The sequence below is a fragment of the Paenibacillus sp. SAFN-117 genome, from assembly GCF_051966115.1.
GTDB lineage: Bacteria > Bacillota > Bacilli > Paenibacillales > NBRC-103111 > Paenibacillus_L > Paenibacillus_L residui.
In genome coordinates this window covers 1-109,596 of the sequence record NZ_JBQCLK010000020.1, presented here as the reverse complement: position 1 = coordinate 109,596, position 109,596 = coordinate 1, and the positions used below count along the sequence as shown (strand labels likewise).

93 protein-coding genes, 1 tRNA gene, 2 riboswitches and 3 other annotated features are annotated in these 109,596 nt (G+C 49.2%); of the genes, 56 read left to right on the top strand and 38 right to left on the bottom strand.

All coding sequences use genetic code 11. The annotated features are described in order from the left end of the window. Positions 1-268: 268 nt before the first annotated feature. From ACTHRH_RS14570 to ACTHRH_RS14540, 7 genes are all read right to left on the bottom strand, one after another. Positions 269-676: a DUF2500 domain-containing protein gene (locus ACTHRH_RS14570; RefSeq protein WP_379289078.1), complete on the bottom strand. Its 408-nt coding sequence runs from the start codon at positions 674-676 to the stop codon at positions 269-271. Between the two features lie 214 nt (positions 677-890). Further along, positions 891-1,508, bottom strand: a complete 618-nt coding sequence (locus tag ACTHRH_RS14565) for a Pr6Pr family membrane protein (protein WP_440416222.1) — start codon at positions 1,506-1,508, stop codon at positions 891-893. A gap of 195 nt (positions 1,509-1,703) precedes the next feature. Continuing rightward, positions 1,704-2,504 carry a M56 family metallopeptidase gene (locus ACTHRH_RS14560; RefSeq protein WP_440416220.1) on the bottom strand — a complete coding sequence of 267 codons (801 nt, stop codon included), beginning with the start codon at positions 2,502-2,504 and terminating at the stop codon, positions 1,704-1,706. Positions 2,505-2,756: 252 nt separating this feature from the next. Next, entirely contained in the window at positions 2,757-3,569 is an 813-nt protein-coding gene (locus ACTHRH_RS14555) for a carbohydrate ABC transporter permease (protein WP_440416218.1), read from the bottom strand. Positions 3,570-3,595: 26 nt separating this feature from the next. Further along, entirely contained in the window at positions 3,596-4,471 is an 876-nt protein-coding gene (locus ACTHRH_RS14550; RefSeq protein ID WP_379289070.1) for a carbohydrate ABC transporter permease, read from the bottom strand. Between the two features lie 81 nt (positions 4,472-4,552). Next, entirely contained in the window at positions 4,553-5,929 is a 1,377-nt protein-coding gene (locus ACTHRH_RS14545; RefSeq protein ID WP_440416215.1) for an ABC transporter substrate-binding protein, read from the bottom strand. 90 nt (positions 5,930-6,019) lie between these two features. Continuing rightward, positions 6,020-7,246 carry an ROK family transcriptional regulator gene (locus tag ACTHRH_RS14540; protein ID WP_144941601.1) on the bottom strand — a complete coding sequence of 409 codons (1,227 nt, stop codon included), beginning with the start codon at positions 7,244-7,246 and terminating at the stop codon, positions 6,020-6,022. Between the two features lie 293 nt (positions 7,247-7,539). On the opposite strand from ACTHRH_RS14540, the gene ACTHRH_RS14535 reads away from it, so the two are divergent. The 3 genes from ACTHRH_RS14535 to tkt are packed head-to-tail and all read left to right on the top strand — an operon-like array spanning position 7,540 to position 12,345. Next, positions 7,540-8,589: an NAD(P)-dependent alcohol dehydrogenase gene (locus ACTHRH_RS14535; protein ID WP_440416213.1), complete on the top strand. Its 1,050-nt coding sequence runs from the start codon at positions 7,540-7,542 to the stop codon at positions 8,587-8,589. A 39-nt stretch (positions 8,590-8,628) separates the two neighbouring features. Next, entirely contained in the window at positions 8,629-10,308 is a 1,680-nt protein-coding gene (locus ACTHRH_RS14530; protein WP_440416211.1) for a ribulokinase, read from the top strand. Between the two features lie 27 nt (positions 10,309-10,335). Beyond that, positions 10,336-12,345, top strand: coding sequence for a transketolase (gene tkt, locus ACTHRH_RS14525; protein WP_440416209.1), 2,010 nt, complete (start codon positions 10,336-10,338; stop codon positions 12,343-12,345). Positions 12,346-12,449: 104 nt separating this feature from the next. On the opposite strand, the gene ACTHRH_RS14520 is transcribed toward tkt, so the two are convergent. Next, positions 12,450-12,986 carry a GNAT family N-acetyltransferase gene (locus ACTHRH_RS14520; protein WP_440416207.1) on the bottom strand — a complete coding sequence of 179 codons (537 nt, stop codon included), beginning with the start codon at positions 12,984-12,986 and terminating at the stop codon, positions 12,450-12,452. A gap of 158 nt (positions 12,987-13,144) precedes the next feature. On the opposite strand from ACTHRH_RS14520, the gene ACTHRH_RS14515 reads away from it, so the two are divergent. Genes ACTHRH_RS14515 through ACTHRH_RS14500 form a run of 4 tightly spaced genes read left to right on the top strand, consistent with a single transcriptional unit; the run spans position 13,145 to position 15,894 of the window. Continuing rightward, complete coding sequence (locus ACTHRH_RS14515) at positions 13,145-13,528, top strand: GntR family transcriptional regulator (RefSeq protein WP_144941609.1); 384 nt, start codon at positions 13,145-13,147, stop codon at positions 13,526-13,528. After that, on the top strand, positions 13,525-14,391 hold the full coding sequence (locus ACTHRH_RS14510; protein ID WP_144941611.1) for an ABC transporter ATP-binding protein: 867 nt from the start codon (positions 13,525-13,527) through the stop codon (positions 14,389-14,391). The genes ACTHRH_RS14515 and ACTHRH_RS14510 overlap by 4 nt, the downstream gene beginning before the upstream one ends. Next, positions 14,384-15,010: an ABC-2 transporter permease gene (locus ACTHRH_RS14505; protein ID WP_144941613.1), complete on the top strand. Its 627-nt coding sequence runs from the start codon at positions 14,384-14,386 to the stop codon at positions 15,008-15,010. The genes ACTHRH_RS14510 and ACTHRH_RS14505 overlap by 8 nt, the downstream gene beginning before the upstream one ends. Positions 15,011-15,021: 11 nt before the next feature. Further along, positions 15,022-15,894, top strand: a complete 873-nt coding sequence (locus ACTHRH_RS14500; RefSeq protein ID WP_144941615.1) for a CPBP family intramembrane glutamic endopeptidase — start codon at positions 15,022-15,024, stop codon at positions 15,892-15,894. Positions 15,895-15,909: 15 nt separating this feature from the next. On the opposite strand, the gene ACTHRH_RS14495 is transcribed toward ACTHRH_RS14500, so the two are convergent. The 8 genes from ACTHRH_RS14495 to rlmD all read right to left on the bottom strand — a co-directional run bounded on the left by ACTHRH_RS14495 (position 15,910) and on the right by rlmD (position 23,363). Next, positions 15,910-16,716 carry a class I SAM-dependent methyltransferase gene (locus ACTHRH_RS14495; protein WP_440416204.1) on the bottom strand — a complete coding sequence of 269 codons (807 nt, stop codon included), beginning with the start codon at positions 16,714-16,716 and terminating at the stop codon, positions 15,910-15,912. Positions 16,717-16,783: 67 nt separating this feature from the next. Then, positions 16,784-17,006: a binding site (T-box leader), on the bottom strand. Positions 17,007-17,154: 148 nt separating this feature from the next. After that, on the bottom strand, positions 17,155-17,748 hold the full coding sequence (locus ACTHRH_RS14490; protein ID WP_440416202.1) for a hypothetical protein: 594 nt from the start codon (positions 17,746-17,748) through the stop codon (positions 17,155-17,157). Beyond that, positions 17,748-18,455, bottom strand: coding sequence for a DNA alkylation repair protein (locus ACTHRH_RS14485; protein WP_440416200.1), 708 nt, complete (start codon positions 18,453-18,455; stop codon positions 17,748-17,750). Before ACTHRH_RS14485 ends, ACTHRH_RS14490 begins: the two co-directional genes overlap by 1 nt. A gap of 874 nt (positions 18,456-19,329) precedes the next feature. Next, positions 19,330-19,845: a hypothetical protein gene (locus ACTHRH_RS14480; RefSeq protein WP_440416198.1), complete on the bottom strand. Its 516-nt coding sequence runs from the start codon at positions 19,843-19,845 to the stop codon at positions 19,330-19,332. 10 nt (positions 19,846-19,855) lie between these two features. Further along, entirely contained in the window at positions 19,856-20,650 is a 795-nt protein-coding gene (locus tag ACTHRH_RS14475) for a M56 family metallopeptidase (RefSeq protein WP_440416196.1), read from the bottom strand. Continuing rightward, positions 20,638-20,988 (bottom strand): hypothetical protein, encoded by a 351-nt coding sequence (locus ACTHRH_RS14470; RefSeq protein ID WP_440416194.1) that lies wholly within the window; start codon positions 20,986-20,988, stop codon positions 20,638-20,640. The genes ACTHRH_RS14475 and ACTHRH_RS14470 overlap by 13 nt, the downstream gene beginning before the upstream one ends. 9 nt (positions 20,989-20,997) lie before the next feature. Next, positions 20,998-21,351, bottom strand: coding sequence for a BlaI/MecI/CopY family transcriptional regulator (locus tag ACTHRH_RS14465; protein ID WP_235949979.1), 354 nt, complete (start codon positions 21,349-21,351; stop codon positions 20,998-21,000). Between the two features lie 551 nt (positions 21,352-21,902). After that, positions 21,903-23,363, bottom strand: a complete 1,461-nt coding sequence (gene rlmD / locus ACTHRH_RS14460) for a 23S rRNA (uracil(1939)-C(5))-methyltransferase RlmD (RefSeq protein WP_440416191.1) — start codon at positions 23,361-23,363, stop codon at positions 21,903-21,905. A gap of 1,608 nt (positions 23,364-24,971) precedes the next feature. On the opposite strand from rlmD, the gene ACTHRH_RS14455 reads away from it, so the two are divergent. The 3 genes from ACTHRH_RS14455 to ACTHRH_RS14445 all read left to right on the top strand — a co-directional run bounded on the left by ACTHRH_RS14455 (position 24,972) and on the right by ACTHRH_RS14445 (position 29,279). Continuing rightward, positions 24,972-26,105: an ABC transporter ATP-binding protein gene (locus tag ACTHRH_RS14455; RefSeq protein ID WP_440416226.1), complete on the top strand. Its 1,134-nt coding sequence runs from the start codon at positions 24,972-24,974 to the stop codon at positions 26,103-26,105. Next, positions 26,102-27,202: an ABC transporter permease gene (locus tag ACTHRH_RS14450; RefSeq protein ID WP_144933651.1), complete on the top strand. Its 1,101-nt coding sequence runs from the start codon at positions 26,102-26,104 to the stop codon at positions 27,200-27,202. The genes ACTHRH_RS14455 and ACTHRH_RS14450 overlap by 4 nt, the downstream gene beginning before the upstream one ends. A 262-nt stretch (positions 27,203-27,464) precedes the next feature. After that, the gene (locus ACTHRH_RS14445; RefSeq protein WP_440416189.1) at positions 27,465-29,279 is read left to right on the top strand and encodes a B12-binding domain-containing radical SAM protein; all 1,815 of its coding nucleotides are present in this window, start codon (positions 27,465-27,467) and stop codon (positions 29,277-29,279) included. Between the two features lie 222 nt (positions 29,280-29,501). On the opposite strand, the gene katA is transcribed toward ACTHRH_RS14445, so the two are convergent. The 4 genes from katA to ACTHRH_RS14425 all read right to left on the bottom strand — a co-directional run bounded on the left by katA (position 29,502) and on the right by ACTHRH_RS14425 (position 34,265). Beyond that, positions 29,502-30,962 carry a catalase KatA gene (gene katA / locus ACTHRH_RS14440; protein ID WP_440416187.1) on the bottom strand — a complete coding sequence of 487 codons (1,461 nt, stop codon included), beginning with the start codon at positions 30,960-30,962 and terminating at the stop codon, positions 29,502-29,504. Between the two features lie 610 nt (positions 30,963-31,572). Continuing rightward, positions 31,573-32,541, bottom strand: a complete 969-nt coding sequence (locus ACTHRH_RS14435) for a type I phosphomannose isomerase catalytic subunit (protein ID WP_440416185.1) — start codon at positions 32,539-32,541, stop codon at positions 31,573-31,575. 98 nt (positions 32,542-32,639) lie between these two features. Next, a complete protein-coding gene (locus ACTHRH_RS14430) occupies positions 32,640-33,233 on the bottom strand; it encodes a class I SAM-dependent methyltransferase (RefSeq protein WP_144933655.1) in 594 nt (197 codons plus the stop codon). 66 nt (positions 33,234-33,299) lie between these two features. Further along, positions 33,300-34,265, bottom strand: a complete 966-nt coding sequence (locus tag ACTHRH_RS14425; RefSeq protein WP_379289360.1) for a TIGR01212 family radical SAM protein — start codon at positions 34,263-34,265, stop codon at positions 33,300-33,302. A gap of 264 nt (positions 34,266-34,529) precedes the next feature. Here ACTHRH_RS14425 and ACTHRH_RS14420 point away from each other — a divergent pair, with 264 nt between their 5' ends. From ACTHRH_RS14420 to ilvC, 10 genes are all read left to right on the top strand, one after another. After that, positions 34,530-35,006, top strand: a complete 477-nt coding sequence (locus ACTHRH_RS14420; RefSeq protein ID WP_144933657.1) for a WGxxGxxG family protein — start codon at positions 34,530-34,532, stop codon at positions 35,004-35,006. Between the two features lie 222 nt (positions 35,007-35,228). Continuing rightward, positions 35,229-35,417 (top strand): hypothetical protein, encoded by a 189-nt coding sequence (locus tag ACTHRH_RS14415; RefSeq protein ID WP_144933658.1) that lies wholly within the window; start codon positions 35,229-35,231, stop codon positions 35,415-35,417. Positions 35,418-35,721: 304 nt separating this feature from the next. After that, the gene (trmB, locus tag ACTHRH_RS14410) at positions 35,722-36,432 is read left to right on the top strand and encodes a tRNA (guanosine(46)-N7)-methyltransferase TrmB (protein ID WP_440416181.1); all 711 of its coding nucleotides are present in this window, start codon (positions 35,722-35,724) and stop codon (positions 36,430-36,432) included. 771 nt (positions 36,433-37,203) lie between these two features. Next, positions 37,204-38,433, top strand: a complete 1,230-nt coding sequence (locus ACTHRH_RS14405) for a glycosyltransferase family 2 protein (protein ID WP_144933660.1) — start codon at positions 37,204-37,206, stop codon at positions 38,431-38,433. A gap of 72 nt (positions 38,434-38,505) precedes the next feature. Further along, positions 38,506-38,632, top strand: a sequence feature (ribosomal protein L20 leader region). A gap of 125 nt (positions 38,633-38,757) precedes the next feature. Next, the gene (gene infC, locus ACTHRH_RS14400; RefSeq protein ID WP_186328227.1) at positions 38,758-39,297 is read left to right on the top strand and encodes a translation initiation factor IF-3; all 540 of its coding nucleotides are present in this window, start codon (positions 38,758-38,760) and stop codon (positions 39,295-39,297) included. Between the two features lie 23 nt (positions 39,298-39,320). Further along, positions 39,321-39,521: a 50S ribosomal protein L35 gene (gene rpmI / locus ACTHRH_RS14395; RefSeq protein ID WP_440416179.1), complete on the top strand. Its 201-nt coding sequence runs from the start codon at positions 39,321-39,323 to the stop codon at positions 39,519-39,521. A gap of 37 nt (positions 39,522-39,558) precedes the next feature. Beyond that, positions 39,559-39,918 (top strand): 50S ribosomal protein L20, encoded by a 360-nt coding sequence (gene rplT / locus ACTHRH_RS14390; RefSeq protein WP_144933662.1) that lies wholly within the window; start codon positions 39,559-39,561, stop codon positions 39,916-39,918. Positions 39,919-40,545: 627 nt separating this feature from the next. Then, a complete protein-coding gene (gene ilvB, locus ACTHRH_RS14385) occupies positions 40,546-42,291 on the top strand; it encodes a biosynthetic-type acetolactate synthase large subunit (RefSeq protein WP_379289355.1) in 1,746 nt (581 codons plus the stop codon). Then, positions 42,288-42,779, top strand: coding sequence for an acetolactate synthase small subunit (gene ilvN, locus ACTHRH_RS14380; RefSeq protein WP_144933664.1), 492 nt, complete (start codon positions 42,288-42,290; stop codon positions 42,777-42,779). The genes ilvB and ilvN overlap by 4 nt, the downstream gene beginning before the upstream one ends. Positions 42,780-42,927: 148 nt before the next feature. Continuing rightward, on the top strand, positions 42,928-43,920 hold the full coding sequence (gene ilvC, locus ACTHRH_RS14375) for a ketol-acid reductoisomerase (RefSeq protein ID WP_144933665.1): 993 nt from the start codon (positions 42,928-42,930) through the stop codon (positions 43,918-43,920). Between the two features lie 403 nt (positions 43,921-44,323). Here the strand turns inward: ilvC and ACTHRH_RS14370 are convergent, their stop codons facing one another. After that, positions 44,324-45,523: an aminotransferase-like domain-containing protein gene (locus ACTHRH_RS14370; protein WP_144933666.1), complete on the bottom strand. Its 1,200-nt coding sequence runs from the start codon at positions 45,521-45,523 to the stop codon at positions 44,324-44,326. Positions 45,524-45,773: 250 nt separating this feature from the next. Here ACTHRH_RS14370 and leuB point away from each other — a divergent pair, with 250 nt between their 5' ends. The 12 genes from leuB (at position 45,774) to ACTHRH_RS14310 (ending at position 61,881) form a co-directional block, all read left to right on the top strand. Further along, complete coding sequence (gene leuB / locus ACTHRH_RS14365) at positions 45,774-46,853, top strand: 3-isopropylmalate dehydrogenase (protein WP_144933667.1); 1,080 nt, start codon at positions 45,774-45,776, stop codon at positions 46,851-46,853. Positions 46,854-47,138: 285 nt separating this feature from the next. Continuing rightward, positions 47,139-47,558 carry a hypothetical protein gene (locus ACTHRH_RS14360; protein ID WP_144933668.1) on the top strand — a complete coding sequence of 140 codons (420 nt, stop codon included), beginning with the start codon at positions 47,139-47,141 and terminating at the stop codon, positions 47,556-47,558. A gap of 302 nt (positions 47,559-47,860) precedes the next feature. After that, on the top strand, positions 47,861-48,661 hold the full coding sequence (sigI, locus tag ACTHRH_RS14355) for an RNA polymerase sigma factor SigI (RefSeq protein ID WP_144933669.1): 801 nt from the start codon (positions 47,861-47,863) through the stop codon (positions 48,659-48,661). Further along, the gene (locus ACTHRH_RS14350; protein ID WP_440416174.1) at positions 48,658-50,430 is read left to right on the top strand and encodes an anti-sigma factor domain-containing protein; all 1,773 of its coding nucleotides are present in this window, start codon (positions 48,658-48,660) and stop codon (positions 50,428-50,430) included. Before sigI ends, ACTHRH_RS14350 begins: the two co-directional genes overlap by 4 nt. Positions 50,431-50,737: 307 nt before the next feature. Continuing rightward, on the top strand, positions 50,738-51,757 hold the full coding sequence (locus ACTHRH_RS14345) for an aldo/keto reductase (RefSeq protein WP_144933671.1): 1,020 nt from the start codon (positions 50,738-50,740) through the stop codon (positions 51,755-51,757). A gap of 9 nt (positions 51,758-51,766) precedes the next feature. Beyond that, positions 51,767-53,281, top strand: coding sequence for a leucyl aminopeptidase (locus tag ACTHRH_RS14340; RefSeq protein ID WP_440416172.1), 1,515 nt, complete (start codon positions 51,767-51,769; stop codon positions 53,279-53,281). A gap of 310 nt (positions 53,282-53,591) precedes the next feature. After that, the gene (locus tag ACTHRH_RS14335) at positions 53,592-55,193 is read left to right on the top strand and encodes an ATP-binding protein (protein WP_379289343.1); all 1,602 of its coding nucleotides are present in this window, start codon (positions 53,592-53,594) and stop codon (positions 55,191-55,193) included. A 294-nt stretch (positions 55,194-55,487) separates the two neighbouring features. Next, entirely contained in the window at positions 55,488-57,110 is a 1,623-nt protein-coding gene (locus tag ACTHRH_RS14330) for a hypothetical protein (protein WP_440416169.1), read from the top strand. A 68-nt stretch (positions 57,111-57,178) separates the two neighbouring features. Continuing rightward, positions 57,179-58,153: a polysaccharide deacetylase family protein gene (locus ACTHRH_RS14325; protein ID WP_144933675.1), complete on the top strand. Its 975-nt coding sequence runs from the start codon at positions 57,179-57,181 to the stop codon at positions 58,151-58,153. Positions 58,154-58,295: 142 nt separating this feature from the next. Then, positions 58,296-59,663, top strand: a complete 1,368-nt coding sequence (locus ACTHRH_RS14320) for an FG-GAP repeat domain-containing protein (RefSeq protein WP_144933676.1) — start codon at positions 58,296-58,298, stop codon at positions 59,661-59,663. Between the two features lie 149 nt (positions 59,664-59,812). Then, complete coding sequence (locus ACTHRH_RS14315) at positions 59,813-60,499, top strand: response regulator transcription factor (RefSeq protein WP_144933677.1); 687 nt, start codon at positions 59,813-59,815, stop codon at positions 60,497-60,499. After that, positions 60,478-61,881 (top strand): ATP-binding protein, encoded by a 1,404-nt coding sequence (locus ACTHRH_RS14310; protein ID WP_440416166.1) that lies wholly within the window; start codon positions 60,478-60,480, stop codon positions 61,879-61,881. The genes ACTHRH_RS14315 and ACTHRH_RS14310 overlap by 22 nt, the downstream gene beginning before the upstream one ends. A gap of 99 nt (positions 61,882-61,980) precedes the next feature. On the opposite strand, the gene ACTHRH_RS14305 is transcribed toward ACTHRH_RS14310, so the two are convergent. Beyond that, positions 61,981-63,108 carry an SGNH/GDSL hydrolase family protein gene (locus ACTHRH_RS14305; RefSeq protein ID WP_440416164.1) on the bottom strand — a complete coding sequence of 376 codons (1,128 nt, stop codon included), beginning with the start codon at positions 63,106-63,108 and terminating at the stop codon, positions 61,981-61,983. 337 nt (positions 63,109-63,445) lie between these two features. Between ACTHRH_RS14305 and ACTHRH_RS14300 the strand changes: the two genes are divergently transcribed. Beyond that, positions 63,446-63,949 carry a zinc ribbon domain-containing protein gene (locus tag ACTHRH_RS14300; RefSeq protein ID WP_144933679.1) on the top strand — a complete coding sequence of 168 codons (504 nt, stop codon included), beginning with the start codon at positions 63,446-63,448 and terminating at the stop codon, positions 63,947-63,949. Positions 63,950-64,010: 61 nt separating this feature from the next. Here ACTHRH_RS14300 and ACTHRH_RS14295 read toward each other — a convergent pair whose 3' ends face one another. Next, entirely contained in the window at positions 64,011-66,365 is a 2,355-nt protein-coding gene (locus tag ACTHRH_RS14295; protein WP_440416162.1) for a YcdB/YcdC domain-containing protein, read from the bottom strand. A gap of 994 nt (positions 66,366-67,359) precedes the next feature. On the opposite strand from ACTHRH_RS14295, the gene ACTHRH_RS14290 reads away from it, so the two are divergent. Beyond that, positions 67,360-67,650, top strand: a complete 291-nt coding sequence (locus tag ACTHRH_RS14290) for a CD3324 family protein (protein WP_144941445.1) — start codon at positions 67,360-67,362, stop codon at positions 67,648-67,650. Positions 67,651-67,719: 69 nt separating this feature from the next. Here ACTHRH_RS14290 and ACTHRH_RS14285 read toward each other — a convergent pair whose 3' ends face one another. Genes ACTHRH_RS14285 through ACTHRH_RS14275 form a run of 3 tightly spaced genes read right to left on the bottom strand, consistent with a single transcriptional unit; the run spans position 67,720 to position 69,781 of the window. Further along, complete coding sequence (locus tag ACTHRH_RS14285; RefSeq protein ID WP_379289335.1) at positions 67,720-68,481, bottom strand: ABC transporter permease; 762 nt, start codon at positions 68,479-68,481, stop codon at positions 67,720-67,722. Then, complete coding sequence (locus tag ACTHRH_RS14280) at positions 68,481-68,765, bottom strand: thiamine-binding protein (protein ID WP_260982232.1); 285 nt, start codon at positions 68,763-68,765, stop codon at positions 68,481-68,483. Before ACTHRH_RS14280 ends, ACTHRH_RS14285 begins: the two co-directional genes overlap by 1 nt. A 20-nt stretch (positions 68,766-68,785) precedes the next feature. Then, positions 68,786-69,781, bottom strand: coding sequence for an ABC transporter substrate-binding protein (locus tag ACTHRH_RS14275; RefSeq protein WP_379289332.1), 996 nt, complete (start codon positions 69,779-69,781; stop codon positions 68,786-68,788). A 373-nt stretch (positions 69,782-70,154) separates the two neighbouring features. Continuing rightward, a riboswitch (TPP riboswitch) is annotated at positions 70,155-70,265 on the bottom strand. Between the two features lie 1,080 nt (positions 70,266-71,345). On the opposite strand from ACTHRH_RS14275, the gene ACTHRH_RS14270 reads away from it, so the two are divergent. The 3 genes from ACTHRH_RS14270 to ACTHRH_RS14260 all read left to right on the top strand — a co-directional run bounded on the left by ACTHRH_RS14270 (position 71,346) and on the right by ACTHRH_RS14260 (position 74,764). Continuing rightward, a complete protein-coding gene (locus ACTHRH_RS14270; protein WP_440416158.1) occupies positions 71,346-72,905 on the top strand; it encodes a cobyrinate a,c-diamide synthase in 1,560 nt (519 codons plus the stop codon). A 625-nt stretch (positions 72,906-73,530) separates the two neighbouring features. Then, positions 73,531-74,184 (top strand): HAD family hydrolase, encoded by a 654-nt coding sequence (locus ACTHRH_RS14265; RefSeq protein WP_186328511.1) that lies wholly within the window; start codon positions 73,531-73,533, stop codon positions 74,182-74,184. A 178-nt stretch (positions 74,185-74,362) separates the two neighbouring features. After that, complete coding sequence (locus tag ACTHRH_RS14260) at positions 74,363-74,764, top strand: DUF2203 domain-containing protein (RefSeq protein WP_144941455.1); 402 nt, start codon at positions 74,363-74,365, stop codon at positions 74,762-74,764. A 170-nt stretch (positions 74,765-74,934) separates the two neighbouring features. Here the strand turns inward: ACTHRH_RS14260 and ACTHRH_RS14255 are convergent, their stop codons facing one another. The 6 genes from ACTHRH_RS14255 to ACTHRH_RS14230 form a co-directional block, all read right to left on the bottom strand. After that, complete coding sequence (locus ACTHRH_RS14255) at positions 74,935-75,861, bottom strand: aldo/keto reductase (RefSeq protein ID WP_144941457.1); 927 nt, start codon at positions 75,859-75,861, stop codon at positions 74,935-74,937. Between the two features lie 187 nt (positions 75,862-76,048). Further along, positions 76,049-76,444 carry a hypothetical protein gene (locus tag ACTHRH_RS14250; RefSeq protein ID WP_379289327.1) on the bottom strand — a complete coding sequence of 132 codons (396 nt, stop codon included), beginning with the start codon at positions 76,442-76,444 and terminating at the stop codon, positions 76,049-76,051. Between the two features lie 127 nt (positions 76,445-76,571). Further along, on the bottom strand, positions 76,572-77,294 hold the full coding sequence (locus ACTHRH_RS14245) for an ABC transporter ATP-binding protein (RefSeq protein WP_440416154.1): 723 nt from the start codon (positions 77,292-77,294) through the stop codon (positions 76,572-76,574). Then, positions 77,287-78,105: an ABC transporter permease gene (locus tag ACTHRH_RS14240; RefSeq protein ID WP_440416152.1), complete on the bottom strand. Its 819-nt coding sequence runs from the start codon at positions 78,103-78,105 to the stop codon at positions 77,287-77,289. Before ACTHRH_RS14240 ends, ACTHRH_RS14245 begins: the two co-directional genes overlap by 8 nt. 115 nt (positions 78,106-78,220) lie before the next feature. Then, positions 78,221-78,865 carry a nitrous oxide reductase accessory protein NosL gene (locus ACTHRH_RS14235; protein ID WP_440416150.1) on the bottom strand — a complete coding sequence of 215 codons (645 nt, stop codon included), beginning with the start codon at positions 78,863-78,865 and terminating at the stop codon, positions 78,221-78,223. Further along, the gene (locus ACTHRH_RS14230) at positions 78,862-80,214 is read right to left on the bottom strand and encodes a right-handed parallel beta-helix repeat-containing protein (RefSeq protein WP_440416148.1); all 1,353 of its coding nucleotides are present in this window, start codon (positions 80,212-80,214) and stop codon (positions 78,862-78,864) included. Before ACTHRH_RS14230 ends, ACTHRH_RS14235 begins: the two co-directional genes overlap by 4 nt. A gap of 354 nt (positions 80,215-80,568) precedes the next feature. On the opposite strand from ACTHRH_RS14230, the gene ACTHRH_RS14225 reads away from it, so the two are divergent. Beyond that, positions 80,569-81,309, top strand: a complete 741-nt coding sequence (locus tag ACTHRH_RS14225; RefSeq protein ID WP_440416146.1) for a hypothetical protein — start codon at positions 80,569-80,571, stop codon at positions 81,307-81,309. 89 nt (positions 81,310-81,398) lie between these two features. Here ACTHRH_RS14225 and ACTHRH_RS14220 read toward each other — a convergent pair whose 3' ends face one another. After that, positions 81,399-81,866, bottom strand: coding sequence for a GNAT family N-acetyltransferase (locus ACTHRH_RS14220; RefSeq protein ID WP_144941471.1), 468 nt, complete (start codon positions 81,864-81,866; stop codon positions 81,399-81,401). A 208-nt stretch (positions 81,867-82,074) separates the two neighbouring features. Here ACTHRH_RS14220 and ACTHRH_RS14215 point away from each other — a divergent pair. Further along, a tRNA-Gly gene (locus ACTHRH_RS14215) sits at positions 82,075-82,145 on the top strand. Between the two features lie 219 nt (positions 82,146-82,364). Here the strand turns inward: ACTHRH_RS14215 and ACTHRH_RS14210 are convergent. The 3 genes from ACTHRH_RS14210 to ACTHRH_RS14200 all read right to left on the bottom strand — a co-directional run bounded on the left by ACTHRH_RS14210 (position 82,365) and on the right by ACTHRH_RS14200 (position 85,443). Next, the gene (locus ACTHRH_RS14210) at positions 82,365-82,898 is read right to left on the bottom strand and encodes a DUF3267 domain-containing protein (RefSeq protein WP_440416224.1); all 534 of its coding nucleotides are present in this window, start codon (positions 82,896-82,898) and stop codon (positions 82,365-82,367) included. 819 nt (positions 82,899-83,717) lie between these two features. Continuing rightward, a complete protein-coding gene (locus tag ACTHRH_RS14205; protein ID WP_440416143.1) occupies positions 83,718-84,350 on the bottom strand; it encodes a DUF1259 domain-containing protein in 633 nt (210 codons plus the stop codon). A gap of 256 nt (positions 84,351-84,606) precedes the next feature. Further along, entirely contained in the window at positions 84,607-85,443 is an 837-nt protein-coding gene (locus tag ACTHRH_RS14200) for a transglycosylase domain-containing protein (protein WP_379289316.1), read from the bottom strand. Between the two features lie 569 nt (positions 85,444-86,012). Next, positions 86,013-86,290 (top strand) — a binding site (T-box leader). Positions 86,291-86,960: 670 nt separating this feature from the next. Here ACTHRH_RS14200 and pheS point away from each other — a divergent pair. From pheS to ACTHRH_RS14180, 4 genes are all read left to right on the top strand, one after another. Then, positions 86,961-87,995 (top strand): phenylalanine--tRNA ligase subunit alpha, encoded by a 1,035-nt coding sequence (pheS, locus tag ACTHRH_RS14195; RefSeq protein ID WP_379289314.1) that lies wholly within the window; start codon positions 86,961-86,963, stop codon positions 87,993-87,995. Positions 87,996-88,022: 27 nt separating this feature from the next. Next, a complete protein-coding gene (gene pheT, locus ACTHRH_RS14190; RefSeq protein ID WP_440416141.1) occupies positions 88,023-90,464 on the top strand; it encodes a phenylalanine--tRNA ligase subunit beta in 2,442 nt (813 codons plus the stop codon). A gap of 105 nt (positions 90,465-90,569) precedes the next feature. Continuing rightward, the gene (zapA, locus tag ACTHRH_RS14185) at positions 90,570-93,260 is read left to right on the top strand and encodes a cell division protein ZapA (protein WP_440416139.1); all 2,691 of its coding nucleotides are present in this window, start codon (positions 90,570-90,572) and stop codon (positions 93,258-93,260) included. 11 nt (positions 93,261-93,271) lie between these two features. Then, a complete protein-coding gene (locus ACTHRH_RS14180; RefSeq protein ID WP_379289309.1) occupies positions 93,272-93,826 on the top strand; it encodes a CvpA family protein in 555 nt (184 codons plus the stop codon). A 277-nt stretch (positions 93,827-94,103) separates the two neighbouring features. Here the strand turns inward: ACTHRH_RS14180 and ACTHRH_RS14175 are convergent, their stop codons facing one another. Further along, complete coding sequence (locus ACTHRH_RS14175; protein WP_379291678.1) at positions 94,104-94,481, bottom strand: cytochrome C oxidase subunit II; 378 nt, start codon at positions 94,479-94,481, stop codon at positions 94,104-94,106. A 165-nt stretch (positions 94,482-94,646) separates the two neighbouring features. Further along, positions 94,647-95,009 (bottom strand): phage holin family protein, encoded by a 363-nt coding sequence (locus tag ACTHRH_RS14170; protein WP_144939961.1) that lies wholly within the window; start codon positions 95,007-95,009, stop codon positions 94,647-94,649. 218 nt (positions 95,010-95,227) lie between these two features. Here ACTHRH_RS14170 and ACTHRH_RS14165 point away from each other — a divergent pair, with 218 nt between their 5' ends. The 13 genes from ACTHRH_RS14165 (at position 95,228) to ACTHRH_RS14105 (ending at position 109,512) form a co-directional block, all read left to right on the top strand. Beyond that, positions 95,228-97,597 carry an endonuclease MutS2 gene (locus ACTHRH_RS14165; protein ID WP_440416135.1) on the top strand — a complete coding sequence of 790 codons (2,370 nt, stop codon included), beginning with the start codon at positions 95,228-95,230 and terminating at the stop codon, positions 97,595-97,597. Between the two features lie 111 nt (positions 97,598-97,708). Then, positions 97,709-98,383, top strand: a complete 675-nt coding sequence (locus ACTHRH_RS14160; protein WP_144939965.1) for a PspA/IM30 family protein — start codon at positions 97,709-97,711, stop codon at positions 98,381-98,383. A gap of 317 nt (positions 98,384-98,700) precedes the next feature. After that, complete coding sequence (locus tag ACTHRH_RS14155; protein ID WP_440416133.1) at positions 98,701-99,120, top strand: DUF350 domain-containing protein; 420 nt, start codon at positions 98,701-98,703, stop codon at positions 99,118-99,120. A 207-nt stretch (positions 99,121-99,327) separates the two neighbouring features. Then, positions 99,328-99,840, top strand: a complete 513-nt coding sequence (locus tag ACTHRH_RS14150) for a hypothetical protein (protein WP_440416131.1) — start codon at positions 99,328-99,330, stop codon at positions 99,838-99,840. 338 nt (positions 99,841-100,178) lie between these two features. Further along, positions 100,179-101,477 (top strand): MFS transporter, encoded by a 1,299-nt coding sequence (locus tag ACTHRH_RS14145; RefSeq protein WP_144939971.1) that lies wholly within the window; start codon positions 100,179-100,181, stop codon positions 101,475-101,477. A gap of 171 nt (positions 101,478-101,648) precedes the next feature. Further along, positions 101,649-102,569 carry a cysteine synthase A gene (gene cysK, locus ACTHRH_RS14140; RefSeq protein WP_379291686.1) on the top strand — a complete coding sequence of 307 codons (921 nt, stop codon included), beginning with the start codon at positions 101,649-101,651 and terminating at the stop codon, positions 102,567-102,569. A gap of 637 nt (positions 102,570-103,206) precedes the next feature. After that, positions 103,207-103,698: an Lrp/AsnC family transcriptional regulator gene (locus ACTHRH_RS14135; protein ID WP_144939975.1), complete on the top strand. Its 492-nt coding sequence runs from the start codon at positions 103,207-103,209 to the stop codon at positions 103,696-103,698. A 14-nt stretch (positions 103,699-103,712) separates the two neighbouring features. Next, positions 103,713-104,894 carry an aminotransferase class I/II-fold pyridoxal phosphate-dependent enzyme gene (locus ACTHRH_RS14130; RefSeq protein WP_440416128.1) on the top strand — a complete coding sequence of 394 codons (1,182 nt, stop codon included), beginning with the start codon at positions 103,713-103,715 and terminating at the stop codon, positions 104,892-104,894. 105 nt (positions 104,895-104,999) lie between these two features. Beyond that, positions 105,000-105,263, top strand: coding sequence for an aspartyl-phosphate phosphatase Spo0E family protein (locus ACTHRH_RS14125; protein ID WP_144939979.1), 264 nt, complete (start codon positions 105,000-105,002; stop codon positions 105,261-105,263). A 137-nt stretch (positions 105,264-105,400) separates the two neighbouring features. Continuing rightward, a complete protein-coding gene (locus tag ACTHRH_RS14120) occupies positions 105,401-105,940 on the top strand; it encodes a hypothetical protein (protein ID WP_144939981.1) in 540 nt (179 codons plus the stop codon). A gap of 157 nt (positions 105,941-106,097) precedes the next feature. Beyond that, positions 106,098-106,285: riboswitch (cobalamin riboswitch) on the top strand. A gap of 350 nt (positions 106,286-106,635) precedes the next feature. Further along, positions 106,636-107,679, top strand: coding sequence for an ABC transporter substrate-binding protein (locus tag ACTHRH_RS14115; protein WP_186328442.1), 1,044 nt, complete (start codon positions 106,636-106,638; stop codon positions 107,677-107,679). Between the two features lies 1 nt (position 107,680). Further along, a complete protein-coding gene (locus ACTHRH_RS14110; protein ID WP_144939983.1) occupies positions 107,681-108,715 on the top strand; it encodes a FecCD family ABC transporter permease in 1,035 nt (344 codons plus the stop codon). Positions 108,716-108,720: 5 nt separating this feature from the next. Then, the gene (locus tag ACTHRH_RS14105) at positions 108,721-109,512 is read left to right on the top strand and encodes an ABC transporter ATP-binding protein (RefSeq protein WP_186328443.1); all 792 of its coding nucleotides are present in this window, start codon (positions 108,721-108,723) and stop codon (positions 109,510-109,512) included. The last annotated feature ends 84 nt before the right edge of the window (positions 109,513-109,596 follow it).

Below are 109,596 nucleotides of genomic sequence, written 5' to 3'. Positions count from 1 at the left end.
CCAATCCAAGCAGGAAACGACTGATATTGACGCCGATTCGCTCGCTTCTTAATGCTGTAGAACTTTTGACTGTCCAGTAATACTATCAATCATATTATTCTACTTTTTAACTTCATTATTTAATCAAAACACAGATAATTTTATTCCTGTTATTCTACTACTTATTTCTCTTCAAGCATCACTTATGCTGGCTATACAAATAAATTCTTTATTGAACAATAAAAAGTGAATAGGTTCTTGCTGCTGAAGAAAGCCATCATCGGACGATTCAGTTGCCTCCGTTCCGCTCGAAAGCTACGATCCAATCCCCTTGAACGGCGGCATATCCCGAATCTCCCTCAATTATGAGTCCGTACAAGTTTCTAACATCCAAATATTCTTTTCGCTCGCCGTTTTCGAATTCCAGGGTAATGTAATAATAGGTGCGAGAAGAATGGCCAGGGTGTACATGACCATTTTCATGATGATGATGGTGCGACTGAGTACGTACTTCCATTCGTTTCGCCACTACCCGGGCAAATACGGATTCCCGCGGTGAACTTGCATTTTTGACGTAGCGGGCCCCATTCATCACGATTCCGATGAGAACGACGGCAAATACGACCACAACGAGTATCGGTATAATGGAGGACATCATTGAAAACCCCCCTCCAAACGATGGCCCCATATCGAACATATACTATTCCTCCATCATAGTTTGTCGCAAATCTCAATGGGGGGTGTAATATTCCTCTAATACCGGGTTATTCATCTTCGAGATGGCTCCGTTAGGAGCTTTTTTTACCACATAGGAATCTTTAAGTTCTTTACAGCAACGATGAAAATATAGATTCTTATTGGCATAAAAAGCTTCCTCTAATACCGGGTTATTCATCTTCGAGATGGCTCCGTTAGGAGCTTTTTTTATAGCTTAAAATAGCTTTATTTATAATAATCAACAGAAACCCGAAGATCGAAAAGATAAATGCAAAACCAATGATGAATAAAGTTACATTTGTGTAGCTGCCGACTCCGGCGGGAATGGTGCCGTGGGGATTTAGAAAAAAGTACGGGTAAAATCCGTCAAATAATCCTCTGATTAAGGAAACGGCGCAGTAGAGAACCGGGAAGCCTAACCAATAAACAACGTATTTATAATGGTATGATTTCTTCTCTTCAAACATCATCCAGTTCAAAAGCACAAGCACCGGAATTAAGTAGTGCAGCGTGAAGTTTGTTATGATTCGAGGTCCGGTATAGGTTCCCCCGCTCGAGAGAAGAAAGTGGTAAGTCAGCAAGCCCACAAGGATATAGATAAGAGATGCATTTTTACAGAAATCCAGAAGCTTGCTTTCTGTTCTCTTGAACAGCATGGTCACAGCACTAACGGAAAATGTCAATGTAATGAATAGATTAGCATGAATTGTAAATTTGGTCATGGAAGCGAAGGGAGCAGGAGAATAAAGGATATGTAAGAGCACACTGATCAATCCGGTAAGAGCTATGAGAAGATGTAAGCTCACTTTCATATGTTTTCTTGTGTCCCCTTCGATAATAATCCGGCCATATTCTTTCCTCCTTACATGTCAATAGAATCGAACCGGGAAATCCCCGACGGTAATAAAATGTCTCTCATAATGAAAAACCTCCTAAAGAATCATTTGAAATCCAGTCATTTACGCGATACTACATATTGTAGTTTAGTGACCCAAAAGAAAGGCGGATTATGAACTTCCACCTATGCTTATCAGGAGCAAGAAGACGCAAGATAGCAATAAAGGTCTGAACAACGCGACCGGCACTTTCACGGCCTTCTCAGGTTCCAGTATTTGCATGATCCTATAATCAATCGCCGTCTCTGTGAAATGAACCGCCGCCTCGCGCCGTTTTATCTTCCCCAATTGAACAAGCTTCAACAAAACATTGCCCAAGTGTAGTTCCGTGCCCATCTGTTTGATAACGAATCGATCCGCGAGCAGCTCTTTCATCGTTTTATAGAAACGGACTGAAGGTTGGATAATGGGGAAATATCCGAAGGCATCTGCGAACAGGGTGGACAAGAACATTTTGATATTGTCCCGTTTGCGGCAATGATACCATTCATGCAGCAAGACCGCATTGACTTCCATATCGTTAAAAAGCTTTAACACTCCTGTAGATACAACAATCTTTGGACGCAGCATGCCGATCGTCAGAGCAATAAAGGCATCGTCTTCCACCACAATCAATTCGGTTTTCCAACTGCGGTACTTATCATTGAACTGCTTCGTTAATTTGTGGTGAGCGCGGGAGCGGAAAAGCTTTATCCCTTTGCGCGTCAAATACCACTGTCTTGTGATTCGCCACAGGATTCGGACAAGTGTATAGCCGATGACGAGGTCGATCAAGATGCCGGAGATCCGTATTCCCTGCAAACTGAAGTCTCTAATTTGATTGGTCAGGAACAGACCCATCTGCATGGTAATGCTCAATACGAAAAAAACCATCAAAGCGTAAACCAGCCGCATTTTTACAACGGAGTTCATTGTTTCTTCCCACTTTTCATTTTTTGGGGAGGGGATGACCATAAATTATCCATTATTTTGGATTCGAGGGGTCCGAAGAAACGGTTCAACCCTTGCCCGTCCACATTCATTCTTTTAATGCTCATTTTATACTCACTTCCCGATACTACGTATTGTAGTATGGTTGCGGGGCGAATGTCAAATATATCAAAAAAGCCCAGCCGTTGTAACGACTGGACTTCGTATGAAGGCAAAGGTCCGGATCTTGCCGCTTCATCCTTTAACCGAACCGGCTGTCAGCCCTTTAACAAAGGACTTATAGCTAAAGAAGCCGAGCAAAACGGGGATGAGAACGACCATCGTACCGGCGGCCGACATTTTGCCCCAGAAATAACCTTGCTGTGTCATAAATTTGCTCATATAAACCGGCAGGGTCGCCGATTTTGTAGCGGTTGCGGTGACGGCGAAGAAAAACTCATTCCACGTCACAATAAATACCAGCAATGCCGAGGAGATGATGCCGTTTTTAATTAAAGGCAGCATTATCTTGAAGAATGTCCCTGTCTTCGAACAGCCGTCTATTGTAGCCGCTTCTATAATTTCGCCGGGAATCTCTTTGAAGTAGGTGGTACACATCCAAATCATCAAAGGAATTCCCGCACCCGTATTCAGCAAAATGAGAGCCAGCTTCGTATCCAGCATATTTAGTTTCGCCAATATAATATAGACCGGTGTAATAACGGCAACCGCCGGCAAAAAGATGGTCGTAATAAACCAAAAATAAAGATTATTCGCTTTTTTTATAGAGGAATAGACCAACGCGTAGGAACCCAGCACCCCCAAAATTGCGGATATAATAACCGTGCCGAAAGTAACCTGCACAGAGTTGAATAAATGTTTAAAAAAATCGGGAGTGACAACTGCCCGGTAGTTGTCCATTGTCGGTGTAAAAGCTAGTGATGGAACGGCGACCTGGCTTTCAAATTTGAAGCTGGACAATAACATGTACAGCATTGGAAAGAGCCACACTAAGACCACAGCATACGCTATTGTTGTCACCAGATTATTCTTAATACGCCTGCTCATTTTTTTCACCACCTAGACTAGGATGCTCATATATTCTTTGTATTCTTTTTCATCATAAATCCATAGAATCTTTGGACAACAATAAGCGTAAGCGCTACGGTAACTACGGCGATAGCGGCGGCGGTTCCCACATTCCAATCATAGAACAGCGCCTTATAGGAATAGTACGGCAGATTGCTTGACGAACTACCCGGACCTCCGGATGTCGTTACATAGATTAACCCGAACACCTTCAAAATATTGATCAAGCCCAAGGTCATGGCAACATTGATATGATCTCTAATGAGAGGCAGTTGAATATGGGTTAACAGCTTCCAGCCTGTAGCCCCATCGATTTTGGCGCTTTCTATTATTTCAGACGGCATGTTCTGCAACCCGGCCATAATGATGAGAAAGAAGAAAGGGGTCCACTGCCATATGATTAGGATCATTATAGTAAGAAGCGCATACTTTCCGAAGAAATCTATCGGTTCTATCCCAAGAGCGTTGGAGATATAATAATTCAGTCCAAGCGACGGGTTCAGCATTAATGTTTTCCATATGATACCGACTACCGCTTCCATTACAAAATAAGGAATTACAAACAGCGTTCTTAACAGATTAACGCCCCTGAAGTTCCGGTTAAGCATCAAACCGAATAAAATGCCAAGCACAGTACAGATCGTTAAGGCAACGACGACAATCAATAAAGAATTAAATACTACTTGGTAGAACTGGCCGTCCGTTAATATTTTTTTATAATTGTCGATTCCGGCGAAATTAATGCCTAAATCGGGTCTCTTCACGTTCCAGTTAATAAATGAAAAAATAATGGTAAGGATAAATGGGATCTGTGTAACAATTCCAACTACAATAAGAGCTGGAAGAATTAATAATTTGCTTTTATCGCCCTTTGTACTCATTGTTCTTCTCCTCTGCAATTAATAAAATTACTGGTACGTTCTTGCAGCGTACCAGTAATTTTGGAGAATGTAGTTCTATCGTTACTTCGCGTATCCTCCCGAAACAGCTACATCGGTCAATATTTTTTGTCCTTCTTCCAATACGGCATCAATACTCTTCTGATCGACTAAATAGGATGCAAGCAATTGAGCGATTTGTTCACCCCAGGATGAATATTCGGCCATGTTTGGAATCGAATTTCCGGTATACGGCGTTTTATTAACAGAAGGATTACGAAAATCAACTTGTAAAATAGCTTTTTTGGTAATGTCCGCGAAATCACTGGCTTGCTTATAATTTTCGTTGTCATAAGTAGAAACGCGAGTGCCTGACGGCGTGCTTTCCCAGCCTTTTTTCTCGCCCACCAGATTAATATATTCCTTGCTAGTGGCCCATGTCAGAAACTTGAATGCGGCATCTTTATTTTTCGAAGAAGCATTAATAGCTATGCCCCAGCCGCCAATCGTATTGGTGGCGTCTTGCTTCACTTGAAGCGGAGCCATGGCATATCCGATTTTGCCGGAAACAATAGAATCTTTGGAGTTGGCAAGCGTGCCGGCCGATACACTGGCGTCGTACCACATCGCGGCTTTTCCGGTCGACATTAAGTTCAATGCTTCCGTATATCCAGTAGAAGTCGGTCCGGCTTGTCCGGCATCGGTCAAAATTTTCTTGTAGAATTCAATCGCGTTTTTCATTTCCGGAGTATTGAACGTAGCTTTCCAGTCCATATCATAGTATTGTGCCCCAAACGCGTTGGCGATAGAACTGAAAATAAACATGTTTTGTCCGCTTCCGGGCAAGCCTCTTAGTGCAATGCCGGCAATGCCTTTGTCTTTATCCTGCGCTGCCACGGCCAGCTCGTAGACCTGTTCCCAAGTAGGATTTTCCGGCATCGTTAAATTTTTCGCTTCAAAAATTTCTTTATTATAGAACAATAAGGTCGTTTCCGCATAAAAGGGGAGAGCTCCAAGACCTTTCGTTTCGGAGGATAAAGAATCTCTGACTACAGGAAAAATATCTTCGACATCATACCAAGCTTTCTCTTCTTCGCTCATGCTGTTAAGCAGCCCGTCCAACGGCTCGGTCCAACCGTTATCCAAATAAACGGCTGAATCCTGAGCGCCGATTGTAAACAGATCATACTGTCCGCCGCCTAAACCGACATCCTGCGTAATTTTCGAACGAATTTCGTTCTCGGAGAGAACGGTATAATTTACTTTGATCCCTGTCTTTTCGGTAAATTCGGAAGTCATCTCTTCCATAATGACCATATCGTTGTTGTTTACTGTAGCAATATTAAGCACTGCACCCTCTTTTTCATTCTGCCCGCTGCCGCTTGAACATCCGACTAGCAAGGTTCCGGCCAAAGCAAATGCAGAGACTAAATTCAATCCATACTTATGCTGTTTTTTCATACGTTGACCCTCCATTAGTTGAACATAGATGAACAAAAATTGTATAAGGCCTTCCTATGGCTGGCTTGCTTAACGTCTCACCCCTTTCAATTACCCATAATGGGTTTCGATGAAATCAATAATATCGAGTGAATCCATATACTTCCTGACTACCATCAACCCGGCGCCTTCCAGCATGCCTCCCTTTTCATATTTGGAAAAGCGAATATCGATGGAGTCCACAATTTCCTCCGGCAGGTCGCTGCTTAAGTTGTTTTTTAGCTGCGCCAAAAATTTGGGGGAATTGATAATCATATCTCCAAACACAATAGTGTCCGGGTTCAGGATATAAATTAGATTTTTGATTCCGTAGGAAAGAAACCAAGCCATCTGATTGACTGCCCAAACCGCGAGCTCGTCATCCTTTTCATACAAATGATAGATTTCGCTTATGGAAGAATGCTCATGAAGCTGTGAATTTGGAAACTCGTGCAATCTTTCTTCCACTAGTCGGACTAAATTTACCGGGGCCGCATATCGTTCCAAAATGCCTACTTTATTGAATTCACTGCGCTTGGCATTGAAGTTGATGCCCATATGTCCGATTTCACCCGCGATCCCATTCTTTCCCCGGATCAAATGGCCATCGATAATGATTCCTCCGCCAATTCCGTCTCCCAGGTTCAGATACATCATGATTCCTTTAGTGTTTCCTGTTTCTTCTACATAATCTCTCCATTCCCTTAGAGCAGAGACGTTTGCGTCATGATCGATGTACACGTTCAAGTGGGGATATTGGGCCTGGATCTGCTCCTGGAAATCTACCTTGGAAAGCTCCGGCATATCATATACCTTTGCAATCGTTTTACCGTTATAGGTCATTAAAGGACCTACAATCGCTATGCCGATGCCCAATACCTTCTTGCTTGCATCCATGGCAATCATTTGGTCTATTCCGTCGTAAATAAGCTTCAATATGGAAGAGATGGGTGTGCCCTTATCGATCTTGACCGCGCTTTTTTGCAGCACTGCGGCCTGAATATCGCACAGAGCAAATTCAATGGCATCGCGATTAATTCTTACAGCAACGGAGACGACATCATCCAGAGCCAATGAAATTCCGGTAATTTTCCGTCCGTTATCTGATAAGATAGGCCCTTGTTCTTTAATCACGCCCATTTCTTCAAATTCATTGACGATGTTAGTTATGGTCGCTTTATTTAATCCGCTTTTTGCAGCCAGCATCGTTCTGGATATGACTCGATGCCTCAACAGCAAATTCAGCACTAATCCGCGATTGGCCTTTTTCACTTCATCTATATTTTGTGCTCTTTTCATTTGTCCTCCGTTCTGTTTATTATATAAACTTTTATAATACAAAAAATTTACATGGTCAACTTTATTTCTTTCGACAATTTGACTATATTATACGCTGGAAGCGTTGTCAACTAAAATGACTGCATTTTTTTCAATTGGAAAATGTTCTCTTCGCGGAATAACGTGTCGAATTAGAAAAAGTTGGATTAATTACTTTAATTTTTTTATACATAAGAGTTTACATGATAAACTTTATAATTTATGATATGGGTATATTTTATCATTCATTCTAAATACAACGAGGAGAAAAAGACATGAGCGAAACAATGAAGGTAGCCATCATGAATACAATAGGTAAACTGGAGTTCGAACAAAAGCCGATTCCCCAATTAAAAGATGATGATGTGTTAATTAGACTGGACTATGTGGGAATCTGCGGTTCAGATATGCATTTATTTGAAAACGGTTATATTGGAGAAAAACATGTCACGGAACCGATTGTATTGGGACACGAACCAGGCGGGGTTGTAGAAGCCGTCGGTAAAAATGTAAAGTCGCTAAAACCAGGGGATCGTGTTGCCGTAGAACCGGGCATTCCTTGCTATACGTGCGACTATTGTAAGGCGGGAAGATACAATCTTTGTCCAAGGGTTTATTTCTACGCCTCCTTGCCCGTGGTGGAAGGATGCTTTGCCGAATACATTTCGCATCCTGCAAATCTATGCTTTAAGCTTCCGGACAATGTAAGCACGCTGGAAGGGGCATTGATGGAACCGCTCGCCGTCGGTATGCATGCGGCCTTGCAATCCGGCGCCCAAGTCGGGGCATCTGCCGTCATATTAGGAGCAGGCGCTATCGGACTGCTGACTATGCTTTCTTTAAAGAGCATGGGCGTGCACAATATTACGGTGGTCGACCTGGTGCAGAACCGGTTGGAAAAAGCGAAACAATTAGGATGCACCCATACCGTAAATGCCAGTGAAGGCAATGCCATTGATGCCGTGATGTCCATAACGGACGGTGAGGGAGCGGATTATGTATTTGAAACCGCCGGCTCCGAGGTAACGATTTTGCAAACGGCGAAAATGGTCAAGCGCGGCGGAACGATCGTTCTTGTAGGTTATACAAGCAGCGGGAAAGCACAGATTCACGTTAACAATATAATCGATAATGAAATAACGGTAAAAACGGTGTTTCGTTACCGCAACATTTATCCGAAGGCAATTGAAGCGGTATCCAAAGGAATCATTCCGCTTAAAGAGATTGTTTCCGATATTTTCGAATTCGACCGCATTCAAGAAGCAATGGAGAAATCGATTCAGCATAAAGACAAAGTAACGAAATGCGTCATTCGCATCCGCTAACCGCATCCGCTGCCGCTTGGAGACAAAGGAGGTTTTGACTTGGAAAATAGATCTAGCAAAATGGTAGCTGGGGTTGATTTCGGCAGCGATTCGGTAAGAGTCGTTATGGTAGACGGGGCGACCGGCAGAACCCTTTCCGAAGGATCCTGCGCTTACCCGCGTTGGTCACAAAGACTGTATTGCAGCGATGAGATCAGTCAATACCGGCAGCATCCCTTGGATTATATCGAGGCCTTCACTGCCGCTTTTAAGTCCGCGCTCAGCGGTGCCGGCGAGCATGCCGGACAGCGTTTGGGCGGAATCGGAATAGATACGACCGGTTCAACGCCATGTCCAATCGATGAAGCGGGAGTTCCTTTGGCGTTAAAGGCCGAATTTGCAGATAACCCGAATGCCATGTTTCATTTGTGGAAGGATCATACCGCTATTGCAGAAGCGGAAGAGATTAACGCAGTCTTTTCCACTTCTTCCGTTGACTATACGAAATATCAGGGCACTTATTCTTCAGAATGGTTTTGGGCCAAAATCCTGCACACGATAAGAAAAGATGAAAGAGTGAGACAAGCCGCTTATACGTGGATGGAACATTGCGATTGGTTTGTGGGCCTGCTGACCGGCCAAACCGATCCGCTGACGATGTATCGCTCTTCTTGTGCTGCAGGTCATAAAGCTCTTTGGCACAGCGCTTTTAACGGTTTGCCGTCGGAAGAATGTCTACAGCAATTGGACCCGTATTTAGTATTAGTGAAGCAAAGATACGGTTCCGGACCCCGGCATGCCGATTCGGCCGCAGGCATCATTTCCAAAGCATGGGCCGCACAATTGGGCATAAATGAACAAGTCATTATATCCGGGAGCTCTTTCGATGCTCATGCCGGAGCGGTAGGAGCCGGGATCCGGCCTTATACTTTGGTAAAGGTTGCGGGAACTTCAACCGTCGATATGATGATGGAGCTGCCTGAACGCTTGAAAAATAAAGAGATGAAGCATGTATGCGGAATGGCTGAGCATTCCATCGTCCCGGGATATGTAGGGATTGAAGCAGGACAAGCTGCATTTGGCGATATATTTGCATGGTTCAAATCCCTCATGCTGTGGCCGGTCGAGCAAATGCTTCAGCATAGCGAAGTGATATCGGAAGAGCAGAAGAAGCTGCTGCAGGAACAATGCTCGAAGGAGCTGCTCTATCGGCTTGAAGAGGCCGCGAAGGAAATCCCGCTGCTTGCAGCCAACCAGATCACCGCTCTGGATTGGTTTAACGGCAGACGTTATCCCGTATTGAATGAAAATGTTAAAGGAACGATGGCGGGACTCCATTTAGGAAGCACCGCACCCGCTATTTATCAGGCGCTTATTATGTCCGCCGTTTTTGGTGCAAAGCGTATTTTTGACAGTTTCATAGAAAACGGACTGCGAATCGACCGCATCATCGTGATTGGCGGGATCGCCAAAAAATCGCCTTACATTATGCAAATAATGAGCGACGTATTAGGCCGGCCTATTATGATCAGTAAAGAAGATCAAGTCTGTGCCAAAGGGGCGGCGATATATGCCGCAGTCGCGGCCGGTTTGTTCGCAAGCATCGAAGAAGCACAGCAAATTTATTGCGAACCCTATGAGGCGGATTATTATCCGAATCCCGACAAACAGCAGGACTACGCGATGAAATACGGGCAGTATATGAAGCTGGCTCAATCGATTGAGGAATTTCATAGATAATCATTTAATACTACAAAGGACGTGCATATGATGACCAACATTGAACAGTTATCTGTTCTGTCGCTGCGCAGCTTAGCCATTGATATGATAGAACAGGCCAATTCGGGACATCCCGGCATGCCCCTGGGCTGCGCCCCTATGGCATATACGCTGTGGACCCGATTTATGAATCATAATCCGACCAATCCGGCCTGGTTCAACCGCGACCGCTTCGTTCTGTCAGCCGGTCACGGCTCGAGCCTGCTTTACAGTTTACTGCATCTTTCCGGCTATGCAGTATCTATGGAAGATTTAAAGCAATTCCGCCAGTGGCAGAGCAAGACGCCGGGTCATCCGGAATATAGGCATACGCCAGGAGTCGAGGCGACTACGGGTCCTCTTGGTCAAGGCATGGCTACTGCTGTAGGTATCGCAATGGCAGAACAGCATCTCGCCGCCGTGTACAATCAACCTGGTTTGAGCGTTGTCGATCACTTTACGTATGTCATTTGCGGCGATGGAGATTTGATGGAAGGTGTCTCCTACGAAGCTGCCTCGCTTGCCGGACATTTGAAATTGGGCAAATTAATCGTGCTGTACGATTCCAACGATATCTCTTTGGATGGCGAGCTGAATATGTCGTTTTCCGAAGACGTAAAGCAAAGATTTGAAGCCCAAGGCTGGCAATATATCAAGGTAGCGGATGGGAATGATACTGAGCAAATTTCACGTGCTCTGGAGCTTGCCCAAGCTGATCTGACCAAGCCTGCGCTTATCGAAATCAAGACGACGATCGGTTACGGTTCGCCGAACAAAGCCGGCAAATCCGCTTCGCACGGCTCGCCGTTAGGTACCGAGGAAGCGAGATTGACGAAACAGGCATTGCAATGGACTCACGAGTCGCCGTTCCATGTTCCGGAGGAAGTGTACGCTCATTTCCATGAGGAAGTTGCCCTAAGAGGAATGAATCAAGAAAAAGCATGGCAGGAGCTGTGGGAAAAGTATGCTCTTGCTTATCCCGATCTGGCCAAGCAGCTTCAGGCGGTCATCGAAGATCGTTTCACACCCGATTGGGATGCAATCCTGCCCCAATATCCGTTCGGAAGCTCTGCGGCAAGCCGTGCCGTTTCCGAACAAATCATCAACGTGCTGGCTAAAGAGTTACCGAGCGTCATCGGCGGGTCCGCCGACCTTGCCAGCTCCAATAAAACAATGATCAAACATACAGAGCCGTTCCTGCCGCAATCCTATCACGGGAAAAACATTTGGTTCGGAGTCCGGGAGTTTGCCATGGGGGCCATACTCAACGGATTGGCTCTGCATGGCGGGTTAAAACCGTATGCCGGCACATTTTTTGTCTTCTCCGATTATTTGCGTCCGGCCATTCGTTTGGCAGCCCTTATGGGCTTGCCGGTTACCTATGTCTTTACACACGATAGTATTGCGGTAGGTGAGGATGGACCGACCCACGAGCCCATTGAACAGTTGGCCTCCTTGAGAGCGATGCCTAACTTGTCCGTCATTCGTCCGGCGGATGCCAACGAAACGAAAGCGGCCTGGAGATTAGCGATAGAATCCAAGGACACTCCAACTGCACTGGTGCTCAGCCGGCAAAATCTGCCTACCATGAATGATACCCATCTGCTGGCTTATGAGGGGGTTTCCAAAGGGGCTTACGTGATCTCCAAAGGGAGATCGGATCGTCCGCAAGCTTTATTGCTGGCTACCGGCTCCGAGGTTCATCTTGCCGTACAGGTTCAACAAGCGCTAGCCGAAGAACAAATCGATGTAGCGGTTGTCAGCATGCCGTCTTGGGATCGCTTTGAGAAGCAAAGTGTAGAATATAAACATTCCGTCTTGCCCCCATCGGTTACCAAACGGGTTGCCATCGAGATGGCTTCCTCTCTCGGCTGGGAACGATATGTAGGCCATGAAGGCGATATTATTGCGATTGACCGATTCGGAGCTTCCGCTCCGGGAGACACGATAATCGAAAAGTACGGCTTCAACGTAAGCGAAATTGCCAAACGTGTGAAGAATCTGCTTGATGTTCATTAAGTGTGGCGGTACAGTTGGAATTTAGTCAGAGCTTCCGAAATTGTGATCATCTATAAGAGTTTCATAATCAAAAGCTGCAGACATGATGTCTGCAGCTTTTTTGCTTATTCAAAGAATACGCTTGGATACTCAACAACTCCAGAAACATGTTCGAGAGAACCTTCACGCAGCTCTATTGCCATAAATGCTTCATCCGGCACTTCGAATGGAGCTTTTATCGACCACAGAGACGCTCTTTGGAAGCCGAACTTCGGATAATATTCCGGGTGTCCCATGACAATGACAGAAGGGTGCCCGAGTTCTTTGGCCTTGTGTAATGCTTCTAGAATCAATAACCTTCCTATGCTTTTATTTTGATAATCCGGTAAAACGGAAACAGGAGCAAGAGCAAGCGACTCCGCAATTTGATTACCTTCAACAATTTTTATTGCGGATAGAAGAATATGTCCGACAATTTCTTTATTGTTTTCATTAACGGCTACTAAAGACAAGTCAGGGATGAATCCGTCCGTCTCTCTGATTCGGGATACCAATTCATGTTCTTTCTTATCACTGTGCTCCATATTGGCAAATGCATTCTGTACTACGGATTCAGTAATCTTATAATCCTCGGGCCGTTCTTTTCTGATGGTAATGTTCATAAATAGTTGTCTCCTTAGTCGTATAGCTTATATTCCCTATATTACACGATGAAACCAGGTTCAAATACAAATAAATTATTGATTGACGAAGGGGTGAATAGTGTATATATTATATATATACGGTATTCACTATGTTGACGGCAGTGAGGTGAAGGAATCTGAATATTATTATATCCAATGCATCGAGCGATCCGATTTATATACAGATTATGAACCAGATTAGACAGAGTATTCTGAGCGGTGAATTACGTGCAGGGGACAGCCTTCCCTCCATCAGGCAGCTGGCGAAAGATTTGCAGGTTAGCGTTATTACGACCAAGCGTGCCTATGAAGAGCTGGAGAAAGAGAAGCTGATCGACTCAGTCGTAGGGAAGGGCAGTTTCGTATCGGGAGCAAATAAAGATTTCATTCGGGAGCAGCGCATGAAACGACTGGAAGAGAAAATGATAGAGATCATTCGGGAAAGCAAGGAGTTAAATATGAATCAACAAGAGGTCATCGACCATCTCACTTTATTGTTCGAGGAGGAACAGACACCATGAATGCCATAGAATTACGTAATCTAACGAAAACCTACCCGCAATTTACGGTCGATGATGTCTCTTTGGATGTGAAACAGGGCTACATTACCGGACTCATTGGTCCGAATGGCGTCGGCAAGAGCACCTTGATCAAGATGATGCTTGGTATTATCCATCCGGACTCCGGGAGTATCACAATATTGGGCCGCGATATGTCTAAACATGAAATCGACATTAAGCAGCGTATCGGCATCGTGTCGGATGATTGCTTCTATTATGAGCATCTTACGATTCGCGACATGAAGAAGATCATCGCGCCATTCTATAAGAAGTGGAATGAAAAGAAGTTTAACGGCTATCTTGAACAGTTCGAGTTGTCCCCCGAGAAGAAGATTGGACAGTTATCCAAGGGGATGAAAGTCAAGTTTTCCCTTGCCGTCGCTTTATCGCATGAAGCCGAGCTCCTAATCATGGATGAGCCGACCTCTGGCCTTGATCCCGTGTTTAGAAGGGAGATGCTGGATCTGCTTGCGGATATGATGCAGGACGAGAGAAACTCGATTATCTTCTCGACCCATATCACGACGGATTTGGACCGTATCGCCGACTACATTGCTTTCATCCATCGCGGCAAGCTCGTATTTAATGAAGCGAAAGATGAAGTGCTCGAGAGATACGCGATCGTTAAAGGCGACTCGGAGCTGCTTGATTCCGATATTCGCAATAAATTTATCGGGATTCGCGAGACCTCTGTTGGTTTCGAGGGCTTGGTGGACAACAAGGAGGAGGCCGCACAGTTATTTGGCGATTATGCTGTTCTGACCAAACCCACCTTAGAAGACATCATGTATTTTACCGCCAAGGGGGAACGAATTCATGCTTAACCTGCTTCGCAAAGATTTCATCGCTTTAAAAAGCTCGCTATGGATGACTATGCTGTATCTTGTTGTATTCAGTGCCGTTTTTATACCGAAGCTTTCATCATCTATTCACATTGTGGGGATCTATACGGCTTTCGCGACACTTAGTCACGGTACGATGATCGATATCAAAAACCATAACCATAATTTCCTGGTTACGCTGCCCGTTAAACGCAAGCATATTGTGCAAGCCAAATATATAACAGCCATCATTTATATGCTTTTTGGAGTCCTTGCTTCTTACGGGATTCACTGGCTGGTTAAACTAGCCGTTCCAGAGCTTAATAAACCGGACTATACCGTCATGGACATTCTGGGCCCCGCAGGTATAGTGCTTGTTCTGGCTTCCGTCTATTTGCCGCTCTTTTACGCATTCAGCAAGAAAGGAACCGCTATTATCAATGCCGTATTCTTCATAATCATGATAGCTCTGGCGCAGCCTACGGCTGTTGTTATGAATATGATAAATGGGAATAGTTTGGGGGGCGACGGAGCGTTATATCTGATCCTGCTCGGTATCTTGCTGCTGTTCATTGCTTCTTATTATTTAACTGTAAAACTGTTCAATAGAAAAGACTTATAGGAGAACGCATAATGAAAGATAAGAAATGGATACTTTATATGCTCGCCGGATGGGCAACATTAGTCGTGAGTCTCTTCCTGGCTGCGCTTTCCGGCGATGTCGCTGAACAGTGGTTCGGACTATCAAGAAATTCTCAATCATTCGTTAAAGGTTTTGTCATGAGCGGGCTCGTCGTTCCTATCATTTTCTATTTGTATCAGCATGTCTATCGGATGGCCGGCGATAAACCGGAGACGCCGGTATATTCCTGGAAAAGGCTAAATCACTTTATTACCGGCATTCTCTTGGCCATTGCATTGGCTTCATTGGGTTTCATTATAGCCGGTTTGCAAGGGTGGATCGTTATTGAAAAATGGCATGCCCCCGACCAGTGGTTTGTTGCGCTGCTCATCAATCTTTTATTTGCTTTTTTCTATGAAGCTTTGCCGGAGGAGCTCGGATTGCGGGGTATGCTGTACGATGTCCTGCGTCATCGATTCGCCGCATGGTTATCCGTATTGCTTCAAACCCTGCTGTTTGTATCTGTCACTGTAGCCGTTGCCCAGATTCAAGCGCTTGTTGGTCTTGCTCCCGGAGTATCCATTAATATTTTTTATATCCTATTAATTGCATGCTTCGGAATATGTTTGCAGCTGCTTCGTCTATGGACCGGGAGTCTCTGGGCATCGATCGGTTTTCACCTCGCCTACTTGGAAATCATGAGGTTTGTCGTCTCGCCATATCAATATCGCGTACCGCCAATCATAACCTTCCGTGAATCCGAGCCTGGAGTCGGCGCCTTACTCTCTATCAGTATGATGATTATCGGGGGCATCATTTTATCGCTCGTTATCCTGGGTGTGAAGCGTTTGATACAGAAAAGGGGAGTCATTCGAAAGCTTTAACCTTTTTTGGGTAAGTTATTTCCTTCTGCCGATATACAACAAATGAGTTGAAATGCCTAATACAGAGGGATCCTTGGCAAGTTCAATAAGTAAATTCATCAACTTCTGTGACTCACCTTTTTCTTCCCAAAACTGCCTTTGTTCGTTACTAATCAACCCGCCGATACTAGAGGAACCAATCAAATCAACGGTTTCAAACCCATGGCTTTCCATGAAGGGCTTGATATCATTGATGTTGAAGTAATAAGCCCCCGTAAATCGGCCTTTATCTGCGTGATTAAAAATTCCAGTAGCGCGGAACTCATTTATTGAATCCATAGTGTCGTTTGGCTTCCAGTGTTGTGGGTATTGCAAGGAAGTAATTGTCATTCTCATCCTACTCTGAAATGCGACGAAGACGATGCCTCCCTTTTTTGTAACGCGGAATAACTCTGTTACAGCGTTAATTCGATCTTCTTCCCTTTGCAAATGGTAAAGAGGCCCTAACATGAGGGAAGCATCAAATTCCTCATTGGGTAATTCGTCTAAATTGGCAGCATTTAACACATGAAAGCCCTTGAAGTGTTTCGTTAATCCCAGTTCGTCTGCCTTCACCTTAGCCATTTCAACTAATCCGGGCGTTAAATCCGAAAGAGTTACATTGAATCCATGTCTTGCTAACTCCATAGAATATTTTCCGGGTCCTGCTCCATTATCCAGTACATTGCCATGGGGTGGTAAGTATTGTTTAATGTAATGCCAGTTAATGATAAACTCAATAGGTTCCCTATCCAGCCTGCCCCACTCGTCAAAACGGGAATAATAATCAATCACGTTTTTCATCCGATTGCACCTGCCCATCATTTTAATTGGTTTGTTCAAACTGAAATCAAAAAAAACCTATTGCCTGCAAAGAGGCGATAGGTTTTCCTTCGCGGTACCACTCTTATTGATTCGTTGGATTCAGATAAGCGAACCATCTTCAAACCTGATGACGGGGGTATCCGTTAAGGCCTGCCGAATTCAGCCTTACCGCTCATGGGTGAGTTGGGGAAACCATTGACTGTCTCGCACCGATACGACAGTTCTCTGGACAATAGTCAAGCCTTAATACTCCCAGTCATAGCGTTTAACGATATTGAATTTAACCCAGTATAGCGCTTCCAAATACTACCTGTCAACAGATACTTAGCTTTCGGCGGCTGCTCTCGTCCCTTAACCGTCAATATTATGAAGGCCTTTCGTATATCCGTAGGCGGGAAAGGCAGCAGACAGCAAGCTCTATATTCCACAATGGTATAGATAAAATTTACCTTCGGACAATCTATCGGAAAATGAAATGATCTTTTCGAATTGGTGAATAATTTCATTTCGATTATAAGCTAACTTTTCATAATGACCCGATTGTTCCCCATCCTGAACCATAACAAATTCTCCTGTAAGCTCTAATACTGCCGGTGAGTTCAGAAATAAGTCTCTCCAAGAGGAAAATATGCTTTTTAAAATAATAGCGGAATCCTTATCAAAAAGGGTCACACCGTAATAGTTAATCCCTGTACTAATCGGTGTCCCATGTAGCTCCGGATTTCTGCTTGGAATCCATTTTAATGTGTCGCTAACGTATTGAATAATGTCATCATGAATCACTACACTATCGATAATTTTAGGATTATTTACTCTATTCATCCATAAACGTTCTACATCTATTGTATTAGGAATGAGGTAAAATTCATGCTCCAACGCCATTTTTTTCCCCTCCTTAACCGCCGTCGCCAAAGGCCACACCACAGTCCCCAGCATTCCGACGATCCGCTCCTCTTCGTCATCAACACTATACTCCACCTGCACCGTTGCTGAATGCAGCACACTAAACATCAACATCTCACATATTTGCGTTTGAACCCAAGCTGCCCTCTATTTATTGACTTTTGGATATTTTCGGAGGCGTTCAACAATTTGCTTTTCTTCTTGTCTTTTTGGACTTCGACCGGGCCTACCGCCTTAGCCGTTTCGACAGCCTTATCATGGAGCGGCAAATAAGATACAGCGACTGTGTACATAAAATTGCTCATCGCGTATTTCGCTCGTTCGGGTGCATCGTGAATCGTTTTTTCCACAACCCCCAACAGGTTAGCGATTTTGCCTTCGGCAAACTCAGAGTCAGGCCGACTGCCCAAAAGCCAGCAGTAACAGCTCCAGCCCGCCGACATTCTCAACTCTTCGCCGCTTGCGATCCATTTATCGGCGACTGCTTGCGCAATATCGGTTTCCGCCAACGTTACCGCCACCACGTAATCGGATAGCATATAAAAATAAGCCCCGTCCATCCAACGCTCAAAATCCGCCTCGGTCATCACTTTCGGATCAGCAATGATGCCGGCAAAGTACATGGCGTCGTAGTTCCCTGTTGCGTAAAGCTGCTCGGCCAGAGGTTGATTGATTTTAGTTTTTCTGAAAATGGGCTTCATCTTGCCTGTCGCCACGCCAAAAAGCGGTTCATGTGCACCGTTGGATATATACATCTTCTTGAGTCGTTCGTTACTAAGAGCTTCAAGCTCCTGCATCACCATTTCAAAATCCATTGTTTAACACTCCCTTCTTTAAGCTTAGTCGAACTTCCTTTCCTTAATCAAAGGCTGTCCATGCACCGTTACTTTCCATACCTAATTAACAAATAGCATTCCGGAAAATAAACCCTCTTCCATTTAAGCAGCACTGTACACTCCACATGTGTTGAGTTGGGAATAGGAACATGCCCCTCTATCATTCGTTTCATTTTGAAGTTTAAAACTGACCTTTTTCCGAAAAAAAGTGGACAAGGGAGGAAAGAAATCTCTTTGTACAGATTAGAAATCTCCGGAATCGAGAGCTATAATGATGGTGAGGCTCGAAAAAATGATGAATCTGTTTTCTTAGTGCTTAGATTAAAATAGAGCTCCTCCTTAAGTATTACATGCTACCCGAGTACGTTCATTAATTAATAATTGGAAGTGGAGTATAGTGAGGAGGACGTATCCAAAGTGAAGGTCCGGGAGCGTCCTCTTGTTGACTAAGAGGTACCCGTCGCTTTTTCTGATGCCTGCACAACACCGTTCAATGTTAAACATCCCGAGTATGTTATTGCATGAATAACACATGGACTTGCAACACTTAAGTGTAACGACTTTTCAATTTCCGTAAATAGCATCCTAGGCTTTGAGGTGGGTGTAATGCTTCCAACTAACAAAACCGAAGAATCATAAAAAGGCCTAACTATGATTGACAATGTCACAATATGGAACACGACATTTCGAAAAATTGCGCGTTAATTTAAGTGCGCCTTTTGTGGCGCCGACATACACCCGTTCCCCCGGTGTACCCCTTCGCGATTACGTTTGAATTTCAGTTTCAAAAACGAATAGACGCCGATCATTTAGAGCGACGCCGATTAATTCTTCAAAAAACGGCAACCCACCTTTATTTCGTGACGATAAAGTTAGGGAGATTTTTTTCAAGATACTTAATTCTTTCCGAATAATCTTGTTTTGCAAGAGTTTCCGAAAGGATATTGTTCGATACTAACAAGTCATAAAATGATTTCAGCATCTGGGCGGATATAGCGGAAGTAATCATCATTCTTTGACCGTCGATCAGGACAGAAGATATTTTTTCAGGCTGTACAAGCTCAATCTGTACGCCGTTCCTGTCGATTATGAAATACATCTCCTTTTTATTTTCAAACACTAAATGTTTTACTTCTGCCCCGTTTGCCAAGCGACTCTGAACTTCTTTCATGGAATAGCCCGGAATCGGATCATTGATCAGCAGCCATTTTGCAAATTCTTTTGCATCGACTTCATCTGTATCATATTTTTTCCAAACTGCGCCATTATCTTTGCTTATCTGTACTGTGTTATCCATCATGACACGAAGATATATTTCGTTGTCCATATAAACTGCACGATACTTTGAAGCCATTAGGCTGTCTATCAACTTCGGTACATCATGTTTCTTGTTGAATGTTAAATCGTGCGGCATTAACTTGAGATAATGCGGGCACTATTTCGGTAGTGAGGGCACCTTGATATAATGCAGGCATTATATCGGCTGAAGGTTCGGCTATAGGATTTTCGACACCCGCAGAAGATTCCGTTTTGTCCAATGCAGAAGTTGCAAAGATGACAACAACACAGGCTGCAAGCCCAATAGCGAGCAGCGTCGTAGCGAGGGTGATTTTCTTGGTTTTCATGATCGATATAATCCTTTCTTCGGTCGAGCTTTTGGAAAAGCTACTAATCATCGGCGACAAACCGATTTTCTTTTCTTCCAAACGCACAAGTGCCCTAGCATAAGCAGGTTTCGTGTTTTCCCCAAATTTTCGTATGACAGTTTCATCACAGAATAGCTCGATATCACGGTTGGCAAGGATATACATAACCCATACCAAAGGGTTGAACCAATGGACGCATACGCTAGTGGCAAGAATCCATTTCATTAGTGTGTCGAATCGCTTGATGTGCGTAAATTCGTGGGTCAGGATAAGCGCAAGCTGTTTCTCTTCGTCATAGTCTAAATTTTTCAGCAAGAGTACAACAGGCCGAAAAATACCGTATGTAAGCGGAGTTGAAATATTATCTAGTTGCCTGATTTTAACATCTCGCCGTAACAAATTTGAATGCTGCCATTTTTTTATAAATTCGTTTCTAATAGGCACAGCCATTTTGTAGATTTTGCGATACCTTAAATGCGGAATGATAAAAAATAAAGCACACAATGTAAAACCAACTACCACACCCATACAAAAGGCGATATTTGTGAAGCCGTCTTCAATGGCAAAATCGGCTCGGTCAAATGTTCTGTTATTGGTGGCATGATTACCGTGGTTCCATTAATAAATGTTGAACTTTCTGTCGTGGAAACCAATTTTGGCGTTGTAAACATTCTGCTTAAATGTTCCACTGCCGTAAAAATGCTAAATTGCGATTGAACTGAAACAGGTACCAGCAATTGAATTAGTGCAACACCCCAAAGAAACATAAAGGTCATTTTGGGCAGCTTGTGAATAAGCAAGGAACGTAAGAAAATAACTGCAAGAATAAAGACAGAAGCCGAGATACTTATTTGAAGTAACGACATTCACTCACCTCATTCCAAACTATCGATTAGACGTTTTAAGCGGTTAATTTCCTCCGTCGATAGCCGTTTCTGCCCCAATAATGACGCAATTAGTCTATCGGGGGCGCCATCATACATTTTATTTATTAATTCTGTTGTTTCGTGTTCTTGCGCTTGCTCTCGTGTAACAAGCGCATGGCAAACGAAATTAGGCTCCTGCCGCTCGATCGCCCCTTTATCAAGGCATCTCTTGATGATGGTATACGTTGTTGTTTTACTCCAACCTACTTTTTCTTTTGCAATTTCTGCAATTCTCTTTGCTGGGGTATCGCCTTCTTTCCACAAGATTTCCATAATATTAAGCTCGCTATCGAATAGCTTCATAACCAAATGAAAACCCCCCGTTTCTCCATCGTTCTACTCTAGTAGAAATCTTTATTTTCATTCTACTGAAGTAGAATTGCTTTGTCGAGAAGATTCTGTAATTTTCTAACATCGTATTTTGTTATAAGTACTCGCGGCACCGAGATGCCGCTATTCTCCCAACCCATTTGGTTGTTTTTGAAAAACCGTAAAAGATAACTTGCAAGCCATAGCCAAGGATACCGTTCGGTGTCGTTGAAGGCAAAGTCGCAGAATCGCAAGGTGCAGTAGCGAAGAAATTGAAGCGACTTGAAAAGCAAATTAACGAAAGTTTCATGTGATTCATCACAAGTATAAGCAATAGCCGTAAGAAATTAATTATATATTGCAAAATGAAACTTACCTTCCTCATTACCTAGAGAAAACAACTGTAGTCAACATCTAATTCACCAATAGGACTAACTGCTAGAGCCTTATAGGTTGCATTATTACCTCTGTGGAATGCAAAATTAAAGCCCAAGCGCCAACAGCGCCTGGGCTTCGTCTAATAGGTAAATGCGGCTCTCAAAATACTACTTCCTTACGAGCGACACACAGCACTCCACATGTGACGTTTGCGGGAACATATCCACCGGCTGCACCCACTCGATGCGGAAGCCTGCGCCGGCGAGCACCTTGCAATCCTTTGCCAATGTCGAAGGATTGCAGGACACGTACACGAGCCGACGCGGCTTGGCCTGGGCGATCGCCTGCAGCAGCTTGCGGTCGCAGCCGGTGCGCGGCGGGTCCACGACAACGACATCCGGACGGATGCCTTGTCGGACCCACTCCGGCAGCAGCCGCTCGGCCTCGCCCGCGTAGAAGCCGGCGTTGTCGAGCCCGCTCAGGCGGGCGTTGCTGCGGGCGTCCTCGACCGCCTCCGGCACCGCCTCGATGCCGCGCACCTCGCGGGCGAACGGCGCCAGCCACAGGCCGATCGTGCCCGTGCCGCAATACGCGTCGATGACCAGCTCATCGCCGGTTAGCGCTGCCGCCTCGCGCACGTAGTTGTACAGATGAACCGTCTGTGCCGGGTTCAACTGGAAGAATGCGCGCGGAGACAGCGAGAACCGGACATCGCCCAGTGTTTCCTCCATCCGCCCCGACCCCCACAACGTTCGGGTGATGTCTCCGAACACGAGCGGGGTGCGGCCCGGGTTGACGTTCTGGGCGACGCTGGTCACCTTCGGCAGCTCTTGGCGGATCGCGGTAACGAGCCGGTCCTGCTGCGGCAGCTCGTCGCCGGCCGTGACGAGGGTCAGCTGCACCTCGTCCGTGGCGAAGGAGATCCGGGCCACGATGGTGCGGATCACTCCTCGACGTGTCCGTTCATGATAGGCGGGAATGTTCAGCCTCTCCAATATTTCGCGGACCGTCCGGATGGTCTTGTTGATTTCGGGATGCTGGATCGGGCATCCCGATATATCGACAAGCTTGCGAGTTCCTGCGGAATAAAGTCCGGTCAGAAGGCGCCCGCCTTCGGTTCCGACCTGGAGCTGGGCCTTGTTGCGGTAGCTCCAGGGATGGTCCATTCCTTTAATCGGTCGTATGGGAACTTCTTCGCCCAGATAACGGTTGAAAGCCTCCCGGACCAGCTCTTCCTTCGCTTTCAACTGTCCTTCATAGCTGAAATGCTGAAGCTGGCAGCCCCCGCACTGCTCATAGACCGGACATTCCGGTTGCCGGCGGTAGGGAGACCGTTTCTCAATTTGCCGAATAGCGGCCGTCAGGAAGGTAGGCTCAACCTTCGTCACGGTTGCCTTGATCACTTCTCCCGGCAAGGCGCCCGGTATAAACACCGCTTTTCTTTTATAATAGCCGACGCCCTCTCCGTTGATGCCCAGCCTTTTGACGGTGACGATAATCGGGTCCCCGGTCCGGATGGATTCCGCCTCTTTAGCTGCCCCTTGCTTAGGCATTGCCTGTTTTGACTTTGGGGGACCCGCCTTTTTGGAAGGGCGAGTTTGCCTCATTGTTTTATGAGAATGATTCATCGATTTGTTCAACTCCAACTAAGTCCGATATAAAAACCAATAGATGTTATTTTTGTTACATTGTACGAAAGGTTGGTATACCCCAGATACAAATAAACCCGCAGGATTAAAAAACCAACGCCAAAACTCATTTAGGCATTGCCCAAGCCTTGGCGACCTCTTATCTTTGCAGCTAGAATGTTCTTTCCACTACGTGATCTTTATAGGGGAGACGAACTAACCGTATTTTATGTAGGTATTTTGAAGCGAATGGCAATCAACGGTAAGACTACCTGGAAAAAATACATTTAAAATGGAGGATTTTCCTTCATGGCGCCCATTTAGCCCAAACTTGATGGATATTTTCCATTTAGACCCCCATGCCGCTGACCGCGACACCATCAGATGATGAAAATGGATGGATTTTCAAGGTAGAATAGAGTTGAATTGCTTCAATAGTGTGAAATTTGAAAACTAAATGGATTTCATACAGTTAGATTTCTATATTCGGAAGAAATACGGAAATCTAACTGGAAAACCTACAGCTAGTTTGCGCCAAAACAGCCGTTTCGCCCAAAGTTGCCCATTTTAACTGTAGTTTATCCAGTTAGTTTGATCATTTTCGCCCATTCGCTTGAATCTACCTGTACAAAATACAGTTAGACGTGCCGCTCCTCCGCTTGCAACGATGCCTGCAGATGGTAAAATAGACGGATTTTCCTTCATGTCACCCATTTAGCCCAAACTAGATGGATATTTTCCATTTAGACCCCCATGCCGCTGACCGCGACACCATCAGATGATGAAAATAGACGGATTTTCCATGTAGTTTTCTTTTTTTCGGTTCATTGAGCAAGCTAACTGGACAAAATCCATTTAGATAGCCTTGCCTCTGCCGCTTCACCGGCACCCGGCTTACCCTGATTTTCAAGGGGGAGCGTCCAAGCACCTTTTAAATCAATACCAGATGATAAGGTTTAAGGGGCAGTCTTCATTTTCCGTTCCGTCAATGTTTGACAATGTCAGCCAGGACAAAACAAGAACTCGAAAGGGCTCAATGACAACGTTTTTCTCAATATACCTCACTTACAATTAGAATGCATCCCGTTAACTGACATAGTATACTGAGATTGTAACGCTGACCGTCTACCTTTTGTGAAACATTAAGCTGCACCCGAGGCAGCCTGGTCCTGCTAGTATACAGAACTAGGTTACAAAATTCGCAAGCAAATTTCATCTGCAGCTTTTGTTTAATGACCGGAAATATTTGTATTCCATTTTTCATTCTCAATTTGGTCTGCCAGTGGGGATTTCCGGATTCGCCGTTAGATGCGGTGCCAAGTACAGGCATTCGGGATGCGGATATTGTTCAGCATAGGTACTTTCAGCTTGGTCTATTCATTCGCTTATTTATTATAGAAGAAAGTTTGGAATGGCAAAAAATGGGTAATGCGTGACGGCGTTTGCAAGAGTAGGGTGAGTCCCTGAAATGCGTGTCGGTACATATAAATGTGAGCAAGTCTATGCAGTTACATGGAAGTTATTGCAAATGTGTGGTCAGCCAGGGAAAGGAGAAGCGAATTGAACGCGGAGAACCCGGGTAAGGAAGAAAAACAGACGAAGAAGCCGATGATTGAGGTGAACCGGCTGGTCAAAAGGTACGGGAGCTTCACGGCCGTCAACGGCGTAACGTTTCAGGTGATGGAAGGCGAAGTGTTCGGATTGCTCGGGCCTAATGGGGCCGGCAAAACAACGACGATGGAAATGATGGAGGGCCTCCGCCTGCCGGATGAAGGGACGGCCGTGCTGGCGGGCTTCGACACGCAAAGAGACATTCACAAGATCAAGGAAAGGATAGGGGTTCAGCTTCAATCGACCTCCTTGTTCGATTTGTTGAAGGTGCATGAGATTATCCGGATGTATGCAAGCTTTTATAAACGGTCCGTTCCCGTAGGGACGCTGCTTAAGGATATGATTCTCGAGGACAAAAAGAACGCCCGTGTCAAGCATTTGTCCGGCGGACAGAAGCAGAGGCTGGCTATTGCCCTTGCATTGGTGAACGATCCCTTGGTCGTTTTCCTGGACGAGCCGACCACCGGATTGGACCCTCAGGCACGAAGAGTTCTCTGGGAAATTATCCTCCAACTGAAGAGAGTTGGCAAGACGATCGTGCTGTCCACCCATTACATGGATGAGGCTCATGTGCTGTGTGACCGGATTTGCCTGATGGACCGGGGAGAAGTCATCGCCCTGGATACTCCCGAGAGGCTGATCCGCAGCCTGGAATCCGGCAATGCGGTGGAGTTTCGCCTGTCCGGCGACTGCCATGGATGGGACGGCCGGTACGGGCGGGAGGAACATACCGGAATAGACCGGCGTACGGGAATGGCCGGACATTCCGAAGCGGATTCAGCCTGCGAGGGCGCTTCTGCCGATGGAGAAGCAGCCGCCGGACATTACGAAGCGGCTTACGCAGCAAAAGCTGCACCGGAAGCGCAAAACTGTTCCCGCTTGGAAGTCCCCGGAGGTGAAGCAGAGGGGACACTTCTCTTGGAGCGGCTTAGAAAGCTTAACGAAGTGAAGCAGGCCGACCTCCGGAACGGTAAATACGTCCTCTACACCGATCATATGCAAGCGACATTGACGGATTTGATAGCATTTGCTTCGGAGGCCGGACTTCAGCTTACCGATTTGCAGACGAGGACGGCTACGCTGGAAGATGTATTTATTCATATGACCGGAAGGAGTCTGAGAGAAGAATGAAAGGCTATTGGCAGTTAACGCTTGCCCAGCTCAGACTGTTTGCCCGCAATCGGCAGATGCTGCTTTGGTCGGTGGCGTTTCCGGTTTTTTTCATGGTTATCCTGGGCCTGTTCTTTAATAGCGGAAATTCCCTTTCGATGAATCTTGTTCTGATTGATAAAGATGGAAGCGAAGCTTCCCGGGCCTTTGTCCAAGCCATGCGAAATACTCAGGTGCTTGAATTGCGCATCAGCTCGGATGAGGAAGAAGCGTTGAGCAGGCTGAAGCATGGAGACGAGCAGTTGGTGGTTATTATTCCGCAAGGCTATGAAGCGGCCCTCCATGCCGCACCCGGGCAGGTCCGTGCGGCTGAAATCCAGGTCTATTATGACGATACGAACATGGCTGCCTCTGAGATCGGCAAATTGGCCGTTACACAGGTCGTGGACGCCATCAGCAAGCAAATGACGAACTACATACCGGTTGTCACAGTTCACGAAGAAGGCGTGCAATCGTTAAATTTGAAATATATTGATTTCATTGTTCCCGGAATCGTGGCGATGATGATTATGTCCAACAACCTGAACGGGGTAGCCGGCCAGATCGCCTCCTGGCGGGAGCGCGGCGTTCTCCGCAGAATGCAGAGTACTCCGCTGAAGGCCTCCAGCTTCATTGCGGCGCAAATTTCAGCGAGGCTTATTCTCAGCACCCTCCAGGCTTCGATTGTGCTCCTTATCGCCAGTTGGCTGTTCGGAACACAAATCAACGGTTCCTGGCTGCTTCTGCTCAGCTTCGTCATTTTCGGCACCCTGGCCTTCATATCGATCGGCTTTATCATCGCCAGCTTGGCCAAGACACCGGAAAGCGCCGGACCGATCGCCGGCTTTATCTCTTTTCCCATGCTGTTCATGGGGGGAGTGTTCTTCCCTGTCAAAAACTTGCCCGAATGGCTGCAGCCGGTCATTCAGCTGCTGCCTATCTCGCATTTAACGACAGCGCTTCGCCAGGTTATGAATGTTGGGGCCGGCTGGCTGGATCTTTGGTCGGAAGCGCTTCTCCTTGGAGGCTGGATGGCTGTGGCTTTCGCCGTATCGGCTTTCACCTTCAAGTGGGAATGATCATGGAATCCGGCTGCTTAATGACACTTCAGTCGGTTCAGTGATTTGGGCATAACTTATTTCGGATGCTTATTTCCCAACGCGCGCCCTTCCCGGCGCGCGTTGGGCGTTGGCCGGCGCTTGGGTTGGTCCGGCGCCCGGTGCAGAACTATATTTGAGAAAGAGGAACTCTTTTTTTGTCATCCGGGCGGTTTACATGTAGAATAGGGGAGAAGCATGACCTTAAAATTAATCATTCAGGGAATAGAAGAGGGTTTTGATAATGAAGGTGCTTATCGCTACGTTAAATGCGAAATATATTCATACCTCGTTGGCGATCCGCTATTTGAAAGCTTTTTGCCAGAAGGATTTCGAGGTGGATATTGCGGAATATACGATTAAAGACCCCGCCATGAATATCGTTTCCGACCTGTATCAGAGACGCCCGGATGTGCTGGGCTTTTCCTGTTATATCTGGAATATTGAAGAGACGATCGCAATCATTAAGATGATCAAGAAAATTATGCCGGAGCTGATCATTGTACTGGGAGGCCCGGAGGTTTCCTACGATACCGACTATTGGATGAAGCGGCTGCCGGAGGTCGATTTTATCGTGATGGGGGAAGGCGAGGAAACCTTCCACCACCTGCTTCAGGTAATTGAAGGGGACCGGAAGTTTCACTTCGTCTATGGGATTGCCTACCGCAAAGGGGACGAGGTCATCATCACTCCGGGAAGGCCCAAGCTTGACTTGAACGAAATTCCGTCTCCCCACCGGTTTGAAGAAGATGTTCCGACCTTGGCGAATCGGGTAGTTTATTTCGAGACGAGCCGGGGGTGTCCTTTCAGCTGTCAATTCTGCTTATCCAGCATAGAGGTTGGGGTCCGGTATTTCGATATGGAGAGAACGAAGGCAGATCTGCTTTACCTGATCGATTCCGGAGCGAAGCTGATCAAATTTGTCGACCGCACATTTAACATCAAGCGGGAATATGCTCTGGAAATATTCGATTTCCTGATCAAGAATCATCGCGGATGTGTGTTCCAGTTCGAAATTACGGCGGACATTATGCGCCCCGAGGTGCTTGAGTTTCTTTCCGAACATGCGCCGCCCGGCATCTTCCGCTTTGAAATCGGGGTGCAGTCGACTAACGATCTGACGAACGAGCTGGTCAAGAGACGGCAAAACTTCGCCAAGCTGACCCGAACGGTGACCATGGTGAGAGACAGCAACAAGATCGATCAGCATCTGGATCTGATAGCCGGGCTGCCGGAGGAAAATTACGATTCCTTCCGCAAAACGTTCAACGATGTATTTGCGCTCGGCCCGGAGGAATTGCAGTTGGGCTTCCTGAAAATGCTAAGAGGAACGGGGCTGCGCAACGATGCGGAGAAATATGGCTACGTCTATATGGACCATGCTCCCTATGAAATCCTGGGCAACGACGTGCTTCCCTTCTCGGATATCGTCCGGATTAAACGGGTGGAGGATGTGTTGGAGAAATATTGGAATGCCCATCGGCTGGACCGGACCGTTCTCTATTTAATCAAGAACGAGTTTCCTTCCGCCTTCGATTTCTTCCAGCAATTCGGGGATTACTGGGAAGAGCAGGGATGGCAGAAAATCGGCCATCAGCTCGAGGATTTGTTCACGCGTCTTCACAGCTTCTTACGCTGCCGGGATACGGCCTCTCTGGAAGTGGTTGAAGGGTTGATGAAGCTGGATTACTTTATGAACCATAAATATAAGCCGCGTAAAATATGGTGGAACTTCACCATTGATAAGGCCGAGCAATCCCGGTATTTACGCTGGCTGGCGGAGCATCCGGAGAAGGTATCCCCGGAATTTGTCGAGCTCAAGCTCAGCGAGAAGGAATTGCACAAGCATGCTGTGATTGAGGTTCTGCCTTTCGATCTGGAACTTTATTTGTGTACGGGGGAAGTCAGGGAATCCGATCCGAGCCTGCTTGTCGTCTACTATCCCCCTGATGCTTCCGAAATGCCCGCTTACTATGTCACATCCATAACAGGAAGAGAGGCATTGAAGAAGAAGCGGAAGAAAGAACTGGAGAAGATGGAGCTTCATGATATTCAATAATGATCGGCTATGAAATAATTTGTGACTCTCTCTCCTAAGATGAAAGGGTGCTTGCGCACCGAATGAGAAAAACCGGGCATTACGCCCGGTTTTTTTTCTTTCGGATTGGCAGAAAAGCTGCCGCCAAGGAAATATTCGACAACAAGTCCGAGGGCTTCAATGGAAGCTTCAACGTCGGATGATGAAAATAATTGCAAAGATCATGTGGAGCAGAAGCTTTATTTAGTCTTCGTTATGCGGAATAGGCAGTCCGAGTCCTTCCGCAATCCGTCTGCCCAAATCCGGATCGGCTTTAAGCCAGTGACCGATTTGACGAATTTTTATTTCATCCTTATCTACAGGCTTCATGGCGGCCACGATATTGCGGATCAGCCGGCTTTGCTCCTCCTCACTCATCAGACGGTATAGATCGCCGGCTTGGGTATAATGATCATTATGATCGTAAGGGACGCTGTCGGCCATACCGGATACTTCGAAAGGAGCCGGTTTGTTCTCGGGCGATTCGGTTGGTCCGCCGTAGCTGTTAGGCTCATAATAGAGAGAACTGCCGCCGTTGCCGTCAAATCTCATTTGCCCATCGCGCTGATAATGGTTAACCGGTGCGATCGGACGGTTGATCGGCAGCGTATTGTGATTCGCCCCGACACGGTAACGATGCGCGTCCGAATAGGCGAAGAGGCGTCCCTGCAGCATTTTGTCCGGCGAAGCCTCAATGCCGGGTACGAAATTGCCCGGAGAGAAGGTTGCCTGTTCGACTTCCGCGAAATAGTTTTCCGGGTTGCGGTTTAGTACCATGCGGCCGACTTCGATAAGCGGGTAATCTTTCTGGGACCAGACCTTCGTTACATCGAACGGATCGAAGCGGTACGTCTTGGCATCCTCCAGCGGCATAATCTGGACACAAAGCTTCCACGAAGGGTAGTCGCCCTCTGCGATGGCGTTGAATAAATCTTCCGTATGATAATCCGGATTTTCCCCTGCCAGCTTGGCGGCCAGATCGACATCCAGATTTTTGATGCCTTGTTCGGTTTTGAAATGATACTTGACCCAGACGGCTTCGCCTTGCTCATTTACCCATTTGAAGGTATGGCTGCCGAATCCGTGCATATGTCTGTACGTTGCCGGGATACCGCGGTCAGACATCAGTATGGTGACTTGATGCAGGGATTCCGGAGACAGCGACCAGAAATCCCATACGGCGTTCGGATTTTTCAGATGGGTTTGGGGATGGCGTTTCTGAGTATGGATAAAGTCCGGAAATTTGATAGCGTCCCGAATGAAAAATACCGGTGTATTATTACCGACCAGATCATAGTTGCCCTCTTCGGTATAGAACTTCACGGCGAATCCGCGCGGGTCCCGAACCGTATCGGCAGAGCCCAACTCGCCAGCTACCGTGGAGAAACGAACGAATACCGGTGTCTGCTTGCCGACTTCCGACAGGAAATTCGCTTTCGTATACTTAGTGAGATCGTTCGTCACTTCGAAATAACCGTGGGCACCTGCACCTTTGGCATGAACGACCCGTTCGGGAACACGCTCCCGGTTGAAATGGGCCAATTTCTCCAGAAGATGCACATCCTGAATTAATGTCGGACCTCGCGATCCTGCCGTCATGGAATTCTGATTGTCTCCTACAGGAGCGCCCCAACTCGTCGTCAGGTTGTTCTTGTTTGTGGACATTCGATCTTCACCTCATTATTTATTTTAAGTAAATGGTTCTGTACCGTTGTAATTGAGAATCAATATCAATTACTATGAATTAAATTTAATTCATTTCAAACAAATAGTCAATATCTTTTTATAATAATTATAAATAAGGAAATGTTGAAAAATGATGGGTCAATAACGAAAAACGTACGGAGAGCTTGATTAATGAAGGAAGGGAGGTGGATTTGGGAGCGGTTCGTTCCTAAATGTTGTATATGCAGCGGCCTTCGAATCGGGCTGTTTGAAGGGTTAAGGAAAAGTTCTAAGGATGGTTAGGTATCGTTTATGACCAAACGGAAGCCGGAAGAGCGGTCATCCGTTCTTATTCAAATCCTATGACAGATATTCCCATTGCATTCTATCCATTTGTTGGATGGCCCGATGTAAATTCATCCCTAATAAAAAAAGCTCCTAACGGAGCCATCTCGAAGATGAATAACCCGGTATTAGAGGAAGCTTTTTATGCCAATAGGAATCTATATTTTCATCGTATTAACGCTATAAAGAACTTAAAGATTCCTATGTGGTAAAAAAACTCCGGAACCAGGGGATTGAGCCTATCCCGGACTCCGGAGATTCTGTATTAAGGCAAATAGCTGCGGAGGACGGTCAAATTGCCTTCCAATTGATAGTTTTCGAGTGAGGCGGGCAGCAGCAGACACTCTCCGGCTTTGATGGGCATGCTTTCCCCATCCCACGAAATTTGTCCGCTTCCTTCGCAGACGATATGAATGACGAACGTTTCCTTAGAAGTTTGCAGCTCCCAGCGGCCGTTCACAACTCCCTTTTCTACAATAAAATAGGGGGAATGGGCCAGCTTGAGCCATTGATTCGGCCCCGGGACCTCGGTAGTCATTCTTGTTGCCCCGGCTCCTTCGTAAGCGATGACATTCAGCGAATCCTCGATATGAAGCTCTCGGGGCTTGCCGTCCAGGCCCGGTCGATCATAATCGTACAGGCGGTAAACGGTATCCGAATTTTGCTGAACCTCTGCAACCAGCACACCCGCTCCAAGAGCATGAACCGTTCCCGCAGGAATATAGAACGAATCTCCGGCCGCAACCGGAACCTCCTGCAGATAATCCAATATACGTTTGCCTTCTATCGCATCCGCAAGGCTTTCCCTTGTTGTACCGGGCTTCAGCCCATAGATGATTTTAGCCCCCGGCTTGGCTTCAAGAATGTACCACATTTCCGTCTTGCCAAGCTCTCCTTCGGGCAATCCGGCATAATCGTCTCCGGGATGCACCTGAACGGACAGGTCGTCTTCGCAATCGAGAAGTTTGAGCAGAAGAGGAAAACGGCCGTTAGGCGAGTTTATGCCCTTGGTTCCGAAGATAAGCTCTCCGTACTTGCTGCGGATTTCATCGAGGCCCAATCCGGCCAGTTCCCCGTTGGCAACCTTCGTAGTGCCGTTAGGATGATCGCCAATCATCCAGCCTTCTCCGATTTTGCTATTTTCCTTAACAGGCAGACCGAATTTGGCTAAAGAATTGCCTCCCCAAACTCTTTCCTTCATTTCCGGTATAAACTTCAGCGGATATGATTTCAATTAAGAATCCCCACTTTCTGTTTTTTCTCCTCTGATTATTAAAGGGGGTGACCCCAAGACGAGCGCCGAAGCACTCATTCGCAAACAAAATGTCCCCATTAACGGCGAAGTGCAACTTCCCGCTTGGCTACGGCAATAAGATAAGGCGGGTGGTTGCGTTGGTTGATCATGGCGTATTTGAGCACCTGGAAGTTCGGCTGGGGCAATTCAGCGGCCCACTGCTCAACGGCAGCGGCTTCCCTGTCTCCGCCTTCATGGCCGGTATAAAGCACTATGGTCGTTAACCCTCCCGGGCGGAGCAGATCCACTGCCGCGTTCAATGCAGGGAGGGTCGTTTCGGGGACGGTAATCGTGCTATGATCGGAGCCGGGCAAATACCCGAGGTTGAACATGATGGCTCCGACCCGTCCGTGACAAGCCTCTGGAACATGCTCCTTCATTAAGGAATGAGAGGCCTGAATCCAACGTACCGGATGTCGGTCTCCCATATGCTTTTCCAATCGGCCGGATGCCTTGCGGAGTGCCTCAGCCTGTATATCGAAGCCGTATACACTTCCCTGCAGACCGACTCTTTCGGCCAGGAACAAGCTGTCAACGCCATTGCCGACCGTTGCGTCTATCGCGATATCCCCCGGTTGAAGCTGCTCGGACACCAGGCGGTGAGCATAGCTCAGGATCGATATAAAACCCATAATTCCTCCTACATTGCACTATCTGGACCCAAATAAAGGGTAATCAGACTCGGTCCAGTTGTTCATTTAAACAAGTCCGCTTTGAACCGCGTCCCGTTCTTTTCCTTGCCAAGTATTTCTTCGTCTTAATTCCGCATCAATCGAGTTGAGAACCTCCCATTTCTTAAGACTCCACATGGGCCCGATTAGCAGATCACGGGGGGCGTCTCCCGTCAAGCGGTGGACAATCATTTCGGGCGGAAGCATCTCCAGCGTGTCTACGACCAGCTTGACGTATTCGTCCTTCTCCAGAAATTTCAGCAATCCGGCCTCGTACTGCTTAACCATCGGTGTCTTCTTCATTAGATGCAGCAAGTGAATTTTGATGCCTTGTACATCCATATGCGAAACCTGTCTTCCCGTTTCCAGCATCATGGCCTCGTCTTCTCCCGGCAATCCGTAGATAATATGGGCGCAAGTCCGGATGTTATGCTTCCGCAGCTTGGATACGCCATCGATAAAGCATTGAGTGTCATGAGCACGGTTAATCAGCCGGGAAGTTTCCTCATGTACGGTCTGCAGCCCCAGTTCTACCCATAGATAGGTTCTTTCGTTCAGCTCCGCCAAATATTCGACAACGTCGTCCGGAAGACAGTCGGGACGGGTGGCAATGGATAAGCCGACCACTCCCGGCTGCTGCAGAATGACTTCGTAGTAATCCCGCAGAACATCGACCGGCGCATAAGTGTTCGTATAGGCCTGGAAGTACCCTATATATTTCGCATCCGGCCATTTGAGATGCTGGCGGTCGCGGATCGTGTTGAATTGTGTCACCAGATCCTCCCGACGGTTTCCGGCAAAATCTCCCGAGCCCCGCTTGCTGCAGAAGGTACAGCCTCCAATTGCTATTCTTCCGTCCCGATTGGGACAGGTGAATCCGGCATCCAGCATAACCTTGAATACTTTGGTGCCGAACTGCTGTCTCATTTCGTAATTCCACGTATGAAATCGTTTGTCGCCCCATGTCCGGGGCGCTGCGTTAATCAAGTTCATTAATATAACTCCCTTATTCCATTGCATAAAACCGCTGTTCTCTATGGCCCCATCGGACTCCATCTTCCCGGACACCGCTCATGCCATGGCACCGGCTTATACTTAGACAGGTTTTTTTTCATTTTAACTTATCACAAGAGAAATTGCATCCGGGTACCAAGAACATGGGAGGATTACCAATATCCCCGCAGGATAGAACCTTATTCGCGGGAGGACAATAAGAACGTGCCATCACATATCAATCATAGATTGGAGGATTTACAGTTGAACAAAGGTTTGGGAATAGCTGTTATCCTTACGATGTTCGTGTTTGCGGTACCTGCGGATGCCGCAGGGACTACCGACACGGGTGCTCCTCAGCCAGGGACCACAACGGTCAATACCAACGGAACTTATACGGGTGCCCAGGACATGAGCGGTAATGCGAATTATCCGGGGAGCTACGGGAAGTATTCGCCGGGTATCAACACTCCTTCGGGGCTTAACGGCGCCAATGTGGGAACTACCGATGTTAATCGGGTCAGCGGGGACATGAACGGGAATGGGACAACGAGAAGCACTTACACGAACCAAATTCCTGGCAGAGGAAACGGAACGGGAGCTTATAACATGAGCACTTACCGTACCGGAGCAGCAACACGGGCAGACAACACGATGAATTGGGGATGGCTCGGATTGCTTGGATTGCTCGGCTTGGCCGGGCTAGGCGGAAGGAATCGGGGGGACCAACCGCAGAAATAGCACGCCTGAACAAACTCCTTTTTCCATATGGAACTGGGAGTTTGTTCATATGAACAGCAAACTTTTATGTCGCGTTATGAAGCGGTTGCAAATTGATAAAGAAGGCTTAATCCGATATACTATATAATAAGTAGGAAAAAAGTTTAAGATCATTTATGAAATCATATTCAGTCAACATCATACAGGCAGCAATCCCATCCATAATATGCCGAGGTGAATGATATGAATGCACAGCAGGCAATGGTAACCATTCCGGATAAGGAGCAAATAATAGCCGTAGAATTGACTGTTAAGGAATTGATGGCTCTGAGCGGCAGCCGCTTTCACCAGGACCAGCAATTGCTGCCCTCTGTGCGTAAGAAGCTGCGGGATCATCTGCAGAGGGAATGGATATCCCGGATAACCGAATAACCGGCAAGGAAGAGAATCTTGACGCCATCCGCGTTAACATTCTCTTTTTTGTTGGAGACATCATTTTCTTTTGATTTTTTAGTCTCCATGAACTATGCTATCTTTTGTGCAGAATTTATAGTTCAAGGGGCTCCCCGCAAAGTACAGTACAAACCTTTATCGAAGCAAAGTCAGGAAGAGCGACCGCGTTTAGAGGAAGGTTTAGACGCCGACTCCGTTGGAGTGCGAACGGAATAGGCTTTGAAGATTACACGTCATTTTTTTATGGGGTTATTTTGTATATCAAGGTGTGGAGGTCTAGCTCATGCGTTTAAGAGGAAGAAAGGGAATCAGGGAAAGTCTGGAGAGACAGGAGGATCTTGTTATTCTTCAGCCGTCCCAATGGAAAGGAAGATGGTCGGAATACTTCGGGAACTCGAACCCGATTCATGTCGAATTAGGAATGGGAAAGGGCAAATTTATCAGCGACCTGAGCATTGCTCATCCTGATATTAATTATATAGGCGTAGACATGTATGATGAGCTGATCAGACGTGCAAGCGACAAGGTGAGGGCCGTGCGGGAAGAGCATGGGGCGGGGCTAGGCAATATCGCTCTGGCACTAATGAATATCCAAACGATTGAAGACGTATTTGCTCCCGGAGAATTGGAGAGAATTTATTTAAACTTCAGTGATCCTTGGCCGAAGAAGAAGCATGCGAGACGCCGGTTGACTCATTCCGGTTTCGTGAATAAATACAAATCAATCCTGAATAACAGAGGAGAAATTCATTTCAAGACGGACTCCCGAAGCCTCTTCGAGTTTTCACTTAATTCTTTTGCAAATATGGGCTTGAGAATGCGGAATATTTCCCTGGATCTTCATGCGAACGGACTGAGGGAAGATTTAATCCCTACGGAATATGAGCTGAAATTTGTAAGCCAAGGGATGCCCATTTATCGCTGTGAAGTAGTGATTGGCAGCCAAGCGTTGGAAGAGCACGAACAATACCTTGAGAAGGAAGATAACGCTTAAAGCGCATACATTTTCGACATGAATCCCGTTTCGGGCCTACAGTTGCGGCAATCAACAAGTGCAGAGGATAGGGAAGATTGTTATATTAAGGCTGTAATAATTAAGAAATGAATAGAAATAGAACTTTATAACCTGGTTAATTGATTCTTTGGTTGCATTGATTTTATATTGGACAGACCGATTTAACTGCTCCCGCAAGGGGGCTTTTGTCATGGTTGCGCAATGATTTCAAAACCGATATTGTAGTGGTTAAAAAAATGGAAAGCTGTGCGTTGTTTCAGATCGTGTTTAATGGGGGTAACAGAAGTAAGAGGCAATTTTCGGCTTAGTCTGTTTCCCTGCGTTGAAAGTATAGCAATAGTGGACATACTGGTTAATATTAACGATTCGAAATTATGTTTTGAAAGGAGTGATGCGGAAAATTTCTATTGAATGTCTACTTGCTTTTTGTAGCAGGCTAAGGTTAGGTTGTAATGAAAATTAGGATTGTTTTATAATAAAACACATTAACCGGCTGCTGAAACACCTCTCTGACGTTGGTCGAAGAACTATAGATAATACATGAAAACAGGATAGAATGAAGCATATTGCAAGGCTGAGATTCATCTTGCGGGCTTTTCCCGCCAATTATGTCTATTCCGGTGATTTCAAGCAGAAATATAATTTTGACAAAACAGGCCAAAGAGAGGAAAATCAAATTCGGCTAAAGGTTATACCAGATTCCCGTAAATAAAGAGAAAAAAGGGAAAACAAAAGGGGGATTTACCACAAATGCTGGACAATGTATTCCTTGGATTGCAGATTGTCTTGGCGTTAATCGGGGGTTACCAACTGTTCTTGACTTTCTTTGGGTGGTACCGGAAGAAGAAACAAATCCAGTACGAGCCGCAGAAGTCATTTGCAATTCTGGTAGCTGCTCATAACGAAGAGCAGGTCATCGGAGCGTTAATTGAGAATCTAAAGAGTTTGAAATATCCGAAAGAGCTGTACGATATCATGGTTATCTGTGATAACTGCACGGATCGTACGGCGGAAATTGTGAAGGAGCACGGAGTATATGCCTTCGAACGGCGCAACCCCAATTTGCGCGGCAAAGGCTATGCCATCGAATGGATGCTTAAGAAGCTGTGGAAGCTTCCGCGCTCCTACGATGCGGTTGTTATGTTCGACGCCGATAATCTGGTCGATCCCGATTATCTGATTCATATGAACAACGACCTGTGTTCAGGTTCCAAGGTTATCCAGGCTTATCTCGATACCAAGAATCCGCTTGATTCCTGGGTTACTGTTTCTTACGCGATATCTTATTACTTCGCCAATCGTTTCTGGCAACTGCCTCGTAAGAACCTTGGCTTGGCCAACTATTTGGGCGGCACGGGAATGTGTTTCGATTCCGACCTGCTCAAGCAAATAGGATGGGGCGCAACGAGCCTGGTGGAGGACCTGGAATTTTCCATGCGCTGCGTCAAGCTGGGGATAAAGCCGACGCTGAACTTTGAAGCCAGGGTGTATGACGAGAAGCCTCTCACCTTCAAAGCTTCGGCCAAACAGCGTCTGCGCTGGATGCAAGGCCACTTTGACGTATGCCGCAAATATTTCTTCCCGCTGTTGTGGCAGGGAATCAAGGAACGTAGCTGGACCAAGATCGATGCGGCCATATACTCGGCGAATGCTTATAACTTTTTCCTCGCTTTTATTATAGCGGTAATTTTCTGGGTGGGGGGAGTGCTGCTCGATAATTCGGTGGCCAACCTGTACGAGGTAGCGCCGATTATCAACGGTATCGCCATAGCCATCTATCTCCTGCTGCCGATATCGTTAGCCATGGAGAAGGCTTCCTGGAAGATGTATTTATATCTACTGCTTTACCCTATTTATATGTTGTCCTGGTGGCCCATCACAACGGTTGCTTTCTTTACTCAAACGAACAAAAAGTGGAGCCATACGAAGCATACGCGTGTAATCAGATTTGATGAAGTACAGAGCAAACAGGCCGGCTAGCGCCTGAATATTAGGCGTCAAGCCATTGACAGCCAATGACTGAAAATGGTATAGTAGTACAGTGATGTTTGTACAATGAAGCAGAAGCGCCCGCTTCTCACCTGGCCGACCGGTTGTTGGCAGGTTCCCGGTCAAACGATAGAATCGCTGGACTGTGAATGCAGATGTGGGCTTGGTTTGCCCACATCTTTTTTATTTGCCCTGCTGGAATGTCAGAAAGTGTAAGCTTAATCAGTACACTGATATTTCCTGACGAGCGGACTGCCGCCGTTTCGAAGAGACGGCGCGGCCCTTATCCCTTGGGCATATGGGCCTGTTTTGTTGCTGTCGCCAGATTATTTACGGAGGTGGAATACTATTAGTAAAGACCATTTAGTCAATGAGGAGATTCGTGTCAGAGAAGTCCGTTTGATCGGTGCCGACGGGGAGCAGTTGGGCATCAAGCCGACCCGCGAAGCTCTCCAAATTGCCGCCGATGCGAATCTCGATCTTGTCAGCGTCGCTCCTAACGCTAAACCGCCGGTATGCCGCATTATGGATTATGGCAAGTACCGCTACGAGATGCAGAAGAAAGAGAAGGAAGCCCGTAAGAATCAAAAGGTGGTCGACATTAAGGAAGTCAGATTCAGCGCCTCCATTGAGGAGCATGATTTCCAAACCAAGCTTCGCAACGTAGTGAAATTTCTTAAAGACGGAGATAAGGTGAAATGTTCCGTCCGCTTCCGCGGGCGTGAAATTACCCATGCGCAAATCGGGCAGAAAGTGCTGGAGCGCGTTGCGGCGGAGGCGGAAAGCCTCAGCAATGTAGAGCGCAAGCCAAAGCTGGAAGGCCGCAGCATGATCATGATTTTATCGCCGAAATAATTCGACACAAGGAGGACCATTCCATGCCAAAAATGAAAACACACCGCGGCGCTGCAAAGCGTTTCTCGAAAACCGGAACCGGAAAGATCAAAAGGAACCGCGCGTACAAGCGGCATATCCTGGAGAGCAAATCTCCTTCCCGCAAGCGCCATCTGCGTAAAGCGGTCGTTATGGCGGCAGGCGATGTTAAACGCATCAAGAGTTTGCTCGTGTACGTAAAATAATCCGAATCCAACGCATAACAATAGGAGGTAGAACATTATGGCAAGAGTTAAAGGCGGATTCGTAACCCGTCGTCGACATAAAAAGATTTTGAAGCTGGCTAAAGGATACTTCGGTTCCAAGCACAGACTGTTTAAAACGGCTAACGCACAGGTGATGAAATCCCTTCTGTACGCTTACCGCGACCGCCGCAACAAGAAGCGTGATTTCCGCAAACTGTGGATTACCCGTATCAATGCGGCTGCCCGCATGAACGGTCTCAGCTACAGCAAATTTATGCACGGCTTGAAGCTTGCGGGTGTAGACGTTAACCGCAAAATTTTGGCAGAGCTGGCTGTTTCCGATGCCAAGGCATTCTCCGATCTGGCCAATGCCGCCAAAGCTAAAATCAACGCCTAATGAAAATCCGGTTAGGGTCATGGCCTTGACCGGTTTTTTTGTTTTTGTAGTCCCGCCGGAAAGCTCTTGTCGAAAAAGTATTGACTATTTTCCGGCTAGTGCATATAATAATCTTTAATTAGATTCTACAGTTGAACATCTTCTTATCAGCTATGAAGAGGACGAAGTATAAGGGCTCTTATGTTCAGAGAGCGAAGGATTTGCTGAAACCTTGGCCTTAATCCCTTATTAACGAGCTCACCTCGGAGCTGTTTTCCTGAAAAGCGAAGAGCCTATTAGGGAAAATCGGAATGGCACACGTTACCGTGCTGATGGTTTCTAGCTAGCGGAAACTGGTTAGGATACCCGTTAAGGTAATGCGCTGCGAGGCGCCTACAAAGCAGGGTGGTACCACGGAAGATCAACCTCTTTCGTCCCGTTTAATGTCTTTTTGACAGGCATGGGATTGAAGAGGTTTTTTTAGTTTATTCCTGTGCTGGCGCATCTTCAGGGGGGAGCGGCTTATCCTTCGGTCTATCCTTATATAGAACGAACTCGCAAGGCTGTTAGGGAAGTTGAGGTTTGCTGCCGCAAACCGTAAGGTGTGATGCAAGCGGTGCTGCTTATTATTGAAAGGAGGGGTTATGGATGAGTGTTCAGAATCCAACCAAAGTTTTACACGAAGAATTAAAAGCCAAGCTGATGAAGCCGGAAGTGATTTCCGGTTCGGAGATTTTGCTGCGGAGCCTACTGCTGGAAGGGGTTGAATGTGTTTTCGGTTACCCTGGAGGCGCGGTTCTGTTTATTTACGACGCCATGCACGGCAATCCGGACTTCCACCATCTATTAACCCGACATGAACAAGGAGCCATCCACGCGGCTGACGGCTATGCCCGCTCCACCGGCAAGGTAGGCGTCTGTATCGCCACTTCCGGTCCGGGAGCGACCAACCTCGTTACCGGAATTGCAACGGCTTATATGGACTCCGTACCGCTTGTCGTGATTACCGGAAACGTCGCGACGAATTTCATCGGAACGGATGCCTTCCAGGAAGCCGATATTACCGGAATTACGATGCCGATCACGAAGCACAGCTACCTTGTCCGCAAGGTCGAAGATTTGGGACGTATCATTCATGAAGCTTTCCATATCGCCAATACCGGGCGCAAGGGACCGGTTCTGATCGACATTCCGAAGGATGTTTCGGCGAACAAGACGTTGTTCCAGCCTCAGTTGGATCCGGTGACGATTCGCGGATACAATCCGTCTACCGATCCGAACAAGGTACAGACCGATGCTATGCTGAATGCCATTCAGCAGGCTGAACGGCCGGTCATTCTGGCCGGCGGAGGGGTTGTCTATGCGGATGCGTCCGACGAGCTGATCGAGTTTGTCAACAAGACCAACATTCCGATCACGACGACGCTGCTGGGCCTGGGCGGCTTCCCGAGCGGTCATGAGCTGTGGATGGGGATGCCCGGAATGCATGGGACTTATACCGCTAACCACGCCATTCAGGAGAGCGACCTGCTGATTTGTATCGGCGCCAGATTCGATGATCGGGTGACGATGAAGCTGGATGGCTTCGCGCCGAAGGCCAAGATTGTTCACATCGATGTCGATCCGGCCGAGATCGGCAAGAACGTGAAGACCGACATTCCGATCATCGGCAATGTCAAGGATGTGCTCGGCTACGCGAATACTAAAGCCGTACGGGCCAATACGGATGCTTGGGTAGCCAGGGTGCAGGAGATGAAAGCGAAGTACCCGCTGAAGTATAAAGATTCGGATACGGAGCTGAAGCCTCAATACGTTATCGAGATGATCAACGAAACGACCCGGGGCGATGCCATTATTACTACCGATGTAGGCCAGCATCAGATGTGGGTGGCTCAATATTACAAATTCAACCGGCCCCGCTCCTGGATCACCTCCGGAGGATTAGGCACTATGGGCTTCGGTTTCCCTTCGGCTATCGGAGCCCAGATGGGCAATCCCGACAAGCTGGTCGTATCGATCAACGGGGACGGCGGAATGCAGATGTGTTCCCAGGAGCTGGCGATCTGTGCCATCAACAACATTCCGGTGAAAATTGTCGTCATCAACAATCAGGTGCTCGGTATGGTCCGCCAATGGCAGGAAATTATTTACGATAACCGCTACAGCCATATCGATCTTGCGGGAAGCCCTGATTTCGTGAAGCTGGCGGAAGCCTACGGTGTCAAAGGGCTGCGCGCGACGACGAAGGAAGAAGCGCGTAAAGCTTGGCAGGAAGCGCTTGATACTCCTGGACCGGTGCTGATTGACTTTGTAGTGCCGAAGGGTGAGAATGTCTATCCGATGGTCACTCAAGGATGCACGATAGATGAGATGATAATGGGGGATTCGGAATGAACGAGAGAAAACATACGATCGCCGTTCTGGTCAACAATCAGCCGGGAGTGCTTCAGCGGGTAGCCGGATTATTCGGCCGCCGCGGGTTCAATATCGAGAGCATTACGGTAGGGGAATCCGAGGAGCCGGGCCTCTCCCGTATGGTCATCGTAACGGTCGGCGACGAACATACGTTGGATCAGGTAACCAAACAGCTTTATAAACTGATTGACGTTATTAAAGTGGTTAACCTGAGCAGCCATCCGATGGTCGCCCGCGAGCTCGCCCTGATCAAAATCAATGCCGAGCCCGGGATGCGTCCCGAAATATTGGGGATCGTCGATACGTTCAGGGCAGCCGTTGTTGACATCGGCCCCCATACGCTAATCGTTCAGGTTGTCGGCGACAGTGACAAAATCGATGCAATGGTCGAATTGCTGAAGCCATACGGTATTCGCGAATTGACCCGCACGGGTGTAACCGCAATGGTTCGCGGTTCGGTCCATTAAGTTTGCGGCCTAAGTAATTCAGATGATACACCCTTGAGTGGGTGTTAGAGCGGATCGCTTCGAACAGAAAAATTCAGTCCATGTATGCAAGAGGGTTCCGTTGCAACACCCACTCAAGGGTTTTTAAATTAAAGGAGGAACTATTTCCATGGCAGTTAAAATGTATTATGAGCAAGATGCTAATCTGGGTGCTCTTCAGAACAAAACGATCGCAATTATCGGATATGGAAGCCAAGGCCACGCTCAGGCCCAAAACCTTCGCGACAGCGGATTGAATGTCATTATCGGTCTTCGCAAAGGGAAGTCCTGGGATGCAGCCAAGGATGACGGCTTCGAAGTGTATGAAGTAGATGAGGCTGCCCGTCGCGCGGACGTTGTACAATTGCTTATCAATGATGAACTGCAAGCCAAAGTATTCAAGGAGCAAATCCAGCCGAACCTGAAGAAGGGAGCCGCTCTGATGTTCTCCCACGGCTTCAATATTCACTTCGGACAAATCGTTCCGGACGAGCATACGGACGTTCTGATGATCGCTCCTAAATCTCCCGGACATCTGGTTCGCCGCACTTATGTCGAAGGCTTCGGCGTACCTGCACTGATCGCCGTAGAACAGAACGCAACCGGACAAGCGCATGAGATCGGTCTGGCTTATGCTAAAGGAATTGGCTCCACTCGTGCGGGAGTTATCGAAACGACATTCCGTGAAGAAACGGAAACCGACCTGTTCGGTGAGCAAGCTGTACTGTGCGGCGGCGTATCCGCTCTGGTCAAAGCAGGTTTCGAAACCTTGATCGAAGCCGGTTATCAGCCGGAAATCGCTTATTTCGAATGTCTCCATGAGCTGAAGCTGATCGTTGACCTGATGTATGAGGGCGGATTGGCGCGCATGCGTTATTCCATCAGCGACACGGCTGAGTATGGCGATTATGTAACAGGACCTCGCATCGTTACCGAGGAGACGAAGAAGGAAATGAAGAAAGTTCTGGAAGAAATTCAAACCGGAGTCTTCGCGCGCAATTTCATCGTGGAGAACCAATCCAACCGCGCCTTCTTCACAGCTACCCGCCGTAGAGAAAACGAGCATCCAATCGAAAAAGTCGGCGCTCAATTGCGTGAAATGATGCAGTGGATTCAGAAGTAATAGCCCTTTATTAACGGCATATTAATTATAAATGAGGAATCCCCCCGACCCTTACCAGGGCACGAGGGGATTTTTTCACAATGGGGCTGTCTCATAAGCCGATCTATGATTTTTCAAGCCCCCGCCTAGTGTTATATTTGGCTACTAAAAAAGGACCCCGTTCCCACTCACAGTGGGATTTGAGGTCCTTTTTGCTTCGTATTTGGGATACTCCCGTTTTACGCGAACGTTTGTGGAACAGCCGCATTTCATCGGTAAGCGCGCCTGTCCAAAGGACGGCGTTAGCCGTTTATCCTTGTGTCGTATAAAATGCGAAGCCTAGGCTCCTTGCTGCCGACGCTGTGCTGACTTAGCAGGACAGCGCCGGCAGCAAGCAAGCTTATCTTCGCTAAAGCTGCAACCATTAAACGGGAGAAGGAACGTAGCTGTTCATGGCCCGAGCGAATCTTTCCATGCCGAGCTTCATTTCCTTGCTGTCGCTATGAGTAAAGTTGAAACGGCATGTGTTGACTTGCGGTTCACCTGCGTAGAAAGGCGCTCCGGGAACGAAGGCGACGCCTTCCTCCACCGCCTTGACGAGCAGCTCTTCCGCTTTGTAGCCTTCCGGCAGCTCCAGCCAGATGAACATTCCTCCTTCGGGCCGATTCCAGCGTAGTCCAGGAATATTAAGCCCTTCCAGAAGATCGGTCATAAGGAGCATTCTCTGTTCGTAATCCTTGCGGATTCCGGCAATATGGGCATCCAGATCAAAACGGCAGAGCAGCTCGTATAAGGCCTGCTGATCCATAGAGCTGGAATGAAGATCCGCGGCTTGTTTCGCCCTGGCCATATTCCGGATAATCGCCGGGTCTCCGATGGCCCAGCCTGTACGCAGAGCGGGGGCTACGGTCTTGGAGAAGGTGCTGGTGTATACGACGGCCGAGCCGTGCGGATGAGTATCCAGAGAGAAGATGGACGGATACAAGCGATCGGAACTGTACTGAAGTTCCCCGTAAGGGTCGTCTTCAAGAATAAGAACATTATGCCGGCGGCATAATTGAAGAATGCCCTGCCTTCTTTCCAGATTCCAGACATAGCCCGTAGGATTGGAGAAGGTCGGAGTTACATACAGCAGCTTTGGCTGGTGCTGCTTGATTTTGGCGGCGGCATCCTCAAGATCCATTCCGAATTCATCGCCCTTAACGGCAACGACGCGTGCCCCGCGAGCCTGGAACACCTGCAGTGCTGCGAGATAGGTCGGCTGTTGTACCAGAATCACATCACCCGGATCGATATAGATACGTGTTAATAAGTCTATCGATTGCTGTGAGCCCGTCGTCAGGATCATTTCATCGGGGGTGACCGTAATATTCTTCTGACGCATTCTCTCGGCGAGCGCTTCACGCAAAGGCAGATAGCCTTCGGTTAGCCCGTATTGCAAGCTGCTGTTTCCTCTGTTCAGAGCGGCTACATATGCATCCCGCACCGCTTCGACGGGAAACAGCTCCTCCGCCGGTAAACCGCCTGCGAAGGAAATAATGGACTTGCCTTGCGTCAGCTTAAGAATTTCTCTGACTGCGCTAGACTTGAAGTGCTGCAATGATTCGGAAAATTGATAATCCATGGACAAGACTCCTCTATATTCTTTAATATATAATTGTACGGCACAACAAACCGGGTGACAATGGCAATTTTCACAAAAATAGAAGAAGATGAAGGAACGGATTTGTTATAGTCAATACCTATCGGATTCATAGCTTTTATATCTTTGTAAAATGACGTGAATTGTGTTACAAAGAAGATAGCTTTTAATAAGGAGTCTTTATCCAAAGACATCATTCATTATTATGGTCGAGATGTAAGGAGTGGTTTATGTGGCAGATGTGAAGAAGATTGCGGTTATCGCCGGAGATGGAATCGGTCCCGAGGTTGTAGCCGAAGCAGAGAAAGTGTTGAAGAAAACGGAGGAAGTATTCGGATACCGTTTCGAAACGGAGCATGGATTATTCGGCGGAATCGCCATCGATGAGAAGGGAACTCCGCTTCCCGAGGATACCCTCGAGATGTGCCGGCGCTCGGATGCCGTTCTGCTTGGCGCCGTAGGCGGGCCGAAATGGGACAACAACCCGAAGGAGCTGCGCCCGGAAACCGGACTTCTTGGTATTCGCAAGGCACTCGGATTGTTTTCGAATATTCGTCCGGCAGTCATTTTTGACTGCTTGAAGGATGCCTCCACCCTTAAGCCGGAGGTACTTGAAGGAACCGATTTGATCGTGGTGCGCGAGCTGACCGGCGGAATTTACTTCGGTGAGAAGCTGAGACGCGAGGGAGAGAACGGCGAGGAAGCGGTCGATACCTGTGTCTATAATGTCAAGGAAGTGGAGCGGATTGTCCGTCAGGCGTTCGAGATTGCCAGAACCCGCAGGAAGAAGCTGGCTTCCGTTGATAAAGCGAATGTACTGGAGACCTCCCGCTTGTGGAGAGAGACCGTTAACCGCATTGCTCCGGACTATCCGGATGTCGAGCTGGAGCATGTGCTGGTAGATAACTGTGCTATGCAGCTTCTGCGCAGGCCTTCAAGCTTCGACGTCATCGTTACCGAGAATATGTTCGGTGATATTCTGAGCGATGAGGCGGCTATGCTTACCGGTTCCATCGGTATGCTTTCGTCTGCTTCCCTGGGAGAGGGCAGCTTCGGGCTGTACGAGCCTGTGCACGGATCCGCACCGGACATCGCCGGACAAGGCATAGCCAATCCGATTGCGACTATTCTGTCCGTTGCATTAATGTTCCGCTTGACTTTTGGCTACCATGACGCTGCAGCGGCGATTGAACGCGCTGTTAAGGAAGTGCTCGATGCAGGCCACCGCACCGGAGATATCGCGGTAGACAAGTCCTCAGCCATCGGCACTCAGCAGATGGGTGACCTGATCGTAGCGGCTATCCGTCAATAATTCATATCGGCCCTTCCGGAGATTGTCCGGGGGGGTTTGTTTTTTCGTACGCATGTTTCTGGAACCGGCACCGACACGGACACCGCCATAGAGTTGATATTCATTTCCAATAAATCCATACTTTCCTCATAGAAAATGGATGGCAGCTATTGTACACTGTTTAGTAATTATTTTTTTTCCTAGCCGGAGAAATCGCAGGAATTCTGTTTAGTGTTGCCGAATAGGGTTTAAACATGGATGGCAGATGAACCGATTTCATAAAAGACGGCGTTGAGGAGGGGTACAATGAGTTTCTGCTGTGGTGCAAGTATGATTGGAACCAAGGGCACATTGAAGCATGTTAGAACCCACATTCATAACGTCCCTATATTGTTTTGTCCGGTATGTCATCGGGTGGAAGTTCATCATATGGTGGAGAATGAATATGAAATATTAGCCGAATACGCTTGCTCAGACGGAGCATCGGAGGTCGACTTCATTGAATATGCGGACGTGAAAGACGGGCCGGAGCTTTTTGAAAACTGCGTTAATACGGAAAATGAAGAACCTATAGACATTGTACGTAACCAGATTGATATGGCTCTGGATCTGCTAACGGTTGCCAAACAGATTCAAGACGAGGAATGGGCCCGGCAGTTAAAGAAAAGACTGCAGGTGCTCAGCCATCGGAGAAGAAAGCTGGTTCAGAAAAATACAACCACATAACTTTATCATAAGGAAAACGTCTCTTCGGAGGCGTTTTTTTGTTTGAAGTAACCAGGCGGATATTCCTGTCCGATTCGATGCTTGTGCAGAAAAAGTCAAGCCCCGCGAAACCGACTTGCTGCACGGAGGTAAGCAGGCTGTGAGTATAGTTCCTTCGCGGATATGGTATAATCATATAATCATATTAATAGAATTATAAGTTTTGACGATGAAATAGATGTCTAATAATATAGGCCGCTTGATTTACTTACCCCCCAAAGGATGATGACAGCATCGAATCGTTATAGTGTGAGGTGGACTATTTGTTACTGGTACTGTTGAAACGGTTTTTAGGTAGGAGCCAGTCTCACCGTTCGAAGGACACCTCTCCGCCTGAACGCATGGTGGAAAGGATCCAGAAGGGCGATTTGCGGCTAAGGAATCAGTTTATTACGGATTACCAGCCGTTTGTAGCAAAAGTGACAAGCCGTTTCTGTAAAAAATATATCGATCCCTCCAAGGATGACGAATTCAGTATCGGGTTGGCGGCCTTTAACGAGGCCATTAATCAATATTCGGAAACGGCAGGCAAATCATTTCTCGGCTTCGCCGAGACCGTGATTCGCCGGAGACTGATCGATCATATACGTAAGGAACAACGTTTTTCACAGCATATTCCCTATAGCTCTTTCGAAGTGGAGGATGACGAGGACAATATCATTAATCCTGTCGAGATTCGCCAGGCGATGGACTATTACGGAATGCAGCAGGACGCCAAGGAGCGGGGGAATGAAATTGAGGAGCTGAACGGCAGCCTGGGGAAGTTTGATATTTCCTTCTCCGATCTGGTAGAGGCTTCCCCCAAGCACGTCGATTCCCGACAGAATTTACATTATATCGGGAAGCTTCTGTCTGAAGATCCCGAACTGATGGAGCAGCTGCTTCAGAAGCGCATGCTGCCGATTAAGGAGCTGTTGACCAAAGTCAGCATCTCCAGAAAAACGCTGGAGCGAAATCGCAAATACATCATTGCGATTGCACTTATTTATCATGGGCCGTATCCCCACTTGAAGCAATATTTGCTTCCTGTCAACCACACGCAGGAAAGGGGTGAAGAGAATTGAACAGAGGAATTGTTGTGGAAATCAAGCAGGGATCGGTCATCGTGATGACCCCGGAAGGCACTTTTCTGGAAGTACAGCGTAAAATTAATGATTGCCACATCGGGGAAGAAATTTGGTTTGCTTCTCCCCGTCGCCGTTTAGCCGGTTCTTCTATTGCTATGTTCTCTTCCATGGCAGCGGTTATCGCTTTTGTAATTGTTTTTGTTTCCATCTTTTCATGGGTGGGAGCTAAGGAAGTCGTTGCTTATGTCTCTATCGATATCAATCCGAGCATTGAGATAGGGATCGATAATGGACATAAAGTGCGCTCCTTGGTCGGACTGAACCAGGATGGGAAGCTCTTGATCAAAGGGGTTCAATTCTCAGGCAGACCGTTGACCGACGTTACGGAGGATCTTCTCCGTCAGGCGGAAAATCAGGTACTGAGCCGGGGAGCAGCAGATATTATCGTGGCGAGTACGGTGGTCGGAAGCAATACTAAGCTGAAGGACGATATCCTTAGCCTTGAAGTTAAAGAACTGATTACTGAACATGTCCGGAAGATGCATCCGGATCAGGCTGACCAGTATGTTGTCGCGGCTTTCTCCGCACCGGAGACGGTAAGGGAAGCAGCGGCGAATGAAGGTATTTCGACGGGCAAGTATGCCGTTTACTTGAATGCAAAGAACAACGGATACTCCATCAGTATCGACGAGATGAAACAAACATCAATTTATGTTGTGGCTCAGCAAGCAGGGGGCTTGAATGAATTAATCGGGCCCGAGCCGCTAACCAAAGAAGAAATCAAAGAGTTGTGGGAGGAAGAGAAGAACGGAAGCCTGGATAAGAAGCTCCAGCTTATCCGACAAAGCAAGGAATTCACCGATCAAGCCGATAAAGCGGTTATCGAATCCGAAGACTCCAACGGAAAGGCCGAGGACAAGGATGATGACCTGAAGCAGGATAATAAAGAGAAGGACGACGACAAGGCGCTGGATAAGGAACAGGAGCAAATTAGAAAAGAGCAGGAGCAAATCAGGAAAGAACAGGAGAAAGAAAAGAAGGAACAGGAGAAGGCAAAGGATAAGGCAAAGGATAAGGAGCAGCAGCAGCGAAAGAAGGAACAAGAGAAGTGGGAAAAGGAGCAGGAGAAAGAGAAGAAAGAGCTGGAAAAGGAGCAAAAAAAGAAGCAGGAGCAGGAAAGGAGAGATCGCGAAAAATATAATGAAGAGCTAGAGAAAGAGAAGGAGAAAGAAAAAGAACAGGAGAAACGGAATAAGGAGCAGGAAAAGCAGCGGCAGGAACAAGAGAAGGACAAAGAAAAAGAACAGGAGAAATGGAATAAGGAGCAGGAAAAGCAGCGGCAGGAACAAGAGAAGGAGAAAGAAAAGGAGCAGGAGAAACGGAATAAGGAGCAGGAAAAGCAGCAGAAGGAACAAGAGAAGAAAGAAAAGGAACAGGAGAAACGGAATAAGGAGCAGGAAAAGCAGCAGAAGGAACAAGAGAAGGAGAAAGAAAAGGAACAGGAGAAACGGAATAAGGAGCAGGAAAAGCAGCGGCAGGATCAAGAGAAGGAGAAAGAAAAGGAACAGGAGAAATGGAATAAGGAGCAGGAAAAGCAGCAGAAGGAACAAGAGAAGAAGAAAGAAAAGGAACAGGAGAAACGGAGTAAGGAGCAGGAAAAGCAGCGAAAGGATCAAGAGAAGCGAAATAAGGAGCACGAGAAATGGGAGGAAATGAATCTGGACCAGCTTCCCGCGTATAAAGTTTTTTATCACGGCTACAAGTAGAAACCGGGCCCCCGAAAGGGTCTTTTTGCCATTTTGGACAAGATCATAGAAATCGCTTTTCTTTATCCTAAGATATACTTATACATAATCTAAATGGACCTCCTGATCGCTGCACGGGTTGCCCTAAAACAAACAAAAGTGCAGCATGAATTGAAACAAACTTTGGAGACTGCTTTGGCAGCTCCTTTTTTTCTTTAAACCGTCTGCCAGGCTCGACTTATGATAAAATATGTTTATCTCATTGTTTAGTATACAAGGTATAATAATATGGCTTAAACTCTATACTCTAATAGTTAGGGGGAGAACGATGCGGTACAGCATTTTCGGCAAGACCGGGTACAAAGTATCCTCATTAGGGTTCGGGGCCATGAATTTGCCCGGGGTTCCCTACGAGCAAGCGGATAAAGCATTGAATTACGCATTGGACCAAGGAATCAATTATATAGATACGGCGGCGGCATATCGGAATAGCGAGGAGATCATAGGCCGGTCGATCGCCGGACGGCGGGATGAATACTTTCTGGCCACCAAGACGAATAAACGGGATTACGAGTCGGCCAGGCAGGAGATCGAGAACAGTCTGAACAAGCTGCGTACCGATACGATCGATTTGCTGCAAATTCATTATGTCAATTATGAGCATGAATTTGAGAAAGTTATGGCGGAGGATGGCGCCTATCGGGCCGCTTTGGAAGCGAGGGGGGCCGGCAAAATCCGGTTTATCGGAATTACCGGCCATCGGCCGGATCTATTGACCCGATGGATTGAATCCGGCAGCTTCGATCAGGTTTTGTTCCATCTAAATCTCGCCCAACCTTTTGCCCTGGAGCAATTGATTCCTGCGTTAACCCGGAAGCAGATGGGGAAGGTGGCCATGAAGCCATTGTCAGGAGGCTTCATTCAACCGGTAGAGAAAGCGATCCGCTATCCCTACAGCCAGGACGTCCATGTTACGATTTCGGGGATGGTCAGCGTGGATGAGGTTCGCGAGAACCTTAGGGCGCAAGAGCAGGAAGTAGGTACCGAGGAGCGGGAAGAGCTGGAATCCTTGGCAATGGAATTGGGCGGGCACAATTGCCGGCGCTGCAATTACTGCTCCTGTCCAATCGGCATTCCTATCCCGGATGTCATGATCTCCAGTCGAATTCGCAATCATTTTGGACTTCTTCCCAAGGGTGATGCCTTCTACCAGAAGCATAAGGATAAATTATTTTCGTGTGCCGATTATGAGCCGTGCAAAGAACAGCCGTTATGTGAACAGAAGTGTCCTTACCATCTCCCTATGCAGACAGTTATTCAGCAATCGGTATCTTATTTTTCTAATTGAGGTGACGGTATGAACGGATGGAATAGCACTGACTCCCGGCTCTTCTCGTGGACCTATGACAGTCCTGAAGCGGGGAGTCCCGACCGGAACGAGGCACTGGTTTATTTCATGAGTCAGGAAGAAGCACCCCCGCCGCTGCTGAGGCAGGAGCTGAAGGATGCCATTGTTGGGTTATCGGAAGCGAAAGTGTTTGCAGCCGGGAGGGGAGAAGCGGAAGTGCTGCCCACCCTTGGGTTCAACCCTTATCCGCAGATCATTATAGCTGGTCTGGGCCCTAATGGTGCCGATGCTCAAGCATGGCGTGAAGCAGCGGCAGCGGCTGTCCGCAAAGCGCTGGCAAGGGGGATCGGCAAACTTGCGATTATGACAGATAGCGTGGGTAAGACGGAGAGCGATCCGCTAACCCGGATTCGGGCACTGACGGAAGGCTTCGTGTTGGGAAGCTACTATAGACAAACCTACAAGAAAACAGCCCCTTCCCGTGTGCTGCTGGAGCAAGTGAAATATTATGTCACGGATAAGGCTGAAGAAGCCAAGCTGCAAGATGCGATTCAAACAGGCTGTATCTATGCATCGGCAACCAACTATGCCCGGGATTTAACGAATACGCCGGGCAATGCGTTCGTTCCGGAGACCATGGCCTCGGAAGCGAAGCGGCTTGCCGAAGCTTATGGCCTGGAATGTGCAGTTCTCAATGACAAGCAGCTTCTGGAGCAAGGGATGCTTGGCTTATATAACGTCGGCAAAGGAAGCATTCACCCGCCCCGGATGATTGTCTTAAAATACCAGGGGCTGCCGGAATGGAAGAACGTTCTGGGGCTCGTCGGCAAAGGCGTAACCTTCGATACGGGCGGCATCTCCTTGAAAAAAGCGGACGGCATGGACGAAATGATTAGCGATATGGGCGGCGGTGCTGTCCTGCTTGGAGTCATGAAGGCCATCGGGGAAATGAAGCCCCAGGTCAATGTTCTGGCGGTTATACCGTCGGCAGAGAATATGCCTTCCGACAGGGCGCTGAAGCCCGGTGATGTTATTTCTACCCTTAGCGGCAAAACCATTGAGGTTACGAATACCGACGCCGAAGGAAGGATCATCCTGGCCGATGGCGTAACCTATGCTAAACAGCTCGGCGCCGGGCGCATTATCGATGTGGCTACCCTGACAGGAGCCGTTCTCGTTAGTCTAGGGGACTTGGCGACGGGGGCGGTTTCGAATAACGATGCTTTTATGAAGGAATTGCTGCAGGCCGCGGAACGAAGCGGAGAGAGGCTGTGGCAGCTGCCTGCATACCCCGAGTATAAGGAAGCGTTGAAAAGTTCGGTCGCCGATATCAAAAATTCTACGGTCAACCGTTGGGCAGGGGCGATCACCGGGGGATTGTTCATAGGCGAATTTGCCGAGGACACGCCGTGGATTCATCTGGACACGGGAGGCACGGCCTATTTACTGAAGGAACGGGGAGTCGATCCCGAGGGAGGCACTGGTGCAATGGTCCGTACCCTGCTTCATTACATCGTTCATTAAGAAGCCGGACTACCGTCCAATTATGGAAAGCACTCATAGTTGAGCCAAGGCTCGTGAGTGCTTTTTTTGTTGTTATAGAGAGTTGACTGGAAGCCCCAGGACTTTTAAAAGTCTTATTTTTAAAAAAGAGTTCATTCTAATGCTAAAGTACTATATAATAGGAGATAAAATATGACAAAATTCAACTAATATTTATGAAATTTTCCAACCTAATGGCCGCTGTCCATTAGCCTCGTCCAGGGGCAGGGTCTGTAGGATAACGGGTAGTCATCCCTTAGGCAAAGGTCGGAAAAATACGAGGATGATCGATGTGGGAAATAAACAATCCTTGACTCGCCGTATCGAGGTGAGCGGCTCCTTTATCAGTATTGGTTTCTGGCTTATCCTTGCCGTCCTTTTCTATACCACACCTTTAATCTCGGCCTTAGGATTAGATGCAAACCGGATTGCTCCTGTTTTTGTCTATGGGGCAAGCACCCTAATTTTCCTTCATGCTGCGTCGTTAATTGTGCCAAGGTCGGCAAATATTCACCCGTTGTTGTCGAAATTTGCGGTATTTTGGGGATATGTTCAAATCCTGTGGCTCATTCTGGCCACCGGAGGGAGCAACAGTCCTCTATTATCGCTTATTTATTGTATAGTTATCCATTCATCAATTTATTGGGGAAGGCGGATAACTTATATTCTTGCAGGAAGCCTTGCAATCGTGTATGCGCTTCAGTTAGCAGCGAGCGTCCCGGAACCGGCTGCCATTGTTAATTTCGTCACCCATTTCCTGGTGCTGATGGGACTGGCATGGCTGAGCGGCCTAATATCCGTACGTGGAGATCGACAGCAGTCAGATCAGCACAATAACGAATCTGGTGTGAAGCTATTCCAGTGTGAGTACATCGATAGCTCGCCTGTACCGGTTGTATTGCATTCTCAAGGAGAAATTCTATATGTGAATCCAGCGGCAGCGGAATTGCTCGGGGCTTCCGCTCCGGCGGAGCTGTCCGGCCGATCCATCTTTGAGCTTATTCCGGAGGGAGAGGGCGAGAAGCTGAGAAGGAAGCTGGAGCGTGCCGGTCATTCGTCCATGCAAACCAGCATAGATGAGTTACAGGCGGTTCGGCTGGATGGCCGGACGATTCAACTGGAGGTTCTGTCGAAATATGTACATCATCACACGGGGCAGACTCTCATCCAAAGTGTTCTGAGGGATACTACCGAGCAGAAGAGGAAGGAAGAACTGATTCGCCGTTCGGAGAAGCTCTCCGTGGTAGGGCAATTGGCCGCCGGAGTAGCCCATGAAATCCGGAATCCCCTCACGTCATTGATGGGGTTTACCCAGCTTCTCAAGTCGAAGAATGAGGATAATCATAAATTTTTCGATATCATGCTGTCAGAACTACATAGAATCAACAGTATCGTGAACGAATTCATGGTTCTATCCAAACCGCAGAATGTCAATTTTCGTATGACATCGGTGACTTCGATTTTAAAGAGTGTCATTTCACTGATCAATACCCAGGCTATTATGAGCAATGTCCGGATCACTACCGGATTTGAGCCGGATTTGCCTCTGTTATGGTGCGACGAGAATCAGCTTAAGCAGTTGTTCATTAACCTGCTGAAAAATTCGCTGGAAGCGATGCCGGATGGAGGAACGGTCCGAATTACGGCTGAGCATGGACTACCGGATAAATTAATCATCAAGGTTATAGATCAGGGGATCGGGATTCCCCAGCAATTCATGACCAGAATCGGAGAACCTTTCTTTACAACTAAAGATTATGGCACCGGACTGGGCTTGATGACATGCTGGCGCATTGTAGAAGCCCATTGCGGGCAATTGAACATCAAGAGCAAGGTGAATGCCGGGACTACGGTGGAAGTATCTCTCCCCCTTACTTCGAATGCCGGCTCATAATCTTATGAACGAACGCCATCCTTCCGAGCTAGACGAATTCTTTGCTTGGAAGGATTTTTTATCATTCGACAGATTTCCTTCTTTTCTAATCCATCACGTCTTATACTTAATAAAGTGATCGACATCATCCGAAATTTCTGGAATTCCCCGAGAGCTTTCGACAATCTTTTCAAGACCTCCTCAAGAATCGGTTTATGCAAATATTTGTAATGGTTCCGTAACTACTTTCGACTCTATTCGCCTTACTATAAAACTATTGAACTTGCAATTAGCCGGATGGAGAGAACTGAAATTATGAAAGCTTATTTGAAGTATACCAGCGCTGCGCTCATAGGCGGAGTAGTTGCGGCTGGAATGATGATGTTCTGGCATCCCGGGGATGTCTCACCGGATCCTGTTCATCCTGTCGAAATCGCTCGAGCTTTGCCGGAGGAGGAGAAGGATCAGGAGCAGCGGGTCCTGTTGGCCTTCATGGAGAAGGATGTGACAGGAGACGGGCTTGCCGATCTAATCTCTTTGATAGGAGCTAAGAGGGACCCGGAAGATTCATCTGTATACGATGTACAGGTCGTGGTTCAGGACTTGCAGGAGAACCGTTATGTCCAGGTACCGATAGAAGCAGATTATCCGGCCTACAATCCACGAATGGATCTTATTGATTTGGACAGGGATGGAATTCCGGATTTATTCGTGACGATAGACGGTAATCCTCAAGGGGAAATCCAATCCTATAGTTTGCTCACATTCAAGGAAGGCCAGGCAGCCAAGCTGGTGCAATCGGATCAGTTAAATGCGGGTGTCGATTACCGCGTTCTCTTCCAGGATGGATTTAAGGCGGAGCTGACGAGACTTCCTGCCGGAGAGACGGTCGTTATCGATATCGAGTCCCGCAAAGACGAGCACATTAAACGGGAAATCTACGATGAGAACGGTAAATTGCTCCAACCGTTAGAAGGCAAGGTTCAGCGCTACTCCTCGTTGATTCCAGTTCAGAAGGCGGATGGGACCTATTATTTGGAAGGCCGTCAATATGTGTACGGCTTTGCAGCGAGCGACCGGTTGGCGGCCATTACGTCCCGTTGGGCGGTTCAGAACGGGCTGTTTCGGCTGACAGAGCTGGACGTGAAGCCGTATGACTGGGATAATGAGCCGTCGCCCCTATACGCGATAAACGATAAATTCGAGGAACCGATTCTCGAGCAGGCCGATAGCGGGCCATATTTCATTCTGGATTCCAAGTATGCGGATGTTAACGGGGACGGCAGCCGGGATCACATTGTTCTTCTGGGCAACAAGATCGATGCCGCACAAGAGCTCTATTCATCAATTAAGGTAGCGATAAAATCAAGTTCCACCGGGGAATGGAGCACCAGCTCCGTGGGAGAGATCGATAGCGCCTATAACCCAAAGATATGGATAGGGAGATTTACTGAAGAGAGCATTAAAGATATTTTCGTCACCCTTCCCCATTCCCGGTATCCGGGCAAGCTGGGTGGCGGCGCTTATAGCTTGCTAACATTCACTGGCGGCGAGCTTCACCCTATTGTGGATCAGAAGCAGTTAAATGAAGGATTGCAGTTAGATGTTATATTCAAGAACGGTTATAAAGCCGAAATAACGAGCAGGGAAACCTCCAGGAAGGAGACAGTGGATGTATATCCTTCCAAAGAACGATACGTCCGTGCGCTTGTCTATGATCCGCAAGGAAAGCTGATGCAGCCTGCGGAAGGGACAGTCGGAGGATTTGTCTCCCTGGTGCCTGTCGATACAAACGGCGACGGAATCTATGATTTGAAAGGGACACAGATCGTCTCGGGTGCCATTCATACCGAGGATCTGGCGGCTGTTGAGTCCGTATGGTCCGTGCGCAAGGGCCGATTGGAGCTTGTGGAGGAGGCATTTACGGAGCGGAAATAATTGGAGGAACTCTAGAATACCCTTGGAAGTTACATAAAATATGAATGGATATTGGGAGTAGGGGAAACATGAAAAGAAGAAAAAGAAGAATTAATTGGCGGCGGTTTAGTTTAGTATTGTTGTTTATTCTCGTTATTTCTATAGGGTATAATAGAGTGGAAGCATTGATTGCCGGCGGGGGAAGCAAGGCGGTGACCGGAAGCCCGGCTGTGAATGGGAAAGAGCTTGACGGGAGTGGTTTGACAGGCGAGACACCTTCTCCGGCACCGGAGGCGGCAACGTCCTCCCCACCGAAGGCTACCCCGACTCCGACAACGGATACCGGGAAGGCGGTACCCCCCTCACCTTCCATTTCACCATCGCAGACGCCGAATGCGGATCCTTCGCCTTCAGCCCAGCCTGACCGGCAGGAAGAACAGACGTCTCCGCCGCCTCAGGGAACGGGTGCTGACGAAGCCGGGGAAGAGAAGAGAATTGCCCTCACCTTCGATGACGGTCCGGATTTGAAATGGACTCCCCAAATATTGGAGATATTAAAGGAACGCAACATCAAGGCAACCTTCTTTCTCGTAGGGAAGCAAGCGGAAGCTTATCCCGAAATGGTCCAGCAAATCATCGATGAAGGTCATCTTGTAGGGAACCATACATGGGGGCACGAGAAGCTCACGGAATTGAACACTAAGGAAGTCGGTCATGCCATCGACCGGTTGAGTGATTTGCTATTTCAGATCACCGGACAGAAGATCAGTCTGTTCAGGGCGCCTTATGGTGCCATGTCCGATAAGGTTCAATCCGTCCTGGACGATAAGGGATACCAATTGGTAGGATGGACCGTCGATCCTCGGGATTGGGCAGGCACCTCACCGGACGAAATGATGAACATCGTCAAGAAGCAGGCGAAGCCCGGCGGCATTGTGTTGATGCACAGCTTTGGAGGAAAGAACAGCGATTTAAGCAATACGGTGGAATTTCTTCCTCAATTGATAGATTATCTGCAGGAGGAAGGTTACACAATCGTAACCGTTCCTGAATTGTCTCCATGAGAGATTGTTATCGGACCTGGCCGCTTTTCCAATGGGAGGCGGCCGGGTGTTTTGATTTACCGGACCTGGTTTGGAGCTGCAGACTTAGGATAGATAGACATCCATGCTCTTCATGTCCGGATAAATCGTAAGGAGGTTGATTATGTCCAACAAATGGATAACCGGTGCCGCCATTCTCTGCTGTTTGGGGTTGGTCTCCGGATGCAGCTTTGCTGTACCGCCGGTTGATTTATTGAAAGCCCCGTCGGTCACGGCTGATTTGCAGGAGATGAGGCTGGCTGTGATCGAGCACCTCCCTTCAGGGGCGAAGCTTACTCTGCCGGCCCACTCGCCGGCAGGCACGGCGGCAATCAATGAAATAGATCTGAATGGGGACGGACAGAATGAAGCGGTCGCATTTTATAAAAAGGAAATGAACCAATTCGAGCTCGGGGCTATTATCCTGAGCAGAAAGAATGGCAAATGGGAGAAGATGGCGGAAATTCAGGAGCTGGGAAGCACCGTTCATTATCTTGATTTTCAGGACGTAACAGGTAACGGGGTCAAAGATATGCTTGTCGGCTGGAGCGGCGGGGAGGAAGTCAAGAAGGAATTAACGGCCTACTCCTTCGAAGGAACGTCAGCCAGAGAAATCGGTAGGCATTCCTACACCGAGCTGGCTGTTGGCGATTTGGATAACGATGGTGTATCGGAAATTGTGCTGTTCCAGTTTGACCGTACAGAGCATGTGTCCAAAGCAGAGTTATATCGATTTATTGAAGGAAAGCTCAGGCCGTCGGATAGGCTGGCATTGGACGGAACCATCAACGGATACTCGCAGATTCTGCTGGGGAATGCTACGGAATCGCGTAAAGGAATATTTATTGATGCAGGAGTGGGCGCACACTCCTCCCAGACAACGCTGTTGGTGGTCGAGGACGGCCGTCTTCGCAACGTCTTTGCCGGGAGGGGCAGAGCCCCTGAAGCGATTTTCAACCCTTACACCGTCACAAGCGAAGATATTAACAATGACGGGATCATCGAAATCGACTTAATGAAGCAGCCCGTGGGAACGGAAGAAATGCCGCTGGTCTCCATCCCCTGGATTCATTCCTGGCATCAATGGGATGGGCAGGAAAGCCTTAAATGGGTACGAGACAGCTATTTTGATTTCTCTGCGGGATTTCGCCTCGATTTTCCAGAAAGTTGGCATGATCTGGTGACGATTAGAAAAGCCGAGGAAGCCTCTCCGGGCTCGATTGTTATTGAATATATCGGAGCGGGAGAACATCGTAAGCAAGAGCTGCTGACCCTCACTTACTTCCCGCGCAATCAGAAGCAGGAGAAGGAGAAGGAATGGAAGGAGAAGCAGGCGATTATTGTTCCGTTGGGAGAAAGGAATGATAAATCCTTCATTGCCGTTCTGCCCGAAGGCAATCCCAACCTTCCGGATAAATATGCCCGAGAGTACGAAAGATTGCGAATTGATGCACAGCAGGCACGGGAACTGTTTCACTTCGTTCACTTATAACGGCAAGGTGCCTTTATAGACGCGATTTCACAATGATTGAAATAATTGTTAGATACGGAATGTGAACGGCCCAATATTCGTTATACGAAAGGGAGCGGTCAAGCTGCGATTTTGACAAAAGGGTCTAATAGACAGAAAGGATGATGGAGATGAAGGTGCTCATTCTGGAAGACGAAGAGGCTATCCGCGGATTTGTACGGATTAATTTAGGCCGAAACGGCATTGAAGTGATTGAGGCGGAAACCGGCGAGGAAGCCCTCGAAAAATTGGAGCAGGAAGCAGTGGACATTGCCATTCTCGACGTCATGCTGCCGACCATTAGTGGATTTGAGGTATGCGAGCGAATCCGAAAGCTCTACCCGGACATGGGAATTATTATGTTAACGGCTAAAACTCAAGATACGGATAAGGTGACCGGGCTGCAGCTCGGGGCGGATGATTATGTCGTCAAACCGTTCAGTCCAACCGAGCTGGTGGCTAGGGTCCAGGCTCTGCAGCGCAGGCTGAACTCTTCCCATCCTGCGAAGAATGAACTGGAATCCGGTCCTTTCTCTATTTCCCTAGACGAACGCAAGCTATACAAGAATAGAGAGGAAATTGATGTAACGCCTACGGAATTTGCCATCATGAAGCTTTTTATGGAAAATGCCAATAAAAGTGTCAGCCGGGACGAGATTCTGGACACCGTCTGGGGCAAGCACTATATAGGCGATTTAAAGATTGTGGATGTTAATATCCGCAGAATCCGGCAAAAAATCGAAGCTGATCCGTCCCGTCCCAAATATATTGAAACGGTCTGGGGATACGGATATTTATGGAAGGGACATCCGAATTGAAAACGATCAGAGGCAGAATGATGTTAGGTTACGGCATAGTCATCCTCGGAGTGGTTCTTATTCTGGGAGTGCTGTTTGTCGGAACCGTCAGACAATATTACTACGGAAGCGCGACCCAGGCGCTCAGTGAAAGAGCGGCTGTATCCGCCAGATTTTACGGTCAATATTTGGATGAATATTCCCTGGGGGACCAATCCAGATACATCTTCGAGAATGAAATTACCGAAGATTTCACCCGAGTGGAAGTGATCGATTTATACGGAAATCTGGTCATCGATTCCTATGGCCTACCGCCTGGGAAAAAAACGCCCACCCCCGATATTCAAGCCGCTCTGAAAGGTTCTGCGGAAACCTGGATGGGCATCGATCCCGATACGAAGGAACGAATCCTGGCCTTATCCCAGCCGTTGATGCAGGATTCCCGCATGATCGGCATTCTTCGCTATACGACATCCATCAAGAGAGTCGATGAGGTGCTGAACAAGATAACGGGCGCGGCAATCGGGGTCGGTCTGGCGGTTGTCTGCTTGTCTCTTCTCGTCAGTTGGTTAATGGCCCGGCGAATCGTCAGCCCGATAGGAGAACTGACGACGGTAGCCAAATATATGGCCGGAGGGGATTTCTCCCGCAAGGCGGAGAAGCGGTATGATGACGAAGTCGGCCATCTGGCCGATACCCTGAACTATATGGCGGAAGAGATCGTTCGCAACGAGAAGCTGAAGAACGAATTTATATCCTCGGTATCTCACGAGCTGCGCACGCCGCTGACATCCATCAAAGGATGGAGCGAGACGCTGCTATCCGGCGGCCTGGAGGAGAAAGAGGAAACGAAATTGGGGCTGGGAGTCATTACGAAAGAAACGGATCGGCTCATCGGACTGGTGGAGGATCTGCTGGATTTCTCCAAGCTTCAGTCGGGAGGCATGGGTATCCGTTGTGGGCTTGTCGATATCAACCGGCTGGTGGAGGAAATCGGGGAGCAGTTTATCGCAAGCGGAAACCGCCACAAGCTGAATATTGAGGTGGAGCTGGGGGAAGGGCCGCTTGAACTGACAGCGGATCGCAATCGGCTCAAACAGGTCATGGTTAATTTGTTGGATAATGCCATCAAATTCACTCCGGAAGGCGGGACCATCCGGCTGACGACGGCCCGGGAGGAAGAGGAGGTTCGTATCCAGGTAGAGGATACCGGGGAAGGCATTCAGGCGGAAAATATTAAGCGGGTCACGGAAAAGTTTTTTAAAGGCACGACCCGCTATCCGGGAAGCGGCCTCGGACTGTCCATCTGTAAGGAGATTGTGCAGCTTCATAAGGGGAGAATGGGGATCAGCAGCGTATTCGGCCAAGGGACGATCGTTACGATCTGGCTGCCCCTCCATTAATCAATCGGCCGGAACAGGCGCGAAGCGTGGAGATCGCCGCGCCCTGTTCCGGCCTTGTTGTCATACGGAGCCAGCCTTGCCAACGGGTGGACCCGTCAATTACTTCGTCGGGGGATGGTCTTCCAACAGCTCCGCCACCACTTCGCGAATAAAAGGGTTTAATCCGTCGGCCATCAGGAGAAAGCCAAGGTCGGTAGGATGAATCCCGTCTACCGTGCATTCGTGATAACGGTCACCTAACAGGGAGGACCCGTCATAGAAATGAATGCGGCGATCCCCATTTTCTCTAAGCTGCTCGACGGTTTGCCTCTGGAATTCAAGGTTGGCGAGACGATTGGCGTTAAGCCTGGAGTCGAAGCGATCCATCGAATATTGGATTCTCGACACAACGATAATAGGCACCTCCGGATGCTTTTCGCGTAAAATACGGATAAACTCGGGCAATGTCTCACGAAGCTTCTCCGGACTGACTGAATTGGCCTCGTAATCGAGGATATAGCACCCCGGATTCTCTATTTCGCCAATAATGCGAGCCAATTCCGGTTCGCCGCGTCCGTTCCCGGAGAAACCGAGGTTGACGAATTCCAAAGGGATGGAACGGCTTAATATATTGGGATAGGCCATGCCGGGACGAGAGGCACACCCGCCTTGGGTAATCGATGTCCCGTACAGGATGACTTTCTTGCTGCTTGCATAAGGCGAAGGGGCCTGGACAAGGGCATCCGCCTCCAGGCCGAGCTCCACTTCCTCGACTCCCTGGTATAGCGGGAAATACAGGGTGACTGCGCGCATTTGCTTGCTTTCCAAAGCAAACAGATCCACCTCGTACTCGGTTCGGGTATGATCGTACTTGGATGTGCTATAGAAGGTGAGCTCACCGTTCATCCCCAAATAACAATCGAATCCGCATTGGCCGGTGGAGGGCATATGGGGCATATTGGCCGGACCCGACAGACGGACTCTGATCGAAAGCTTGCGTGAGTCGGTCATGAAGGCGATTTGTCCCCCGGCAGTGCAGTTGGCGAGAGAATCCACCGTAGGTGGAATCGGCCATGGAGAAGCTACGGGCAGTCTCCGGTATTTGCCGTCCTGCCGGAGCCAGGGGAAGCCGGAAATGCGGAAGGGCGAATGAAGCGGGGACAGCCATGCCAGTCCGGATTGTGCTTCGGTATGAGGCTTCATCAAACGATCCAGTTGCGAAACTTCCATGGGCTTGGATTGGGTCACTTTATAGGTTCCTCCTTTAAAGCAGGGATAATTTGTATCCGTCGAAGGGGGGGCAGAGTCCTTCGCTGCTATGTATTAGAAATTTTATCCTTATACCTCAGTTTGTCGGGTAGTGCTATTGGTTGTCAATCCCGATTATTTCGTTTCCCGCAAATATTGTAAGGAAAACGAAATATTATGAAGGGGATCATAATCGTTAACCATACCCCGGTAAACCGGATCATAAGCTGTAGTAGGAGCATATATAGGGCAGCAAGAGTAATGGTCACTTGCACCCATAGTTACCGTATCGCCGGAGATAAAGAGCTGGAATGAATAAGAACGGGGGAAGACGAAGATGAAAGGGTTCTTGAACAAATTTAAGGAAGGCGCTGCTGAAGCGGCGAAGATGGCGCAGCAAACGCTCGAAATCACTCGGATGAAGGCGCAAATTTCCACAAAGGAACGGGAAGTGGAGAAATATTTTGAAGCGATTGGAGAGGAAGTCTTCAACGCCTATACCGTCAAGGATTTATCCCAGGCGGAGCCTTTCATTGAGGAGGCGGGCAAACAAATCATCCGGATTCGCCAGGAAATCCGGGAGCTGGAGCTGAAAATCAAGGAGGTCAAGCAGATCAAGGAGTGCGCATGCGGGCGCAACGTTCCGTTAGAGGCCAATTACTGTCCGTCCTGCGGATACCGATTTGAGGAGCGGGAGCCGCCCAAGCTTATCTGTTCTTCCTGCGGCACGAGGAATGAAGCGGTTTCGAAGTATTGCTACCATTGCGGTCAAAGTATGGAGCTCAGGCAGCTTCCGGAAAAGGACGATTGGGAAGAGAGAGACACGGAAGGCCCGCTGTAATCAACGCGGACAGAAAAGCATCCCCCGATGCAGGATCGCCCGGGGGATGAGGGGAACAAGATTAATAGTATTGGATCGGGGTGTCTCGCAGAGTCGCCCTTTTCTCCAGATAGCGGTAGAAGCTGGTCGCCGCCTGCGCGCGGCTTACCTTCTGTTCGGGTTGGAATCGGCCGTCCTCCGATGTCGTAAGGATGCCCAGACCGAGCACAAGCGCGACCTGCCCCTTAAGCTGGATCTGGTCGGCATCTGCTGCGGATAACCGGAACATATCCGGATGCTCCGCCAGCTTGCTGTACCCAAGGGCCCGGACCAGAAGAGCCGCCAATTCTTCCCGGTTCATATGGCTGTCGGGCTGGAACGAGGACTGGCTCCGGTCGATCAGGTTCGCGTCAACTGCCGCTTCGACATAGGAGAAGTATGGGGAAGAGCTGCCGACATCGGCAAACGTCGCTTTGCGGCTCTGGTCGAAATAAGGGACGAAGCCGCCGCCATTGCGGGCGATGACGAGCATCTTGATCATCTCTCCGCGTGTAATCTGCTTGTCGGGATAAACCTTGCCGTCCACGACATCGATGGCGTTGTAGTCCATCATCAACTGCAATTCCTTGCGTGCCCAATGATTTTCCAGATCCGACGCCTGCTGCTTCTCCGGATTGGCCGGCGATCCGTCCTCCCGGCTGCGCCATTGCCCGGTGGAAGCGTCCAGGAACAAGCCGTCCAACGGATGCTTGGGCACCAGACGGTAAACCGGCTTGGCGGATTTCACTTCCTCCTCAGACGTAGAGGACTTAGTCCATATGATGGGAACCGGGTAGCCCGGGTTCATCGGAATGACGTATTGCAGCTGCAGGTCATAATGGGACAGCAGTAGGGACAAGGCTTCTTTGTCATCCATCAGCTCAGGCACGTTCTCCGGATGCGGAGAAGTATACAGGTTGGTCCAAACGCCGCTTACTTCTCCCGTTGCGCTGTCAATTTGTACGCTAATTCCTTCCGATTCGGTTGGTATACCGTTAATGAGCTGCTTGAAAGGGACAATGACCGATTCGGCCATTCTTATTTTTTCCGCCGGGAAGTCGTTAAACGCCTGCTCGTCGACCGCCAACTGATTGCTGTAGTGAGGATACAGGCTTTGAACGAATTCGATGGCAGTTTTCTTGGCGGTTTCCGCATTTAACTGGCTCTCCTGCTGTTCAGACTCTTTGTCCAGCACAATCGGCCGCCCTTTGTTGAAGGAGAGGATCTCCCCCGTCGAGCTGTTGACCGAGGCGTAAATCCAATATTCGTCCTTGCCGCCTTCTTGAGGGGCCTTCCAGTTCAAGTTCCAGGTGGCCACTCCTGAATCCACATTTTCGTTATAGTATGCATCCGTCAGTTCGGCATTCTCCGGCAGCGAGAGCAGCTTCCTCACCTGTTCCTCGGCCTGCTTTTCCGTTAACTGCAGATTGGAAGGCGGCATCGGAGCGAGCGGTTTATCGGTTAGCGGAGAGTAGCTGACCGAAGCGGAAGCCGGTTTGCCCGCTTCATTGATGAATTTTCCGGAATTGGCGTCCAGCAGCACATTTCTTAAAGAATAGGTTAGCGCGGGCTCCCACTTTTTCCCCCTGCTATTTCCGTTCATAAGATAGTTCAAATGGGGCTTGGCTTGTTCTTTAATGATTTGCAGAGCCTGCTCCTGGCTAAGGGCGGAAGCGGCCTCCTCGAATGATAGCTGCTCCTCCCAGTAATACTCGTATTGAGTCATATTCCCGTTCGAATCGATAGTAAACTGGATGTAGTTCCCGGGGAAGGGAATCCCGTTCACCAGCCGGTCATATTTGATCGAATAAGATACATTGCCGTCCAGCGGCGGCTTCACCCATTTTTCCATATCTTCGTTGTAGCGAACGGCGTCTTTCAGCTCCGGATTATACCGTTCCAGCAATTGTCCGGCAATGGTCTTGGCCTCCTGCAGTTCTACCTTGGGAGGGAAGGAAGGGCGGTTTTCCGGATCATTGACATATTTGCTTATGTGGCTGATCTTTCCGGTTTCCGCGTTGACGGTCACTTGAATATTTCCGTAGTAGCGATCCTGCTCCTCTTTGACAAAGCTCAGGCTCCAGGCGCCGGTTTTGCCGGTCGCTCCCCAGGTATTGAAGCTGATGTTCTGAAGGGAGTAATCTGCCGGCACATCTGCAGAGGCTTTGGCCAGCTCGATGGCCCGTTCTTTACTGATCTTGGCCCGTGCGGCCGCTTCCTCATTGGCTTTATCCGATGCTACGTTATCTGCAGGCAATGCAGGGGACGGAAGAACCGTTACGGCTTTAGATGAGGTGTGAGAAGCAGAGACCGGCTGATCCGCATAAGCCGAAGGAAGTAATGAAAACATCATGGCTGTTGTCATACCAAATGCAAGCAGAGTTTTCGGTGCTTTCATGAAGCAAGCCTCCTCGTATTTGTACTAATCTTTACCAATATTACGGACGCAATAGATTATAAAAAGGTTGCACGCGTTCTTGAAATAACGGACAGCTATCCATTGGCGACAGCTAGGCATGAAGGCTTGTTTCAGTGAAGCTTCCTTAACCCGGCAAGCGATCCCGGGGGCCTTATGGCATCGGTCAAGTAAAGGAAAGAACGGTTATAACTATTCTTTCGCTTGTACCTGAACCAAGGAAATAGTAAATTAATGGTGCCGGCAAATTCCGAGGAAAGGAGTGTGATCGGATTGATTACAATAGCTGAGGTGGTCTCCGTTTAATACGGAGATTCGATCGGCGGGGGTCCTCGCGGGCCCCCACCCTTTAGATCCCCACAAGTGACGCATAGCCTCCGAAGCGTATTCCATCCGCACTCTAACGGAGTCAGCGTCTAAACCTTCCTTAACGCGGTCGATCTTCGTGACTTTGCTTCGGTTAAGGTTTATACAGTACATTGCGGGGAACCCAGAACTTATAATTTCTATATTATGAGAAAAACTCCTATCGGAGTATTTCATAGATGAACGACCGCGTTTAGAGGTTGTTTTTATCGCCAAATAGAATTTGAAGTTATTCAGGACGCAATAACTTATAAATTCTATTGTGGTAAAAAAAGAAATTAAGCTCTTGATCGGCTTCCAAATACAATTTATAATGGAAATATGTAGTTTAAATTCTGGTGAAAGGAGAAGATAGCAATGATTCAAAAAATTCGTTTTATCCAAGGGGTTCTAACTGAATAGCTTTGCATTATCTGTAACCGTCACCTGAATGATATAGGCATCACCGACAGGCACGATTGGGTTATCGTGTTTTTTTTGTTCTTTTTTTTCCTTATCGAACGCTGGGCATATACATAATATAGAAAAGGAGGTGTCAAGATGAAAGCAGCTAACCTTATTTTTAATAACCGTTGCAACGGCAGGACAATAAATGAGGAGGTTTTCATCTGTGAGCTACAAAAATGGAAAGGATGTTCTTCCCCCTAGCCTTTTGAAGCAGCTGCAGGAGTATATTCAAGGAGAAATCATTTACATCCCCAAGAGAGAGAAGAAACGTGCGGGCTGGGGTGAAAATAACGGGGCTCGATTGCTTCTGGAACGGAGAAATAAAGAAATTTACCGTCAATATAAGAACGGGTCCAAGATGGTGGAATTGATACAGACCTTTCATCTGTCGGAAGACAGCATCCGTAAAATAATCGGCAAGAACAAGGAGCGCGCTTCGAACGCGACGAGATAGATCAGGCGGCCAAGTGTCCGATGGACATTTGGCCGCCTTTTTGGCGATAAGATGGATGTTCACAGATAATTATTTCGCCGTTTTCCACCGGGTGAACCACTTTTCCAGGAGGACGATGCAGCCGAACAAAATCATGCTGAACGCCACGATGACGATGATGCCGATAAATACCCGATCCGCGCGGAAAGCGGAGTTCGCGGTCCTCATATAGGTTCCGATGCCCTCGCTGGCGCTCAGCCATTCGGCGATGAAGGCGGCCATCACACTGTAAGTGGCCGATATTTTCAAGCCGGAGAACAGGCTGGGAATTGCATGAGGAAGCTCCAGCTTCCAGAAGGTCTGTCTCTTGGAGGCGCCGGACATTGCCATAAATTTAAGCATGTTGGCGTCGGTCAGTCTCAGTCCGTTCAAGGTCGAGATAGTGACCGGAAAGAAGCAGACGATAATAATAATGATTATTCTCGGGAAGAGGCCGAGGCCGAACCAGATAAGCAGTAAAGGAGCCAGGGCAATAATGGGAATATTCTGGGTCAGGATCAGAAACGGATACAGTGCTCTTTTGATCCATGGAAACTGATGCAGGAAGATAGCCGTGATCAAGCCGATTCCGATCCCGGAGGCGAAGCCGATCAGGGTGAGCTGAATGGTGGTGGTGGTATGCATCCACACCCTTGGCCATTGGGTAATTCCTTCCTGAACGATTTGAATCGGACCGGGCAGAATCCATTTCTGGACATCGAACCACATAGTGGATAACTGCCAGACGATTAGAAAGAGGAGGGCTGCCCCAACAGGAGGCAGCCAGGTTTTCCATCGGGAGCCGCCGCTCATTATTCGTACCTCTCCGTCATCTGTGCCATTGAAATTCCCTTGGGATCATAATGGATTTTGATAACTGAGGAGATTCCGCCTCCGCCCAATTTCGCAAGCTCCACGTTCACTTGCTTGACAATTTCGAGCAGCTGCTCCAATTCTCCTTCCATCATCGTATCCATCGGCCCGACCACATATTTGACGCCAGACTTCCGTATAATGTCTACCGCCAAGTCAATATATGGAACAGCGTCCTCCGTTCTCGGGATCGTTTCAAAGCTAACGAGCGCATTCGCCATCATTCGGCTCTCCCTTCTTGCAGTTATTGTGCGGGCTCAGGCAGAAAATCGTTCGTAAAGGCAGCATCGGCATCGAATTCCTGCTCGATTAATCCGTGTTCTCTCATCCAATCCGCATAGTTGACCCATACCGATTTTTTCTGAATGCCCCATTGCGGTGCATCATCCTGATAACGCGGGCTGATCCATTTCTGACTGGCCATGACCAGCTCTTCATCCAGCTCCGGCGCTGCTTTCAGCAGTATTTTCGCAGCTTCCTCCGGCTTGTCCATTGCATATTGGAAGCCTTTGGCCGTTGCGGCGAGGAAAGCCTTGACCAGCTCCGGCTGTTCCTTAATGGTCTCCTCGTTAGTGATTAACAGCGGAGTATAGTAGTCCAATTTCTCGGAGTAATCCGTAAGAGGGATGAGATTGAGCGGAACCCCGCGCAGCTCGGCCTCGATTCCGGTCCAGCCGTAGAAGATCCAGGAGAAGTCGACATCCCGCTGAACAGCGGTGAAGAAATCGGCTTCGCCCAGGTTGACAATTTTCACCGTGTTGACATCGGCACCCCCATCGGCCTGCATCAAGGACTGCAGCACTCCCTCCTCCGCCGGAGAGCCGAAGCCGCCATATACTTTGCCTTCGAAATCTTTCGGGCTCTTAATATTTTTGTCCACGGGCGATGCGAAGACGGAGGTATTATGCTGCATCAATGTGGCGATGGAGACCACCGGAACTCCCTGAATGCGGGCTTCCGTTACGTTCTCCTGGATGCTTACACCGAAGGCGGCTTCGCCGGAGCCGACAATAGCCGTCGATCCGTTGACCCCCGGGGGAACGATATTGACGCGCAGACCGGCCTCTTCGTAGTATCCTAAGTCTTGCGCCACATATAAGCCGGTATGATTGGTATTCGGAAACCAGTTGAGAACAAGAGTGACATCCGTCAGTTTATCGCTTGGAGCACTGTCCGGCGCCGGCTCGGTTTTATTGCCACAGGCGGTTAGCATTAGAAGAGCGGTCAAGGCGACGAACATTAGTTTTTTCCAGGTTAATGATTTCATAGTTAACGTTAAGGGGACTCGTGTACTCCATCATGAGAAGATATGGATGAATCCGATAATCCTTTGCCGGGATAGTCCTACAGCATAGGCGGAAATCCGGACCAGTAGAGCATATTCGTCTCCGGATAAAAAATTGCCGCCGGATCACGAACCGGCTTTCGCACGGTGATCGGTTTCGTTCCGAGCGTCTGACCAGCCGATATTCAGCATGGCTTAAGCGAGTTCATTCTTCCCTTGAATGGCGATGATTCCCTTACTTCCTCCCTTGTTATGTTCATGTTGGAAAAATGCATAAAAAAACGCCCCTGATCTAAGGGCGCAAAATAGCATATAGGCGGCACATGGATGGACCATATGCAGTATTCCCTACGCTGGCATTACCCAGATCAGGTTAAAGGGTCAGTATCTTGCGGGATACAATCTCAGCCGGCCTAGTCCAGCTCCCCGGTTATGAAGTTGTAAAACAACAGGATGCAACGGCCATTGCGACTATATTATAGCGTGAATAGGGAAATGTGTCCACTGAGAGGTCATCCGGAGTTGGGACCGTTACCGAAATCGGCCAAGGGCCCTGCACAATTGAGGTTGAATAAGGCAAGTGGAAAAACGGATCGGCAGGCTGCGGCGGAACTTGCTATTTGCTGGCCTCGGAGAAATTTAAATGCGAGTTCATCACAAATGGGTGCTTCATGGTAGTTAGGCAAATCGTGAAGAACCTAAAAAGACTCCGTCTATTTTCTCATTAAAATAAACGGAGCCTTATCTTTGAATTTCCATATTCACTTTACTTCCATTAACCTCCTGCGATTCACATGCCCAGCATGTCCAATCCTTTCTTCTTAGTTAACCCTTTCATTTACATGCTATGCATGCTTGGCAGAAAGAGCTGATATGAGTTCCCACATGCCCACAGATTACGGAAAAAGCTGTCACGGGACTTCTTCCTTCATGCAACCTGATTACAGCATGCTTCGCTAACGCTGCTCCATTGGACTATCCCCTTTCCCGCTAAGAGTATATATCTATTTAACGGAGTGGGCTCTTTAATATGGATGGCGGTTCGAATCGGAATTCCAATTCACTGTCGCCCTTAGGGTCCCATTCCGGTAAACAGCTGTGTCGAGGAGATGAGATAAGGATACTGGGTATCTTGTGTTTGTTTGGTGTTTAGCTTACTGCAATCCTAACAGAGTTTTAATATTATGTAAATATTCTAAAAATTCTATTAATTTCAATCTATTAAAAAAAAAGCCCCTTATTCATCCATATTCTCCCTTTCTCTTATTTTTTCTAGTAATTTCGCCTACTTATTAATATCCAAAGCTTTGCTGCGAAGCAGCCGGGGTCCCACACTTTATGGAAGCAAGAGTTCCTCATATATTATCATCGGCCGCCATCCCGATCGCTTAAGAGAATGGCAAAATCAAAGCTTAACAGGTATACTGGGCGAAGAGAAAGGCTTATAGGAACTATACGGTGATGCGGTTGTATTATCTTAGAGACACAGCCGGATGCAGGAATATAAGGGGGAAGAAAATTGAGAACGGAACAGCCGACGGACAGACGGATTCTTATCGCCGGGACGGGCAGCGGGAGCGGCAAAACGACGGCCGCTCTCGGAATCATGGCCGCATTGAGAAGACGGGGCAAGGCGGTGCAGGGGTTCAAATGCGGACCGGATTATATCGATCCCGGCTATCATACCGCCATTACGGACAGGGTCTCCCGCAACCTGGACAGCTGGATGATGTCCCCGAAGGGAGTAAGGGAAATCTATGTCCGCGGATCACAGGGGGCGGATATTTCCGTCATCGAGGGGGTCATGGGCTTCTATGACGGCAAAGACCCGACGAGCCATACGGGCAGTACGGCAGAGATCAGCCAACTGCTGGAATGCCCGGTCGTGCTCGTCGTCGACTGCAGCGGCATGGGCCGCTCGGCGGCGGCGATCGTGCAGGGCTTCCAGCGGTTCGCCGATGACATCCGGATAGCCGGAGTCATCGCGAACCGCGTCGGAAGCGAGGGGCACTACGGCATCGTCCGGGCAGCCATCGAGCAGGAGTGCGGAATTCCCGCACTCGGCTGGCTGCGCAGGGACGATGCCGTCGCCTTGCCAGAGCGCCATCTCGGGCTGATCCCGGCGTTAGCGCGAGGCGAGCTGCAGCCGCTGTTCGAGCGGCTGGCCGACCTCGCGGAATCCGGGATCGACCTCGATGGCTTGCTGGCCCTCGCGGAGTCGCCGCCGGTCCTTGCGGAGCGGACCATCTTTCCGCAGCAGGTCCCCGCTTCGCCGCCATCGCCGCAGCCCGGGGCGCTCCGCCGGCCCGAGCCGGGCGCCTCGCAGACGGAGCAGTCGGCCGCCCCGGTGCTATCGCTGCGGCCCCCGGGGGCCGAGCCGTCCCATGCTCCGCGATTCGAGCCTGCGGACCGGGCCTCCGCGCAGCGGAATCCGCTGCGTATCGCCATAGCGAAGGATGCCGCCTTCCACTTCTACTATCCGGAAAATTTGGAGCTGCTGGAAGCGTACGGCGCAGAATGCGTCTATTTCTCTCCGCTTGCCGGAGAGGAGGTTCCGCAGGATGCAAGCGGTCTGTACATCGGCGGAGGCTTTCCGGAGGAATATGCCCCGATTCTCTCGCGGCAGGAGCTGCCCAAACGGTCCATTCGCGACGCTGTCCTCAGCGGCATGCCGACATTGGCCGAGTGCGGCGGGTACATGTATTTGACGAACGAAATTCGTACCCGGGACGGCGGGAAGTATCCGATGATCGGCCTGATCCCGGGATCGACCGTGATGAAGGATCGGCTGCAGTCCTTCGGTTACCGGGAAATTCACGGAATGGAGCGGAATTTCCTGTTCGGGCAGGGAGAAACCGCCCGCGGCCATGAATTCCATTATTCCGTTGTGGAGCCTGACGAGGAATGGCCGCCGGCTTATTGGGTGAAGGGACGTAAAGGGGAGCACGCCGAGGGCTATATGTCCGGCAGCCTGGTGGCCGGATTTTCGCACATCCATTTTGCCTCCAACCCGCGCTTGGCGGCCCGCTGGCTGGAATGCTGCAGGGAATATGCACAGCGGAAATCCGTTTTCTATTAATCTATTAATCTATAAATCTATAAATCTATAAATCTAGCAGTTCCGGGACAGAAGTGATTTTTTTCATAGAATTAGACCGGCCCCCACTCCGTTTTCTTTCAGCGCTCATATATTAGAGAAGCCTGAGAGAAAAGGAGGGAATTGGATTGAAAGATTTGGATTGGACGTTGAAAATGTTAATTCTGCTGTACTGGTCCAGCCTTAACCAATTCAAATAGCCGACGTCCATCACTGCTTATAATTGGACTTGCCCGCCGCGCGGCTGCCGGATGGCCGGACAAGTCCCGTTTTTCCGACTATTAGATTGGCCGATTGGGCACTATACATCAAGTGTCCTCTTAATAGATCGAATGACAGTATAGGCAGTTTGGACCGCTATTGAGTATTTCCAAATCGGTCAAGCCCTCTAAGAAAACTATAGGCGCCTTCGTTTTCCGGGCGAATCGGAATCGGGCGGGGAGAAATCCCCGTCTGATTTTTTGCATGAAAATAAGGGCTTTTACTGTCCACCGCGACGGAAGAGGTGCGCGTTGTGAAAGAGGGATGGAAACCGGTGGAAAGATAGAGTATGCTTGAAGAACAAGATGGAGGGGATCTAAAAAGCAATAAGAAGGGGGAATACCGATTGTCACATCTTCTGCCGATCCGTGGACTAATGTTTGATATGGATAATACGGTGCTCCGTTCCTCGATTGATTTTCCCGCAATGAAGGAAGGAGTCTACTCCTATTTATCCGGCCATCGGCTGCTGCCGGACCTTCCCGCATGGCAACAATATACCAGTGCCCAATTAATCGAGATGGCGAGGGAGCGGGCGGGTGACGGTGGGCAGTGGCTTGACGGGGTATGGGACGTTATTGGCCGTTTTGAAAGGGAGGGCATGGCCGGGGCCGGCTTGGAGCCGGAGGTTCATGAGGTGCTGGACCGGCTTTACGGACGTTACCCTATGGTCATTCTGACCAATAACACCTATCCTGCAGCACTTGCGGCATTGACGGAAACCGGGGTCAAGTCTTACTTCGACCATATCGTCGGCCGGGAGCAGATGGGCCGCTTGAAGCCTTCTCCCGACGGAGTTTTGTATGTGCATAAGCTGTATCCGGATATTGCAGCGGAAGAGTGGGTAGTCGTAGGCGATTCCTGGATGGACGGGAAAGCTGCTAGCGATGGCGGATCCAGATTTATTTTATATGGCTGCGACACAGCGGGGCTTGAAACGAACGAAGTTCCTTTCATCGCCCAAATTAGCAAAATGAGCGAGCTGCTGGAGCATCTGTAATTGGCTTTGTCAGCAGCCAGAGAGTATTGGGAGTCTGTCGGATCATGAGATCATCCATGAAGCGAAGGAAAAACGGCCGAGGGCGAAGGGCCTTCTGCCGATTATTGGGACGGAGGCTTAGTGCCGATAATCGTTTCATTCGTTGGACAGGCTTCTCAAGAGAAGGAGGGAGCAGCCAGTGAAAAAATGGTTTACACCGGAGGAAGCCAATGGCTTGCTGCCGATCATCCGGCAGGAAGTGGAAAGTCTGCAGGAGATTAAAAATCGTTTTGAGCGTATGTACGCGGATTTGTGCCATATGAAGCAGACGGCTCCCGTATCGGATTCAAGCGGAGAGGACCGTTATTTCTTACTCGAGTCCGAATTGGAGTTTCTTCAGATGGAGGCTCAATTGATCGCCAACAGCATTGCTCATAAGGGGGCGGAGCTCAAAGATATAGAGCTTGGACTGGTAGACTTTCCAGCCGTGATCAATGGTGAAGAGGTACTCTTATGCTGGAAGCTCGGGGAAGATAAAATCAATCATTATCATGGGCTGGATGACGGTTATTTCGGAAGAAAACGACTGGACCATAACTGAATCACAACATATAAAGAGGCTTCCCCCGTTCGTAAAGGAACGGGAGAGGCCTCTCAGTTCAAGGGACGGCGATAGCCGTTTATCCTTGTTACATTGCGTATAATGACGAGCCGATATATAACGCTCGACGCTTATTGGGAGCCATGCCTCACGCCAGTCAAAGGTGAGGTTTATTCCTCTTCCTTCCAGGCCTGAGGGTGATTATCGCTCACCCATTGGGCGGCGCTTGCGTTAGCCTCCGCCTGCTCCACGCTCTTGCAGCCCGGAATTACGCTTGTAACGGCATCGTGCTTGAGACACCAGGCCAAGGCCCATTGCGCCATATCCATTCCTTCGGGAACTTCCTTGGCACGAATTTCTTCCACTTTGGCAAGCCTCTGCCTGATCTGCTCCGGATCATGACGATGCCTTACGTCATTGCTCCCGAAGACGGTACCGGGCTTGTATTTGCCGCTTAAATATCCGCTGGCCAACGGCACCCTCGCCAATACTCCAAGATCTTGCTCTATGCAGGAAGGGAATACCCGCTCCTCGGGCTGGCGATCCAGCCGGTTGTAGATGACCTGTATCACTTTGGATTGAACACGTGTCGATTGCTCTGTCTGATGCAGATTATCGTTCTTGGCGATGGAGGTGCCCAGATGGCGGATTTTTCCCGCTTGCACCTGCTTGTCCAAGGTGGTCCACAGCTTATCGTTGTCGAAGGCTTCATTCGGGCCGGAATGGAATTGGTACAGATCGATGTAATCGGTTCTTAACGCTTGAAGAGAAGCGTCCAGCTGCCGAATGACATCCTCCGGCGAATAGCGGTCGGTCCGATGAAGATGGCCGTGAAATTCATGCCCGAATTTGGTGGCGACCACCCAGTCCTCCCGCCGGTCCTTGTGGAGAAATTCTCCTATAAACCGCTCCGATAAATGGTCGCCGTAGCATTCTGCCGTATCGATGAAGTTGATGCCAAGCTCCTTGGCCCGTCCCAGGATCCGGTCTACTTCGTCCTGGGAGAAATCCTTGCCCCATTCTCCGCCGAACTGCCAAGTTCCGATTCCTATAACGGAAACCTTGAGACCTGTTTTGCCGAGTCTGCGATATTTCATCGTTCATCCCTCCTGACTACCATGTTACCTCTCTTGCCGGCAACTCTCAAGTTATGGCTGTAAAGCAAGCCCCGGTCCGTATTAGCGGGCGAATGACCGGGGTGGGGCAGCAGGACTGATCAGCCTGATCACCTGTTTCAAGCCATATAAGCTCTGCCGAATCGCTTGTTAAGCGGACGGCGGCTGTTTATTTAACTTCCAATTCTCTGGGGACGGTTTGATGGACGTCCGGAGCATAGATATGAATGATAACCTCATATCGGCCTGCTTCTTCAAATGTGTACTCAGTGGAAAACATTTCTCCGCTCTTATCCGGTTTGGTTTTGCTAAACTTCCCCCGAACCGATCCCGCTTTGCGAATTTCCAGATCGACTGTGGTGTCATCCGGCTCGGGCAGATTCTTCAATTCAATGCTTAAGGTCGTTTCCTGGCCGGCGGCCGCAGGCTCGGGGTCGCTCGTCAGGGCAATTTGCTCCTCGGGGACTGCAATCCCGTCCGGAAGGCCGGTTTGAACGGTGCCGCAGGCGGTCAGAAACACCAGCAGCAAGCATGCGAGAACGAAGGAGCGGGTACGCTGTGCCATACTTTTCCCTCCTATTTCATAGTTGATGGCGATAAAATGAAGCTTTCCGGCAAACCTGCGCAGAAGCAAATGAGAGCAAGTTCAAGGTTGCACAAGCGAAGCATTCGCTTAATCCGTTCAAATCGGTTCATCGCTTCGCTTGGAACAGCTCGGTAAAAGCGGCCGATAATCCGGCCTTTCCGTACTTGTCTCTGTATTCATGCGTGTATCCGGAATACATCACCTGTCCTTCATTCAGGAACAGCACCCGGTCCGCCACTTGTTCGGCTATCTCCAGTTGATGAGTGGAGAAAACAACGGTTTGCCCGGCTTCTTTTAACTCTATAATAAACTTTACGAAGGCTTCCATCCAGAACGGGTCCAATCCGTTAGTAGGCTCATCGAGAAGCAGCAGGGCGGGATCGGCCAGCAGAGCCTGGGCGAAGAGCAGCCTCTGTCTCATTCCTTTGGAATAGGAGGCGGCCGATTTGTTCCGGACCTCCCCGAGTCCGACACGCTCCAGCGTTTGCAGCGCTTTAGCCTTGGGGACGCCCCGTAGTGCCGCATAGAACAGAATCGTCTCCTTGGCGGACAAAGCCTGGCCGAACAGGAAATCATCCGGCATATACCCGATATGATCGGCGTAGGCTTTGCGATTTTTCCTCCGCTCGCACCCTTTCACCTTGATGGTTCCCGCGGTCGGTTGAATAATTCCGGCGATCATTCGCAGAATCGTGCTTTTACCTGCCCCATTACCGCCGCATAGCGCCAGTACCTCACCGGGAGGGACCGTCAAGCTGATTGGCTGAACGATGGGGCGTTTGCCGATGGTTTTCGTTACATAATGAAGCTCAAGCACCGAGTTATCCACGATATCGCCTTCTTTCCCATCCGATGATAGCGGCTGCAAGGCATAATCCTATCCAGGCCAGGCATATTCCGATAAAAATCGGGGTTCCCGCCGGCTTCTGAATCCATTCCACCCATTGATAATACTCCGCTCCGAAGACGGTCCCGCCGCCCATCTTGACGATCATATAAACACGGACCAGCTCTGCAGGGTTGAGGAATGTTAACCCGACCAGGGCCGGTTTGATCCATAGATAAGGCAAGAACCCCAATACGGAGACGAGCAGGGTAGGCCAGCCCAGTATGAGGAAGAACCAGATGGCCACGCCGTAGGTCAACGCCTGCCACCGGTTTCTGGACAGGGTGCCGACTCCTATCGCGATGGCCAGAAACAGCAGGATCAGTCCGGCGGAGAAGGCGAGAAACAGCAGGAAAGCATCCGCTGCGAATGATCTGCCCATCAATGCCCCGATCAGTCCGGAGAAGCCATACCCGAAGCCGATGATGATAAAAAGTACTACCGCCAGACCGCCATATTTGCCAAGCAAATAAGAGGACGTGCCGATGGAGTAGGTGGACAGCAGCTGCCACCCTCCCTCTTCTTTTTCCGCCGTAACGGAAAAGGAGCCCAATAGCAAAGTCATTAGCGGCAGAAGATAAAGAATCAGATTAAGCATCGTTCCCGTGGAGCTGGTGTAGCCGCTCATTTGGGCTTGCGATTGAATCAACAGCAGAGCGAGGCTGAAGAGAGAAAACAGCGCCATGAAGGAATAGGCCCACGGGTTGCGAAAGCCAAGCTTGACCTCGCGCAGGGCTACCGTCAGCCAATGCATGATATCACATCCTCTGTCAGGGAGGCTTATTTGCATAATAGCCAAGATTTGATCATTAACGGGTTAGCTCAGGAAAGCCAAATTATATAAATTATCGAGAGGACTGAAGGCCTGTTTATTTAGCGTCAGTCTCTTTGTGTTGTTCTTGGCTGTTGTTGTTTTCGTCACCATGGCCGGAATTGTCGGTCCCTTCTTTATGCGAATCGTGGGAGCCTTCTTCATGACCGCTGCCATGAGATTCCTTGGAATGTCCCTCCTGTCCCTCCTGTCCCTCCGAATGCCCATGATCGTGCCCATGCTCCATATGGGATTCCCACGAATGACTATCCAGGTCGGCGGCAGACATCAGCACCCCTTTGCCTTGCTCCTCGATGAACTTCTCGGCGTCAGCTTTATCTTTAAAGGAATATACTCCGAAAGCCATCGGGGTTTTGAATGTGCTGTCATAGGCATAATAAGCATCCTCCAGCTTCAGCCATTCCTTGCTGTGATAATCCCGGACAAAGCGTTGTCCAACCTGGTCCAGGCCGTTCTTCTTCGTCCAAACGAACAGGTCGCCGATATCGTCAAATTTCAGGGAACGTCCGTCCTTGAGAACAATTTGGGTCGCGTTATGATCGTCGGCGATCATCATATTACATACTTCGCAGCGGTCTACTCCTTCATTGATCGCTGCCGGGGTATACTCTTCTTTCTTCCCGCAGGCGGATGCCATAATCATAACCATTACAGATAATAAAATGAATACCGATTTTTTCATTGCCTTCTAACCCCCCATAGATAAATAAATAATGTACTGCAGACAAACAGAAACGCGCAAATAGCCAATGTATATCCGTTCAGAGCACCTTGGCCGGCGCTTTCCATGACAGGCTTCATCAAGGGCGCCTCATCCGCCAGAGATTGCTCGGGATCGGCCGGAAACATTCCCTCCAGAAAAACCATCCCCGGCGATCCGAAGAAGAGCTGGTAAGCCGAGGCCGATTGCGTGAGAGTGACGAAGAACGGATTGGTTCGGTAGGTCAGATCGCTATACCCGTCTCCTTGTAAATCTATCCCCTTAAAATCGTCCCAGTAGTTGCCGTTTACGCTATTGTCGGCGCTGTCGGCCGCCTGGGCCTGATTGACATTGGAGATTAGATGGTTCCCCGACAGCTCGTTGCCCTCCGAGGACAGCATTTCGATACCGATAAAGTTACGGGCAATCCAATTATCCGTAAGCTGACTGTCCTTGGCCTGCTCGATATAAAATCCGATCCGGTTGCCTTCCACCCGATTGCTTCTGACTACCGTCGTATTGACATCGAACAGAAGAAGACCTTGGGAATTAACGTTCTCACTTTGTTCGGAGAAGGTATTCCCGGTGACCTCCGTCTGGTCCGAGCTCATAATCATGGCCCCGGTTACGTTGTACTGTCCTTCGTTGTCGACCAAATAGGAATCCTTCGTAAACATGAAGTGGTACCCGTAACGGGACCGATCGACCCGATTGTTCTCCACCCGGTTCGATTGGCTGTTCTCGACATAAATTCCGTCATGCATATGGCTGACCCGGTTGCCAATGATCAGGTTATCATTGGATCCCCACAGGTCGATTCCATTGCCCCGCCTCGACAAGCGGACGGGATTCGTCTCTTGAGGCCGCTGCACTGTCAATCCTTCCAGCACATTGCTGTGCGCTTCCCGCAGTTGGATTCCGCTGGCCCGGGTAATAATCTGCAGCTTCTCCAGACGGTTCCGGCTGCCTTCTACAAGGATCGCGGCCTTCTCCCGGTCATCCATTTCATCGTAAATTTGCAGACCGGTAATCGATGAATCGTCCGCTTGAAGCGTTATGACGGGATGTATGCCGTCGCCGGTAATCTTGGCGGTTCCCTCTGTCTTGATATGGATGGGACGGCTGATCGTGGCGGGTCCTATGTAGCTGCCTGCTTCCAGAATTAAAGTTCCGCCGGCTTCCACCTGATCTATGAGCGGCTGCAGCGGAGTTCCTTCCTCTGCGGCATCCACCTGTCCGAACGGGGAAAAGAAGACCAATCCGGCGAGCATCCACAGAATCATTAACCTGAACGCCGGGCGCTGCCTCTTGATGCCTTGCCATCCTTTCATCGATTCACCTCCTGACGGAAGTCGTAGCTTTCCTGGTTCCTTCCGCCAAGTCTGCTTGAGAGGCACCTGCAACAAGCGGGGGAAGGACCGGTTTCAACTGCCGGCACTGAGCTGATCAGTGGAAGCTTGTATCCCTTCCGGCATTCACTATACTTTTTGAGTCTATTACAAATTTCAGCAGTCACATATGACTCAATAGAGCTATTGTTGTTAACAAAATGTGTCGCTTTATTTCTATGGGGAGCAGGCGGGAATGTCGGAAGAAAAAGAGGGGGAGGGGTTTTCATTCTTGAAATGGTATAGAATTAGAAAATGAACGCCCGGGGAAGAAAACGACAGAAGGGAAAGAAAGAGATGGAATACCAATATGTCACATCCAAAAGCAATTACGAAGATTTAGCCAGCGGCAAAGTCATCGAGAGCCGCAAGGGAATGACTTCTTTTCCGGTCAGGCTGGCCAGCGAGCTGTTTCAGAGAGGGGTGTTCCGGCTGCAAAATAAAGGGGTGGACGGACCCTATACGGTTTATGATCCTTGCTGCGGAGGAGGCTATTTACTGACGGTGATTGGGCTGCTTCATGGAGACAGGATAGCGGGGCTGTACGGCTCGGACATCCGGGAAGAGGCGGTCGCCCTTACCCAAAGAAATCTGTCGCTGCTTTCAGAGGAGGGGCTGGAGCGGAGGATGGAAGAAATTCGCAGGAACTGGACGGAATACGGGAAGGATTCTCATCAAGAGGCTCTACATGCTGCCGAACGAATTAAGGAATATGTTATCGGAAGAACAGAGGGGATTCGTACCGGCTGTATTCAAGCCGACATTATGGCGGAAGCGGACAAGGCTAGCGCCGGCTTGCCTTCCCCGGATCTAATCATCGCGGATGTTCCCTATGGGCAAGAAACTCAATGGGGCGGTACTAAAGATGCGGAAGATCCCCTGTACCGGATGCTGGACCAGTTGCAGAGAATAGCGGCCCATTCCTCCGTGCTGATCGTCATTGCGGACAAGGGACAGAAAATCAGGCACGAAGGCTACCGGAGGCTTGAAGCTCTCAGAATCGGCAAGCGTCAGGCAGCCATATTGGAGCGGTTATAACTGTGTATTTCCGCGTTTCACTGCAACTATGGATTCAGGCCGTTTAAGAAGGCAGGGGAACCCGGCGGTATGGGCTGATGGAGCGCCGGTTATTCCGGAGTGCGGCAAATCGGGTAGGAGGTCATTCTTTTCTCGCAAAGGAAACGTTCGATGCCGGGATAGAGCTCACCCAGACTGGTTACCGTAAAGCCGCATGATTTATAAAACGGCACGGAATCCTGATCGGTTTGGGCCTGTACCGAAAGAACGGCATGCCGGGCGATGACCTTGTCAATCATCTGCCGTCCTATTCCTTTCCCGCGGTGTTCTTTCTTGACCGCGATATGAAGGATGACCGCGCACTGGGTTTCCGAACGGACGCTAATACCGATGATCGCCCGGGCATCTTCTTCCTCGTCATCATGCCAGGCGTAAAAAAAACGGCAGGAATCGGAAAGGTATAGATCGACGATCTTGTTGAGCTTTTCTTCATCCGGAAGGTACAGACATTCCTCAAGAATCCGCCGGACATTGGGAGTAAAATCTTCTTTATGTTGAAGCTGCAGCAGCGATGGCATGCCATACCCTCCTCAAGCTTTTGGTTTCAGCGTATATCGGGCTTTAAGTAATATATGCTATTGTACAGCGAAAATAATCAAAAATAAGCATTGCATTTTAGGATAGGACATGATATATTATTTTTTGTCACTCCGAACGAAGTTATTCTTGAACCGGGAAGAAAAGCCCTGAAGGCCAACGTTTTTCGGGCCGAAGAGCAGCTAATATGCGGGTGTAGTTCAATGGTAGAACTCCAGCCTTCCAAGCTGGTAGCGTGGGTTCGATTCCCATCACCCGCTTAATTCATAGGGGTATACCTCTTAGCGTATCATGATGCCTTAACGTATGAACTTAGGCAATCATATGCGGTATAGGGTATACTCCTTTTCTTTATGTTTATTGTATGGAACGGTTTCCTTGATCATCTTGAACGGACATCCGGCCTAACCAGGATGTCATCAACCTGTAAAAAACTGTAAGTCAGTCATAGTACGGGCAATTTGGATTATCGTTCCCCGTTAGCTTTTTACTCGATAATATCCTCTACAAAATATCGATTTATTAGGCTTTGTTAAGATTAAAAATGAATTGACGATATCGGAAGAGGAGAAGATCAAGTTTATCCAACTAATAAATAACATAAATGTTTTGATATTACCCGATAAATAGAATGAAATAATAGCAGGAACTACCGATAATACAATTAGAGGCAAGCTCATAAAGACCCAAAATCTCTTCTTGGATAGAATTGCATTTGTATTAAGCCAAAAAAATATTCCGCTGAACGTTAAGCTAATATCGCCTTTCTTATGTATCACAAGAATGTGAAGGATTTCATGTAATATAAAAACAAAGACAACGGTCAGAATAATGGGGAAAATTGACATATGAGCAAACCTTATTCCGAGCCAATTGGGTGCTAGAAAGATTATAACCATCAATAGATATACTAGCTTCATATAATGCTTTCGAAACCAATTATTTTTAATAAAAGGAGTCCATTTAGACAAATCCGTACTTGGCTGCGGCAAATTTCTAAACCACAATATCATCTCATTATCGCCCTCTCTATTCACTTGGAAATATACGATTTTAGGCCCTAGAGGCATTTCAACTTTAACAGGAATTCCTTGCGCATCAATCAAAATCACCTTAATGTCAGGGCAATATTTAAGAAGCATTTGGTGGCAGTTCCCGCATGGAGGCACAAGGCAATTAATGTGCTTTATCGCATGTGACTACAATCGTGTCAAAATCTCGTTCACCCGTCTTGATAGCCCCACCTACGGCAATATATTCCTCACAAGAGCCATGAATACCATAACTGTTGCCAAGGTAAACCTTGCCATTTTATGCGGATAGCGCTTCAACGGTATTGTTATACACTCCGTCATAAAAGCTTCTTTCTAATACTTCAAGAGCCATTGTAATAAGTTCTTGACCACTTTACATTAAGTTAAATGTTTTCGTGCTCCTCCATATGCCATATTCTATGATTTAATAATTAGACTAGTTATTCTGTTTTCCTCTTTTTGTCCACGAGGTGCTTGGATAGCCGGCAAAGGTATAAAAACCGGCTAAAATGCATCTTTTTTGAACATTCCCTTGGGTGTTGGGGGAAAGCCTGCAAAAGTGCATCTTTTTGCCGGTTGAAGTGATGATCTGGCTATTTTTGAACCAGAATTATGTATCTTCGCAGCTTTTCTTCCTGAAATCGGCATTCGCCTCCATAAAAACTGTATTTTCGCAGCAATTTTTACCCGGGAGATAAAATACCGTTATCGACTAGGCCACCTATTCCGAAGTCCACCCCGAAAAAAATAACTCCCCGCCGCTTTCGCTGTAGGGGAGCTTATTGTTGGGCACACGGTTTACTTCAATTTCCGGGATCTAAGGCTGACAGATGAAGGTCTGACACTTCTTAATCTGTGCAAAGACTTCACACTACGGCTTTTTGAGGAATATAATTTGCCGGATCGACCCGAAACGGACCTGTGCTTACTGCCGGAAAAACGGGAGACGGATCTCCGTTTTCTGCTTGAATGGCTGGAGCGGCTCGATCTGTGTCCTCCGCTTGAGGAGCTTTTCTTCGGAGCTATAGTCCGGGTCGTTAATACCCGGAAGGCTTCCGCCGTCTTCCTTGCAAAAGAAAGAGGAGGTTCAATGGATTTCCAATGGATGAACATGAGCACCGGATCGGTAAGCAGCCAGTGATTATGCAGAGCGGTCACTTCAATTCCACGGGCGCGCAGAGCCGATATGAAGGGATTGACCTCCTCCTGCAAAATAACCGTTTCTCCCAAGTTCAACGCGTTGCCTCTGCTGTCCAAATCCTCGAATGAGAACAGAGCGGCAATGGCCAAGGCGGATCTCGTTCTTCTGCCTTGGATTAGAGGCTTTAAATTGCTGCGGATCCGGGTGACCGTACAAACCCCGTTAACAACTTCCGCAGTTCCCCCAAGTATTCTTGCAAAATCCTGACAGAGCGGGCTGGGCGAGTTCACAGTAATTCCCCCTTTTTTCGATTATAGTTTATATTATGCAGGGAGCCTCATTATGATAGAAAAATAGACTTTTTAATAGATTAATAGTTTAAGTAACTATGATTTGGGAATTGGTGGAACATCAATGTCGATTTTATCTGCAATATAGAGCCTTCGTACAAAAAAGCCCCCTCCGAAAGGAGAGGGCTGCTTAAGCTACTTATGAAGGAACTTTGGAGCTGCACGCTGCTTGTTTATGCATTAGTGCTTCCAATGATCAGGATGCCGGCTTGACGATGACTTGCTGCCCGATAGCCGATTCTCGCTGATCCTGCGATATATATCCGAGATCGTTCATCCGGCGAAGGACAAGCTGCTGCCGGGCTTTCGCCTTATCCCAATTCCTGACGGGAGAGTAGGATTCCGGTGCTTTCGGCAGGGAGGCCAATATGGCGGCTTCGCTTAAGTTGATTAAGGGCTTGTCGTTCGATCCGTAGCGTACCGTTTTGTTGAAATAATAGCTTGCGGCACCTTCAATTCCGTAAATTCCGTGTCCGAAATAAATATTATTCAAATACATTTCCAAAATTTCATCCTTGGAGAATCTCTGTTCCAGATATACGGATATGAGCATTTCCTTCCACTTTCGGTCGAAGGTTTTCTCATTCGTCAGAAACATATTGCGGGCCAGCTGCATCGTAATGGTGCTGCCGCCCTGTGCTTTGTGTCCCTGGACCAAATCGACCCATAGAGAACGGGCCAATGCAATCGGATCAATGCCGATATGATTCTCGAAACGATGATCCTCGATCGCTACGAATGCATTCCGCAGATAATCGGGCATTTCGTTAAGGTGAACGTAATCACGGGGAATCGGCGCATCCATTCCTTGAACGGGCATCGAATCCGGATGGCGATATGCGGCCAGCTTCCGTTCGTCTATCAGGGCATGGCCGATTAGAACCATGGAAATCCAGACCGTCATGAACAACAGGAAGGCAGCGGAACACAGGATCAGAATCTGGCGCAAAGACAGATGGAAGGACCTTCCGGATCGGCGGATTTGTGCTTGATTCGGTCTATGATTAGTTTTATAAATGGCAGTCTTATGCATACGAATTTCAGCCTCCTTGTCAAATAGGAAAGGCATTTAGGGCTCCATATTTACATATTAGCCGGATTCCTCCGGAACTCCTATCGATTTGCATGACAAGAACCTTAAAGATTTGTAAGGTTTCTCGCGATTCGTCAGTCAGGCGTTCCCCGTACTTTGCTCTGCTCTCATTATATAATGTAAATTCCCGCAAGTAAGCTGGACCTTTGTCCAGCTTAAAGTCCGTCCGGAGTCTGTATGACCCGGGCATAAACAATTGTACAATAGAAGCATATAAGGCAAACAGGGCTCCAGATTGTTCAGGTATAGGACGGATATTAGAAAGGAGGGGAGCGGCTGTGAAGCAGAAGCTGTCCAAAAGAATCCCGTTATCGTTGAGGATTGTCGCCTCCATTGTACTGGTAGGTCCGAAATCCGGCTTTATGAAATAATCCCTGTGACAGAATATAGGATTGCAAAGCGGAACAACCTAAACAAGTAGGAACACGTCTTGCACTCACACAGACAATTGCATATAATATCTGTTATAAAAGATGGTGCGGGAACTTGCTTCTCGTGTCTAATTCAATTGAAATGCTATGAAGGAGAAGAGTAAGCAGTACTGACTTACAGGGAGGAGACGCCGCGGATTGAGAGCGTCTTTGAAGAAACAGGCTGCCGAAGTTCGCTCCGGAGCAGTTCTCTGAACCCGTCCTGCGGATACGCGGTGGAAGTAGGAGATACCGGTTACGAGCCGTTATTCGCAAAGTGAAAATAGCGATTACCGTTCAGATTGGCCCGTTCTGGGCGGTCTGCAGCCGATTCGTTATTTTAATAAGGGTGGTACCACGGCGATTTCGTCCCTTGATGGGGGGCGGATCGCCTTTTTTTAAGTTCCGGGGCTCCCCGCAAAGTACTCGGAATACGCTTCGAAGGTCACATGTCACTTTGTGGGGTATTTACAGGGCTCCCCGCAAAGTACTCGGAATACGCTTCGAAGGTCACACGTCACTTTGTGGGGTATTTACAGGGCTCCCCGCAAAGTACTGTATAAACCTTTATCGAAGCAAGGTCAGGAAGAGCGACCGCGTTTAGAGGAAGGTTTAGACGCCGACTCCGTTGGAGTGCGGACGGAATAAGCTTCGAAGGTATACGTCACTTTGTGGGGTTATTTATTTGTTAAGAATCCGTTCCCGTATCCCCCTTCGATCTATCCGGCGAAACGAAATTGGCGGCTCATTTGCCAAAGTATTTTTACCGTAAGGGTAACTATGGCGGCAGAAAGGGGCCAACTTGATGGAGCAAAATCCGGCATGCGGTCAGACGGTAGGCAGCATTTTTCATCCGTCGGCCGGATTTCGTAAGTAAGATGAGTGAGGAAACGAAGCCGCAGGTTTGGAGTTGAAAAAAGCAGTCGCGGTCGCTAGATCATTCGATTTCAAGCACTGCCGATGACGGCGATCCGCAACTAATTCCAAACTTGCCGCGCGCGAATCATCCCGCCTGGAGGCGGAAAATCAGTTATTGGAGGCGAGAAAATGAAAGAACGGTTGGAGGCACTCAAACAGGAGGCTCTGCTGCAATTGGAGCAAGCGGACGGAAGCCAGCAATTGAATGAGCTGCGTGTCAAATATTTGGGAAAGAAGGGTCCGTTGACCGAAATTTTGCGGGGAATGGGCTCGCTTAGCGCCGAGGAACGGCCGATCATCGGTCAGGTGGCCAATGAGGTCCGGACGGCCATCGAGGAAGTCATTGAGCGGAAGCAGGAACAGTTCCGCAAGGAAGAGACCGACAAGAGACTGCGCCAGGAAACGATCGATATTACGCTGCCGGGCCGGAAGCAGCCGGCTGGGGCCGTGCATCCTCTCAGCAAGGTCATTGAAGAGATCGAGGATATATTCCTCGGTATGGGATATACCGTCGAAGAGGGACCCGAGGTCGAAACGGATTATTACAACTTCGAAGCGCTGAATTTTCCCAAGAATCACCCGGCGAGGGACATGCAGGATTCCTTCTATGTCACCGACGAGATCTTGATGAGAACCCATACCTCTCCGGTCCAGGTACGGACTATGGAAAGAATGAAGGGCGACGTCCCCGTCAAAATTATTTGTCCGGGGAAAGTATACCGTCACGATGACGACGATGCGACACATTCCCACGTCTTTACCCAGATAGAAGGTCTGGTGATCGACCGCCATATTCGCATGAGCGACTTGAAAGGCACTTTGCTGCAATTCGTTCAGGAGATGTTCGGCAAGGATACGAAGATTCGCCTGCGCCCTAGCTTCTTCCCGTTCACGGAGCCCAGCGCCGAGGTGGATGTGAGCTGCATGATGTGCCGTGGCGAAGGTTGCCGGACCTGCAAGCAAACCGGCTGGCTGGAAATTCTCGGCTCCGGCATGGTGCATCCGCGCGTGCTCGAGATGGCGGGATACGATCCACGCGAATACAGCGGGTTTGCTTTCGGAATGGGTGTGGAGCGAATAGCGATGCTGAAATACGGAATTGACGATATCCGTCATTTTTATACGAATGATTTGCGCTTCTTGCAGCAATTTGTACGAGTATAACCTATAGCAGAGGGGAAGGTAGAAACGATGAAGGTATCTTATCAGTGGCTTTCGGACTATGTCGATCTGACAGGATATTCCGCTGCGGACTTGGCGGAGAAGCTGACCCGAAGCGGGGTTGAGGTTGACATTATCGAATCGAGAAATAAAGGCGTCCATCAAGTGGTGGTCGGCTATGTGAAATCCAAGCAAAAGCATCCCGATGCAGATAAACTGAATGTCTGCGTAGTGGACGCCGGACAGGGAGAAGATTTGCAGATTGTCTGCGGGGCGAAAAATGTGGATGCCGGGCAGAAGGTGCCCGTTGCGTTGGTCGGGGCTTCGCTGCCGGACGGACTGAAGATCAAGCGGGCCAAGCTGCGCGGAGTGGAATCGCAGGGCATGATCTGCTCGGCGAAAGAGCTGGGCATGAATGACCGCCTGCTGCCGAAGGAAATTCAGGAAGGCATTCTTGTTCTGCCGGAGAATGCGCAGATTGGGGATAGCATCCTGGATGTGCTCGGACTTAATGATGAAGTGCTCGAGCTGGATTTAACCCCTAACCGCTCCGATTGTCTCAGCATGATCGGGGTTGCTTACGAGATCGCGGCTATTCTGGGGCGCGAGATCAAGCTTCCGGCGCCGGAGGACGGGCTCGTTACCGGCGGCGGGAAGGCTGCGGAGCGTCTGAACATCACGATCAGCGAACCGGAGCTGTGCAGCCACTATGCGGCCCGCTGCATAGACGGGGTGCAAATCGGGCCTTCGCCCTTGTGGGTGCAAAACCGGTTGATGGCTGCCGGTGTGCGGCCGATCAATAATATTGTCGATATTACGAACTATGTCATGCTGGAGTACGGCCAGCCGCTTCATGCGTTCGATGCCGACAAGCTGGAGGGCGGCCGCATTGATGTCCGGACCGCAGCCGAGGGCGAGCGGTTCGTCACATTGGACGACGCGGAACGCACCCTCGACGCCGGCATGCTGCTCATCACGGACGGGGCCAAGCCGATTGCAATAGCGGGTGTGATGGGCGGCGCGAACTCCGAAGTGTCGGAGTCGACGACCCGCATCGTGCTGGAATCGGCGAAATTCGCCGGCTCGTCCGTGCGCAGAACGTCGCGTCAGCTGGGGCTGCGCTCCGAAGCGAGCCTCCGGTTCGAGAAGGAAGTGAACCCGGAGGCGGTGCTTCCGGCGCTGGACCGTGCCGCGTCGCTGATCTGCCGCTATGCCGGCGGCCAGGCGGCCGAAGGCATCGCCGAAGCCGCAGCAGGCGGCCATGAGCCGGTCACGGTGACCGTAAGCACGGACCGCATCAACAGCTTCCTCGGTACGGAAATACCGACGGATACGATCCTGTCCCTGCTTGATCGGCTTCATTTCACCTATGAGCAAACGGCGGACGGACAGATTGCGGTGCGGATACCTAGCCGCCGCGGGGATATTTCGCGGGATGTCGATGTGATTGAAGAGATAGCGCGTCTGTACGGCTACGATCATATCCCGACCACCTTGATGACCGGAGTGACGACGCCGGGCTCCCTCAGCCGGGAGCAGAAGGTTCGCCGCGCTCTCCGCTCGCTTCTGTCGCAAAGCGGATTGCATGAGGTTATCACCTATACGTTCGTCAATCCGAAGCAAATCGAATCATTGCCGGGACAATACAAGGACGCACGGCCTATTGGCTTGTCGACGCCGATGAGCGAGGACAGAAGCACCCTTCGTACCAGCCTGCTTCCGAATCTGCTGGAGACGGCTCTCTACAACCGGAATCGCAGCATCGACGATGTGGCCGTATATGAAATCGGCCGGGTGTTCGTGACCGATGAGAAGGAGCTGACCAGGCAGCCGGAGGAGAGGCTGATGCTCTCCATTCTGTGGACGGGCTCCAATCGCCCCGCACATTGGTCCTCCAAGCCGGTACCGGTCGATTTCTTCGATGTGAAGGGCCTGCTGGAGAAGGTGACGGATTATTTCGGATTGACCGTGGAATACAAGGCGGCTCATCCGGAGGGCTACCACCCGGGCAGAACGGCCGAGATTTGGGTATCCACCGCCGAGGGACCGGTGCGTCTCGGAACGGTCGGCCAGCTGCATCCCGATTTACAGCAGGAGAAGGATTTGGATGAGACATATATGGCGGAGATCGAGCTGGATACTCTGGCCCGTTATGCCGATTTCTCCATCCAATACAAGACGCTCCCGCGTTACCCGGCCATGACTCGGGATCTCGCGCTTGTGGTCGACGCGGAGGTGGCTGTAAGCGAGATGGAGAAGAAAGTGAAGGAAGCCGCCGGCTCATTGCTTGAATCGATCCAGGTGTTCGACATTTATACCGGGGACAAGGTGCCTGCCGGCAAGAAAAGCGTTGCTCTGTCACTTGTCTACCGGCATCCGGACCGGACGCTGACCGACGAAGAGGTTACGGAACGAAACGATCAGACCATTGCGGCGCTGGAGCAAACTTTTGGCGCGGAGCTTCGAAAATAGCAGGAAAATGACCGGCTTTATCGAATACTATTTTAGTGACGATAAAGCTGGTCTTCTTTTTGACATCATAGACATCTGAGATCAAGGTAGGGAGGAGGAGCGCTAATGGACGAGGAACAACAAAAGAGAAGCGTTATGGTTGACATATATGGTACCAACTATAAATTAATGGGCAGCACCAGTCCGCATTATATTAAGGCAGTGGCCGCTCATGTGAATGAGCAGATGCACAGCATATCCCGGCTGAATTCCCGGCTGGATTCCATGAAAATAGCCGTGCTCGCCGCAGTGAATATGGCGGATGAATATTTCAAAATGAAATCCGATGCCGAGCATCTGAGCGGAATAGAAGCCAAATATGAGGAGCAGCTCGAGGAAGTGCGGAAGCTGACCGAATTGGCCGACAAGCTCAAGGTTGAGGTCGGACAATGGCGGGAACGGGAGGCGGAATGGAAAGGAACCCGGAACCGGCTGGAGGCTGCCGTCGCCAAGCTGGAGAGTGAGCTCAGGGAGGCGGAGGAGAGCGGCCAGATTCAGCGTGCGCGTCTGGAAGAGCTGGAGACGGAGCAGAATCGGCTCTATTCTGTGCTGAATGCGACAGAGGAGGCGGCAGAGGGCTACAGGGAACGGATCAGCTCGCTGGAGGCAGACTGCCGGCAGCTGCAAACGGCATTGGACGAGGCCGCAGGGGCGGAAGCAGACATGAAGGAGAAGCTTGCTGCCGTCCAGGAGCATTCCGCCCGGCTGGAGACGGCTTTGGCTGAATCGCAGGAAGCCGGAAGGCGGCAGGCGGCCCGTGTCGAAGAGCTGACACAGGAAGTGGACAAGCTCCAACGCGGTCATGAAGAGCATGGCAAGCTTGAAGCTGCATGGGCCGAGGAGCGCAAAGAATGGGAGGGCCGGGTCGAGAAGCTGAAAGGCGATCTGCAGCTTGCCGAGGAGAATGCTCAGAGCCAGACGGACTGGATCGCTCTTCTCGAATCCGAAAGGATGCAGCTTGAGACCTCCTTCCAGCAGGCGAAGCAGGCTGAGCATAGCTTGAAGGAGCAGGCTGCGGCGAAGGATGAGGAAATCCTCCGTCTGGAAGGCGAGCTCCGGCAAGCGAAAGAATCCGCGCTCAGCCAGCAGGAAGAGGCGGCCGTGATGAAAGCTACCATCGAAGAGCTGCAGGCCTCCGTCCGCCAGTCGAAGGAAGCCGAGCAGGGCCAGGCCGGCTTAATAGAAGAGCTCCGTGCAGAATTAGAGAATCTGCGTCAAGAGGAAGCCGCTTGGAAAACTCAGCAGACCGGCTGGCAGGAAGAGAAAGAACGCCTGGAGAAGGAAAAGCTTCAGTTGGAGACGGAGCTGAAGGAAGCGAGCGAGTTAAAGAAACTGCAGCATAGCCGAATTACTTCTTTAACCTCGGAGAAAGACAAGCTGCAGGCTTCTCTCAACACTGCAGCAATTAACGAAAAGACCCGGCAGGAGCAAATTGCTGCTTTGCAATCGAAGATAGAGAGCCTTAGTAAGGAAATGGGCGAGTTACAAAATACGGCTCAAGCCGCTAAGGCTGCCGAACAGAAGACCCTCGAGCGTGCAGCTTCATTAGAGGAAAACATTCGCGCTCTCGAAACGGAGCTTCTCGAGGCGATGACGTCCGGTCAAGAAGAGAAGGAGCGTGCGGCATCGCTGGAGGAGAAGCTTCGCACACTGGAGTCGGAGCTTGCCGAGTTGAAGAGAACCAGCAAGGAGGAGAAGGATCAAGCCGCCTCCTTGAAGGAGCGAGTTCACGTATTGGAGTCCGAACTGCTCGAGGCGAAGAAATCGGGCCGGGAAGAGCAGGAGCGTGCAGCTTCATTGGAGGAAAACATTCGCGTTCTCGAAACGGAGCTTCTCGAGGCGATGACGTCCGGTCAAGAAGAGAAGGAACGTGCGGCATCGCTGGAGGAGAAGCTTCGCACACTGGAGTCGGAGCTTTCCGAGTTGAAGAGAACCAGCAAGGAGGAGAAGGATCAAGCGGCCTCCTTGAAGGATCAAGTTCGCGTATTGGAGTCCGAACTGCTCGAGGCGAAGAAATCGGGCCGGGAAGAGCAGGAACGGACCGCTTCGTTGGAAGAAAGCATCCATGCCCTGGAAGCAGAGCTTCTGGAAGTGAAGGCAACGAGCAAAGAGGAGAGGGAACGTTCTGTCTCCCTGGAAGAAACTATCCGGCTGCTGCATAACGATCTGGAAGCATCCCATAGAGAGCGGCAGCTGCGGGATCAGCAACTGGAGGAGCTCAATCGCGAACTGGAACGTCTGCGGCGTGAGGACCGGGAATGGAAAGCCCGCCAATCCGAATGGACGGAGGAGAAGGTCGCGATCGAGGATCGTCTGAGAAAGCAGCAGTCCGAGCTGGACAAGCTCCGCAGAATCGAGATGCAGGGCCGCAGTGAGGTTGCCTCCGCTCAGGAAGAGCTCGCCTCGATGAAGGAATTTTTCGAGGAATGGGAGCTGGAGCAGCAAGAACGTGAGGAAGAGAGGAAGCGGCTCCGTCAGGAGGTTGAGAGCCTCCGTAAGGAAATTAGCGCAGCAGCCGAGAAGGAAACGGGACAAGCCCTTCTGGCGGAAGAGCTCAGTCAGGAAAATAAACGTCAATTGCAGATCATTGAGCAATTAAACGAGCAATTGGCGAATGAGAGGGCTTTGCGCGAGAAAGAGCAGAATAAGGAACTGGAAGAAAAGTACCGGCTGCTCGAGATTGAATACGAGAAATTGAAGAAAGAATATAATGAATGGATCGAGCTGGTGATTGATGAAACCGGCCCGAAAGCCTAGCGTGCGGACCGATGATGAATATTATCGATTTGATAGCTGCCGTCACGGTGATCGCCTCCTTCGCGGCCGGTTTCCGCAAAGGGTTGATCAGCCAGTTGGTTTCGGTCCTTGGCTTGGTGGCCGCCTTGCTGGCGGCCTTTTTCCTTTATGACAAGGTGGCCGCTTATCTGGCAGAGTGGATCCCTCTCAAGACGTTTACCTCTAATTCCAACTATGAATTTTTGATAAGCCATTATCGGCTTGAAACTTATATTTACAACGCGATAGCTTTTGCCGCTGTATTTCTGATCGTCAAAATCGCCTGGTCGTTCCTGGGGAGGGTGCTTCATGTAGTGGCGAAGGTACCGGGACTCAACGGGTTGAACCGATGGTTGGGGGCGATCTTAGGTATGCTGGAGGCCACCCTAATTCTGACTTTGATGGTGTATGTTCTTATGGCCATCCCTTCGGATTCTCTTCAGCGGGTGTTGGGGGAGTCGAGGGCCGTTCCTTACCTTATTCTTTGGCCTCCTATAGTTTTGGAGAAGCTCCCGGAGTTCTTTTCATTTACGCCTGAAAATGCTTAGTATACGCCTCTCGAATAGTCTTTCTAGAGGCACAAATGAGCGATAGCTTGATGCGGACGAGTGCTCACTTGAGGATTGATTCCTTGCCCGCTTTCCCGGATCGCGATAGAGCTGGCCAGCCGCCTTAGTTCTCGCCTTTTTGTAGAAAAAAATCGTACAGATGGACACACAGGTTTACCTTTATATTGCAGCTAGCGCTGAGCAAATAAAAAACCGGGGAACACCGCCCCGGTTTACTTAAGCACATGTAACAACATGTGCTTTTTCTGTCTATGGATTACTCTTCAACAATCAGCTTGGACTTCATTGTCGCGTGTCCTTGCCCGCAAGGAATGTTACAGATAATGTCATAAGTTCCGGCTTTGTCTGCCTTGAAATAATCGGTGGTATTACTGTTGTCCAGCTTGATTTTCGCACCTTTGATTTCAATTCCGTGGATACCTTCTTGATTATCGAGGACAATTTTGAGGGTATCGCCTTTTTTCACTTTATACTCGGATTGATCAAATTGGAAATTGGTTGCGACTAATTTAAGCTCGGTAGCATTCGCTTTATCCTCTTCGCTAATTTTGCTTCCGCCCCCGTCTCCTCCTCCGCAAGCGGCAAGAACGGAAATCATGACTGCGGCCATCAGTAACCCCATTATTTTTTTCATCGGGTTTCCCTCCCATAAATGTTTCTGTTACAACACTAATCATACCTCCGGGAGGAAAATTTTTCAGTGACAAATCGGTGAAGCCTTTGTGACAAAACTGGCACAAACACCAAGTGATCCGCGGGAGAGAACCCTCGGACCACTTGTGAAGTACTTGCTATAAGGTCAGGAGCGCGCCCGGCCTCCCCTGTCGAATGGAGTGGCAATCGGAATAAACAGATCGATAATTCCGATAACCAAAGCAGCAAGAATGGCGCCAAGAATAGTTACGGATACGCCCCCGACGACAAATTGAGCCAGCCAAATAATCAATGCACTGACAAGAAATCCGACAATTCCCCGCCCGAATGGGGTAATTCGTTTGCCGAAAATTCCTTCGATAATCCAGCCGGCAAGGGCAATGACCAAGGCCAGGAAAAAAGCGCTCCAAAAGCCGCCAACCGCAAAATTGGGAACGATCCATCCGACAACCATCAATACGAGTGCCGAGACGACAAAACGGATCAAATGGGCAAAAAAGCTTCTCATAAGCTTAACCTCCTTTATTCAACATATGGTTCCTCAAGAGCTGGGATGTAGGCAGGAAATGTCGAATTCACTAATTAGTGTTCCGCTTTTTTGATAAACTATCATAGGGATTGCCTCCCTAATACCGGAAAGATTATGTATAAACGTTTTGCTTAATGGCTAATCGTTTTTGGATTCGCTATAATAAAGGATAATAATCGGGGAAGAGGGTTTCACGATTGAATGATAAAATTCTTCAAACACTTGAATATTATAAAATCATCGGCCGCCTGGTCGGATTTGCTTCCACCTCGCTGGGTAAGAGAAGGGCCGAGGAGCTTCGGCCGAGCGGAACTCTGGGCGAAGTGAAAACCAGGCTTCAGGCCACCGACGAAGCCGTGAAGGTGGAGAGGTTGAAGGGTCCCGCTCCATTCGGCGGGATCCGCGATGTGAAAGAGGCGGTGAAACGGGCGGTTATCGGAGGCGTGCTGAACCCGGCCGAGCTGTTGGACACCGCCAATACATTAAGCGGAGGTCGAAGGCTTCAGCGTTTCATTCTGGCGGTTCATGAGGATGAACCGGTCCCGCTGCTTGCTGCCGCCGCAGATAGGTTTATCGAGAATCGGGCGCTGGAGCAAAGCATAATGTCCTGCATCAACGAACATTCCGAAGTGATGGATTCCGCCAGTCCGGAGCTGTACCGCATCCGGCAGGAGCTGCGAACGGGGGAAGCGCGAGTCAGGGAACGGCTGGAGCAAATCATTCGCACTCCATCCACCCAGAAGATGCTGCAGGACCCTATCATCACCATTCGCAATGATCGTTATGTCATTCCGGTCAAGCAGGAATACCGCAACCATTTTGGCGGGATGATTCATGATCAGTCGGCCTCGGGAGCAACCTTGTTCATCGAACCGGAATCGATTGTCCAGATGAACAACCGGCTAACCGAGCTGAAGCTGAAGGAAGAACGCGAGATCGAAATCATTCTGCGCAGACTTTCTGCCGAGGTGGCCGAATTTGCGGATGAGCTGCTCGACAATCTCGAGGCTCTGGCCGAGCTTGACTTTATCTTTGCCAAGGCAGGTCTTGCCAGGGAGATGAAGGCTTCGCTGCCTCTGATGAACGATAGGGGCTTCCTCAAGCTGAAGAAGGGAAGACATCCCTTGATTGACAGGGATGCGGTTGTGCCTCTCGATGTGGAGCTCGGCAATCATTATACTTCCGTTATCATTACGGGTCCGAACACCGGAGGGAAGACTGTCACGCTGAAAACCATCGGCCTGCTAAGCCTTATGGCCATGTCAGGATTGTTCGTTCCGGCGGAGGACAGCAGCCAGCTATGTGTCTTCGATGCCATCTATGCGGACATTGGCGATGAGCAAAGCATTGAGCAGAGCTTAAGTACGTTCTCCAGCCATATGACGAATATCATCAGCATACTGCGGGATATGACTCCCAAGAGTCTGGTGCTGCTCGATGAGGTCGGGGCGGGAACCGATCCTGCGGAAGGTTCGGCACTGGCCATAGCCATTCTGGAGCACATTCATGCGATGGGCTGCCGGATGGTGGCGACGACCCACTACAGCGAGCTGAAGGCTTATGCTTACGAGCGTAAAGGAATTATTAATGCCAGCATGGAATTCGACATTCAGACGCTTAGTCCGACTTACCGGCTGCTCGTTGGAGTCCCGGGACGAAGCAATGCCTTCGCCATTGCGTCGAGGCTGGGTTTGAGCAAGGCAATTATCGATCACGCGCGTGCTCAGGTCAACGAAGAGGATCAGCGGGTCGAATCGATGATCGCGACACTGGAGGAGAACCGGCTGACGGCGGAAGCCGAAAGAAGAAGCGCAGAGCAGCTTCACGAGGAAGTGTCTGCCCTCCGCAAGGAGCTTGAGGAGCAGCGCAGCCGCTTCGAGGAGCAGAGAGCCCGCCTGCTGGCCAGAGCGGAGCAGGAGGCGGCCGAGGCCGTTCACAAGGCCCGGAAGGAAGCCGAGGAAATTATAGCCGACCTGCGCAGGATGGCTATGGAGGAACGGTCTGCGGTCAAGGAACATAAGTTAATTGAAGCGAAGAAGCGGCTGGAGGAAGCCGCCCCCCGATTGAATGAGAAAGGGCATCGAATCGCTGCTTCAAAGGGGACATCCTCCAGGCCGATAGAGGCCGGGGACGAGGTTCTCGTCCACAGCTTCGGCCAGAAGGGGCACGTTGTCGAGCTGAACGGAGACAGCGAAGTGACCGTCCAGTTGGGCATCATGAAAATGAAAGTGGCCAGATCGGACGTCGAGCTGGTTTCCTCTTCGGCAACGAAAAAGCCTCAGCAGACAGTGGTAACGGGAGTTAAACGGACCCGTGATGATAATGCCCGGATGGAGCTGGATCTGCGCGGTAACAATATCGAGGATTCGATTATTGAAGTGGACCGCTTCCTGGATGAATCTTATCTCGCCAATTTCACCCAAGTTTACCTTATCCATGGCAAAGGAACCGGTGCATTGCGAGCCGGAATTCAGGAATTTCTGCGAAAGCACCGGCTGGTCAAAAGCTACCGCCTTGGAAACTACGGGGAAGGCGGAAGCGGGGTAACTGTGGTGGAATTGAAATAATATAAGCTAAAAATTTTTCGCCGAATTTGAAACTATCGATTTCTTTACACGTATGAAGTAGTAATGAAACGATAAACTAAAAACTTTTTATAATAAGGGGAGGAACTAAACATGGGAATTTTCAAGCGTCTCCGTGATCTGACTGTCGCATCTATTAATGATTTGCTTGACCGTGCGGAAGATCCTGTCAAGATGTTAAACCAATTTTTGCGGGATATGGAACAGGATATCATTGAAGCCGAAGCTGCCGTCGCCAAGCAAATTGCCGTAGAGAAGAAGTTCAAGATGCAGTACGAAGAGGCCGAAGAACTGGTCAGCAAGCGGGAAGCCCAAGCCTTGAAGGCATTGGAGCAAGGAAATGAAGATCTGGCCCGCCGGGCATTGCAGGATAAGAAAGATCATCAAACCCGTTTCGAGGAAATGCAAAAGCAGTATACGATTGCTAAAGAAAATGCGGACCGTCTGCGTGCTCAGTTGAATGAAATGAAGAACGAGTACGGCAAAATGAAAAACAAGCGCGATCTGTTGATCGCCCGCGCGGAAGCTGCGAAGGCACAGAAATCGATCAACCGTGCCATGTCCGGATTCAATTCCGACAGTGCTTCCAAAGGATTCGACCGCATGTCGGAAAAAGTGCTGCAAATGGAAGCGGAAGCTCAAGCAAGCCAGTCGCTGCGCGATTCCAGCCGTTCTCTGGATGATGAACTGTCCAAGCTGGGCAGCAACGAGATTGAGGATGAGCTTGCCGCTCTGAAGGCTAAATTACAGGACAAGAAAGCGGAATAAAACGATCATCCCCCGGAAACGGCCGCCCGATGGTATGGACTTGAAATTCGGGCTGCTGATCCCATCTGGTGATGCAGGGCACGCTCGGGAGGAATACTCCGGCACCTTGGCCATAGATACTGGCCGCAGCCGCAGCCGGCTAAAGGGTGTAAATAGAGCTAAGCCACCAGGCTGTAAGCAAGCCGGTCAGTAAGAGGGCTGCAATACCGTCTTTGGGATAGGGTAGGGACATCATTGTTGGAAGGACTGGGGATTTAAGATCTCCAGTCTTTTCTACCGTTATTCATGAAGACTTGATGCCTGTAAGGGAGGATATTATGAACAAAGAGGTGGATCGACTGTTGGCTAACCCTTATTTGGAAACGCTCGCTTTTTATTCCGTTACGATTCTGGCTCTTGTTGTCTTTCTGGCGCTCTGGAATCTGGTGACGAAATATAATGTATGGGAAGAAGTTAAGAAAGGAAATCTGGCAGTTGCCCTGGCCACGGGCGGCAAAATTTTCGGGATATGTAATATTTTCCGGTTCTCCATGCTGAATAACGATACTTTGTTCGAGACGATTATCTGGTCGTGCTATGGCTTTGTCTTACTGCTTGCGGCATACTTTATCTTCGAACTTCTGACTCCCCGATTCAAAATCGACGAACAGGTGAAGCAGGATAACCGGGCGATCGGCTTTATTTCGTTCGTGATCTCGGTTTCCATATCCTACGTGGTCGGAGCCAGTGTAACCTAATTGATGCATAACTTAAGCGTGGGCAACCAATATGACATTGACATTACATCGATAAAGGAGAAGCAGCATATGAAGTATTTATGGGGCACTCTTTTTGCTCTGGCATTGGTTTTTTTGGCGGCGGGGATTTATTATTTTATTAAATACGGTTAATCTACGAGGAGAAGTCATAACTAATCTATAGGAAAGAACGGAGGACTCGCTGCTTTGGATACTAACCATCAGCCTACGATCTGTCCATGGTGCCAGTCGGAAATTGTATGGGATCCGGAAATCGGCCCGGAAGACGAATGCCCCTATTGCTTTAATGAATTGAAGGACTACCGCAGCATAACCTTAACTCTGGGGGACGATGAGGATGAAGCCGGGGAAGAGGAGGCCGCCGGTCCCGCTGACGAGGAAGCTCCGATTTGGGAAGACTGGGAGGAAGACACGGCAAGGGATCTCTATGCCGAGAATGTGGAAAGCTGCATTGACCGTCAGGAAGAGGCTCCGGAATGCTCCCATTGCCGGGAATTGATGCTTTATTCGGGAGTCTATACCGTGACCGGGCCGCAATTCACCCCTGCCCTTCCGGCCGGCTGGACTAGCGGCTTTCTGTCCGCGCCCTTTCAGATGAATATCTATCTGTGTCCCTCCTGCTTCAAAACGGAAATGTTCCTGTCGGAGTCGGACCGATTGTCGGTGATTAAGGCCTTCCGGGAGAAGGAAAGCGATTGACACTCTCGCATATCGCTGCTTGAACCTTGGCTGCATACGTGGAAAAGGAATGGGTAGTTGAGTTGGGAAGCCACGAGAAAAGCTGCAAGCATAAATTCCTGGTTCCCGTTATTCATTCGTCGTTGAAAGCAACCTCCGGAAGCTTGAATGGGATATTTGATGTTGTACCCACCTTTGCTTGACGCGCAAAGGTGGTTTTTTTTGTTTGTTAGAGCCTGATCGAAGGGACTGTATGCCATTTTTCCCCAATCCGTATAAAGACACTCATCTTTCCCGTCCCATTTGGGAATGTTAAGGAAAGTCGATTCAACGCCATTTTACCAGGGACAGGTGAATTCATGCATAATCGAGTAAAACCAGGGGCTGTCGGCCACGATGGCATGGAGTTCAAGGAAGAGTGCTTTGAACAGGATAAACAGGAGACAAGACCCCGGCTATCGGCCCAGTGTAAGCTGCTTTTGTTGGTCAATGGATTGTTTGCTACAGCCAATGCATTATCCGGAACATTCGTTAACGTCTACTTATGGAAAGTGAAGAACGATTACACAATGATTGCTACATTTGCCATAGCTCAGCAGGTAACCACGGCTCTGTTATTCTGGCTGGCGGGTAAGTGGATCAAGGAATATAACAAAATGAACGCGCTCAGGGCGGGAGTAGCCATATCCGCCATTTTTTATTCCGCGGTGCTGTGGGCCGGTGTCAAGGCGGTGGATTACGTGATTTGGCTGGGGGCCATTCAAGGCATTTCCGCGGGATTATTCTGGTCGGCCTTTAACGTTATTTATTTCGAAGTGACCGACCCTGACAACCGTGACCGGTTTAACGGGTGGGCCGGGCTGCTCGGATCGGCGGCCGGAATGATCGCCCCCTGGGTATCGGGTTTCCTGATTACTAGAATGCAGGACACGGCAGGTTATCGGGTCATTTTCACCATTTCGCTCATTATATTTGTAGTCGCGACGATTTTCAGTTTTTTCCTGAAGAAACGGAAGCCTCTCGGGAAATATCTGTGGTTCTACGGCCTGCATCAGCTTAGAAAACAAAATCACCCCTGGCGCAAAATAGGCTTGGCCATGACGGCCCAAGGAGTCAGGGAAGGGGTCTTCAGCTTCATTATCGGTTTGCTGGTTTATATTTACACGAAGAATGAGATGAAGCTGGGCAATTTCTCATTAATTACGTCTGCCGTCGGATTATTCGGTTTTATGGCGGCAGGCAGGCTGCTAAAGCCTCAATACCGCAGATGGGGGATGTTTGCCGGAGTTGTTATGATGATTGCGGTCATTTTGCCGTTTTTCTGGCAGGTCAGCTACTTCACTCTGCTTCTGTTTGGAATAGGGACGGCTTTGTTCATTCCGCTGTACTCGATCCCGACCACCTCCGTTGTCTTTGACATTATAGGTCAAAATCAGGAAAGCGCAGAACGCAGAGTCGAGTATATTGTGCTGCGTGAGCTGGCTCTCTGTCTGGGCAGAATATTGGGGGCGCTGGTTTTTATCGCGGTTGTCTCCAGAACGACGGCCCCGCTTGCGATGAACCTGCTGCTGCTCGGAATCGGCAGTTCTCCGTTGATCGTATGGATACTGCTTCGCAGCTGGCTGGGGGTCGTCAAGCCTAAGGAAAATAATGCCTAGCCGAAGATTTTGGCCATTTTCGCAGACTGAAGCTTTAGGGGCTCTTCCCTTTAGCTTGACCCCTAAAAATAAAGCCGATAAAATTAATGGGCATACAATGAATTTGGAGGCAATAAGTTTTAGCCTGCGGGGACTATTTCTTGACCTTATTTTCAAAAGGGAGCGGATACTATGGCTGTTAAAATGGCGGGATCGATTACGGAGCTGATCGGAAATACTCCGGCTGTGCGATTAAATCGGCTGGCTTCGGAGCAGGACGCCGAGGTATATGTGAAGCTGGAATCCTATAACCCGAGCGGAAGTGTGAAGGACCGGGCCGCTTATAATTTGATTCTTCAGGCGGAGAAGCAAGGAAAGCTTGCACCGGGGGCCACGATTATTGAGCCGACGAGCGGCAACACGGGAATCGGACTCGCTATGAATGCCGCAGCCAAGGGCTATCGGGCAATACTGGTGATGCCGGATAATATGACGAAGGAAAGAATCAATTTGCTTAAAGCCTATGGAGCAGAGGTTGTCCTGACCCCGGCTGCGGAAAGAATGCCCGGTGCGATCCGCAAGGCCATGGAGCTGAAGGAGCAGATTCCCGGCAGCTTCATTCCCCAGCAATTTGAAAATCCGGCCAATCCGGATATTCATAGAACAACGACGGCGCTCGAGATTATCGAGCAGACGGAGGGCAGGCTGGATGTCTTCGTTGCCACAGCCGGAACCGGAGGGACTATAACCGGAACAGGGGAAGTGCTGAAGGAGCATATTCCGGGTATACGGATTGTCGTAGTCGAGCCTAAAGGCTCCCCGGTTCTGTCAGGCGGCCAGCCCGGACCTCACAAGCTGGTTGGAACCAGTCCAGGCTTCATCCCTCCGATTCTCAACACCGGAATTTACGATGAGATCGTGCAGGTGGAGGATGAGAATGCACTGGGCACGGCCAGATTGCTGGCCTCCAGGGAAGGGATTCTGGTCGGACCGTCAGCGGGAGCCTCCGTATGGGCGGCCTTGCAGTTGGCAAGAAGAATGGGCCAAGGCAAGAGGGTGCTGTGCATTGCTCCGGATACCGGGGAACGCTACTTGAGCATGGATGTCTTTTAAAATGGCCTCGGGATTTGATCCTGGGTTTTTTGGCACATAGTAATCTTTAAATTCTTTACAGTGTTAATAGGGTGCAGAACATATATTTCATCGGTAAACACGCCCGTCCTAAGAACGGCGATAGCCGCTTATCCTTGGAAAAAACCGTGCCTATTCTAAAGCGATTATGCAGGTCTTTTTAGAGAAAAGTCGTCACATACCTGATTCTAGAGCAATAATGCACGTCTTTGGAGCGATTTTTGCGAAATGGCCCCATTTTGTGAAAAAGACCTGCACATTTGAGCGTCTTTCGCCTTCTTTTCGGAAAAGGGTACGATTTTAATGTATTTTTGCTCGTCTTTGCGTTATCTTTACCGATCCGGATGCGATGCTGGCTTTCCCTCAGGGCGTAATGTATAATCCCTTTTCGAAACAAATTCAGGGAGAGAGACCGCCTAAGAGGAAGGTTTTAGACACTGACCCTGTATGTCAGGATTGCCGGCGGAAAGGCGCAGTAAACGAGGTCGGTGCAGCGTTCAAAATTTTCATCCCCGATGGTGACTGACAGGACATGCAGGTTTGTGTTATTTTGCTTTGCACGTTCTGCTCGTTCGTTGTATAGTGGAACTATCATTTTTTAACTGGAGGGGGCCCGCGAATGAACAAACTGAAACTGCAAATTCTGGAATTGCTCAAGGAAGATTCCAGAATAGGCGCCGATTTGATTGCGACCATGCTGGGGGCGAAGCAAGCGGAGGTGGAAGCCGCCATCGCCGAGCTGGAAGAGGAGAAGGTCATTGTCAAATACGCGACAGTGGTGAACTGGAGCAAGGTCAACGATGATAAAGTGACGGCCCTGATTGAAGTGCAGATTACTCCGGAACGGGGGCACGGCTTCGACGCAATCGCCGAAAGAATTTACTTGTATCCCGAAGTGAAGTCCGTATACTTGATGTCGGGAGCCTATGACCTGCTGGTTGAGGTGGAGGGAAGAACGCTTAAGGAGGTCGCCTCTTTCGTCTCCAACAAGCTTTCGCCGATCGACCGGATTTTATCGACGAAAACTCATTTTATTCTGAAAAAATATAAACAGGACGGTATTATTTTCGAAGACAACGACGAAGATCACCGTCTCCTGATTTCGCCATAAAGGAAGTATCCGTTATGACCAAGCAAAAGGAAATGCATCAATACTTGTCACCGCTTGTCCGGGAAATCCCGCCTTCGGGCATCCGTAAATTTTTCGACCTTGTCAGCGCGAGCAAAGACATAATTTCACTTGGAGTTGGGGAGCCCGATTTCATCACTCCCTGGCACGTCCGCGAAGCAAGCTTTTATTCCCTGGAAAGGGGCAAGACGCAGTACACTCCGAATGCCGGACTATATGAGCTCCGCGAAGAGATAGCCAATTATTTGCATACCGGATTTCATCTGACGTATGAACCGAAGGACGAAATCATTGTTACGGTCGGGGGCAGTGAAGCGATCGATCTCGCTCTGCGGGCGCTTATTACGCCGGGCGATGAAATATTGATCCCCGAACCCTGCTATGTGTCCTATTCGCCCATTGCTTCGATCGGGGGAGGAATTCCGGTCGGTATAGAGACATTCGCCAAGGATCAATTCAAGTTGACGCCGGAATCGCTGAAGGCGAAGATCACTCCCCGTTCCAAGGTGCTTGTGCTCTGTTACCCGAGCAATCCGACGGGAGGAATCATGACCCGGGAAGATTGGCTGCCGATTGCCAAGCTGGTAGAAGAGAACGATCTGATTGTAATTTCCGACGAAATTTATGCGGAATTAACCTATGGTCAGAAGCATGTCAGCTTCGCATCGCTGCCGGGCATGAAGGATCGTACCATCCTCGTCAGCGGATTTTCCAAGGCGTTCGCCATGACCGGCTGGAGAATGGGATACGCTTGCGGTCATCGGGATCTGATTCAGGCGATGCTGAAAATTCATCAATATACCGTCATGTGTGCTCCCGTCATGGGCCAAGTGGCCGCAATAGAGGCGCTTAGATACGGTTTGGAAGAGAAGGACCGGATGGTCGAATCCTATAATCAGAGACGCAGGCTGGTAGTACGGGGCTTCCGGGAAATCGGTCTGGATTGTCACGAGCCGCAAGGGGCCTTCTACGCCTTCCCCTCGATCCAATCGACAGGACTGAGCTCGGAGGAATTTGCCGAGAGGCTCCTGCGGGAAGCAAGGGTGGCTGCTGTGCCGGGCAATGTTTTCGGATTGGGAGGCGAAGGGTTCATTCGCTGCTCTTACGCCACGTCTGTAAGCCAATTGAATGAAGCGTTGGATCGGATAGGCAAGTTTTATGAGAAGCTGCGGAAGTAATAATTTTCCATGGGCCAGATTTCTTTTTGCGCCTAAATATGGTATTGTTTAAAGTAGAAGAAAAGCGTTATTCTTTCTCTTCATGCTACCAAAGGGGGAATGATTATGACTGCTGCTTACCTGAATTCGGCTCCGTATCACAACCTTTTGCTTCGGGAGAAGGATTCGCATTTAAGATGGGTGACCGAACCCGCCAAGCCATCTAACGCTCTGCTTGTTCTGGAAGAAGAGATTCGGGTTTTGCGCATGCAGATGGAGCAGATGTACATGGAAGAACCTTGTTTCAACAATTCCTCCATATTGGAGATTAGCAGACTGCTGGATAAGAAAATAAACTTATATCTGGAAATGATAAGAGCCGAGGGCTGATAAGCCCGGCTCTTTTTTTCCTGCTTAATGGACAGAAAGCGCCCCCATAGAGAGAGTATAATCTCGCTAAAACGATTTCTTCGGAACAGACTCTGTGCTATCATAGTTTTGATGCGACTTTAGTGGGGGGAGAAACGTTGAAAGCGAAGCTGGGAATAGCATGGAAGCTAATCGCGGTGCTAGTTTTGGTAGTGGTGCTGAGCGCCTGTGGAAGAGAGAGAGCGGATGTCACCATCTTCATTCTGCCGCCGGGGGGAATGGACTCCTCTGTAGCGGAAACATTGGAGAATTTCGTTCAGGACAAAGTAGGGGAAACCATGTCCGTGGATCTATTCTCCAGTCCGATCTTCGACCTTAACAAGCTGATGGTCGAAATCGCCGCCGGGGATAACGACATCATGGTTCTTCCGGAAGAGCAATTCAAGGTGTTTGCCGAACAGGGAGGCCTGCCGGGTATGGACGATCTGTTCCGTCCGGAGGATTATCCCGAAGGGGTGCTCGAAGCGCCGAATGACGAGGGCAAGCTTGAGAAAAAGCTGTACGGAGTACCGGTGAGCAAAACGGAATGGCTGCAATCCGTCGGCTACAAAGGGGCGGAAATGTATGCCTTTATCCACCCTCGGGCCAAGGATAAGGACAAGGCGGCGGAAGTGTTGAAGAAAATAATGGAATCCTAGCATAGTACGCAATTGTTTTTGAGCTGATAGATTCTGCGAAGTCATGCAGTATCGCATGTATCGTTGTAATCCGTTAACGGTAGATAATAATAGACTTGTAACTTGGGGGCGCTTCCCCTATAATCTTCTAAGAGAATATAGCTTGAATAATTGAATGGACATGTAATGCCTGCAGGTCCCGCGAACGCCATCCGCGTCCGGGTTAAAAGGGAAGCCGGTGCAAATCCGGCACGGTCCCGCCACTGTAAAATGGGAGAGTCTCATTAGGCCACTGTTGAATCCAACGGGAAGGCGAGATTTACCAACCCCATAAGTCAGGAGACCTGCCTGCAAGGTGAAGCTGAAGAAATCCTTCGAGGAAAAGGAAACCGGCTGATCAGGATGATGGGGTTCATTTGTTATCCCCTTGGATCGCTGCGCCATTATGCCCTCTATCGAACGGATGGAGGGCTTTTTTCATTTAAAGCGCGGCCAGAAAAAAGCAAGTCCCTGTTCATCAAATTTTACTGCATATAGCGGTTAGACCTTTAAAAGGATTGTCATAGAAGATTTCGTGAGTCATTTCACGATGTTCTTCTTAGGGCTGCATCATAGGTTCCGGGCGAACGGCCCGGGGGCACAGGGAAGTCATTCATCGTTTCAGGCTCTTTCTCAAAAAAAAGAATAGGCGCTGTAGACAAAAGGAGAGGAAGACAATGAGTCAAGGACGGACCGCAAAGCAGATGATGCGGACAATGACAGCTCTGCTTCTGATGGCCATGCTGGCTGTCGGGCTGCTGGGCTGCGGAGACAAGCAGCAGGACCCGAAGGGCATGAGCGATCCGGCTAAAGTGCAGGACGAGAAGGGTAAGGAAAATCAGGCGGATGGTGATAAGAAGCCTGATTCGGGGGATAAGTCTGACGATGGGAAAGCGAAAGCCGGACAAACCGAATATCCGATGAAAGTTACGGATGCTTCGGGGACGGAACTGACATTCGATAAAGCTCCTGAACGGATTGCTTCTCTGGCCCCGAGCGAGACGGAAACCTTGTTTGCGATAGGAGCGGGAGATCAGGTTGTCGGCGTGGATCAATGGAGCAACTACCCCGAGGAAGCGGCGGCGAAGCCGAAGATCGGTTCTTTGGAGACTAACCTGGAGGCTCTTCTGGCCACGGAACCGGACTTGGTGGTCGCTGCAAGCAGCAACAAAAAGGTCATTGATAAAATTCGCGAAATGAATGTTCCGGTCTATTTCTCCGCACCTAAAACTTTGGATGAAGTGATCGAAAAAATCGAGACGATGGGCCTCATCATGAACAAGCAGGAAGAGGCCAAGAAGGTGGCCGAGCAGATGAAGGCCGACCGGCAGAAAGTCGTAGACGCCGTCAAGGATGCACCGGCCAAGAAGGTCTACATGGAGTTCTCCCCGGGCTGGACCGTGGGGGAAGGGGAGTTCATGGATGAGCTGGTCAAGCTTGCCGGCGGAACGAATATAGCCGCAGGGGAGAAAGGCTGGTTCCCGATCGATCCGGAGAAGATCATTCAGGCTAATCCGGAAGTCATTCTGTATGCCGAAGGCGGAGGAATGGAATCGATTCTCGAAGAAATCAAGAAGCGTCCGGGTTGGGATCAAATCGATGCGGTCAAGAACGGAGCTCTATATCCGATTGATAAAGATATTATCAGCCGGGTAGGTCCGCGTTTGACGGAAGCGCTGCTTGAAGCGGCCAAGGCGATTCATCCGGATCTGGTGAAATAAGATGAAAGCGAAGCTGTTTGCTTATGGAGGAGGAGCCCTTATGCTCCTCCTGCTTTCCGTTACACTGAGCTTATCCTTCGGCTCGGCCCAAGTGCCGATAGGCGATGTGTGGAGGATTCTGTTCCATGCCATCCCGGGCATAGGAGATTCGATCCAGCCCGACTGGTCACCGTCCGATGAATCGATCATTCTGAAGGTCCGATTATCGAGAGTTGTGCTTGCCATCCTGGTAGGAGCATCGTTAGCCATAGCGGGGGCGGGCTTTCAAGCCGTACTGCGGAATCCGTTGGCTGATCCCTATACGCTTGGAGTCGCTTCAGGCGCCTCGGTGGGGGCGGCTTTCATCATTCTGTTCGGGCTGCAGACCTTTATCGGCCAATGGTCCATTCCGGTCGTTGCCTTTACTACCGGGATGACGACCCTGTTCATCGTTTACAAGCTGGCCAGCACCCAGGGGAAATCGCAGCTGGAAACCCTTATTTTATCCGGGGTGGTCGTGCAGGCTTTTCTCGGGGCATTCGTATCCTTCATGGTTTCGCTGTCCGGAGAGGTCGTGAACGAAATCCTATACTGGTTAATGGGCAGCCTCTCGATGCGGAACTGGGATTATTCCCTGCTGCTGCTGCCTTATTTGGGAGTCGTTGTGGTCATTCTGATCGGCTTCAGCCGGTCGCTGAATCTGCTGGCCCTGGGCGAACGTCAGGCAGCACACCTGGGAGTGCACGTGGAAAGGACCAAGCTGATCGTGCTGGTAGTCTCCACCTTGGTAACGGCAGCGGCGGTATCCGTATCGGGAGTCATCGGCTTCGTCGGACTGGTCGTGCCTCATCTGGTCCGTTTGATCGTAGGGCCCGATTACCGGATCATCATTCCCATCTCGACCATTGTCGGCGGTATTTATGTGCTGTGGGCCGATACGATAGCTAGAATCGCCCTGAGTCCGAGGGAGATCCCGCTCGGTGTAGTAACCGCCATTATCGGGGCGCCATTCTTTGCTTATCTGCTGAACAAGCATAAACATAAGAGCCGGGGGTGAATCCGATGATTGAAGTGAACGGTGTGAATAAAGCATATGGGAAAAAACAGGTGCTGCAGGATATCGGATTTCACGTTGCCCAGGGGGAGTTCTTCGGCATCATCGGGCCGAACGGCAGCGGCAAATCCACTCTGCTTAAGCTGATTTCCGCTCTGGAGCCGGCGGATACGGGAGCCATCAAGCTGGACGGCCGCGATGCGCGTAGCTACTCACGCAAGGAGCTGGCCCGCTGGATGGCCGTACTGCAGCAGGACGCTCTACCACCCATCGGCTTTAAGGTGCGAGAAGTGATCGAAATGGGGCGGTATCCTTTTCAAAACTGGCTCGGCGATGAGAAAGACGACAGCGGGGCGGTCATTGCTAAAATTATGGAACGGCTGAACTTGAATGCTCTTGCCGAGAGGTCGCTGGAGCTGTTAAGCGGAGGAGAACGGCAGCGGGTTGCCTTGGGCAAAACGATGGCGCAGCAGCCACGGCTGCTGCTGCTGGACGAGCCCACCACCTTCCTTGATATCGGCTATCAGGTGCAGATGATGGATTATGTGAAAAGATGGCAGACCGAGGAACGACTGACGGTGGTCGCTGTTCTTCATGATTTGAACCTCGCCGCCCAATATTGCGACCGGATGCTGGTTCTGCATGAAGGCCGAATGGTCCGCATCGGGGCCCCTCATGAAATGATGACGGGCGAGCTCATCCATGAAGTTTATGGAACGATGCCTACGGTCATAAGTCATCCCCGGAGCGGCATCCCGCAAATTTTGCTCAACCCGCACAATCCCGCGGAGGAGTATTGATTATTAACTCAACTTTCGCAGCTTAAATTCGGCAGATAGGCCTTGATGTAGCTGGGTAAACCAGCAAACCATTGTTGGAGTTGC

Bases quoted from the DNA above. Each gene is read 5' to 3' on its own strand.
- ACTHRH_RS14570 (WP_379289078.1), bottom strand. From the start codon at position 676: ATGTTCGATATGGGGCCATCGTTTGGAGGGGGGTTTTCAATGATGTCC.
- ACTHRH_RS14565 (WP_440416222.1), bottom strand. From the start codon at position 1,508: ATGAAAGTGAGCTTACATCTTCTCATAGCTCTTACCGGATTGATCAGT.
- ACTHRH_RS14560 (WP_440416220.1), bottom strand. From the start codon at position 2,504: ATGAACTCCGTTGTAAAAATGCGGCTGGTTTACGCTTTGATGGTTTTT.
- ACTHRH_RS14555 (WP_440416218.1), bottom strand. From the start codon at position 3,569: ATGAGCAGGCGTATTAAGAATAATCTGGTGACAACAATAGCGTATGCT.
- ACTHRH_RS14550 (WP_379289070.1), bottom strand. From the start codon at position 4,471: ATGAGTACAAAGGGCGATAAAAGCAAATTATTAATTCTTCCAGCTCTT.
- ACTHRH_RS14545 (WP_440416215.1), bottom strand. From the start codon at position 5,929: ATGAAAAAACAGCATAAGTATGGATTGAATTTAGTCTCTGCATTTGCT.
- ACTHRH_RS14540 (WP_144941601.1), bottom strand. From the start codon at position 7,246: ATGAAAAGAGCACAAAATATAGATGAAGTGAAAAAGGCCAATCGCGGA.
- ACTHRH_RS14535 (WP_440416213.1), top strand. From the start codon at position 7,540: ATGAGCGAAACAATGAAGGTAGCCATCATGAATACAATAGGTAAACTG.
- tkt (WP_440416209.1), top strand. From the start codon at position 10,336: ATGATGACCAACATTGAACAGTTATCTGTTCTGTCGCTGCGCAGCTTA.
- ACTHRH_RS14520 (WP_440416207.1), bottom strand. From the start codon at position 12,986: ATGAACATTACCATCAGAAAAGAACGGCCCGAGGATTATAAGATTACT.
- ACTHRH_RS14510 (WP_144941611.1), top strand. From the start codon at position 13,525: ATGAATGCCATAGAATTACGTAATCTAACGAAAACCTACCCGCAATTT.
- ACTHRH_RS14505 (WP_144941613.1), top strand. From the start codon at position 14,384: ATGCTTAACCTGCTTCGCAAAGATTTCATCGCTTTAAAAAGCTCGCTA.
- ACTHRH_RS14500 (WP_144941615.1), top strand. From the start codon at position 15,022: ATGAAAGATAAGAAATGGATACTTTATATGCTCGCCGGATGGGCAACA.
- ACTHRH_RS14495 (WP_440416204.1), bottom strand. From the start codon at position 16,716: ATGAAAAACGTGATTGATTATTATTCCCGTTTTGACGAGTGGGGCAGG.
- ACTHRH_RS14490 (WP_440416202.1), bottom strand. From the start codon at position 17,748: ATGTTTAGTGTGCTGCATTCAGCAACGGTGCAGGTGGAGTATAGTGTT.
- ACTHRH_RS14485 (WP_440416200.1), bottom strand. From the start codon at position 18,455: ATGGATTTTGAAATGGTGATGCAGGAGCTTGAAGCTCTTAGTAACGAA.
- ACTHRH_RS14475 (WP_440416196.1), bottom strand. From the start codon at position 20,650: ATGGGTGTGGTAGTTGGTTTTACATTGTGTGCTTTATTTTTTATCATT.
- ACTHRH_RS14470 (WP_440416194.1), bottom strand. From the start codon at position 20,988: ATGTCGTTACTTCAAATAAGTATCTCGGCTTCTGTCTTTATTCTTGCA.
- ACTHRH_RS14465 (WP_235949979.1), bottom strand. From the start codon at position 21,351: ATGAAGCTATTCGATAGCGAGCTTAATATTATGGAAATCTTGTGGAAA.
- rlmD (WP_440416191.1), bottom strand. From the start codon at position 23,363: ATGAATCATTCTCATAAAACAATGAGGCAAACTCGCCCTTCCAAAAAG.
- ACTHRH_RS14455 (WP_440416226.1), top strand. From the start codon at position 24,972: ATGATTGAGGTGAACCGGCTGGTCAAAAGGTACGGGAGCTTCACGGCC.
- ACTHRH_RS14450 (WP_144933651.1), top strand. From the start codon at position 26,102: ATGAAAGGCTATTGGCAGTTAACGCTTGCCCAGCTCAGACTGTTTGCC.
- ACTHRH_RS14445 (WP_440416189.1), top strand. From the start codon at position 27,465: ATGAAGGTGCTTATCGCTACGTTAAATGCGAAATATATTCATACCTCG.
- katA (WP_440416187.1), bottom strand. From the start codon at position 30,962: ATGTCCACAAACAAGAACAACCTGACGACGAGTTGGGGCGCTCCTGTA.
- ACTHRH_RS14430 (WP_144933655.1), bottom strand. From the start codon at position 33,233: ATGGGTTTTATATCGATCCTGAGCTATGCTCACCGCCTGGTGTCCGAG.
- ACTHRH_RS14425 (WP_379289360.1), bottom strand. From the start codon at position 34,265: ATGAACTTGATTAACGCAGCGCCCCGGACATGGGGCGACAAACGATTT.
- ACTHRH_RS14415 (WP_144933658.1), top strand. From the start codon at position 35,229: ATGAATGCACAGCAGGCAATGGTAACCATTCCGGATAAGGAGCAAATA.
- trmB (WP_440416181.1), top strand. From the start codon at position 35,722: ATGCGTTTAAGAGGAAGAAAGGGAATCAGGGAAAGTCTGGAGAGACAG.
- ACTHRH_RS14405 (WP_144933660.1), top strand. From the start codon at position 37,204: ATGCTGGACAATGTATTCCTTGGATTGCAGATTGTCTTGGCGTTAATC.
- rpmI (WP_440416179.1), top strand. From the start codon at position 39,321: ATGCCAAAAATGAAAACACACCGCGGCGCTGCAAAGCGTTTCTCGAAA.
- rplT (WP_144933662.1), top strand. From the start codon at position 39,559: ATGGCAAGAGTTAAAGGCGGATTCGTAACCCGTCGTCGACATAAAAAG.
- ilvB (WP_379289355.1), top strand. From the start codon at position 40,546: ATGAGTGTTCAGAATCCAACCAAAGTTTTACACGAAGAATTAAAAGCC.
- ilvN (WP_144933664.1), top strand. From the start codon at position 42,288: ATGAACGAGAGAAAACATACGATCGCCGTTCTGGTCAACAATCAGCCG.
- ilvC (WP_144933665.1), top strand. From the start codon at position 42,928: ATGGCAGTTAAAATGTATTATGAGCAAGATGCTAATCTGGGTGCTCTT.
- ACTHRH_RS14370 (WP_144933666.1), bottom strand. From the start codon at position 45,523: ATGGATTATCAATTTTCCGAATCATTGCAGCACTTCAAGTCTAGCGCA.
- ACTHRH_RS14360 (WP_144933668.1), top strand. From the start codon at position 47,139: ATGAGTTTCTGCTGTGGTGCAAGTATGATTGGAACCAAGGGCACATTG.
- ACTHRH_RS14345 (WP_144933671.1), top strand. From the start codon at position 50,738: ATGCGGTACAGCATTTTCGGCAAGACCGGGTACAAAGTATCCTCATTA.
- ACTHRH_RS14340 (WP_440416172.1), top strand. From the start codon at position 51,767: ATGAACGGATGGAATAGCACTGACTCCCGGCTCTTCTCGTGGACCTAT.
- ACTHRH_RS14330 (WP_440416169.1), top strand. From the start codon at position 55,488: ATGAAAGCTTATTTGAAGTATACCAGCGCTGCGCTCATAGGCGGAGTA.
- ACTHRH_RS14325 (WP_144933675.1), top strand. From the start codon at position 57,179: ATGAAAAGAAGAAAAAGAAGAATTAATTGGCGGCGGTTTAGTTTAGTA.
- ACTHRH_RS14320 (WP_144933676.1), top strand. From the start codon at position 58,296: ATGTCCAACAAATGGATAACCGGTGCCGCCATTCTCTGCTGTTTGGGG.
- ACTHRH_RS14315 (WP_144933677.1), top strand. From the start codon at position 59,813: ATGAAGGTGCTCATTCTGGAAGACGAAGAGGCTATCCGCGGATTTGTA.
- ACTHRH_RS14310 (WP_440416166.1), top strand. From the start codon at position 60,478: ATGGAAGGGACATCCGAATTGAAAACGATCAGAGGCAGAATGATGTTA.
- ACTHRH_RS14300 (WP_144933679.1), top strand. From the start codon at position 63,446: ATGAAAGGGTTCTTGAACAAATTTAAGGAAGGCGCTGCTGAAGCGGCG.
- ACTHRH_RS14295 (WP_440416162.1), bottom strand. From the start codon at position 66,365: ATGAAAGCACCGAAAACTCTGCTTGCATTTGGTATGACAACAGCCATG.
- ACTHRH_RS14285 (WP_379289335.1), bottom strand. From the start codon at position 68,481: ATGAGCGGCGGCTCCCGATGGAAAACCTGGCTGCCTCCTGTTGGGGCA.
- ACTHRH_RS14280 (WP_260982232.1), bottom strand. From the start codon at position 68,765: ATGATGGCGAATGCGCTCGTTAGCTTTGAAACGATCCCGAGAACGGAG.
- ACTHRH_RS14275 (WP_379289332.1), bottom strand. From the start codon at position 69,781: ATGTTCGTCGCCTTGACCGCTCTTCTAATGCTAACCGCCTGTGGCAAT.
- ACTHRH_RS14255 (WP_144941457.1), bottom strand. From the start codon at position 75,861: ATGAAATATCGCAGACTCGGCAAAACAGGTCTCAAGGTTTCCGTTATA.
- ACTHRH_RS14250 (WP_379289327.1), bottom strand. From the start codon at position 76,444: ATGGCACAGCGTACCCGCTCCTTCGTTCTCGCATGCTTGCTGCTGGTG.
- ACTHRH_RS14240 (WP_440416152.1), bottom strand. From the start codon at position 78,105: ATGCATTGGCTGACGGTAGCCCTGCGCGAGGTCAAGCTTGGCTTTCGC.
- ACTHRH_RS14235 (WP_440416150.1), bottom strand. From the start codon at position 78,865: ATGAAAAAATCGGTATTCATTTTATTATCTGTAATGGTTATGATTATG.
- ACTHRH_RS14230 (WP_440416148.1), bottom strand. From the start codon at position 80,214: ATGAAAGGATGGCAAGGCATCAAGAGGCAGCGCCCGGCGTTCAGGTTA.
- ACTHRH_RS14225 (WP_440416146.1), top strand. From the start codon at position 80,569: ATGGAATACCAATATGTCACATCCAAAAGCAATTACGAAGATTTAGCC.
- ACTHRH_RS14220 (WP_144941471.1), bottom strand. From the start codon at position 81,866: ATGCCATCGCTGCTGCAGCTTCAACATAAAGAAGATTTTACTCCCAAT.
- ACTHRH_RS14210 (WP_440416224.1), bottom strand. From the start codon at position 82,898: ATGATATTGTGGTTTAGAAATTTGCCGCAGCCAAGTACGGATTTGTCT.
- ACTHRH_RS14200 (WP_379289316.1), bottom strand. From the start codon at position 85,443: ATGCATAAGACTGCCATTTATAAAACTAATCATAGACCGAATCAAGCA.
- pheS (WP_379289314.1), top strand. From the start codon at position 86,961: ATGAAAGAACGGTTGGAGGCACTCAAACAGGAGGCTCTGCTGCAATTG.
- pheT (WP_440416141.1), top strand. From the start codon at position 88,023: ATGAAGGTATCTTATCAGTGGCTTTCGGACTATGTCGATCTGACAGGA.
- zapA (WP_440416139.1), top strand. From the start codon at position 90,570: ATGGACGAGGAACAACAAAAGAGAAGCGTTATGGTTGACATATATGGT.
- ACTHRH_RS14180 (WP_379289309.1), top strand. From the start codon at position 93,272: ATGATGAATATTATCGATTTGATAGCTGCCGTCACGGTGATCGCCTCC.
- ACTHRH_RS14175 (WP_379291678.1), bottom strand. From the start codon at position 94,481: ATGAAAAAAATAATGGGGTTACTGATGGCCGCAGTCATGATTTCCGTT.
- ACTHRH_RS14170 (WP_144939961.1), bottom strand. From the start codon at position 95,009: ATGAGAAGCTTTTTTGCCCATTTGATCCGTTTTGTCGTCTCGGCACTC.
- ACTHRH_RS14160 (WP_144939965.1), top strand. From the start codon at position 97,709: ATGGGAATTTTCAAGCGTCTCCGTGATCTGACTGTCGCATCTATTAAT.
- ACTHRH_RS14155 (WP_440416133.1), top strand. From the start codon at position 98,701: ATGAACAAAGAGGTGGATCGACTGTTGGCTAACCCTTATTTGGAAACG.
- ACTHRH_RS14145 (WP_144939971.1), top strand. From the start codon at position 100,179: ATGCATAATCGAGTAAAACCAGGGGCTGTCGGCCACGATGGCATGGAG.
- cysK (WP_379291686.1), top strand. From the start codon at position 101,649: ATGGCTGTTAAAATGGCGGGATCGATTACGGAGCTGATCGGAAATACT.
- ACTHRH_RS14135 (WP_144939975.1), top strand. From the start codon at position 103,207: ATGAACAAACTGAAACTGCAAATTCTGGAATTGCTCAAGGAAGATTCC.
- ACTHRH_RS14130 (WP_440416128.1), top strand. From the start codon at position 103,713: ATGACCAAGCAAAAGGAAATGCATCAATACTTGTCACCGCTTGTCCGG.
- ACTHRH_RS14125 (WP_144939979.1), top strand. From the start codon at position 105,000: ATGACTGCTGCTTACCTGAATTCGGCTCCGTATCACAACCTTTTGCTT.
- ACTHRH_RS14115 (WP_186328442.1), top strand. From the start codon at position 106,636: ATGAGTCAAGGACGGACCGCAAAGCAGATGATGCGGACAATGACAGCT.
- ACTHRH_RS14110 (WP_144939983.1), top strand. From the start codon at position 107,681: ATGAAAGCGAAGCTGTTTGCTTATGGAGGAGGAGCCCTTATGCTCCTC.
- ACTHRH_RS14105 (WP_186328443.1), top strand. From the start codon at position 108,721: ATGATTGAAGTGAACGGTGTGAATAAAGCATATGGGAAAAAACAGGTG.